The sequence below is a fragment of the Pseudomonas sp. Ga0074129 genome (genome assembly GCA_001465025.1).
Lineage (GTDB): Bacteria > Pseudomonadota > Gammaproteobacteria > Pseudomonadales > Pseudomonadaceae > Aquipseudomonas.
Map to the genome: position 1 here is coordinate 1 of LNDO01000072.1, position 99716 is coordinate 99716.

88 protein-coding genes and 1 tRNA gene are annotated in these 99716 nt (G+C 58.4%); 32 read left to right on the forward strand and 57 right to left on the reverse strand.

The features are described 5' to 3' along the window. From AUK77_RS08150 to AUK77_RS08160, 3 genes are all read left to right on the forward strand, one after another. Positions 1-723: hypothetical protein (locus AUK77_RS08150; protein WP_296128082.1), on the forward strand; the 723-nt coding region annotated here is incomplete at its 5' end. A 1-nt stretch (position 724) separates the two neighbouring features. Continuing rightward, on the forward strand, positions 725-1096 hold the full coding sequence (locus AUK77_RS08155; protein WP_296128083.1) for a DUF4325 domain-containing protein: 372 nt from the start codon (positions 725-727) through the stop codon (positions 1094-1096). Positions 1097-1098: 2 nt separating this feature from the next. After that, the gene (locus AUK77_RS08160; protein ID WP_296128086.1) at positions 1099-1554 is read left to right on the forward strand and encodes a hypothetical protein; all 456 of its coding nucleotides are present in this window, start codon (positions 1099-1101) and stop codon (positions 1552-1554) included. Between the two features lie 905 nt (positions 1555-2459). Here AUK77_RS08160 and AUK77_RS08165 read toward each other — a convergent pair. Then, entirely contained in the window at positions 2460-3206 is a 747-nt protein-coding gene (locus AUK77_RS08165) for a class I SAM-dependent methyltransferase (RefSeq protein ID WP_296128089.1), read from the reverse strand. A gap of 160 nt (positions 3207-3366) precedes the next feature. Between AUK77_RS08165 and AUK77_RS08170 the strand changes: the two genes are divergently transcribed. The 6 genes from AUK77_RS08170 to AUK77_RS08195 all read left to right on the forward strand — a co-directional run bounded on the left by AUK77_RS08170 (position 3367) and on the right by AUK77_RS08195 (position 8702). Beyond that, positions 3367-4053, forward strand: coding sequence for a GNAT family N-acetyltransferase (locus tag AUK77_RS08170; RefSeq protein WP_296128092.1), 687 nt, complete (start codon positions 3367-3369; stop codon positions 4051-4053). A 279-nt stretch (positions 4054-4332) separates the two neighbouring features. Then, complete coding sequence (locus AUK77_RS08175; protein ID WP_296128094.1) at positions 4333-5043, forward strand: rRNA pseudouridine synthase; 711 nt, start codon at positions 4333-4335, stop codon at positions 5041-5043. Between the two features lie 62 nt (positions 5044-5105). After that, the gene (locus tag AUK77_RS08180) at positions 5106-5567 is read left to right on the forward strand and encodes a DUF1456 family protein (protein WP_296128097.1); all 462 of its coding nucleotides are present in this window, start codon (positions 5106-5108) and stop codon (positions 5565-5567) included. A gap of 171 nt (positions 5568-5738) precedes the next feature. Next, on the forward strand, positions 5739-6509 hold the full coding sequence (locus tag AUK77_RS08185) for an SDR family oxidoreductase (RefSeq protein WP_296128100.1): 771 nt from the start codon (positions 5739-5741) through the stop codon (positions 6507-6509). 45 nt (positions 6510-6554) lie between these two features. Beyond that, positions 6555-7250: a tRNA (N6-threonylcarbamoyladenosine(37)-N6)-methyltransferase TrmO gene (tsaA, locus tag AUK77_RS08190; protein WP_296128102.1), complete on the forward strand. Its 696-nt coding sequence runs from the start codon at positions 6555-6557 to the stop codon at positions 7248-7250. A gap of 114 nt (positions 7251-7364) precedes the next feature. After that, positions 7365-8702 carry a GGDEF domain-containing protein gene (locus tag AUK77_RS08195; RefSeq protein WP_296128106.1) on the forward strand — a complete coding sequence of 446 codons (1338 nt, stop codon included), beginning with the start codon at positions 7365-7367 and terminating at the stop codon, positions 8700-8702. 101 nt (positions 8703-8803) lie between these two features. Here the strand turns inward: AUK77_RS08195 and fpr are convergent, their stop codons facing one another. Beyond that, positions 8804-9583 carry a ferredoxin-NADP reductase gene (fpr, locus tag AUK77_RS08200; protein WP_296128109.1) on the reverse strand — a complete coding sequence of 260 codons (780 nt, stop codon included), beginning with the start codon at positions 9581-9583 and terminating at the stop codon, positions 8804-8806. A 124-nt stretch (positions 9584-9707) separates the two neighbouring features. On the opposite strand from fpr, the gene AUK77_RS08205 reads away from it, so the two are divergent. Further along, positions 9708-10634: a LysR family transcriptional regulator gene (locus tag AUK77_RS08205; RefSeq protein WP_296128111.1), complete on the forward strand. Its 927-nt coding sequence runs from the start codon at positions 9708-9710 to the stop codon at positions 10632-10634. 10 nt (positions 10635-10644) lie between these two features. Here the strand turns inward: AUK77_RS08205 and AUK77_RS08210 are convergent, their stop codons facing one another. Both AUK77_RS08210 and erdR read right to left on the reverse strand, forming a co-directional pair. Next, entirely contained in the window at positions 10645-11010 is a 366-nt protein-coding gene (locus tag AUK77_RS08210; protein WP_296128113.1) for a diacylglycerol kinase, read from the reverse strand. Between the two features lie 62 nt (positions 11011-11072). Beyond that, entirely contained in the window at positions 11073-11723 is a 651-nt protein-coding gene (gene erdR, locus AUK77_RS08215; protein ID WP_296128115.1) for a response regulator transcription factor ErdR, read from the reverse strand. A gap of 199 nt (positions 11724-11922) precedes the next feature. Between erdR and AUK77_RS08220 the strand changes: the two genes are divergently transcribed. After that, positions 11923-12819, forward strand: a complete 897-nt coding sequence (locus tag AUK77_RS08220) for a DMT family transporter (RefSeq protein ID WP_296128298.1) — start codon at positions 11923-11925, stop codon at positions 12817-12819. 3 nt (positions 12820-12822) lie between these two features. Here the strand turns inward: AUK77_RS08220 and AUK77_RS08225 are convergent, their stop codons facing one another. Then, positions 12823-13533: a tRNA-uridine aminocarboxypropyltransferase gene (locus tag AUK77_RS08225; protein WP_296128117.1), complete on the reverse strand. Its 711-nt coding sequence runs from the start codon at positions 13531-13533 to the stop codon at positions 12823-12825. A 207-nt stretch (positions 13534-13740) separates the two neighbouring features. Here AUK77_RS08225 and AUK77_RS08230 point away from each other — a divergent pair, with 207 nt between their 5' ends. Then, the gene (locus AUK77_RS08230; RefSeq protein ID WP_296128120.1) at positions 13741-14139 is read left to right on the forward strand and encodes a quorum-sensing-regulated virulence factor family protein; all 399 of its coding nucleotides are present in this window, start codon (positions 13741-13743) and stop codon (positions 14137-14139) included. Between the two features lie 29 nt (positions 14140-14168). On the opposite strand, the gene AUK77_RS08235 is transcribed toward AUK77_RS08230, so the two are convergent. Continuing rightward, positions 14169-16571 (reverse strand): xylulose 5-phosphate 3-epimerase, encoded by a 2403-nt coding sequence (locus AUK77_RS08235; RefSeq protein ID WP_296128123.1) that lies wholly within the window; start codon positions 16569-16571, stop codon positions 14169-14171. Between the two features lie 185 nt (positions 16572-16756). On the opposite strand from AUK77_RS08235, the gene AUK77_RS08240 reads away from it, so the two are divergent. Beyond that, a complete protein-coding gene (locus AUK77_RS08240) occupies positions 16757-18160 on the forward strand; it encodes an MBL fold metallo-hydrolase (protein ID WP_296128126.1) in 1404 nt (467 codons plus the stop codon). 175 nt (positions 18161-18335) lie between these two features. Further along, entirely contained in the window at positions 18336-19415 is a 1080-nt protein-coding gene (locus AUK77_RS08245) for an LOG family protein (RefSeq protein WP_296128129.1), read from the forward strand. Between the two features lie 368 nt (positions 19416-19783). On the opposite strand, the gene recX is transcribed toward AUK77_RS08245, so the two are convergent. From recX to AUK77_RS08260, 3 genes are all read right to left on the reverse strand, one after another. Beyond that, a complete protein-coding gene (gene recX, locus AUK77_RS08250) occupies positions 19784-20248 on the reverse strand; it encodes a recombination regulator RecX (RefSeq protein WP_296128134.1) in 465 nt (154 codons plus the stop codon). 11 nt (positions 20249-20259) lie between these two features. Beyond that, the gene (gene recA / locus AUK77_RS08255; protein ID WP_296128137.1) at positions 20260-21303 is read right to left on the reverse strand and encodes a recombinase RecA; all 1044 of its coding nucleotides are present in this window, start codon (positions 21301-21303) and stop codon (positions 20260-20262) included. A 249-nt stretch (positions 21304-21552) separates the two neighbouring features. Beyond that, positions 21553-22065 carry a CinA family protein gene (locus tag AUK77_RS08260; protein WP_296128140.1) on the reverse strand — a complete coding sequence of 171 codons (513 nt, stop codon included), beginning with the start codon at positions 22063-22065 and terminating at the stop codon, positions 21553-21555. Between the two features lie 78 nt (positions 22066-22143). Between AUK77_RS08260 and mutS the strand changes: the two genes are divergently transcribed. Both mutS and fdxA read left to right on the forward strand, forming a co-directional pair. Continuing rightward, entirely contained in the window at positions 22144-24717 is a 2574-nt protein-coding gene (mutS, locus tag AUK77_RS08265) for a DNA mismatch repair protein MutS (RefSeq protein ID WP_296128141.1), read from the forward strand. Positions 24718-24856: 139 nt separating this feature from the next. Continuing rightward, the gene (gene fdxA / locus AUK77_RS08270; protein ID WP_296128144.1) at positions 24857-25180 is read left to right on the forward strand and encodes a ferredoxin FdxA; all 324 of its coding nucleotides are present in this window, start codon (positions 24857-24859) and stop codon (positions 25178-25180) included. A gap of 523 nt (positions 25181-25703) precedes the next feature. On the opposite strand, the gene rpoS is transcribed toward fdxA, so the two are convergent. The 9 genes from rpoS to AUK77_RS08315 form a co-directional block, all read right to left on the reverse strand. Next, positions 25704-26714 carry an RNA polymerase sigma factor RpoS gene (rpoS, locus tag AUK77_RS08275; protein ID WP_296128147.1) on the reverse strand — a complete coding sequence of 337 codons (1011 nt, stop codon included), beginning with the start codon at positions 26712-26714 and terminating at the stop codon, positions 25704-25706. A gap of 104 nt (positions 26715-26818) precedes the next feature. Next, positions 26819-27673: a peptidoglycan DD-metalloendopeptidase family protein gene (locus tag AUK77_RS08280; RefSeq protein WP_296128300.1), complete on the reverse strand. Its 855-nt coding sequence runs from the start codon at positions 27671-27673 to the stop codon at positions 26819-26821. A gap of 67 nt (positions 27674-27740) precedes the next feature. Next, on the reverse strand, positions 27741-28679 hold the full coding sequence (locus AUK77_RS08285; RefSeq protein ID WP_296128150.1) for a DUF368 domain-containing protein: 939 nt from the start codon (positions 28677-28679) through the stop codon (positions 27741-27743). Between the two features lie 23 nt (positions 28680-28702). Then, a complete protein-coding gene (locus AUK77_RS08290) occupies positions 28703-29338 on the reverse strand; it encodes a protein-L-isoaspartate(D-aspartate) O-methyltransferase (protein WP_296128303.1) in 636 nt (211 codons plus the stop codon). Between the two features lie 41 nt (positions 29339-29379). Next, positions 29380-30129 carry a 5'/3'-nucleotidase SurE gene (gene surE / locus AUK77_RS08295; RefSeq protein WP_296128152.1) on the reverse strand — a complete coding sequence of 250 codons (750 nt, stop codon included), beginning with the start codon at positions 30127-30129 and terminating at the stop codon, positions 29380-29382. Next, positions 30117-31175: a tRNA pseudouridine(13) synthase TruD gene (gene truD / locus AUK77_RS08300; protein ID WP_296128154.1), complete on the reverse strand. Its 1059-nt coding sequence runs from the start codon at positions 31173-31175 to the stop codon at positions 30117-30119. The genes surE and truD overlap by 13 nt, the downstream gene beginning before the upstream one ends. Next, positions 31172-31645 (reverse strand): 2-C-methyl-D-erythritol 2,4-cyclodiphosphate synthase, encoded by a 474-nt coding sequence (gene ispF, locus AUK77_RS08305; RefSeq protein WP_296128157.1) that lies wholly within the window; start codon positions 31643-31645, stop codon positions 31172-31174. Before ispF ends, truD begins: the two co-directional genes overlap by 4 nt. 98 nt (positions 31646-31743) lie before the next feature. Next, the gene (gene fghA / locus AUK77_RS08310) at positions 31744-32592 is read right to left on the reverse strand and encodes an S-formylglutathione hydrolase (protein WP_296128159.1); all 849 of its coding nucleotides are present in this window, start codon (positions 32590-32592) and stop codon (positions 31744-31746) included. Between the two features lie 70 nt (positions 32593-32662). Further along, the gene (locus AUK77_RS08315) at positions 32663-33775 is read right to left on the reverse strand and encodes an S-(hydroxymethyl)glutathione dehydrogenase/class III alcohol dehydrogenase (protein ID WP_296128162.1); all 1113 of its coding nucleotides are present in this window, start codon (positions 33773-33775) and stop codon (positions 32663-32665) included. Positions 33776-33949: 174 nt separating this feature from the next. Between AUK77_RS08315 and AUK77_RS08320 the strand changes: the two genes are divergently transcribed. Then, positions 33950-34849, forward strand: a complete 900-nt coding sequence (locus AUK77_RS08320) for a LysR substrate-binding domain-containing protein (protein ID WP_296128165.1) — start codon at positions 33950-33952, stop codon at positions 34847-34849. 43 nt (positions 34850-34892) lie between these two features. On the opposite strand, the gene ispD is transcribed toward AUK77_RS08320, so the two are convergent. The 23 genes from ispD to rpsB all read right to left on the reverse strand — a co-directional run bounded on the left by ispD (position 34893) and on the right by rpsB (position 60611). After that, entirely contained in the window at positions 34893-35603 is a 711-nt protein-coding gene (ispD, locus tag AUK77_RS08325) for a 2-C-methyl-D-erythritol 4-phosphate cytidylyltransferase (protein WP_296128167.1), read from the reverse strand. Next, positions 35600-35881: a cell division protein FtsB gene (gene ftsB, locus AUK77_RS08330; RefSeq protein ID WP_296128170.1), complete on the reverse strand. Its 282-nt coding sequence runs from the start codon at positions 35879-35881 to the stop codon at positions 35600-35602. Before ftsB ends, ispD begins: the two co-directional genes overlap by 4 nt. A gap of 65 nt (positions 35882-35946) precedes the next feature. Further along, entirely contained in the window at positions 35947-37236 is a 1290-nt protein-coding gene (gene eno / locus AUK77_RS08335; protein WP_296128172.1) for a phosphopyruvate hydratase, read from the reverse strand. 134 nt (positions 37237-37370) lie between these two features. Then, positions 37371-38216 (reverse strand): 3-deoxy-8-phosphooctulonate synthase, encoded by an 846-nt coding sequence (gene kdsA, locus AUK77_RS08340; RefSeq protein ID WP_296128175.1) that lies wholly within the window; start codon positions 38214-38216, stop codon positions 37371-37373. 4 nt (positions 38217-38220) lie between these two features. Beyond that, complete coding sequence (locus AUK77_RS08345) at positions 38221-39852, reverse strand: CTP synthase (protein ID WP_296128178.1); 1632 nt, start codon at positions 39850-39852, stop codon at positions 38221-38223. A gap of 166 nt (positions 39853-40018) precedes the next feature. Then, entirely contained in the window at positions 40019-41332 is a 1314-nt protein-coding gene (tilS, locus tag AUK77_RS08350; protein WP_296128181.1) for a tRNA lysidine(34) synthetase TilS, read from the reverse strand. Next, positions 41333-42283 carry an acetyl-CoA carboxylase carboxyltransferase subunit alpha gene (locus AUK77_RS08355; protein ID WP_296128183.1) on the reverse strand — a complete coding sequence of 317 codons (951 nt, stop codon included), beginning with the start codon at positions 42281-42283 and terminating at the stop codon, positions 41333-41335. It abuts the gene before it with no gap. 166 nt (positions 42284-42449) lie between these two features. After that, a complete protein-coding gene (dnaE, locus tag AUK77_RS08360; RefSeq protein ID WP_296128185.1) occupies positions 42450-45971 on the reverse strand; it encodes a DNA polymerase III subunit alpha in 3522 nt (1173 codons plus the stop codon). Between the two features lie 199 nt (positions 45972-46170). After that, a complete protein-coding gene (rnhB, locus tag AUK77_RS08365) occupies positions 46171-46770 on the reverse strand; it encodes a ribonuclease HII (RefSeq protein ID WP_296128188.1) in 600 nt (199 codons plus the stop codon). After that, positions 46770-47903, reverse strand: coding sequence for a lipid-A-disaccharide synthase (gene lpxB / locus AUK77_RS08370; protein ID WP_296128191.1), 1134 nt, complete (start codon positions 47901-47903; stop codon positions 46770-46772). Before lpxB ends, rnhB begins: the two co-directional genes overlap by 1 nt. Before the next feature lie 3 nt (positions 47904-47906). Beyond that, positions 47907-48683, reverse strand: coding sequence for an acyl-ACP--UDP-N-acetylglucosamine O-acyltransferase (gene lpxA, locus AUK77_RS08375; protein ID WP_296128193.1), 777 nt, complete (start codon positions 48681-48683; stop codon positions 47907-47909). Further along, the gene (gene fabZ / locus AUK77_RS08380) at positions 48680-49120 is read right to left on the reverse strand and encodes a 3-hydroxyacyl-ACP dehydratase FabZ (protein ID WP_296128196.1); all 441 of its coding nucleotides are present in this window, start codon (positions 49118-49120) and stop codon (positions 48680-48682) included. The genes lpxA and fabZ overlap by 4 nt, the downstream gene beginning before the upstream one ends. 47 nt (positions 49121-49167) lie before the next feature. Beyond that, complete coding sequence (gene lpxD / locus AUK77_RS08385; RefSeq protein ID WP_296128306.1) at positions 49168-50229, reverse strand: UDP-3-O-(3-hydroxymyristoyl)glucosamine N-acyltransferase; 1062 nt, start codon at positions 50227-50229, stop codon at positions 49168-49170. After that, complete coding sequence (locus tag AUK77_RS08390) at positions 50229-50732, reverse strand: OmpH family outer membrane protein (RefSeq protein WP_296128199.1); 504 nt, start codon at positions 50730-50732, stop codon at positions 50229-50231. The genes lpxD and AUK77_RS08390 overlap by 1 nt, the downstream gene beginning before the upstream one ends. Positions 50733-50774: 42 nt before the next feature. Then, positions 50775-53123 carry an outer membrane protein assembly factor BamA gene (bamA, locus tag AUK77_RS08395; protein WP_296128202.1) on the reverse strand — a complete coding sequence of 783 codons (2349 nt, stop codon included), beginning with the start codon at positions 53121-53123 and terminating at the stop codon, positions 50775-50777. An 88-nt stretch (positions 53124-53211) separates the two neighbouring features. Then, positions 53212-54564, reverse strand: coding sequence for a sigma E protease regulator RseP (rseP, locus tag AUK77_RS08400; protein ID WP_296128204.1), 1353 nt, complete (start codon positions 54562-54564; stop codon positions 53212-53214). Positions 54565-54585: 21 nt separating this feature from the next. Beyond that, a complete protein-coding gene (gene ispC, locus AUK77_RS08405; protein WP_296128208.1) occupies positions 54586-55770 on the reverse strand; it encodes a 1-deoxy-D-xylulose-5-phosphate reductoisomerase in 1185 nt (394 codons plus the stop codon). Next, the gene (locus AUK77_RS08410) at positions 55767-56582 is read right to left on the reverse strand and encodes a phosphatidate cytidylyltransferase (protein ID WP_296128211.1); all 816 of its coding nucleotides are present in this window, start codon (positions 56580-56582) and stop codon (positions 55767-55769) included. Before AUK77_RS08410 ends, ispC begins: the two co-directional genes overlap by 4 nt. After that, positions 56582-57337, reverse strand: a complete 756-nt coding sequence (gene uppS, locus AUK77_RS08415) for a polyprenyl diphosphate synthase (protein ID WP_296128214.1) — start codon at positions 57335-57337, stop codon at positions 56582-56584. Before uppS ends, AUK77_RS08410 begins: the two co-directional genes overlap by 1 nt. A 16-nt stretch (positions 57338-57353) precedes the next feature. After that, the gene (frr, locus tag AUK77_RS08420; protein ID WP_296128216.1) at positions 57354-57911 is read right to left on the reverse strand and encodes a ribosome recycling factor; all 558 of its coding nucleotides are present in this window, start codon (positions 57909-57911) and stop codon (positions 57354-57356) included. Beyond that, positions 57901-58650 carry a UMP kinase gene (pyrH, locus tag AUK77_RS08425; protein ID WP_090248393.1) on the reverse strand — a complete coding sequence of 250 codons (750 nt, stop codon included), beginning with the start codon at positions 58648-58650 and terminating at the stop codon, positions 57901-57903. The genes frr and pyrH overlap by 11 nt, the downstream gene beginning before the upstream one ends. Before the next feature lie 168 nt (positions 58651-58818). Beyond that, positions 58819-59685 (reverse strand): translation elongation factor Ts, encoded by an 867-nt coding sequence (tsf, locus tag AUK77_RS08430; RefSeq protein WP_296128218.1) that lies wholly within the window; start codon positions 59683-59685, stop codon positions 58819-58821. A gap of 182 nt (positions 59686-59867) precedes the next feature. Further along, positions 59868-60611 (reverse strand): 30S ribosomal protein S2, encoded by a 744-nt coding sequence (gene rpsB, locus AUK77_RS08435; protein WP_296128221.1) that lies wholly within the window; start codon positions 60609-60611, stop codon positions 59868-59870. Positions 60612-60885: 274 nt separating this feature from the next. Here rpsB and map point away from each other — a divergent pair, with 274 nt between their 5' ends. From map to AUK77_RS08470, 7 genes are all read left to right on the forward strand, one after another. Beyond that, positions 60886-61668: a type I methionyl aminopeptidase gene (gene map / locus AUK77_RS08440; protein ID WP_296128222.1), complete on the forward strand. Its 783-nt coding sequence runs from the start codon at positions 60886-60888 to the stop codon at positions 61666-61668. A 50-nt stretch (positions 61669-61718) separates the two neighbouring features. After that, positions 61719-64418: a [protein-PII] uridylyltransferase gene (locus tag AUK77_RS08445; protein ID WP_296128226.1), complete on the forward strand. Its 2700-nt coding sequence runs from the start codon at positions 61719-61721 to the stop codon at positions 64416-64418. 58 nt (positions 64419-64476) lie between these two features. After that, positions 64477-65673 (forward strand): succinyldiaminopimelate transaminase, encoded by a 1197-nt coding sequence (dapC, locus tag AUK77_RS08450; protein ID WP_296128228.1) that lies wholly within the window; start codon positions 64477-64479, stop codon positions 65671-65673. Next, on the forward strand, positions 65673-66020 hold the full coding sequence (locus tag AUK77_RS08455; protein WP_296128231.1) for an ArsC family reductase: 348 nt from the start codon (positions 65673-65675) through the stop codon (positions 66018-66020). The genes dapC and AUK77_RS08455 overlap by 1 nt, the downstream gene beginning before the upstream one ends. A gap of 39 nt (positions 66021-66059) precedes the next feature. Next, positions 66060-67094: a 2,3,4,5-tetrahydropyridine-2,6-dicarboxylate N-succinyltransferase gene (dapD, locus tag AUK77_RS08460; RefSeq protein ID WP_296128235.1), complete on the forward strand. Its 1035-nt coding sequence runs from the start codon at positions 66060-66062 to the stop codon at positions 67092-67094. A 166-nt stretch (positions 67095-67260) separates the two neighbouring features. After that, positions 67261-68466 (forward strand): cysteine desulfurase, encoded by a 1206-nt coding sequence (locus tag AUK77_RS08465; RefSeq protein ID WP_296128238.1) that lies wholly within the window; start codon positions 67261-67263, stop codon positions 68464-68466. Beyond that, positions 68463-68894: a SufE family protein gene (locus AUK77_RS08470; protein WP_296128241.1), complete on the forward strand. Its 432-nt coding sequence runs from the start codon at positions 68463-68465 to the stop codon at positions 68892-68894. Before AUK77_RS08465 ends, AUK77_RS08470 begins: the two co-directional genes overlap by 4 nt. On the opposite strand, the gene AUK77_RS08475 is transcribed toward AUK77_RS08470, so the two are convergent. Beyond that, positions 68873-69580 carry a transporter substrate-binding domain-containing protein gene (locus AUK77_RS08475; protein ID WP_296128243.1) on the reverse strand — a complete coding sequence of 236 codons (708 nt, stop codon included), beginning with the start codon at positions 69578-69580 and terminating at the stop codon, positions 68873-68875. The genes AUK77_RS08470 and AUK77_RS08475 overlap by 22 nt on opposite strands. Positions 69581-69748: 168 nt before the next feature. Beyond that, positions 69749-70567 (reverse strand): tRNA cyclic N6-threonylcarbamoyladenosine(37) synthase TcdA, encoded by an 819-nt coding sequence (tcdA, locus tag AUK77_RS08480; RefSeq protein WP_296128246.1) that lies wholly within the window; start codon positions 70565-70567, stop codon positions 69749-69751. A 250-nt stretch (positions 70568-70817) separates the two neighbouring features. Between tcdA and AUK77_RS08485 the strand changes: the two genes are divergently transcribed. The 5 genes from AUK77_RS08485 (at position 70818) to AUK77_RS08505 (ending at position 76085) form a co-directional block, all read left to right on the forward strand. Next, the gene (locus tag AUK77_RS08485; RefSeq protein ID WP_296128247.1) at positions 70818-73415 is read left to right on the forward strand and encodes a glycosyltransferase; all 2598 of its coding nucleotides are present in this window, start codon (positions 70818-70820) and stop codon (positions 73413-73415) included. Between the two features lie 90 nt (positions 73416-73505). Next, entirely contained in the window at positions 73506-74660 is a 1155-nt protein-coding gene (dapE, locus tag AUK77_RS08490; RefSeq protein WP_296128248.1) for a succinyl-diaminopimelate desuccinylase, read from the forward strand. Then, positions 74657-75463, forward strand: a complete 807-nt coding sequence (locus AUK77_RS08495; protein WP_296128249.1) for a putative RNA methyltransferase — start codon at positions 74657-74659, stop codon at positions 75461-75463. Before dapE ends, AUK77_RS08495 begins: the two co-directional genes overlap by 4 nt. A 2-nt stretch (positions 75464-75465) precedes the next feature. Further along, entirely contained in the window at positions 75466-75837 is a 372-nt protein-coding gene (locus AUK77_RS08500; RefSeq protein ID WP_296128308.1) for a hypothetical protein, read from the forward strand. A 171-nt stretch (positions 75838-76008) separates the two neighbouring features. Further along, a tRNA-Met gene (locus AUK77_RS08505) sits at positions 76009-76085 on the forward strand. Positions 76086-76414: 329 nt separating this feature from the next. On the opposite strand, the gene AUK77_RS08510 is transcribed toward AUK77_RS08505, so the two are convergent. The 11 genes from AUK77_RS08510 to AUK77_RS08560 form a co-directional block, all read right to left on the reverse strand. Then, positions 76415-77338, reverse strand: a complete 924-nt coding sequence (locus tag AUK77_RS08510) for a DMT family transporter (RefSeq protein WP_296128251.1) — start codon at positions 77336-77338, stop codon at positions 76415-76417. A 221-nt stretch (positions 77339-77559) separates the two neighbouring features. Then, positions 77560-79479, reverse strand: coding sequence for a 5'-nucleotidase C-terminal domain-containing protein (locus AUK77_RS08515; RefSeq protein ID WP_296128253.1), 1920 nt, complete (start codon positions 79477-79479; stop codon positions 77560-77562). 128 nt (positions 79480-79607) lie between these two features. Continuing rightward, complete coding sequence (rimI, locus tag AUK77_RS08520; RefSeq protein WP_296128256.1) at positions 79608-80060, reverse strand: ribosomal protein S18-alanine N-acetyltransferase; 453 nt, start codon at positions 80058-80060, stop codon at positions 79608-79610. A 55-nt stretch (positions 80061-80115) separates the two neighbouring features. Continuing rightward, positions 80116-80937 (reverse strand): energy transducer TonB, encoded by an 822-nt coding sequence (locus tag AUK77_RS08525; protein WP_296128259.1) that lies wholly within the window; start codon positions 80935-80937, stop codon positions 80116-80118. Next, the gene (locus AUK77_RS08530) at positions 80934-82481 is read right to left on the reverse strand and encodes a 2-isopropylmalate synthase (protein ID WP_296128262.1); all 1548 of its coding nucleotides are present in this window, start codon (positions 82479-82481) and stop codon (positions 80934-80936) included. Before AUK77_RS08530 ends, AUK77_RS08525 begins: the two co-directional genes overlap by 4 nt. A 520-nt stretch (positions 82482-83001) precedes the next feature. Then, positions 83002-84246 carry a saccharopine dehydrogenase family protein gene (locus AUK77_RS08535; protein ID WP_296128265.1) on the reverse strand — a complete coding sequence of 415 codons (1245 nt, stop codon included), beginning with the start codon at positions 84244-84246 and terminating at the stop codon, positions 83002-83004. Between the two features lie 133 nt (positions 84247-84379). Continuing rightward, positions 84380-85477 (reverse strand): carboxynorspermidine decarboxylase, encoded by a 1098-nt coding sequence (locus AUK77_RS08540; RefSeq protein ID WP_296128268.1) that lies wholly within the window; start codon positions 85475-85477, stop codon positions 84380-84382. Positions 85478-85686: 209 nt separating this feature from the next. Further along, the gene (locus AUK77_RS08545; protein WP_296128271.1) at positions 85687-88020 is read right to left on the reverse strand and encodes a DUF6160 family protein; all 2334 of its coding nucleotides are present in this window, start codon (positions 88018-88020) and stop codon (positions 85687-85689) included. A gap of 11 nt (positions 88021-88031) precedes the next feature. Further along, positions 88032-88616 carry a hypothetical protein gene (locus AUK77_RS08550; RefSeq protein ID WP_296128273.1) on the reverse strand — a complete coding sequence of 195 codons (585 nt, stop codon included), beginning with the start codon at positions 88614-88616 and terminating at the stop codon, positions 88032-88034. A gap of 10 nt (positions 88617-88626) precedes the next feature. Next, entirely contained in the window at positions 88627-89673 is a 1047-nt protein-coding gene (locus AUK77_RS08555) for a hypothetical protein (RefSeq protein ID WP_296128276.1), read from the reverse strand. A gap of 2 nt (positions 89674-89675) precedes the next feature. Further along, positions 89676-90734 carry a DUF6160 family protein gene (locus tag AUK77_RS08560; protein ID WP_296128279.1) on the reverse strand — a complete coding sequence of 353 codons (1059 nt, stop codon included), beginning with the start codon at positions 90732-90734 and terminating at the stop codon, positions 89676-89678. 286 nt (positions 90735-91020) lie between these two features. Between AUK77_RS08560 and mksB the strand changes: the two genes are divergently transcribed. Genes mksB through mksF form a run of 3 tightly spaced genes read left to right on the forward strand, consistent with a single transcriptional unit; the run spans position 91021 to position 95794 of the window. Then, on the forward strand, positions 91021-92271 hold the full coding sequence (gene mksB, locus AUK77_RS08565; RefSeq protein WP_296128282.1) for an Mks condensin complex protein MksB: 1251 nt from the start codon (positions 91021-91023) through the stop codon (positions 92269-92271). Continuing rightward, positions 92268-92963, forward strand: a complete 696-nt coding sequence (gene mksE, locus AUK77_RS08570; protein WP_296128285.1) for an Mks condensin complex protein MksE — start codon at positions 92268-92270, stop codon at positions 92961-92963. The genes mksB and mksE overlap by 4 nt, the downstream gene beginning before the upstream one ends. Then, complete coding sequence (gene mksF / locus AUK77_RS08575) at positions 92960-95794, forward strand: Mks condensin complex protein MksF (RefSeq protein WP_296128287.1); 2835 nt, start codon at positions 92960-92962, stop codon at positions 95792-95794. Before mksE ends, mksF begins: the two co-directional genes overlap by 4 nt. Positions 95795-95926: 132 nt before the next feature. Here the strand turns inward: mksF and AUK77_RS08580 are convergent, their stop codons facing one another. From AUK77_RS08580 to AUK77_RS08590, 3 genes are read right to left on the reverse strand one after another with little or no spacing between them, the layout of a single operon-like run. Continuing rightward, positions 95927-98230 carry an MlaD family protein gene (locus AUK77_RS08580; RefSeq protein ID WP_296128290.1) on the reverse strand — a complete coding sequence of 768 codons (2304 nt, stop codon included), beginning with the start codon at positions 98228-98230 and terminating at the stop codon, positions 95927-95929. Next, the gene (locus AUK77_RS08585; protein ID WP_296128293.1) at positions 98223-98846 is read right to left on the reverse strand and encodes a paraquat-inducible protein A; all 624 of its coding nucleotides are present in this window, start codon (positions 98844-98846) and stop codon (positions 98223-98225) included. Before AUK77_RS08585 ends, AUK77_RS08580 begins: the two co-directional genes overlap by 8 nt. Next, positions 98833-99492, reverse strand: a complete 660-nt coding sequence (locus tag AUK77_RS08590) for a paraquat-inducible protein A (protein WP_296128296.1) — start codon at positions 99490-99492, stop codon at positions 98833-98835. The genes AUK77_RS08585 and AUK77_RS08590 overlap by 14 nt, the downstream gene beginning before the upstream one ends. Positions 99493-99716: the final 224 nt, after the last annotated feature.

The window sequence follows — 99716 nt, forward strand, 5'->3', positions numbered from 1 at the left end:
AATGGTGGCGCGTTCTTCAACGCTGAGTTCGGAATAAGACATAGGGGCAGCACCGTACCGGAAAGGTCAGGTGTTGCACTCAGTTTTTGCCGCCGCCGGGATATAAAATTAGTACAATATATAAAAGGATCATGCGGCGACTCCAAAAAAACCAGAGTATTAAAAAGCGAAATACAGCGCATAGTTGGCGAAACAATCTCAAAGTGGACTTTCTTACATAGCGGACTAACCGAAGCAATAACTAACGTATCTCATCACGCCTACCCAAACAACTCCACATATAAAAACAATGAAAAGAACTGGTATCTGACAGGTTCATACAACAAACAAAGCCATCAACTAAAAATTACATTTTACGACCAAGGCATAGGAATTCCAAAGTCACTACCAACTTCTGAAATATGGGAAAAAGTACTGAACTTGCTCACCAGCCTTAACGTTGGGAAAGGTAAACTTGATGCTGAGCTTCTAAGCGCTGCAATGAAAATTGATCGAACAAGTACAGGCGACACTGATAGAGGAAAAGGTTTACAAGATCTGCTAGAGTTCATAAAACAGCGCCAAGAAGGCTATTTAACAGTGATAAGCAGACGCGGGCTATACCGCTTACTCATAAAAGACGGCGCCGAACAAACTAAAAAACATAGCTTCAACAACCCTCTAAAGGGAACTTTAATCATATGGAACGTGTCTCTTAAACCTCAGACCTTTGAAAACGAATGACATGGCTATCTTAAATATTGGAAAAGACTTCTCTACCGATCCCGCAGGCCGCTTCTATTCAGACGGCGGAGATAGTAGCGGAGAAGAATTCAGAGAAGACCATTTGCTACCGGCACTTAAACAACTTACCCACAATGAAAAATTAGAAATAATAATCGATGACAGCGTTGAAGGTTACGGCTCATCCTTCTTAGTTGAAGGATTCGCCGGATTAGTAAAGTATGGATACATGACCGCGGAAGACCTACTAGGGAGATTACAAATAACCCACACAAATCCCGAGTTTGAATTTTATAAAAACAAAATACTACAGTACATAAATGAAGCAAAATATAACTCTAAAAAATATACCCCCACAACAAAACCAAAATAAAAATGGAAAAGATATTAGAGGTAATAGCCGGCGGCTTCGCAGGCGCACTAGCAGCCTATTTATTTAACCTATTGCATTGGAATCAAACAGAAAAAAGAAGAAAAACAGAAATAATCTGTTCAAACATCCTATCTATAACAGACAAAATTGAAGACCAAGCAATTACATACTGGCTATCTGTAGACAACTCAAGATCTCCAGAAAACAAAAAGATAGAAATATCTATTAAGTCTCTATTCAGAACACAAGCCAAGCTTATACAGCAAACATCAAACAACCCCAACATTGACACACAAAGAAAAGAAAAAATAAAAACAACTCACGACATGCTATTTGAGATAGCTACTGGTGACTACTTCGAATCTAGAGCAAAAGAAGCCAGCCCCAGTAAATGTTATAAAATCTCACAGCTTTCTGCAGAAATGAGAATAGCGTTGACGGAGCAAATCTCTCTATAAGTATAGGGTAATAGGGGGCAGACCCGATTTATCGGAAACCTTACTTACCCTTTTCGCCCTTACGGCGAGTTACTTTCTCTTTGCGCGCGCAAAGAGAAAGTAACCAAAGAGAAAGCGCGCCCGACATCCGGGTTTCGCTTCGCGAAACTCCCCTCACTCCGATGCTGTTCCGAGGGTCGGCGTGACGGGCCGTCCATGGCCCGGCACGCCTCGTTTGGCATCCATGCCAAACGCCCCTCTCCACAGCACCTCCACTCGGCCTCCTGACGGGATTCGGGGACCGCGTTGTTTGGGCGATTTGTGGACGGCAGAGCGAAAGGCAAAAGCAGAGCAACAGCAGAAGCATCGCGGGCAAGCCCGCTCCTACGGATTGCGGCCGATTCGCAGGATGGGGCGGGCCGCGTAGGTGGAGCGCAGCGATACCCATCAAAAAGCTGTGATTCTGCTTTTGGTCATCAAACCGCAGTCTCACAGACGACGCCAAACGCCCCTTTCAGGAGGCCGAGCGGAATCGTTGCGTAAGGGGTTGAGCGGCATGGATGCCGCGAGAGCCGCGATGGGCCAAGGATGGCCCTTCGCGGCCGGCCCCTGGAGCAATGATGGAGCGAGGGAACCCGACGAAGTCGGGCCGGATGCAAGGGGCAAGACCTTTTGGTTACTTTTGGCGGGGCCGGCCATCCGGGCAACTGCCAAAAGTGAGCCGCCGTAAGGGCGGAACCGGTAGCCCAAACAACACATAAGCGGCGTAAGCAAAGCCCCCAACAAAAAGCAGCAAAGCTCGCGGCTAAAGCCCCTCCCACGAATTCGATAAAAATTCACTGGATGTAGCAAGTAGCCCGGACAAACGCCTCAACGGTGGATGAATAAAACCCCATCCACCCTACGACTCTGGGTGTTTGAAATGCTTACCCCTTCTTCACGCAAGCAAACAACGCATTCCCCGACGCCCCATCCCACGGGATGAGCTTTTGATAATCATGCTCCAGCACATGCACATCAAAATAAGGCTGCAACAGCGCCTGTAACTGCACAAAGCTCACCGCGACCATAGGGTGTTCGTCATGCCAGCGCTGGGTTTCAGCAGCGGTGGTTTTTTCAATACTGAGTTGCAGCGCTTGCCGCTCGCCCTCGCCGGGGTAATGCCAGCCGGAGCTAAAGGTGAACAGGCCGTCGTCGTGTTGGACGCTATGGCTGACAAACAAACGGTTGTCGATTTGGCCTTTATCCACGGCGTTAAAGCAGAACAGGCCATTGGCATCGAGCGCCGCATGCACGCGGGCGATGCAGGCTTTCAGCCGCTCGACGGTGCCGCTGTAATGCAGGGAATAGAGAAAGCAGGTGATCAGGTCTTGCGGCTCAGCCAGCGTAAAACCACACATGTCTTGCAGGGAAAACTGGGCTTCAGGGCAGCGAATGGCGGCCTTATCCAACATCGGCTGGTTAAGGTCGAGGCCACGGCTGGTGTAGCCGGCATCGAGAAAATGGCGCACATGCGGCCCGGTGCCACAGGCCAGGTCAAGGTGGCGCGTGCCGGCGTTACCGAACAATTGCTGCAACCTGTGGATGCAGTGGCTTTGCGCCCGGTAGTCGATGTCGGCACACATCAGGTCGTAATACTCAGACAGGTCGGTGTAGAGGGCATTAGCGGGCATAGTGACCTGATGATGAACGATGGCGTTTTAGGGGCGCGCATCATAGCCCAAGCGTGGCCGCCCTCGTTCAGATCGCACCGACTTACGCCACAGCAGGCTCAAACCCACTGGCGTTACAATGCCCCCCACGCCATCACGCACGCCCGGAGCCAGACTGACGATGTTCACCCTTGTACACCTGGACACCCCGCCACCGGAGTCGCTGAAAAGCCAGATTCTGCAGATGGTGGTGGACTACCTCAGCGACATCAGCCCGGTATCGCTGACGCCCAGCAACCCGCTCTATCAGTTGTACCAGTACGTGATTGGCTACGAGATGCACCTGTACTTGCAGGCCATGGACAGCGCCCTGCACTCCCGCGCGCGGTTGATCCTGGCGCTGGATGATCAAGACCCTTCGCAAGTGCTGGGCTTTGCCCTGTACCTGCCGACCGAGGATGACTCAGCGGCCTGTAGCCTGGCGTATATCGCCGTGCAGGCCCGGCAACGCCGCCACGGCATCGCCCGCGCCATGCTGCAACAGATGATCAGCCGCCACCCGCATGCCGAGTTGGCCTGTGTGGCGGGCAAGGTCGCGATCTTCGAGGCCATGGGCTTTCAGGTTGTCGCGGCGCGCGGCCCGCAAGTGCTGATGAATACCCGCAGTTACCGCTCCGACGGCATGCTCGCCGTGCAGGACCTAGCACCGATTTTCCAGTCCCAAGAGGTGCGGCAGATCCACGCTTACCTGGTCAAGCAGCACGGCAAAAAGGCCATGAGCGAAGCGGAGAAACAGCGCGACCGCCAACTCGACCAGATGACCCAGCAGGCGCAGACGCTGGTGCGTGAGCGCCTCACCGTGCATTGACCGTTAGATGGGCACCGGGCACACCGCATCAGCCGCCCTTAACGCCCTATAGCGAGCCCGGCGCAGAGTGCAATGTTGCCGGCCCGTGCTGCGCGGGATCGTGGTCACGCGTTGCAGGAGCGGTTTTAGTCACGCGAAGTTGGGTGTATTGAACCGCTGCAAGATCCGCAGCCGCCCCTTTAAACCAGCATGTTTTATCCCGCCGTTCGCCCGATGTTCCGTGCAACACCGGCCGGTGCAGTTACAATGGCAGCCCTTTTTTCCCCGATGACTGTTTTTATGACCGAACCCATTCGCCTGTCCAAACGCCTGATCGAAGTGATTGGCTGCTCACGCCGCGAGGCGGAGCTGTATATCGAGGGTGGCTGGGTCACAGTGGACGGCGTAGTGGTTGAAGAGCCGCAAAGCAAAGTCGCCGAGCAACGCGTCGAGTTGCTGCCCGGTGCGGTACTGACACCCGCAGAACCGGTGACGCTGCTGTTAAACGTGCCCAGCGGGCATAACGCTGAGCGCACGGCCGAGGGCATCAGCCTGGCCTCGCATTGGGCCGACGACAGCTCGGGCATACGCCCGTTGAAAGGCCATTTCAACCGCCTGATCACCTGCGCCCCGCTGCAAGCCGGTGCTGATGGTCTGCATGTGCTGACCCAGGACTGGCGCATCGAACGCAAGCTCAAAGAAGACCTGAGCAAGCTGGAGCAGGAATATGTCGTGGAAGTGGTCGGCAGCCTCAGCGCCAGCCAGCTCAAACGCCTGTGCCACGGCCTGAGCTTTAACGGCGTTGAATTGCCACCGTGCAAGGTAAGCTGGCAGAACGAAACCCGCTTGCGCGTGGCCTTGAAAAACCCGCAGCCGGGGCAGATTGTCTTTATGTGCAACAGCGTTGATTTAAAAGTGCTGGGCATGAAGCGCATCCGCATTGGCGGTGTACCGATGGCCAAGGTACTGCCCGGCCAGTGGCGTTATCTGGCCGCGAAAGAACGCTTTTAATCGCTTTTTTGAGCTTTACTCAGCGGCCGCCATTGGGCTGCCGCCTACTTCAGGACTTATGCATGCTTAACAACGACGTACTGCGCAGCCTGCGCTACACCCTCAACATCAGCGATGCACAACTGGTCAAAATCATTCAGCTCAGCGGCCGCGCAAGCAGCGAGGCGGAACTGGCCCCCATGCTGAAAAAAGAAGACGAGGAAGGCTTTGCCCCGTGCCCCGATGAGTTGATGGCGCACTTTCTCGACGGCCTGGTGTTCTTCAAGCGCGGCAAAGATGACAGCCGCCCGGCTCAGGCGTTGGAGCTGCCGGTGAGCAATAACACCGTGCTGAAAAAGCTGCGCGTGGCTTTTGAGCTGAAAGAAGACGACATGCACACCATCATGAACAGCGTCGATTGCCCGGTTTCCAAACCGGAAATGAGCGCACTGTTCCGCAAAGCGGGCCATAGCAACTACCGCGTATGTGGCGATCAGTTTTTGCGTAATTTCCTCAAGGGTCTAACCCTGCGCGTACGCGGTTAACCCGCCATCGCTCTCAGCCTGCCACCCGGCAGGCTGACGCTGCTGCACACCTCCCCACTGATAAACGCCAGGCACGCGCCTCGCATGACGGCGTATTTGCGCGGGCAATAGTGCCTGTGGCCGCGCAGGCGCAGCGTTAGGGTGATGGCTTTATCCAATTGAGGATCTGCCATGCACCCCTATTTCAGCCTGCAAGGCCGCACGGCGCTGGTTACCGGCGGCACCCGTGGTATCGGCAAGATGATCGCCAAGGCCTTTGTCGAAGCCGGTGCCACGGTGTATGTGTGCGCCCGCGACGCGCAAGCCTGCGCGCAAACGGCAACGGAACTGTCCGCCTTTGGCCGCTGTTACGGCCTGCCAGCCAACCTGGCAACCGAAGAAGGTGTGCAGGTGCTGGCCGAGCAGTTGGCTGGGCAGATCGATAGCCTCGACATTCTGGTCAACAATGCCGGCACCACCTGGGGTGCACCGCTGGAAAGCTACCCGGCCAAGGGCTGGGAGAAAGTCATGCAGCTCAACGTGACCTCGGTATTCAGCTGCATCCAGCAATTACTGCCTCTGCTGCGCAAAGCTGGCAGCGCCGCCAGCCCGGCGCGGGTGATCAACATTGGCTCGGTGGCGGGCATGACCTCCCATGGCGAGAATGCCTACGCCTATGGCCCAAGCAAGGCCGCGCTGCATCAACTGTCGCGCATACTGGCGCGCGAACTGGTGAGCCAGCACATCAACGTCAACGTGATCGCGCCAGGGCGTTTCCCCAGCAAGATGACCCAGCACATCGTCAACGATGACGCCGCCATGGCCGAAGACACCGCGCTGATCCCCATGCGCCGCTGGGGCCGTGAAGAGGAAATGGCCGCCCTGGCTATCAGCCTGGCGAGCACCGCCGGGGCCTACATGACCGGCGCGATTATTCCCATCGACGGTGGCTTCCACCTGTAACGGCTCAGGTACCATGGCGGCAGTTTTCTCAGTGATGCTGCCGCCATGTCCTACCGTGTTGAGCCTATCGGTTTTGTCCGTTCCTGCTTCAAGGAGAAATTCGCCATTCCCCGCCAACCCCAGCTGGCCCCGGCCGCGCGCGGGGTGCTGGAGCTTGTCGCACCGTTCAATACCGGCGAGGCCGTGCAGGGCCTGGAGCAGGTCAGCCATGTGTGGCTGCTGTTTCTCTTTCATCAAGCGCTGGAAGACAAACCACGCCTCAAGGTGCGCCCACCGCGCTTGGGCGGCAATCAGTCGGTGGGCGTGTTCAGCACCCGCGCCACACACCGGCCCAATGGCATTGGCCAATCGGTGGTCAAGCTGGAGCGCGTGTCAGCGGAGCGTTTGTGGTTGTCCGGCATTGATCTGCTCGACGGCACTCCAGTGCTGGATATCAAACCCTATGTGCCCTATGCCGACAGCATCAGCGAGGCGCATAACGGCATTGCCGACAGCGCCCCGACCTTGATCGACGTCAGCTGGGACACCCGCGCCCTCGACCAAGCCCACGGCCATGCGCAGCGCCTGCAAGAGCCGTTGGTTGAGCTGATAGAACAATGCTTGGCGCAAGACCCACGCCCGGCCTATCAACAACCTACGCCAGAACGCCGCTACGGCGCGCGCTTATGGGATGTAGACGTGCACTGGCATTACCCGCAGCCGGGGCACATCTGCGTGCTGGACGTCGTGCTGGCAAGCTGAGCCCGGCTGCGTGAATGCGCTTGCAGCCGCGTATTGATGTGCTGATTAGTTTTTTGTCATAAGGTCGTTATCAACACGCCTGCACCGCCACCACTTATCAGGCCATAGGATTGTATGAAAACTGCAACCTACACACCCAACGCCAACTTGCTGGACCAGCTGCTCGACGCCATCTGCGTGGTCGACCGTACAGGGCGCTTTGTGTTTGTCAGCGCCGCGTGTGAACAGATCTTCGGCTACCGGCCTGACGAGATGCTGGGCCAGGTGATGATCGACATGGTGCACCCCGATGACCGCGCCAGAACCCTGGATGCCGCCGAACGCATCATGGCGGGCACACATCAACCGCGCTTTGAAAACCGCTACCTGCGCAAGGACGGCCAGGTGGTGCACATTCTTTGGTCGGCGCGCTGGTCGGCGGATGACAATGTGCGCGTGGCCGTGGCCCACGACATCACCGAACGCAAGCGCAACGAAACCCTGAAAACCGTGCTGTATGGCATCTCTGAGGCGGCGCAGTGCGCCAAGGACTTACCCGGCCTGTTTGCCCAAGTGCAGCAAATTGTCGTGGAGATGCTGCCGACCATTGAGTTCTACCTCGCCCTGATTGATGAGCGCAGCGCCTCCTTGCACTTCCCCTACCCGCCTGCCGACACCGCCGCCACCGCCAAACGCTGGCCGAGCGAGGTGGTGCCCCTGTGCCAAGAAGTGATCGACCGTGCTGCCACCGTGCTCAGGCCAGCACACAGCGATGCCAGTGCAGCAGAACAGACCGCTTCTTGGTTGGGACTGGCGCTTAGATCCGACAAGGGCATCATCGGCGCGCTGCTGGCTCACAACACCGCGCCCAGCCGCCACAGCCAGCAGGATATCGAACTGCTGCAGTTCGTCTGCACCCAGGTGGCGACAGCCATCGAACGCCAGCAGATGCTTAGCCGCCTGCATTTTATGGCGCAGTACGACGCACTCACTCTATTGCCCAACCGCGCCCTGCTGCATGATCGCTTGCACACCGCACTGGCCAGGGCGCGCCGCGAGCAATCCTGGCTGGCGCTGCTGTTTATCGACCTGGACAAGTTCAAACAGGTCAACGACACCTTTGGTCATGCGGCAGGCGACCAGTTGCTGCAAGCCGTGGCTCAGCGTATTCAACGCTGCGTGCGCGAGGCCGATACGGTGGCGCGTTTTGCCGGGGATGAGTTTGTGGTGCTGCTGGAGGACTTTCAGCAGGCGGAGCACGCCGCCGCCATTGCAGAAAAAATTCGCCGCGCCCTGAATCAGCCCTTTGTGCTGTGCGGCCAAGCCCAGCGTGTCTCACCCAGCATCGGCATCGCCCTATACCCCGAGCATACGAGCGATGAGCAACAGTTGTTGCAACTTGCCGACAAGGCCATGTACCAAGCCAAGCAAGGCGGCGGCAATAGCGTTTGTCACACGGCACAGGCGGACTAACGCATGGCTGCCGGCAACAGGCGAGCAAATCTGATCGCACACAACAAAAATGCCGCGCAGCGGATCAGGCTGCGCGGCATTGGCGGACGAAAGCGGCGGGCTTACTTCTCGACGAAGGCGCGCTCGATCAGGTAGTCACCCGGCTCACGCATACGCTGGGAGACTTTCAGGCCGAACTCATTGAGCACTTCGCTGGTTTCGTCGAGCATGCTCGGGCTGCCGCAAATCATCGCGCGGTCGTCCTGCGGGTTGATCGGCGGCAGGCCGATGTCCTGGAACAGTTTGCCGCTGCGCATCAGGTCGGTCAGGCGACCCTGATTTTCAAACGGCTCGCGGGTCACAGTCGGGTAGTAGATCAGCTTGTTTTTCAAGGCATCGCCGAAGAATTCATTTTGCGGCAAATGCTCGGTGATGAAGTCGCGGTAGGCCACTTCGTTCACGTAGCGCACGCCGTGTACCAGAATCACCTTCTCGAAACGCTCATAGGTTTCCGGGTCTTGGATTACGCTCATAAAAGGCGCAAGACCAGTGCCGGTGCTGAGCAGGTAGAGGTGCTTGCCGGGGTTGAGGTCATCAAGCACCAGGGTGCCGGTGGGCTTTTTGCTGATGATGATCTCGTCGCCTTCCTTGAGGTGCTGCAACTGCGAGGTCAGCGGGCCATCCGGCACCTTGATGCTGAAGAACTCCAAGTGCTCTTCCCAGTTGGGGCTGGCAATCGAATAGGCGCGCATCAACGGGCGGCCGCTGTCCTGTTGCAGGCCGATCATCACAAACTGACCGTTCTCAAAACGCAGACCCGGATCGCGGGTGCACTTAAAGCTGAACAGCGTGTCGTTCCAATGATGAACACTGAGGATGCGTTCGGAATTGAAGTTGCTCATAGGCTCGTAAGCTCCGCGAAAATAAGGTCAGGCGTGCACCAGGGTGCCAATGGCGGGCATTGTAATGAGCCACCTGATATCTGTTAAATTGATTATCAAGATATGGGTAATCGGTTATGCAGATATGAAATTCACACTCAGGCAACTTCAGGTGTTTGTCGCCGTAGCGCAGCAGGAAAGCGTGTCGCGCGCCGCAGACTTTCTCGCCCTCTCGCAATCCGCCACCAGCACGTCACTGAGCGAGCTGGAACGGCAATCCGACTGTCAGTTGTTTGATCGCGCGGGCAAACGGTTGAGCCTCAATGCACTCGGCCTGCAATTGTTGCCCCAGGCAGTTGCCCTGCTCGATCAGGCCAAGGAGATTGGTCAATTGCTGGAGGGCAAGAGCGGCTTTGGCTCGCTGAACGTGGGCGCAACCCTGACCGTCGGCAATTACCTGGCGACCTTGCTGATCGGCAGCTTTATGCAGCGCCACCCGGAATGCCGGGTGAAGTTGCAGGTGCACAACACCGCCTATGTGGTGCAACAGATCGCCCATTACGAACTGGACATGGGCATGATCGAAGGCGACTGCCAACACCCGGACATTGAGGTGCAGCCGTGGGTTAAAGACGAACTGGTGGTGTTTTGCGCCCCGCAGCACCCCTTGGCGCAGCGGGGCGAGGCCAGCCTGGAAGAGCTCACGCGCGAGGCGTGGATTTTGCGCGAGCAAGGCTCCGGCACGCGCCTGACCTTCGACCAGGCCATGCGCCATCACCCCGGCAGCCTGAATGTGCGCCTTGAGCTGGAACACACTGAGGCGATCAAGCGCGCCGTGGAATCGGGCCTAGGCATTGGCTGTATCTCGCGTTTGGCGCTGCGCGATGCCTTTCGCCGTGGCAGCTTAGTGGCCCTGGAGACGCCCGAGCTGGATCTGCGTCGGCAGTTCTATTTCATCTGGCACAAACAGAAATACCAGACCGCCGCCATGCGCGAATTTATCGAGCTGTGCCGCGCCCTGACCGCCAACGTAACGCGCAGTGATCAGATCGTATTGCCGACTATCGCCTGATCAGCGCCAGTTAACCGAGCAGGATAATCGCCCACACCAGCGCGATCAGGCTCAGGGCCATAAACTGCGCGGCGCTGCCCATGTCTTTGGCGGTTTTCGACAATGGGTGCAGCTCCAGGGAGATACGGTCGATGGCGGCTTCCACCGCCGAGTTGAGCAACTCGACAATCAGCGCCAGCACGCAGACGGCCACCATCAGCGCACGCTCAACGCGACTCACATCCAGAAAGAAGGCAACAGGCACCAGCACCAGGTTGATCAGCAGCAGCTGACGGAAAGCAGCTTCGCCGACAAAGGCGGCGCGCAGGCCAGCCAGGGAATAGCCGGCGGCATTGAGGATGCGTTTAAGGCCGGTTTGGCCTTTGAATGGCGACATGAGGGTTCCGCATTAGCAAAAGGTCGGCAGGCTACGTGAAGGCTGCCCGAAAAGCACGAGGATCACTCCGCAGGGATCGACTCCAGTTGCTGCAGCAACAATGCCGCCTGCGTACGGGTGCGCACACCGAGCTTGCGGAAGATAGCCGTGACGTGTGCTTTGACCGTGGCCTCGGACACGCTCAGTTCGTAGGCAATCTGCTTGTTCAGCAAACCGTCACAGACCATGGTCAGTACGCGAAACTGCTGCGGTGTCAGGCTGGCCAAACCGGCACTGGCAGCTTTGGCCTCAGCGGACAGGGCAATCGCTTCCTGGCTCTGCTGCGGCCACCAGACCTCACCATCGAGCACAAGGCGCACGGCCTGTTGGATGGTTTCCAGCGCGCTGGATTTGGGAATAAAACCGCTGGCACCAAACTCGCGTGCACGGGCCATGATGGCAGCGTCTTCTTGCGCAGAGATCATCACCACAGGGATGTGTGGGTATTGCCCGCGTAGCAGCACTAGGCCAGAGAAGCCATAAGCACCGGGCATATTGAGATCCAGCAGAACCAAATCCCAGTCGGTCTTCTGCGCCAGGCACCCTTCCAACTCGGCAATACTGGCGGCTTCTGACAGCCGTACATCCGGCCCCAAACCCAAGGTCAGTGCCTGTTGCAAGGCGCTGCGAAACAGCGGGTGATCGTCAGCAATGAGGATTTCAAAAACGGCCATGGTGAATCCTGTTTTTGTTATGTGGATACCCTCGTGGGGTATTGTCCAGGGCACGAAAAGCCACACGCGCAGCGCCTCATCAAACAACGCGGCCAGACTGTCGGTGTGAAAAAAACGCCCCAGCATGCCGAGCGACGACGGGGTGGTCAAGCGCGATGCTTTGCGGCACAGTTCGCCGCTTTGCCCTTGAGCCTGAATGATGAGAAGCCACGCCCTTCGCGCCGACCTGCTGATGATAATAACCGCCATGATCTGGGGCTCGGCTTTTGTCGCACAGCGCTTGGGCATGGACTCCATCGGCCCCTTTCTTTATAGCGGATTACGCTTCGGTCTGGCGGCGCTGATTTTATTGCCGGTGCTGCGCTGGCTGGAGACGCGCAGCAGTAACAGCACTCGCGCACCGCTGGAGCCGCTGAATCGCCAACTACTGCGCGGCGGTGTGTTGATGGGCTTGGCACTGGCCTTAGGGATCAACCTGCAACAAGTCGGGCTGCTGTTTACCAGCGTGACCAACTCCGGCTTTATCACCGGTTTGTACGTGATCATCGTGCCGCTGCTGGGGCTGTTTATTGGCCACAAAACCGGCCTAGGCATTTGGCTGGGTGCTTCGCTGGCCGTAGTAGGCATGTTCCTGCTCAGCGTGGGTGACGGCTTTGTGGTGGCCTCAGGGGACTGGCTGCAACTGGCCGGGGCGTTTGTCTGGGGTGTGCATGTGCTGCTGGTGGGTTTCTTTGCCGGGCGGCACGACCCACTGCGCCTGGCCCTAGTGCAGTTCATCACCTGCGCTGTGATCAGCTTGCTGCTGGCGCTGATTTTCGAGGAGATCCAGTGGCAGTCGATCATCGCTGCCGGGCCGGCGATTCTGTATGGCGGCGTCTTCGGCGTGGCCATCGGCTTCACCCTGCAAGTGGTGGCGCAAAAGGATGCCATCGCCTCGCACGCCGCCATCATCCTCTCGCTGGAGGCCGTGTTCGCCGCCATCGCCGGTGCCTTATTGCTGGGCGAAACGCTGGAGCTGCGCGGCTACTTCGGCTGCGCGCTGATGTTCGCTGGCATGCTGCTGGCGCAGCTGTGGCCTAAGAAGCACACCCATTGAGCGCTACAGAAATGCGCGCAAACGCTCATGCAACGCGTCATCCAAGGCCACCGCACGCGGTGCTTTGGATGTCAGGTAATGCTGGCTGAATACGTCCAAATAGGCATTCAGGCCATCGGCCGCACGCTGATCGCCAGCCAACTCCAGGCACAGCGCCGCCACTTCGGCGGTGCAGAAGTGATCATCGCGCTTGGAGCGACGCAGCTTGTAGCGTGACAGTTGTTCGGCCTGCAGGCTAAGCACCGGCAAACTATCGAGATAGGGGCTTTTGCGAAACATCTTGCGCGCCTCGCTCCAGGTGGCATCCAGCAGCACGAACAACGGCCGCTTACCGGGCGCAGGCTGCACCTCGCTAACCACCCGCTCAGCCGCCACGTACTCACCGGGAAACACCAAGTAAGGCTGCCACTGCGGGTCGTTAAGCAGCACTGGCAGCGCCGGATCAACCGCCACCCGTGACCAGCCAAAGGCCGAGGTGTCGGCCAGCACATCGGCAATCAGCCAGCCGGTATTGCTCGGCTTGAGCGCCTCCACATCGTGCATCAGCAGGCACACCGCCGATTGCGCAGCAATTCGGGGACGCCAGGCACACAGGCAATGCGTCGCTGCCAAGCGACAATCCGGGCAACGCACTGAACGGCTGCCACGGGCAAGAAAGGGTTTGGCACTGCGGGCAATGCGCTCGGCGCGCAGGCGTGCAACGGCGTGGGTCATCAGGCTTGCACCTGCGTAAAAATATGGCTCGACATGGCGCACCCGGAATTAAGAGCGCGGCAGTCTAACAAAGCGCGGCGCGGGTTATTCATTTGCTCGCCTCACCGCCCCGCAGAGCGCGACTGCCTGATGACGGGTAAGATAGCCGCCATTGAACCTCGACCAGGCATTGCCGGTCACAGACGCACACCCATTGTGGAGACGCCCATGCTGCGTTTTATCAGCCTGACCCTGGCCTTGAGCCTGCCCCTGGCGACCCAGGCCGCCACCCTGAAAGACTATGAATTGAATAAGCTGCTGGAGAAGGTCGCGCGTGAAAGCAGCGTTGGCACGCCACGGGCGATCAACGCTGACATCCTCGATCAAGGCTACACCGTGGAAGGTCGCGAACTGGTCAACCACCTCAGCGTGCGCAGCGAACACGCGGCGCAAATGCGCGGCAACCCGGACACCGTTCGGCAGCAATTGGCCAACAGCGTGTGCCGCAACCCAGGCTTTCGTCAGCTACTGAGCAATGGCGCGGGCCTGCGCTATGAGTTCAGCGAATACCGCAGCAACCGCCCGGTCACCACGGAACGCTTCAGCAAGGCCGATTGCGGCCTGTAAGGGCATGGCAAAAGGCCTGATCTAAGTACTCAGCGCAGGCAGGCAGGATCGCCACAGCCCTGCACCGCCGCGGCTTCTTCTGCGCTCAACAGCAGCGTTAGTGGTTGCCCCAACACCTCAGCAACAGCGGCCAGCACATGCGCCCAACTGGCCTGGTTGGCAAACAACATGCCGGCTTCATCCAAGGTGCCGCCGCGATTGCGATAACCCAGTGCGCGGCTGTGCGTGGCGTCACCCAGAATCGGCCAGAGGTGTCCGCGCGCGACTTCCGGGCGCATGTGGGTGAGCAATACGCGGCGCGTCATGGCCGCCGGGAACAGCGCTTCGATCAGGCTCGCATCGGCCACCACGGCTTGCTCCCAGCGATCACGCGGCACACGGAAGCGTCCCGGCTCTTGCAGGTACAGCAGTCGCCAGGCGATCCCAACCTCACTCAGACGGGCCGCCGCACGTCGCATTTCGCTCAATTGATAGCTGCCGCTGGCAATCAGTAGCACCGGCTGCTCGCCAGGCTGTTCGGCCACCACCAACGCACCGTCGCGGGCCAGTTGCTCGGCTTGCTCGCGGGTGAACACGCACGGCTGCTCGCGCTTGGCGATAACCATGCAGGCCAGCTCACCACGGGCCTGATAGATGCCCGGTAACAGCGCCAGCACGGCGTTGTGATCGGCTGGCAAGAGCACGCGCACCATGTCGCTCATCTCTCCAAGCAAGGCTTCGCAGAAGGTGGTGTCTTGGTGCGACTGTTGATTCTTGCCGTTCTCCCAGGTGTGCGATGTTGCCACCAGCGGCCAGCCCAACCAGCCGGCGGGCCGTCCGGCCTCTTTCTGCTGGCGGGCAAATATGATGCTCTGGCGCACCGCACCGAGCATCTTCACGCAGAACGCCTCATAGCTGGCAACCAGATTCAGACCACCCTGATTGGCCAGGCAAGCCGACACCACCGCCTCTTCGTTAAGGGCGGTGATGATCGCGCCATCCAGTGCTTCCAGTTCACTTTCTGGCGCAGTGACGCGATGCTTGAGCGCCTTGAGCACGGCCCCCAAGCGATTGCTGGCCAGCTCGTCCGGGTTACCGACTCGCGGGCGCAGGTGCGGGTTGCCCTGCACCAGTTCAACAAAGAAGCGATCCAGCGCCAGCATCGGTGTGCAGGCCTTATCGACGTAGTGCAAGGCGGGCATCTGCGCTGCCACGGGCTGGCGTTGCGCAAGGCAGTTATCGCGCTCCAACGCGCGCCCACTGCGGGTGGCAAACAGTTGGCAAGCCGCCTGTAATTGATCCGGGGCAACCCACAGTTGCTCGGCATGTTGGTTAAACAACGTCCGCGCGTGTTCATCCTGATGCGGGTTGGCAGGTAACGGCAGGTTATGCGCGGCATTCAGTCCGGCACCATAAAAGCCAAAGCCCTTTAGGGTTTCGGCAATGCCATAGGGCATAGGCAGCGGGTAATTAAGCACGCCCGCTTGGCGCTCTTGCACACGGCGATCCAGGCGTTGCTCCATCTCCCACAGCGCGCAAACAAACGCCGCCGGATCACGCCCGTCAAAACTCAGCGGATCAAAGCCGCAGTGGCGCAGATGCTCGCGAAAGTTCTCCAGCCCCGCGGGTGTGGCCAACTCGGTGCGCTGCTCAATACGCCGACCATTGGCGATCATCACCGGCAGGGCTACGCCACAGTCTTCGGCCCGCCACCAGCGCGGCATCCAGTCACTGCCGCGCTGCTCTTCGGCGGCACCGTCTGAAAGAAATGCCACCAGTTTTTCCCCTGGCAACGGCAAGTGCGCATATTGCAGCTCGGCAAAACCCAGGTAGCCCCCTTCAGCAATGCCACCGGCGGTGTGCGGATTAACATGGCTGCCCAGTGGCGCGCTGACCTGCCCTTCGGCGTTTTGCGCATAGCTGTAGAAGTCCGCCACCAACTGACTCATGCCCGCTTCATTGCACGGATAACGCTGCGCTTGCTCGGGATGCTGATTGGCCGTTAGCAGGTTGAGCGCCTCGATGGCCGCCACGCAATGGCCTTGCCCCATCAGCCAGCCACGGGTTTCACCGGTGAGATTGTTCAGCGCCAGGTAAGCGGCATAAGCCGGCACCATATTCAACGCACCGCCGGTATGGCCTTCCGGGGTCGATTTGAAGTCCTCAGCAGCCAGCGGCGTGCCGTCCACACGCACGCGCTGGGCGTAGGTCATGTGCACCACCAGCCACAAGCCAGCGGCGCTCAGTCGATCAAGCGCATAAAAATGTTGATAGACACTGGCCAGATCCGCCTGCAAGCCCATTTGCACCAGTTGATGGGCCAAACGGTAGACCGCCGCACACGTCTGCGGACTATGCTGCAAAGGCCCGTAACCGCTCTGCCACTGGGCGAAGGTCGGTTCCTGGCGGGCATGCTCGGCTAACTCACTGGCGCTTGGGAATAGCTGGGGCATGGGTGGCTCCGATGGGTTTAAAGGGGCTGAAAGGGCATCTAACTGGCGCTGCACGAACGCGCGAAATCTAAGGCAACAAACCCTAACGCAGGGGATACGAGCCAATGCTGACCTGCATCAAAACCGCCGCCTGCTGGTTAGGACAGCCTTAATCGCCAGCCATTCAACTCAATCAAGGATTACCCATGGCCCTGCTCAATTTCCTCGGTGCAATCCAGCAAGTCACCGGTTCCTGCTACCTGATTGAAAGCCGCGACGGTGCACGCGTACTACTCGAATGCGGCATGCGCCAAGGCCGCCGTGAGGAAGAAGACAGCAACCAGGCCCCCTTCCCCTTTGACCCGCACACCCTGGACGCCGTGGTGGTGTCACACGCGCACATTGACCACACCGGTCTGCTGCCCAAACTCAGCGCCGCTGGCTACCGGGGCCCCATCTTTGCCACCGAAGCCAGCTCTGAATTGATGGAACTGATGCTGCTTGATGCCGCCTTTATTCAAGAAAAAGACGCTGAGTGGGAGAACAAGTGGCGCGCACGCATGGGCAAGTCGGCGGTTAAACCGCTGTACACCATCGCCGATGCGGAGCAGGCCCTTAAACAGCGCCGACCGCTGGCCTACGGCAGCCCCTGCCAGGTTGCCAAAGGCGTTGAGGTGACCTTTCACGATGCCGGCCACATCCTCGGTTCGGCGATTGTCGAAATGGCGGTGCAAGACCATCACCTTACCCGCCGCCTGGTGTTTTCCGGTGACTTGGGCAACACCTGCTCGCCTTTGATGCGCGACCCGGTGACCCTCAGCAAAGCCGATGTGGTGTTGCTCGAATCGACCTATGGCGACCGCGACCACCGCAACAGCGAAGACACCCTGGAAGAGCTGGCAGAGATTCTGCAGCAAGCCCACCGCGATGGCGGCAATGTGCTGATCCCGTCCTTTTCCGTAGGCCGCACCCAGGACCTGATCTATTACCTTGGGCGCTTCTACCACGAAGGCCGTTTGCCACAGCAAGCGGTGTTCCTCGACAGCCCCATGGCCATTCGCGCCAACGCCATCTACTCGCGTTTTCAGGATCAGTTCAGCGCTGAAGAGCGCGCTGCTTTTTCCGCGCACGGCAGCAAACGCATCGAGGATTGGCTGCCGATCTTGCGCTGCACGCGCACCCCGGAAGAATCGATGGCCATCAACCGCATCAAAAGCGGTGCGATCATCATCGCCGGGAGCGGCATGTGCACGGGCGGACGCATCGTCCACCACTTCAAGCACAACCTCTGGCGCGAGGACTGTCACCTGATTTTCCCGGGCTTCCAGGCCAAAGGCACCTTAGGCCGCAACCTGGTCGACGGCGCCGAGCATGTGAAAATCCTCCACCAGCGCATCGCCGTCAAAGCCAAGATTCACACCCTCGGCGGTTTCTCCGCACATGCCGGGCAGTCGCAACTGATCGACTGGGTCAGCCACTTCGAACACCACCCCGAGCTGTATCTGGTGCACGGCGAACTGGAGAAAATGCAGGCGCTGCAACTGGCCCTACGCGAACGGCTGAACTGGATCGCCAACATTCCCGAACCGGGCGAGCAAATTGCGATCTGATAACGCGGCTCTGAGGCAGTGAACGATCAGGTCAAGCGCATGAAGGGCGACCGTGCACCTATCGGCCGCCCGGCATTGCAAAACTGCCCGCGCGGCCATACAGCGTTTGCAATCTCAATCACGGCATACTTACACCGTGAAGCCTGCACGGTGCACGCTCAGCAGGAGACCTGTTATGCCCTATGAATCGGACGATTATCTGTCCCGGCACATCCAAACCAGTGGCGTTGACCTGACCAGTAAAATCGACGAATTGAGCGAACTGGCCACACCACCGAGCAGCCCAAACCTCAAGCTATACCGGGAAATGCTCGGCACTGTGGTGCGCATGGCCCAGGCTGACCGCAACCGCTGGGACGCCAAAATAATGCTGCAAACCCTGCGCGAAATGGAGAATGCCTTCAGTCGCCTGGAACAGTTCAAACGTCGGCGCAAGGTCACCGTCTTCGGCTCGGCCCGCACCCCGGCTGATCATCCCGTTTACCAACTGGCACGCGAACTGGGCGCGACCCTGGCCAAGCATAACCTGATGGTCATTACTGGCGCGGGTGGCGGCATTATGGCCGCCGCGCACGAAGGGGCTGGCCTGGAAAACAGCTTGGGCTTCAACATCACCCTGCCCTTTGAGCAGGGTGCCAATGCCACCGTTCAGGGCAGCAACAACCTGCTGTCGTTCCACTTCTTCTTTTTGCGCAAACTGTTTTTCGTCAAAGAGGCCGACGGCATGGTGCTCTGCCCGGGCGGCTTCGGCACCCTCGATGAAGCGCTGGAAGTGCTGACCCTGATCCAAACAGGAAAAAGCCCCATGGTGCCAGTGGTGCTCTTGGACCAGCCGGGCGGCACCTTCTGGTCCAGCGCGCTGACGTTTATGCAAAGCCAATTGCAGGACAACGGTTACATCCTGCCCAGCGACATGCGCTTGGTGCGCCTGGTACACAGCGCCGAAGAAGCCGCCGAACAGATCGCCCAGTTTTACCGTAACTTCCATTCGAGCCGCTGGCTGAAAGACTCATTCGTCATACGCCTGAATCACGCCCTGAATGATGCTGCCATGCAACAACTGAACAGCGAGTTTCGCGACCTGTGCAGCCATGGCGATTTCCAGCAACAAGGACGCTGCGATTCCGAACTGGATGAGCCCGAATTGTGCGAGATGACGCGCTTGGCTTTTGCCTTTAACGGCCGCAGCCATGGCCGCTTGAGAGAACTGCTGGACCTGGTCAACCAGCCACAAAACTGGCGCGACGCCAGCTGATCGCGCCCGCCCCAAGCCACTCAAACATGCAGGCACAGCGCACGTGTTTGAGTGGCTAGGGTTAGCCGGCAGTGCCGCGTTTATATGCGGCGGACTGAGCGCGAGGCGCTGCGTAACAAGGCGGTTAGTCTTTCAGGGGGGCAAGCGCCGCAACAGCTTCAGGCATGTCGCTTTATCCAACGTCGCTGACAAAGTGCACGCTGTGCTGATCAGGCGAACGCCTTACGGTGTTTGGCAGAGTGTCTCGTCCGTGCGGGCTTTAAGCTTGCAGCTTGTAACGATGTGCTGGGCACGGCAGCGCGATGGTTATAGAAACAAGGCCAAACCGGGTTGGGTTGGCTTGAAGGCTCTACTCGTCAACAAAACCGCTAGTCATCGATGGACCCGCGCAGCAGCCTACTTATCAAATCGGCGGGGTAGCCCCGATAACTGAGAAACCGCGCCTGCTGCCCGTGCTGGCGCGCGTCCAAAGGTCGTTCACCGGCAAACTTGCGTTGCCACACTGCGTACAACTGCGCCTGCCAGTCGATGCCGCTGTCGCGCAAAGCCTGTTCGATATCGCTTCGAGCCAACCCGCGCTGAGTCAACTCCTCACGAATGCGCATCGGCCCATAGCCGGAGCGTGCGCGGTAGCTGATAAAAGCCTCGAGGTAACGGGCCTCACAGAGCAAGCCTTCGTCGGCCAAACGATCAAGGGCATTGTCGATCAGTTCATCGCTGGCCCCGCGGCTGCGCAGCTTACGACTTAACTCAACACGCCCATGCTCACGCCTTGCCAGCAGATCCATGGCCGCCCGCCGCACGGCGACGGGGTTATCCAGAACAATGGACATAGACTGATGAATCAGGCGTCTGCGTCAGCCGGGGTTTCGCTCCCGGAGTTGGCTTTCACCGTGGGGCTGGCCACCAGCAACTTCTCACGAATCAGGCCTTCAATAGTGCGGGCCACTTCCGGGTTGTCTTCCAGATACTTGGCTGAGTTGGCCTTACCCTGACCAATCTTGCTGCCTTGGTAGCTGTACCAGGCACCGGATTTTTCCAGCAGGCCAAGCTGTACGCCCAGATCAATGATCTCGCCGTTGCGGTAAATCCCCTTGCCGTAGAGGATCTGGAACTCAGCCTGACGAAACGGCGGAGCAACCTTGTTTTTCACCACTTTGACGCGGGTTTCACTGCCGACGACTTCGTCGCCTTCTTTCACCGCGCCAGTGCGGCGGATGTCCAAGCGCACAGAGGCGTAGAACTTCAACGCGTTACCACCGGTGGTGGTTTCCGGACTGCCGAACATCACACCAATTTTCATGCGGATCTGGTTGATAAAAATCACCAGGCAATTGGCATTTTTGATGTTGCCGGTGATCTTGCGCAGCGCCTGGCTCATCAGACGAGCCTGAAGTCCCACGTGCATATCGCCCATTTCACCTTCGATCTCCGCCTTCGGCACCAGCGCCGCAACGGAGTCGATCACGATCACGTCGATGGCGTTGGAGCGCACCAGCATGTCGGTGATTTCCAGGGCCTGCTCGCCGGTATCCGGCTGCGAAACCAGCAGATCGTCGACATTGACGCCCAGCTTGCCAGCGTATTCAGGATCGAGCGCATGCTCGGCATCAACGAAGGCGCAGGTGGCACCGAGCTTCTGCGCTTCGGCAATGACCGACAGGGTCAAGGTGGTTTTACCTGAGGACTCCGGGCCGTAGATTTCGACAATACGGCCTTTCGGCAAACCGCCAATACCAAGCGCGATGTCCAGACCTAGCGATCCCGTGGAGATGGCCGGAATCGCCTGGCGATCGTGATCGCCCATGCGCATCACCGCGCCCTTGCCGAATTGCTTTTCAATCTGGCCCAGGGCTGCCGCCAGGGCGCGCTTCTTATTCTCGTCCATTTAAGTCCTCACGTAATCAAAAGGGCTTCAGAGCCTGTCGAGCTTAACGCTGTCCTACTGCGGAAAAGCCAGATTGGTCATTTTTGCCGTTCTTTCTCGTTAAATAGCTAGCTATTCGCCTCGCAAGATCAACAAAACTGCCTCAATCCGGACTTTCCCTCGCTACGGACGGTCAAGCGCGACAGGCTCTTAGCGGCCACCAACAACTGTATAAGTAGCCAGTATTATTCCACAGGGCAAGTCGCACGCCTACCCCGCGCTTGGATTTTCTTGCGCCAGCAGGCGCAACAGCCCAGCCAGCGCGGCCTCAACCGTTTGTCGGCGAACTTCGTTGCGATCACCTGCAAACTGCCGGCGCACACTAAATAGCTGCTGATCATCGCCCCATGCCAGCCACACCGTACCAACAGGTTTGTCTGGCGAGCCGCCATCCGGCCCAGCCACACCGCTAACAGCCACCGCAAAGCGCGCGCCACTGTTGGCCTGCGCACCACGAACCATGGCCTCGACCACCGCCTGACTCACCGCGCCAACAGTGGTAAACAGCGCTTCAGGAACAGCCAGTTGCTTACTCTTCTGTCTGTTGGAATAGGTGACGTAGCCCGCCTCGAACCAAGCCGAGCTACCAGGAATCCGCGTTATTGCCTCAGCAATGCCACCACCGGTACAAGATTCGGCGGTCGCCACCTGGGCCTTGCGGGCAGTCAATTGTTCGCCCAGTTCGGCAGCCAGTTGGGTCAAGGCATCTTCATTAGCAGTCATCTGCACTCCGGGGTTAAAGCCAGCCAGGCCGATACCGTACACTAGGCGCTTTTGCGATTCAGCCGGACAGTTAAAACGATGAGCCAAAGCGACCTCAGTTCTCACACGCCCATGATGCAGCAGTACTGGAAGCTGAAAAATCAGCACCCGGAAGAACTGATGTTTTATCGCATGGGCGACTTCTACGAGATCTTCTACGAGGACGCGAAAAAAGCCGCCAAACTGCTGGATATAACCCTCACTGCGCGCGGCCAGTCCGCCGGCCAGGCAATTCCCATGTGCGGAATTCCCTACCACTCGCTGGAAGGCTACCTGGCCAAACTGGTCAAGCTGGGCGAGTCGGTAGTGATCTGCGAACAAGTGGGCGATCCGGCGACCAGCAAAGGCCCGGTTGAGCGCCAGGTGGTACGCATCATCACCCCAGGCACGATTAGCGATGAAGCGCTGCTAGACGAGCGCCGCGATAACCTGATCGCAGCGGTTTTAGGTGACGAGCGCCTGTTCGGCCTGGCCGTGCTAGACATCACCAGCGGCCGTTTCAGCGTGCTGGAAATCAAGGGCTGGGAGAACCTGCTGGCCGAACTTGAGCGCCTCAACCCGGTTGAGTTGCTGATTCCCGATGACTGGCCGCGCGACCTGCCTGCCGAAAAACGCCGAGGCTCACGCCGTCGCGCCCCTTGGGATTTCGAACGCGATACGGCACTCAAGAGCCTGTGCCAACAGTTCGCCACCCAGGATCTGAAAGGCTTTGGCTGCGAGAACCTGACCCTGGCCATCGGCGCAGCAGGCTGCTTGCTGGCGTACGCCAAGGAAACCCAGCGCACCGCCCTACCCCACCTGCGTAGCCTGCGCCACGAACGCCTGGACGACACGGTGATTCTCGACGGTGCCAGCCGACGCAATCTGGAGTTGGACATCAACCTCGCCGGAGGGCGCGACAACACCCTGCAATCAGTGGTCGACCGCTGCCAAACCGCCATGGGCAGTCGCTTGCTCAGCCGCTGGCTGAATCGCCCATTGCGTGACCGCAGCATTCTCGAAGCACGCCAGGCGTCGATTACCTGCCTGCTGGAGCGCTACCGCTTCGAAACCTTACAGCCGCAGTTGAAAGAAATCGGCGACCTGGAACGCATCCTCGCCCGCATCGGCCTGCGCAATGCGCGCCCGCGCGATCTGGCACGCCTGCGCGACGCCCTCGCCGCTCTGCCCACCCTGCAGATGGCCATGACCCATCTGGAAGCGCCGCACCTGAGTGCGTTGGCAAGCGTGGTGAGCACCTACCCAGAACTGGCCGAGTTGCTGGCGTGCGCAATTATCGATAACCCGCCTGCGGTGATCCGCGACGGCGGTGTGCTGAAAACCGGCTACGACGCCGAACTCGACGAGTTGCAATCGCTCAGCGAGAACGCCGGCCAGTACCTGATGGACCTGGAAATCCGTGAGAAAGCCCGCACCGGCCTGGCCAACCTGAAAGTCGGCTACAACCGCGTACACGGCTACTTTATTGAGTTACCGAGCAAGCAGGCCGAGTCGGCCCCGGCGGACTATATCCGCCGGCAGACCCTCAAAGGCGCCGAGCGTTTTATCACGCCAGAGCTAAAAGAATTCGAAGACAAGGCACTGTCTGCCAAGAGCCGCGCCCTGGCCCGCGAGAAAATGCTCTACGAAGCGCTGCTCGAACGCCTGATCGGCCACCTTGGCCCGCTGCAGGACAGCGCTGCCGCTCTGGCTGAACTGGACGTACTCAGCAACCTGGCTGAACGCGCCCTGAATCTTGACCTCAATCGCCCACGCTTCGTCGACGAACCGTGCATGCGCATCGAGCAAGGCCGCCATCCGGTGGTTGAGCAAGTGCTGACCACACCCTTTGTGGCCAATGACCTGAGCCTGGACGATGACACGCGCATGCTGATCATCACCGGGCCGAACATGGGCGGTAAATCCACCTACATGCGGCAGACTGCACTGATCGTGCTGCTGGCGCACATCGGCAGTTTCGTTCCGGCGAAAAGCTGCGAGCTGTCGATGGTTGATCGGATTTTCACCCGTATCGGCTCCAGCGATGACCTGGCCGGAGGCCGCTCGACCTTTATGGTGGAGATGAGCGAAACCGCTAACATCCTGCACAACGCCACCGAACGTAGCTTGGTGCTGATGGACGAAGTGGGACGCGGCACCAGCACCTTTGACGGCCTATCGCTGGCCTGGGCCGCTGCCGAGCAGTTAGCCAAGCTGCGCGCCTATACGCTGTTCGCCACACATTATTTCGAGCTGACCGTGCTACCGGAGAGTCAGCCAATCGTGGCCAACGTGCACCTCAACGCCACCGAACACAACGAGCGAATCGTATTTCTTCACCATGTATTGCCGGGGCCGGCCAGCCAAAGTTACGGTCTGGCAGTGGCACAATTGGCAGGCGTCCCTAATGAGGTCATCCTGCGGGCGCGCGAGCACCTGGCACGCTTGGAAACCACCAGCCTACCTCAGGAACTACCGCCTACACCGCCCGGCCAAACGAGCGCACCGATGCAAAGCGATATGTTTGCCAGCCTGCCGCATCCGCTGCAGGAGGAATTACGCAAGATCAACCCGGATGATCTGACTCCGCGCAAAGCGCTGGAACTGTTATATACATGGAAGACACGCTTCTAACGCTATTGCGCACGAACTGTTAGAATCGCGCGCATTTTTACGACTGCCCGACTTAAAGCCTGAGCCGTGGCCATTTACCCCTAGCCTGCTAAAACCCGCTTAGAACGGGGCAGGCTGGCGCCCGAGGAGAGAATCAGACATGACCTTCGTTGTTACCGACAACTGCGTCAAATGCAAATACACCGACTGCGTGGAAGTCTGCCCGGTGGACTGCTTCTACGAAGGCCCGAACTTCCTGGTGATCCACCCGGACGAGTGCATTGACTGCGCACTCTGCGAGCCTGAATGCCCTGCGCAAGCCATTTTCTCTGAAGATGAGGTGCCGGAAGATCAGCAGGAATACATCGAACTGAACGCTGATCTGGCCGAAGTATGGCCAAACATCACCGAGAAGAAAGAAGCCCTGCCGGACGCAGAAGAGTGGGATGGCGTTAAAGACAAGCTGCAGTATCTGGAGCGCTAGTTGCGCCCTGATGACTGATTAAAACAAACCCGCCCTGTGCGGGTTTTGTTTTTATGGCCATAAGGAAACTCAGGTATGGCGGCGGCCTTGGTCAATAGCTCGCCAAATCGCAGGCAAAAAAGGGGCAGCTCGCGCTGCCCACTCTTTTGTCCCTAGTCCCTGTATTTCCTGCTCATCACCCTGATGAATCGCATCCTTCGATGTCCTGATTGCCATCCTAGCAACCTGTGCTTGTCCGTGAGCACAGGTGTAATACTAGCGATCTCAGCCTTTCTCACAAGCGCTGGAAAACCCGAACACAACGCAACCCGAAGCTACTAACTCAAAATATTATCTATATAAAACAATAAGTTAGCAACTTAACAAGTGCTTATCTCGCCACCCAACAGCGGCTTAGCTTACGCATGCTGTAAGCAATGGCTTACATGGATATTCGCCAAAAGGATGCAACTGGTTTGGGGTGCAGAAAAGCGACACAACAAAAACCCGGCCGAAGCCGGGTTTAGGGTGTGCCAAAGACCACTCACTGGAAAAGAGAGTCACTCGAAAGGCCGTTCTTTTCGAAGATCTCACGTAGCCGCTTAAGCGCCTCGACCTGAATCTGCCGAACGCGCTCACGGGTCAAGCCAATCTCCTGACCGACTTCTTCGAGGGTGCAGCTTTCATGACCGCGCAGGCCGAAGCGGCGGATAACCACCTCACGCTGCTTTTCAGTCAGATCAGACAACCACTGATCAATGCTCTGCGACAAATCATCATCCTGCAGCAATTCGCAGGGATCGGTAGGACGATCATCGGTCAAGGTATCGAGCAGGGTTTTGTCCGAGTCCTGACCAAGCGATACATCAACAGAGGAAACGCGCTCATTGAGGCCGAGCATGCGCTTAACTTCTGCAACTGGCTTTTCTAGCAGGTTGGCAATTTCTTCGGCGGACGGCTCGTGGTCGAGCTTCTGGGTCAATTCACGGGCTGCACGCAGGTAAACGTTCAGCTCTTTGACCACATGAATGGGTAAACGAATGGTACGGGTCTGATTCATGATCGCCCGTTCAATGGTCTGGCGGATCCACCAGGTAGCGTAGGTTGAAAAACGGAACCCACGCTCGGGGTCAAACTTTTCAACGGCACGGATAAGGCCGAGGTTGCCTTCTTCAATCAGGTCCAGCAGGGACAAGCCACGATTGACATAGCGACGGGCAATTTTCACCACCAGGCGCAGGTTGCTTTCAATCATGCGTTTACGACCCGCGGGATCGCCCTTTTGCGCCAAACGGGCAAAGTGGACTTCTTCTTGAGGGGTCAGGAGGGGGGAAAAGCCGATTTCATTGAGATACAACTGCGTTGCATCAAGCGCACGGGTGTAATCAATGTATTTATGCTGTTTGCTGCCAGCTGTGGAAGCCTTGGCCTTGCTGCGGGCTAGTGGCGGTTGCGCTTCTTCGTCTGAATCATCGTCAAGAACAATGGCTGACTCCATGAGCAGCACTTCATCATCGACATCAAACTCCGGCGCTTCTTTTTTATTGAGAGCCATTTTTATTTTCCTTGCTGAGTTCGACAGCAAGCTCATGCGCAACCAAATCCCTGATCACACCCGAGCCTGTCCCGCCCACGCGGTAGGGACAGACGAGTTAGAAGTCAGCGACGCGGCAAGTATTGCAGCGGGTCTACAGGTTTACCTTGGCGGCGCACTTCAAAATGAAGTTTCACCCGGTCGGTTCCTGTGGAACCCATTTCGGCAATATTCTGCCCAGCCTTGACCTTCTGCCCCTCCTGCACCAACAGCCTGCGGTTATGACCGTAGGCACTTACGTAGGTATCGCTGTGTTTGATGATCACTAACTCACCGTAGCCCCGTAACCCACTCCCGGCGTAGACCACTGAACCATCAGACGCAGCCAAAACAGGCTGGCCCAATTCACCGGCTATATCAATGCCTTTATTCAAACTGCCGTTTGAGGAAAAACGTCCGATAACCGCACCATTGGAAGGCCATATCCACCCTGAGGCAGAACGCTGGGTTGGCGGTAACGAGGTCACCCCAGGCGACGTTTTGATGGGCGCAGGCGGCTGGGTTTGTATTGGGCGTGTCTGCTGCGGCGTACTTGGGCGGCTGGTTGGCGACACAACAACAGGCGCAGTTGCAATAACAGGCGGGCGGTATGCTGGCTGACCGTCGAAACGAATAACCTGTCCCACCCGAATCAAATAAGGTGGGGCAATGCCGTTGCGTGCAGCCAGCGCTTTCCAGTCCCAACCAAAGCGAAAGGCGATTGAATAAAGTGTATCGCCACGTTGCACTTGGTACTGACCATTGGTGACAGGCTGACGCTGCGCCTGACTCACAGAGCCAGATTGATTACGGTCGACGACATTGACGCCTCCCGGTGGCGGGCTGGCGCACCCACTCAGAACCGCACTAAAGACAAGACCACTCAACAGGCTGCGAGCACCGCTGGCGCGAATCGGCAATTGAATGGCTGTGAAACTCACCTGCATCTTCCTCGGGTAGAAAAAACAATGTCTATCTGCCAGTTGGCTGGCGTGCATTGTGCCGCAATTATGGGTTTTCACCAGCGCTTTGCGGGTGACGTGCCGCCAACCACTCCAGCCCCAACACCAGAAGAATCCCGGCAACCGCAAGACCTATTGCCCACAAAAGCTGCGGATCCTGACCACTGATTTGAGCGAACTGCTCGGGCCACAGATTCGACTGCAGAGCGGGCACCTGTTCGCCTTGACTGTCGGTGCGCCAGGTGAGGGTTTGCTTCCACGGCCAGATTTTATTCAACGACCCAATCATCAGCCCAGTAAGAAAGGTCAATGTCAGATCGCGCCAGCGAACCAGCAACCAACGCAAAATGCCGGCGAAACTAACAAGGCCAACCAAACATCCGCTGGCGAAAATCAGTAAAACCGCTAGATCCAGACCTTTGACGGCATTAAGAACAAAACCGTAAAGCCCCATCAACACCAGAATAAAACTGCCGGAAATGCCCGGCAAAATCATCGCGCAGATGGCAATAGCCCCGGCAAAGAACAAACTGAGCGGATCGTGCCCCCATTGCAGTGGAGAGGCCACAGTGATCCAGTAAGCGAATGCCACACCCAATAGCAAACTGAACACCCGTGAGGCATTCCAGCGCTGCACTTCGCGAACGACTAAATGAGTGGAAACCAGAATCAGGCCAAAGAAAAATGACCAAACAGGAATAGGGTGTTCGACCAGCAGGTAGGTGATCACACGAGCAAGACTCATGATGCTGGTCATAATCCCCAGCAGCAGAATCAGTAAAAACGTCGCATTAGCGGCCTTCCACGCCTCAACAATGCGACCGCGCAAGAACAAAGCCAAGGCAGCTGGCACACTGGCGATGGAACGCAGCAATTCGTCATAAATGCCGGTGATAAACGCCACCGTACCGCCCGAAACTCCGGGCACCACATCGGCAGCGCCCATGGCGACGCCCTTGGCGAACAGAAGAAGACTCTTTTTCATGGGTTCATCCGTAAACAGTCTGATCAGGCCAGGGGGCCGTTAAGCAAAGGCACGAAACGTACCGCATCCAGCACATGTCGCGAATAACCGTCTTCTTCACGGATGATCAGGAGCAACTCCTGAACATCGCCCGCACCGACCGGAATCACCAGCCGACCGCCCATCGCCAATTGATCCAACAATGCCTGCGGCACATTGGCGGCGGCCGCAGTAACAATGATGCCGTTATAAGGACCTAGCGCATTCCAACCTTCCCAGCCATCACCCCAGCGGAACACCACGTTACGCAGACTCAGCTCTGTCAGACGTTCCTTGGCTTTTTCCTGCAGGCTCTGGATACGCTCGACACTGAATACCCGCTCGACCAACTGCGCCAAGATGGCGGTCTGGTAACCCGAGCCGGTGCCGATTTCCAGCACCTTATCCAACGGGCCTGCAGCCAGCAGCAACTCGCTCATCCGCGCGACCATGTAAGGCTGCGAGATGGTCTGGTTATTGCCAATCGGCAACGCGGTGTCTTCGTAAGCGCGATGGGCCAAGGCCTCATCCACGAACAAATGACGCGGCGTGCGACGGATGGTTTCCAGCACATGCGCGTTGGACAACCCCTCTTCATAGAGGCGCTGAATCAGGCGTTCACGGGTGCGCTGTGAGGTCATGCCGATGCCGCGATGCTGCAATTCGTCTTGTTCTCGGCGGATCACAGCAGACCCTCCAGCCAGGGCTGCAAACTGTTGAAACCATCGGCAAAGGTGCGGTCGAGTTGCAACGGGGTGACTGACACATAGCCTTGCATCACCGCATGGAAATCGGTGCCCGGACCACCATCTTCAGCATCACCGGCTACGGAAATCCAATAGCCTTCCTTGCCGCGCGGGTTGACCACCTTGACTGGCGCAGCGGCGCGGGCGCGATGGCCCAAGCGCGTGAGCTGAATGCCACGGATATGCTCCAGCGGCAGGTTGGGGATGTTCACATTGAGCACGGTGCGCGGCGGCAGGTCGAGTTGCTCGTGCGCTTCAACCAACTTGCGGGCGAAATACGCGGCGGTCGGCAGGTTATCCGGCAGGCGTGACAGTAGCGAAAAAGCAAACGCCGGACGCGCCAGAAAGCGCCCCTCCAGAGCCGCCGCAACCGTGCCGGAATACAGCACGTCATCGCCCAGATTGGCACCCAGGTTGATACCCGACACCACCAAATCCGTTTCATGCGGCAACAGGCCATTAAGACCCAAATGCACGCAATCAGTCGGCGTGCCGTTCAGGCTGATATAGCCATTGGGCAGCGTGCTGGGATGCAGCGGACGGTCGAGGGTGAGCGAACTGCTCGCGCCGCTTTTGTCCTGATCGGGAGCAATCACCGTGCACAGGGCATAGTCAGCGAGCGCCGCATGCAGCGCAGCGAGACCTGGCGCAGCAACGCCGTCATCATTGGAAATCAGAATACGCATGGGTTGTCCGTCTGCCCTGCAGGCAACAGATCGACGAGCTCACGCACCAAGACGGTGGCAAAGCATCCAGCCGGCAGGACGAATTCCAGTTGCAGAATGTCAGGCTCGGGATAATGCCACGACAAGCCGGCAATGGGGAGGCGCAGGATACGCCGTTCGTGCGTCATGCCCGCTTCTGCCAACCAGTCGACCAAGACGCCTTCGCGCGCGGCCAATTCCTGTTCCAGCGTTTGCGCTACACCTTCAGCACTGGACTGCCCAGCGCCCCAGAGTGGCCCGGTTGGGTGCAGGTCAAGAATGGCCAGACGCGGATCGTTGCACTCGGCCTCGCCGGCAGGGAAGAAGCTGCGGCTGTCGGTAAAGGCCAACAGATCACCGAGCAGCGCCTGATTCCAAGTACCGGCGGCCACGCGCGCGGCCAACACTTGGTTGAATAGATAGCTGCGCGCCGCCGAAAGCACCCGCGAACGCACATTGCGTTTCTCCGGCAGACTTTTGTTCGCGGCAAAATGCCGGGCATGAGCGACGTTGCCGCCTTCATGGCCAAAGCGCTGCAAACCGTAATAGTTGGGAATGCCCTGAGCTGCGATTTGCGTCAGGCGTTGATCCAGCGCCTCGCGATCCGCAGCCAGCTGAGTCAGGCGCAGGGTAAAGCCGTTGGCCGCATGCGCGCCGCGCTGCAGCTTACGGGTATGCCGCACCTGTTTAAGGATGCTCAGGCTGGCATCTTCGGCAGCGCTCAAATCAGGATCGATCTTGCCCGGCAGGTGCAGGCTGAACCACTGCCGGGTCAGGGCCTGACGATCCTTAAGGCCGGCATAGCTGATCAAGCGGATTGGCACACCGGCAGCACGGGCGATGCGCTTGGCGGCTTCTTCAGTGTTCAGCTCGCGCTTTTCCACCCACAGCCAGAGGTGCTCGCCCTCACCGGCCAAGGGAATATCCAACACTTCATCGACCTGAAAGTCTTCCGCCACGGCCTTGAGTACCGCAGTACCGCAGGGCGCGCCATGGACCCGCGGGCCTAGTAATTCGAGTTCGTTCATCGGGCGACCAACAACGCGACGGAATGCACGGCAATGCCTTCTTCACGTCCGGTAAAGCCGAGTTTCTCGGTGGTGGTGGCTTTGACGTTGACTTGGTCCAGGCTTACCTGCAGGTCTTCGGCAATCCGTGCACGCATGGTCTCGATATGCGGCGCCATCTTCGGTGCCTGGGCGACGATGGTGGCGTCGACATTGCCGACCTGCCAGCCCTTGGCGTGAATCAGCCCCACAACATGGCGCAGTAAAACGCGGCTGTCAGCACCTTTGAACCGTGGGTCGGTGTCGGGAAAATGCTTGCCGATATCACCCAACGCCGCGGCACCAAGCAAGGCATCGCTCAGGGCGTGCAGCAGCACGTCTCCATCGGAATGGGCCAGTAGGCCGAACTTATGGGGAATCTGCATGCCGCCCAAGGTGATGAAATCGCCCTCACCGAAACGGTGCACATCGTAGCCGTGGCCAATACGCATAAAGAACAACGCCCTGAAAAAGTCAGGGCGTGATTCTAACCGTATTGCAGGGTAGCTCGGACGAAATCCGGGCGACGAATTTACCGGATTCAGCCAGCCTACGATTGGCGCAATGCTGCCGCGTGATGGCGTAAGTGGTCGTCAATAAAACTGGCGATAAAGTAGTAGCTATGGTCGTAACCCGGCTGAAGGCGCAGGGTCAGCGGGTGACCTGCGGCCTGGGCGGCGGCTTTGAGCGCATCGGGCTTGAGTTGGCTTTCGAGAAAATCATCTCGATCACCCTGATCAACCAGAATCGGCAGTTTCTCCGTCGCCTCAGCAAGCAAGGCGCAGGCATCCCATTCACGCCAGCGCGAGCGCTCATCACCCAGGTAGCGCGAAAAGGCCTTCTCGCCCCAAGGGCAGTTGCTCGGGTTGCTGATTGGGGCAAATGCCGACAGCGAGTGATAGCGTCCCGGATTGCGCAACGCGCAGATCAGCGCACCGTGCCCACCCATGGAGTGGCCGCTGATGCCGCGCCGGTCGGAGACCGGGAAGTTGGCCTCGATCAATGCGGGCAATTCCTGCACCACGTAGTCGTACATGCGGTAATGCCGCGCCCAGGGTTGCTGAGCGGCGTTGAGGTAAAAACCTGCGCCCAAACCAAAATCCCAGGCTTTGTCTGGGTCATCCGGCACATCAGCGCCGCGCGGGCTGGTGTCTGGCGCGACGATAATCAGCCCCAACTCAGCAGCTAGCTTGTGCGCGCCCGCCTTCTGCATAAAGTTTTCATCGGTGCAGGTCAGACCGCTTAGCCAATACAGCACCGGCAACTCTTCGCCCTGCTCCGCCTGCGGCGGCAAATACACGGCGAACACCATGTCGCAACCGAGCACCGCTGAGTGATGGCGATAACGTTTGTGCCAGCCGCCAGCACTTTTATTGCTTGAAACAATTTCCAGGCTCATCGCCCCTCCGTGCCACCCCGTACGACCAGGTAATCGCTCACCTGGCGCGCGCAGCAGGTCGCTGCAGCTATCAGAAATGAATCACGGTGCGAATGCTCTTGCCTTCATGCATCAGGTCAAAGGCCTTGTTAATGTCTTCGAGCGGCATGTTGTGGGTAATAAAGGTGTCCAGCGGGATTTCACCGCTCTGCGCCTTGGCCACATAACCCGGCAACTCGGTACGGCCTTTAACACCGCCGAAAGCCGAACCACGCCACACACGCCCGGTCACCAGCTGGAACGGACGGGTGCTGATTTCCTGACCGGCACCCGCCACGCCGATAATCACCGACTCACCCCAGCCCTTGTGGGCGCACTCAAGCGCCGCACGCATCAACTGCACATTGCCGACGCACTCAAAGGAGTAGTCCACGCCGCCATCGGTCATCTCGACGACGACCTCCTGAATCGGCTTGGCGAAATCCTTGGGGTTGATAAAGTCGGTCGCACCCAGTTCACGGGCCACGTCGAACTTGGCCGGATTGATGTCGATGGCAATGATGCGGCTGGCCTTGGCCATCTTCGCGCCAATAATCGCCGCCAGGCCGATGCCGCCAAGGCCGAAAATAGCCACGGTCGCGCCCTCTTCCACTTTGGCGGTGTTGAGCACAGCACCGATACCGGTGGTCACGCCACAGCCAAGCAAGCACACCTTCTCCAGTGGCGCTTCCTTGGGGATCACCGCCAGGGAAACTTCTGGCAGCACGGTGTATTCAGAGAAAGTCGAGCAACCCATGTAGTGATAGATCGGCTCGCCGTTGTAGCTAAAGCGGCTGGTGCCATCTGGCATCAAACCTTTGCCTTGGGTCGCGCGTACCGAACTGCACAGGTTGGTTTTACCGGACGTGCAGAATTTGCAAGTGCGGCATTCGGCGGTGTACAGCGGAATCACATGATCACCGACCTGCACCGACGTCACGCCCTCACCGATCGCTTCGACGATCCCGCCGCCTTCATGGCCAAGAATGGCCGGAAAGACCCCTTCAGAATCTTCACCGGAAAGGGTGTAAGCATCGGTGTGGCAGACGCCAGTGGCAACGATCCGCACCAGCACTTCACCGGCCTTGGGCGGCGCGACATCGACTTCAACGATTTGCAGCGGCTGATTGGGGGCAAAGGCTACGGCAGCACGGGACTTGATCATGATCGCTCTCCAGCGGACTCAACAGTGGCGCAGAGTCTAGATCAGCGCTCAACAATAGATAATCGAGCAAAATACAAAACATTATTGCCATGCAGGGATAATCACAGACGCAGGGCCATTAGAATGCAGCGCTGACCTGCTGACTGACAGCGCGATTAGAAAGAGGACGACTCAATGAATGGCTGGGAAGGATTGGATGAATTTGTCGCGGTGGCTGAATGCGGCCAATTCAGCGCCGCCGCCCAGCGCTTGGGCGTATCGTCCTCACAAATCAGCCGACAGATCGCCCGCCTGGAAGAACGCCTGCAAACCCGCTTGTTTTATCGCAGCACCCGACGCGTAGCGCTCACCGAAGCCGGGCAGACGTTCCTGCAACACTGCCAGCGCCTGCAAGATGGTCGTGAAGAAGCGCTGCGCGCGATGGGCGATCTGGGCAGTGAACCTAAGGGCTTGCTGCGCATGACCTGCGCAGTGGCCTACGGCGAGCGTTTTATCGCGCCACTGGTAACCGACTTTATGCTGCAACACCCACAACTGCGGGTGGACATTGAACTGAGCAACCGCACCCTCGACCTGCTGCAAGAGGGACTAGACTTGGCCGTCCGCCTCGGCCGCCTGCAGGACTCACGCCTAGTCGCCACGCGCCTGGCCCCCAGGCAAATGTACTTGTGCGCCGCGCCCGCCTACCTGCAACGCTACGGTCGCCCCCATTCGCTCTCGGAGTTGAGCCGACACAATTGCCTGATCGGCAGTTCGGATACCTGGAACTTTCAAGTCAGCGGGCGCGATGCCAGCCTGCGCGTACAAGGCAACTGGCGCTGCAACAGCGGGCAGGCGGTGCTTGAAGCGGCCCTGCGCGGCCTGGGCCTGTGCCAACTGCCGGACTATTACGTGCTAGAACACCTGCAGAGCGGCGCGCTGGTGTCGCTGCTGGATAACCAGCAACCGCCGGATACCGCCGTTTGGGCGCTGTACCCGCAACAACGGCACTTATCACCCAAAGTGCGGCAGTTGGTGGACTTCCTCAAACAAGGTTTGGCGCAGCGCAGCGAATATCGCCAGGACGCGGGCTAGGGTCTCTCAGCGTTTGGCTCGCGAGCGCGCTGAAGTGCGTCGCCTAAGAACGGCCTTGCCACAACCGATTGAGGCTGAGTAAATCTTCCGGGCGGGTAACTTTCAGGTTATCTGAACGGCCCTCGATCAGCCGTGGCGATTGCCCTGCCCACTCCATGGCCGAGGCTTCGTCAGTAATCGCGACACCAGCCAGCAGCGCATCCGCCAAGGCGCGTTGCAGCTCACCGAGCCGGAACATCTGCGGGGTGAACGCCTGCCAGATAGTCGAGCGATCCACGGTGCTCTGCACCCGGCCATCGGCACCCGCGCGCTTGAGCGTATCGCGCGCAGGCACGGCGAGCAGGCCACCCACGGGGTCATGCGCCAACTCGCCCAGCAACAGGTCTAGGTCGCTGCGCGCCAGATTAGGTCGAGCAGCATCGTGCACCAGCACCCAGTCCTGCGCCTGCGCGCCCAACTCACTCAAGCGCAGCAGGCCACTGAGCACGGAATCAGCGCGCTCAGCACCGCCGTCGGCACGCTGGATACGTGGATCACGGGCACAGCTCAGGCTTGGCCAATACGGATCGTCCGCCGCCAAGCTAACCACCACAGCACGCAATTGCGGGTGCTCAAGAAAGCGCGCCAGGGTATGTTCGATAATGCTTTTGCCGGCCAGCGGCAGGTACTGCTTGGGCCGGTCGGCGCGCATACGACTGCCAATGCCGGCAGCCGGAATCAACGCCCAGAAAGACGGTAATTCAGCGGTATTCATTCAGCTAACTGATAGAGGGTCTCGCCCTCTTTAAGCATGCCCAGTTCATGCCGCGCACGCTCTTCGACGGTTTCCATACCGCTTTTCAGCTCCAGCACTTCGGCTTCGAGAATCCGGTTGCGCTCTTTCAACTGCTGGTTTTCGCCTTGCTGATCAGCAATCTGCTGCTTGAGCTGAGTCACCTGCGCCAAGCTGCCATCGCCCAGCCACAGGCGATACTGCAGGCCTGCCAGCAGAGCAATCAGCACAAAAAACACCCAGTAAGAGGTATTACGCATAGCAGGGAGAGATTCCGGACGAAAAAAGGGCGACTCGCGCCGCCCCTCTTTTACCACGCCTAAGATCAACCGCGGAACTCAGCGCGACCGTTATACGGTGCCTTACCCGCCAACTGCTCTTCAATACGCAGCAACTGGTTGTACTTGGACACGCGATCCGAGCGGCACAGCGAGCCCGTTTTGATTTGACCGGCGGCAGTACCAACAGCCAGATCGGCAATGGTGCTGTCTTCGGTTTCGCCACTGCGGTGGGAGATCACTGCGGTGAAGCCAGCAGCCTTGGCCATCTGGATGGCTTCCAAGGTTTCGGTCAGCGAGCCGATCTGGTTGAACTTGATCAGGATCGAGTTACCAATTTTCTCTTCGATGCCGCGCTTGAGGATCTTGGTGTTGGTGACGAACAGATCATCGCCGACCAGCTGAATCTTCTCGCCGATTTTGTCGGTCAGCACCTTCCAACCGGCCCAATCCGACTCATCCATGCCGTCTTCGATAGAGATGATCGGGTAACGCTGGGTCAGGCCTGCCAGATAGTCGGCAAAACCCTCTGCACTGAATACCTTACCTTCGCCCGCGAGGTCGTACTGACCGTCTTTGAAGAACTCACTCGAGGCGCAGTCCAGGGCCAGTGTCACGTCAGTGCCCAGGGTGTAACCGGCATTGGCCACGGCTTCAGCGATAGCTGCCAGCGCATCTTCGTTGGACGCCAGGTTAGGTGCAAAGCCACCTTCATCACCCACCGACGTACTCAGGCCACGAGCCTTCAGCACTGCCTTGAGGTGATGGAAGATTTCTGTGCCCATACGCAGAGCGTCAGAGAAGGTCTTGGCACCCACCGGCTGCACCATGAACTCCTGAATGTCGACGTTGTTATCGGCGTGCTCACCGCCGTTGATGATGTTCATCATCGGCACTGGCATCGAGTAGACACCCGGCGTGCCATTCAAATCGGCAATGTGTGCGTACAACGGCACGCCTTTGGCCTGAGCAGCAGCTTTGGCAGCAGCCAGAGACACGGCAAGGATGGCGTTGGCACCCAAGGTGGCTTTGTTTTCAGTGCCGTCGAGGGCGATCATCGCCAGGTCGAGAGCTTTCTGGTCTGTAGCATCTTTGCCCAACAGCAGGTCGCGGATCGGGCCATTGATATTGGCCACAGCTTTCAGCACACCCTTACCCAAGTAACGGCTCTTGTCGCCATCACGCAGCTCAAGCGCTTCACGCGAGCCAGTGGAAGCACCGGAAGGCGCACAGGCGCTACCGATCAGGCCGCCCTCAAGGATGACATCGGCTTCCACGGTCGGGTTACCACGGGAATCGAGAACCTCACGGCCTTTGATGTCGATGATCTTTGCCATTGCGGGTAGCACTCCAAAAAATTGACTAAAGGGGTCGTAACGCAATGCGCGTCGGTTGCGGCCATTCGGCACTTACAAGCGATGCGCGATGTATCAAACCTGTGAGTAGGCGGACACCGGAAAAACAGCCTGAATCAGGCTGTTTCAATCGGCGCAAAGCTCTTGATCAAATCATCCAGCTGCTTGAGCTGAGTGAGGAACGGTTCCAGCTTGTCCAAACGCAGCGCGCAAGGGCCGTCACATTTGGCGTTGTCTGGGTCTGGGTGTGCTTCAAGGAACAAGCCAGCCAACCCCTGACTCATGCCCGCCTTGGCCAGGTCAGTGACCTGAGCACGGCGACCACCGGCAGAGTCAGCGCGACCGCCTGGCGTTTGCAGAGCGTGGGTTACATCGAAAAATACCGGGTAGTTCATCTGCTTCATGATGCCGAAGCCGAGCATGTCCACCACCAGGTTGTTGTAGCCGAAGCTAGAACCGCGCTCGCAAAGGATAAGCTGGTCATTACCCGCTTCTACGCACTTGGCCAGGATGTGTTTCATTTCCTGGGGAGCAAGAAACTGCGCTTTCTTGATGTTAATCACCGCACCGGTCTTGGCCATGGCCACTACCAGGTCGGTCTGCCGCGAAAGAAACGCTGGCAACTGAATAATGTCGCAAACATCGGCCACCGGCTGCGCTTGATGCGGCTCATGCACGTCGGTAATCACCGGCACGCCGAAGGTCTTTTTGATTTCCTCGAAGACCTTCATGCCCTCATCCAGGCCGGGGCCACGGAAAGAGGTCACAGACGAGCGGTTAGCCTTGTCGAAGCTGGCCTTGAACACGTAGGGAATACCGAGCTTCTCGGTCACCCGCACGTACTCTTCACAGGCGCGCATGGCCAAGTCACGCGACTCGATGACGTTGATCCCGCCGAACAGCACAAATGGCTTGTCGTTGGCGATTTCAATGCCGCCAACCTTGATGACTTTCTGCGTCATATCCCTACGCCTTCTTGGCTTTCTGCGTCAGTGCTGCGGCAACAAAGCCGCTGAACAGCGGATGGCCATCGCGCGGAGTTGAGGTGAACTCTGGGTGGAACTGGCATGCCACGAACCACGGATGATCCGGTGCCTCGACCACTTCAACCAAGGCGCCATCACCGGAGCGACCCGTCACTTTAAGACCCGCTTCGGTCAGTTGCGGCAACAGGTTGTTATTCACCTCATAACGATGACGGTGACGCTCAACAATCACATCCTTGCCGTAGCAGGCATGCACTTGTGAGCCAGCTTGCAGCTGACAGTCTTGAGCGCCCAAGCGCATGGTGCCGCCCAGATCAGACGCATTGCTGCGCTTCTCAACTTCACCTGTCGCGTCTTGCCACTCGGTGATCAGACCGACCACCGGATGCTGGCTGGAGGTGTCGAATTCAGTGGAGTTGGCATCGTCCCAACCCAGCACATTGCGGGCAAACTCGATGACCGCAACCTGCATACCCAGGCAGATACCCAGGTAAGGAATCTTGTTCTCACGGGCATACTGCACGGTCTTGATTTTGCCTTCCACGCCGCGCAGGCCAAAGCCACCCGGCACCAGAATGGCATCGACACCTTCGAGCAGGCCGGTGCCTTTGTTCTCGATGTCTTCGGAATCGATATAGCGCAGATTGACCTTGGTGCGGTTCTCGATACCGGCATGACTCATCGCTTCGATCAGCGACTTATACGCGTCCAGCAACTCCATGTACTTACCGACCATGGCGATGGTGACTTCATGCTCAGGGTTCAGCTTGGCATCGACGACGCGGTCCCACTCGGAGAGGTCGGCACCGTTGCATTCCAGGCCGAAGCGCTCGACGACGAAATCATCCAGACCTTGGGCATGCAGCACGCCCGGGATCTTGTAGATGGTGTCGACGTCTTCGAGGGAAATCACCGCACGTTCTTCAACGTTGGTGAACAGGGCGATCTTGCGGCGCGACGACACATCAACCGGGTGATCGGAGCGGCAGATCAGCACGTCTGGCTGCAGGCCGATGGAGCGCAGCTCTTTAACCGAATGCTGAGTTGGCTTGGTTTTGGTTTCGCCAGCGGTGGCGATGTACGGCACCAGGGTCAGGTGCATGAGCATGGCGCGCTTGGCACCCACTTCAACACGTAACTGGCGGATGGCTTCGAGGAACGGTTGCGATTCGATATCGCCCACCGTGCCACCGATTTCCACCATTGCCACGTCAGCATCGCCTGCACCCTTGATGATGCGACGTTTGATCTCGTCGGTGATGTGCGGAATGACCTGAATGGTCGCGCCCAGGTAATCACCACGGCGCTCGCGGCGCAGCACGTGTTCATAGACACGCCCGGTGGTGAAGTTGTTGTTCTGGGTCATGGTGGTGCGGATAAACCGCTCATAGTGGCCCAGGTCGAGGTCGGTTTCAGCGCCGTCGTGGGTGACGAACACCTCACCGTGCTGGAACGGGCTCATGGTGCCCGGATCGACGTTGATGTAGGGATCCAGCTTGAGCATGGTGACCTTCAGGCCACGCGCCTCCAGGATAGCCGCCAATGAAGCCGAGGCGATGCCTTTCCCCAATGAAGAAACAACACCACCCGTGACGAATATGTAGCGCGTCATGAAAAACCCTAGAAGTCTGCGTTTAAGCGGTCAATGCCGCCGGGGAAAGCGAAGGAATACCGATGCGCCAATTGCATTACTACGCAATTGGCTCGCCTTGCCGATTCCCGGGGGAGTCGACAAAAGCGCTAGTAAGACGGGAGCGTAGTCTACCGGAAAGGCCTTATCAGCTCAAACCTTGATCATTCGTCGGCGGCTGCCAGTGAAATTGCCACCCACTGCCGCCAGTGCCCTGCAGTCCCGCGAGGTTGGCGATGGCCATCACCTGCCCGTCCAGACGCAGCAGCGGCAAACGGTCACGGACGAACGTCGGCACACGGCGCTCATTAAGCAGGCGTTTGAGATCGCGGTGGCCGCGCCCCGCTAAAAAGATTTTCTCTCCACCCCGGCGATAGCCCACCTGCCAGTGACCTGCAGGCAAAGCCCCCTCGATATACACATAACCATTACCGGGCAGCACAACGCGCTGACCAGGGCAAATGTCCTTTTCAAGCGGCTGCAGCGCGCCTAGCCAGTCACCCGCCAACCACCACAACTGGTCATGGCTGCGAAGCAACTTACCTGCCTTCAATTGCCACACGGGGGCGGCATCGTGAGTGGCGTCGCGCAGCGTCTGCCAGCTGGCCCAATGCTCACTGTCAGGCATTGCTGTTAATGGCCGCAACCAATAACGCAGGGCATTACGCTGACGCGAGTCACTCAGCGAGCGCAGTGCCGGAAGTGCCAGCTGCGGTAAGCCCAACCAGGAAAACTCTTTAGACGCCATTGCCGCATCGAGGTCTTGTTGCGCCAACTCATCGAGCAGTTGCTGCGCCTCAGTCAGGTGTACCGCGCTACGCGCCATGCTGTTAAGGGCCTGTGGCCAACGCTGGGTGAGCCTCGGTAGAACCTGGCGACGTAGGTAATTGCGCGAAAACCGCTCATCGGTATTTGATGGATCATCAACCCAGCGCAAACCATGCGCCTGCGCATAAGCCTCCAAGTCGGCGCGCGAACAGCCCAGCAATGGCCGCACTAAATGCCCAGCCGCCAATACACGGTTAACGGGCATCGCCGCCAAGCCCTGCACACCCGCCCCACGCAGCAGACGAAAGATCAACGTTTCCGCCTGATCATCGCGGTGCTGAGCCGTTAGCAGCACCTCATCCACACCCAAACGAGCCGCAAAGGCCGCATAACGCGCATCTCGCGCCGCCTGCTCCAGGCTTGCGCCAGGCTGCACCTGCACATACTCGACATGCAGCGGCACACCCAGGCTTGAGCACAACGCGTGGCAATGCGCCGGCCAGGCGTCGGCCACAGCCTGCAAACCGTGATGAATATGAATGGCGGAAAGTGGCGGCAACACCTCGCGTTGCGCAAGGCCAGCCAAAAGGTGCAGCAGCACCGTGGAATCCAAACCACCGGACAAGGCAACACGCCAGGCCGGCGCTGAGCGCCAGGGAGCTAGAGATTCCAGCAGCCTGGCGCTCAGATCCACTTAAGCGATGCCGTAGCTCATCAGGCGCTCATAACGACGCTTGAGCAGCGCATCGGTATCGAACCCCTTGAGGGTTTTCAATTGCGTCAGCAACGCTTGACGAATCGACTCGGCAGCGGCTGTCGGGTTGCTGTGCGCACCACCCAGTGGCTCACCGATAACCTGATCAACAATGCCCAAGCCTTTGAGGCGCTCCGCCGTGATACCCATGGCTTCAGCAGCATCGGGGGCTTTTTCAGCCGTTTTCCACAGGATCGAGGCGCAACCTTCCGGCGAAATGACTGAGTAGGTGGAGTACTGCAGCATGTTCAGCTGATCGCACACGCCAATAGCCAAAGCACCGCCGGAACCACCCTCACCGATTACTGTGGCGATGATTGGGGTTTTCAAGCGCGCCATAACGCGCAGGTTCCAGGCAATGGCTTCACTCTGGTTGCGCTCTTCTGCATCAATACCCGGGTAAGCACCCGGGGTATCAATAAAGGTCAAGATCGGCATTTTGAAGCGTTCAGCCATTTCCATCAGGCGGCAGGCTTTGCGGTAGCCCTCTGGACGCGGCATGCCAAAGTTGCGGCGCACTTTTTCGCGAATGTCACGCCCCTTCTGGTGCCCGATAACCATCACCGGCTCACCTTCCAGACGTGCAACACCGCCTACCAGAGCGGCGTCATCGGAGAAGTGGCGATCGCCATGCAGCTCGTCGAACTCGGTAAAAATGTGCTGCAGATAATCAAGGGTGTAGGGCCGGCGCGGATGACGCGCCAATTGGGCGATCTGCCAGCTGCTCAAACTGCCGAAAATGCTTTCGGTCAACGAGTTGCTTTTGTCCTGCAGGCGAGCAATTTCATCACTGATGTTCAACGAGTTGTCGTTACCGACCAGGCGAAGCTCTTCGATCTTGGCTTGCAGGTCGGCGATCGGCTGTTCGAAATCGAGAAAATTCGGGTTCATAGTCATCCGTCTTGCGTCGACGGCCAAGTGGCCGGGAGCTGTATCCGTTATCGCGCCCTACCTTATAGCAGCAGGCGCATTCAGGTCGACACCCGGAGCAGCATGAAAATCATCACACGCACCCCTGTGGTATCACGACCGAAGAGCGAGGCCATTGCCTCGCCAATCAGCGGTAGTGCAGAAAGACGTTGTCGCGGCCGAACTGGTCACGCAATGCTTGAATCAGTCCATCCGCAGGTTCAATTCGCCAATCATCACCAAACTGTAATTGCGCCTTGGCCTGCTCGCCGCTGTATTCAACGGAGATTGGACAAGCACCCCGATAACGCCCACAGAGCTCAGCCAGCCAGCGCAAGCGATCGCCCTGCAACGCACTGCTGGCAACCTTCAGGCGCAGGCTATCAGCCAGTCCCGTGCGGGCTTCTTCCAGGCTCATTACACGCTTGGCGCGCAGACGCAGGCCGCCGGAAAAATCATCATTGCTGACTTCGCCTTCGACCACCACCAAAGCATCGGTTTGCAGCAAGGCTTGCGCGGTGTTGAAGGCCTCGGCAAACAGGGACGCCTCAATGCGTCCAGAGCGATCATCGAGGGTGATAAAACCCATCTTGTCGCCCTTCTTGTTCTTCATTACGCGCAGGTTGACCACCAGCCCGGCAATCGTCTGATCGCCGCGCGCTGCCTTCAGATCAACAATGCGCTGGCGGGCAAAACGCCGCACTTCGCCTTCGTACTCATCAATCGGATGGCCGGTCAGGTACAGCCCAAGGGTGTCTTTTTCACCCTTAAGGCGCTCTTTCAAATTCAGTTCACGGGCACGCAAGTGATTGGCATACACGTCGGCTTCGGCATCAGCAAAAACGCCACCGAAGAGGTCCATGTGCCCGCTTTCAGCACTGCGCGCGGTCTGCTCAGCCGCCTGCACCGCCTCTTCCAGCGCCGCCAGCAGCACGGCGCGGTTACGGTCAATATTGGCCTTGTAGGCTTTGAGCTCTTCGTGGAAGTGCGGGCCGAGACGATCGAGCGCGCCGCTGCGAACCAACGCATCCAGGGTGCGCTTGTTGATGCGTTTGAGGTCGGCACGGGCGCAGAAATCGAACAGATCCTTGAACGGCCCATCCTTGCGTGCCTCGACGATAGCCTCTACCGGCCCTTCGCCCACGCCCTTGATCGCGCCCAGGCCGTAAACAATCCAGCCTTCGTTGTTAACCGTAAACTTGAACTCGGAGATATTCACATCCGGCGCGTCGAGGCGCAGCTTCATGCTGCGACATTCCTCGATTAGGGTGACCACCTTGTCGGTGTTGTGCATATCCGCCGAGAGCACAGCCGCCATAAAGGCCGCTGAATGGTGTGCCTTGAGCCAGGCGGTCTGATACGAAAGCAGCCCATACGCTGCCGAGTGCGACTTGTTAAAGCCGTAACCGGCGAACTTTTCCACCAAGTCAAAGATGTTGCCCGCCAAGTTGGCATCAATGCCATTGCTGGCGCAGCCTTCAATAAAGCCACCGCGCTGCTTGGCCATCTCCTCGGGCTTTTTCTTACCCATGGCGCGGCGCAGCATGTCTGCACCACCCAGGGTGTAGCCCGCCATCACCTGGGCAATCTGCATCACCTGTTCCTGATACAGGATGATGCCGTAGGTCGGCTTCAGGACCGGTTCCAGGCCTGCGTACTGATAGTCCTGATGCGGGTAGGAAATCGGCTCGCGACCGTGCTTACGGTTAATAAAGTCGTCCACCATGCCCGATTGCAGCGGGCCTGGGCGGAACAGAGCCACCAGTGCGATCATGTCTTCCAGGCAGTCGGGCTTGAGCTTTTTGATCAGCTCCTTCATGCCGCGCGATTCAAGCTGGAACACCGCCGTGGTCTCGGCTTTCTGCAGCATGCTGAACGTCGGCTTATCGTCCAGCGGGATAAAATCGATATTCAGATCCGGCAAGCCCTGCTTGGCCTGCTCGCGGTTGATGGTCTCCATCGCCCACTTGATGATGGTCAGGGTGCGCAGGCCAAGGAAGTCGAACTTAACCAGCCCGGCGGATTCCACGTCGTCCTTGTCAAACTGGGTGACCAGGCCGCCGCCTTCGTCATCGCAGGCAATCGGCGAGAAGTCGGTGAGTTTGGTTGGCGCGATAACCACACCGCCCGCGTGCTTGCCGGTGCCGCGACAGATGCCTTCGAGCTTGAGCGACATTTCCCAGATTTCCCGGGCGTCTTCGTCAACTTTGAGGAAGTCGCGCAGCGGCTCCTCCATCTCGTAGGCCTTCTCCAACGTCATGCCGACTTCGAAGGGAATCATCTTCGACAGGCGATCCGCCAAGCCGTAGGACTTGCCCTGCGCCCGCGCCACGTCGCGCACTACCGCCTTGGCCGCCATGGTGCCGAAGGTGATGATCTGGCTCACGGCGTTACGGCCGTATTTCTCGGCCACGTAATCGATCACGCGGTCGCGGCCGTCCATGCAGAAGTCAACGTCGAAGTCGGGCATGGAGACCCGTTCCGGGTTGAGGAAACGCTCGAACAGCAGGTCATAGGCCAGTGGGTCGAGGTCGGTGATCTTCTGCACGTAGGCCACCAGCGAACCGGCACCTGAACCACGGCCCGGACCCACCGGCACGCCGTTGTTTTTCGCCCACTTGATGAAGTCCATTACGATCAGGAAATAACCGGGGAAGCCCATCTGGATGATGATATCCAGCTCGAAATTCAACCGATCGATGTAGACCTGACGCTTCTCTGGGTAATTGGGCGTGGTGGCCTCAGGCCAAAGCACCGCTAGACGTTCTTCCAACCCCTCGAACGAGACCTGACGAAAGTATTCGTCCATGGTCATGCCGGCTGGCACGGGGAAATCTGGCAGGAAGTATTTGCCGAGTTGCACATCGATATTGCAACGCTTGGCAATCTCGACGGTATTTTCCAGCGCCTCCGGCAGATCACTGAATAATTCCGCCATTTCCTGCGGGCTTTTCAGGTACTGCTGATCGGAATAGGTGCGCAGGCGGCGTGGGTCATCCAAGCTGCGGCCTTCACCGATGCACACGCGGGTTTCGTGAGCGGCGAAATCATCCTGCTTGATAAAGCGTACATCGTTGGTCGCCACCAGTGGCGCGCCAACCTTATCGGCCAGCGCCACAGCGGCATGTAAATGTTCTTCGTCGTTGACCCGATTGGTGCGCTGCACTTCCAGATAAAACCGCTCGGGGAAGACCGCCATCCACTCACGCAGCAACGCCTCGGCTTTGGCCTGTTCGCCATCGAGTAAGGCGTGGCCGACTTCGCCTTCTTTTGCGCCAGATAGGACAATCAGTCCTTCGGCCGCTTCCTTAACCCAATCACGCTGGATGATGACTAGATCATTGCTCTGCCCTTCACTCCAGCCGCGCGAGACCAGTTCAGTGAGGTTGCGATAACCTTTGGCATTCATCGCAAGCAAGGTCATGCGGCTCAGCGGGCCATCTTCATCGGCACTGGCCAACCAGATGTCGGCACCGCAGATCGGCTTGATCCCGCCGCCCATGGCCGCCTTATAGAACTTCACCAATGAGCACATGTTGCTCATATCGGTGACCGCCACCGCGGGCATCCCAGCGGCAGCCACTGACTTGATCAAGGGCTTGATCCGCACCAGCCCGTCTACCAGGGAAAACTCAGTGTGCAATCGCAGGTGGACGAACGAGGCGGTCATAGCAGTCCTATACAAAACGCAGAATCATCAAGGCAGGGATTGTACAACTTAGGCAGCTGCAAGCTGCAAGCTGCAAGCTGCAAGCTGCAAGCTGCAAGCTGCAAGCTGCAAGCTGCAAGCTGCAAGCTGCAAGCTGCTCAGTGTGCGGGTTAAGACCTCGCCGGGCTCAAACTGTTTCTGGGCACGCGCAGCTTGAAGCTTATGGCTGCTCCAACAGGACACGCACAGGCGCGAAGGAGCGCCGATGAATCGGCGTGGGGCCCAAGCGGCGCAGTGCTTCCAGATGAACCGGCGTGGGATAGCCTTTGTGTCCGGCGATGCCATAGCCGGGGTACTGCTGATCCAGCAATTGCATTTCCCGGTCACGGGTGACCTTGGCCAGAATTGAGGCGGCAGCAATGGCCGGAACCTGGCTATCACCTTTAACCACCGCAGCACTGGGCACTTGCAGTTTCGGGCAGCGATTACCGTCAATCAGCGCCAGGCGCGGTGTAACACTGAGCCCCTCGACCGCACGCTGCATCGCCAGCATGGTCGCCTGCAGGATGTTCAGCCGATCAATTTCTTCCACTTCAGCACGGGCGATGCACCAGGCCAGGGCTTTTTCGCAGATTTCATCGAAGAGTTTTTCGCGACGTGCTTCGCTGAGTTTTTTCGAGTCATTCAGGCCCAAGATCGGCCGCGCCGGATCAAGAATGACCGCTGCCGTGACCACTGCGCCGCAAAGCGGGCCGCGCCCGACTTCATCGACACCGGCAACCAGCGACTCCACCAGACTGAAATCCATACCCAGTTGCATCAGCGTCGCCCGCAGAGATCAAGCACCGCTTGCGCAGCCTGCACTGACGCGTCGCGGCGCAAGGCGCGGTGGATCACATCAAAACCTTCGGTTTGCACTTCGCCACCTTCCAGCAGAGGTGCCAGTAGCTGAGCCAAGGCCTCGGGCGTTGCGGCGTCCTGAATCAGCTCGGGAACCAGCAAGCGCTCGGCCAATAGATTGGGCAGCGAGATATAGGCGCTGGTAACCAAGCGTTTAAGGATTCGATAAGTCAGCGGAGCCACCTTATAGGCAACCACCATCGGCCGTTTGAACAGCAGGGCCTCAAGCGTCGCCGTACCCGATGCAATCAGCACCGCATCACAGGCGGCCAAGGCTTCGTGGGAGCGGCCATCGAGCAGGGTCAGTGGCACATCACGCCCCACCAACATCTGCTCAAGCTGAGCACGCCGCTCAGGGCTGGAGCACGGCAGCACAAACTGAATGCCCGGACGCAAGGTGCGCAAGCGCACAGCCGCGTCGAGAAAGAGATTGCCCAGCCGCGCCACTTCACCGCCACGGCTGCCCGGCATAAGGGCAACAACCGGCTGATCCTGAAACAGATTAAGCGCTTCGCGCGCCGCTGCACGATCGGCCTGCTGCGGAATGGTATCTGCCAGCGGATGACCGACAAAGCGTACCGGCACCTGATGATCGGTATAGAACTGCGCCTCAAAGGGGAACAGCGTGAGCATCAGGTCGCAGGCTTGACGAATTTTTAGCACGCGTTTTTGCCGCCACGCCCACACGGAAGGGCTGACGTAATGCACGGTCTTGATCCCCGCCTGGCGCAACTTGAGTTCAACCGTGAGATTGAAATCCGGTGCGTCAATGCCGATGAATACATCAGGCTTGGCGTCAATCAAACTGCTGATCAAGCGTTTACGCCGCGACATTAGCTCAGGCAGACGGCCAAGCACCTCGACTAACCCCATCACCGATAGACGCTCCATCGGGAAGTAGGAGTTAAGCCCTTGGGCTTGCATCAGCGGGCCGCCGACACCGATAAATTCGATCTGAGGGTATTGGGCCTTGAGGGCCTGCATCAGGCCCGCACCGAGAATATCGCCAGACGCCTCGCCGGCGACCAGCGCGACACGCATCAGGTCAGTCATAAATTATCGGGTTATGCCGCGGCTGGAAGCCTGGATGGAGTCGCGAAAAACGGCCACTTCGGGAAAGGCTGCAGCAGACTCGGCCAACTCGGCCAGCGCTTGTTCTATCGTCAGCCCCTGGCGATAGACAATTTTGTAAGCACGACGCAGTTCGGCAATGGCCTCAGGGCTAAAGCCACGGCGGCGCATGCCTTCAAAATTCATGCTGCGCGCTTCGGCGGGGTTACCGGACACCGTGACATAGGCCGGTACGTCTTTACCGATCGCGGTGCCCATGGCCGCGAAGGAGTGAGCGCCGATTCGGCAAAACTGATGCACCAGCGTGTAGCCGGAGAGAATTGCCCAATCATCAATATGCACATGCCCGGCGAGGGCGACGTTATTGACCAAGATGCAGTGGTTGCCCACCACACTGTCATGGCCGATGTGGGCGTAGGCCATGATCAGGTTGTGATCACCTACAGTGGTCTCGTCACGGTCCTGGATGGTGCCGCGGTGCATGGTCACGCCTTCGCGGATGATGTTGTGGTCACCAATCACCAAGCGAGTCGGCTCACCTTTGTACTTTCGATCTGGGGTGTCCTCGCCCAGCGAGGAGAATTGGTAAACACGGTTGTGCTTACCAATGCGAGTCGGCCCCTTGATGATGACGTTGGGACCAATCACGGTTCCCTCACCGATTTCAACATCGGCCCCTACACTCGACCAAGGGCCGACGACAACGTCGTCAGCCAGCTTGGCGCCGGGATCAATGATGGCGCGAGGGTCAATCAAACTCATATTTTACGTTCCGCACAGATGATTTCAGCCGAACACACTTCCTTGCCGTCGACAATGGCCTTGCACTCGAACTTCCATATGCTGCGTTTGTTACTTAGGTACTTGGCTTCCAGCTGAAGCTGATCACCTGGCACTACTGGCTGGCGAAAGCGTAGCTTGTCGGAGCCAACAAAGTAATACAGCGTGCCATCAGATGGTTTCATGTTCATCATTTTGAAACCAAGAATGCCAGCGGCCTGAGCCATGGCTTCGATGATCAGCACACCCGGCATAATCGGGTGCTCAGGGAAGTGTCCGTTGAAGAATGGCTCGTTGATGCTGACATTCTTGTAGGCACGAATGGACTTGCCCTCAAGATCGAGCTCAGCCACACGGTCCACCAACAGGAACGGGTAGCGATGCGGCAAGTATTCGCGAATCTGGTTAATGTCCATCATGTGCAGAGAAGCCTGTAAGAGAAAAAAGAGAAGCCGGATGAACCGGCTCAGGCATCAGATGAAGTGTCAGCGGCCGAGGTCACTGTGGCCAGCTGTTTTTCCATCTGTTGCAGACGGCGCGCCATATCATCCAACTGACGAATCCGCGCCGCACTCTTGCGCCACTCAGCCGCTGGCTGCATGGCTGTACCCGAGGAATAAGACCCCGGCTCGGTGATTGAGCGCGTCACCATGGTCATACCCGTCACGAAGACGTTGTCACAGACCTCGATGTGGCCAACCATGCCCACGCCACCCGCAATCATGCAGTTCTTGCCAATCTTGGTGCTACCGGAAATCCCCGCACAACCAGCCATGGCCGTGTTATCACCAATCTGCACGTTGTGCGCGATCATGATCTGGTTATCCAGCTTCACGCCATTGCCAATCAACGTGTCAGACAACGCACCGCGATCAACCGTGGTATTGGCACCAATCTCCACATCATCACCGATGGTCACCCCACCGATTTGGGCGATTTTCTGCCAAACGCCTTTTTCATTAGCAAAGCCAAAGCCTTCACCGCCGATCACCGCGCCAGACTGAATCACCACGCGCTTACCAATGCGTACATCGTGATAAAGCGTGACACGTGGCGCCAACCAGCCGCCCTCACCAATTACTGAGCGTGCACCCACTACAGAGTGCGAACCGACTGTTACGCCCGCTTCAATCTGCGCTGCACTTTCAATGACAGCGTAAGCACCGATACTGGCGCTAGCATCAACCCGCGCGTCGTCCGCGATCACCGCCGTGGGATGAATCCCACTTAGGGCGTGAGGCTTGCGGTCAAACAGGTGGGAAAGTTCGGCGTACGCCAAGTAAGGATTGGTGACAACCAAAGCCGTACCGGCAAAGCCTTCTGCGTCAGCAGCCGTCAACAGCACCGCGCCTGCCTTAGTTGTAGACAGATATTTACGGTATTGCGGATTAGCCAGAAAAGTCAGCTGCTCAGCAGTGGCATCCTGCAAAGTTGCCAAGCCACTGAGCTGTTTTTCTGATGAGCCACGCACAGTGGCTCCCAGACGCTCAGCCAATTGGCTAACGGTATAAACCATTGCGCTCATGATTAGCGCAGCTGATTCATACGCTCGATCACCTGGCGGGTGATATCAAACTGAGGCTTGACATCAATCACCGCGCCGCGCTCAAGAACCAGGTCAAAGTTGCCGGTCTTGATCACTTCTTCAACAGCTTTATCCAAGTTCGGCTTGAGCTTTTTCAGCATTTCGCGATCTGCAACAGCCTTAGACTCATTGAGCTCTTTGGACTGGAACTGGAAATCACGGGCTTTTTGCTTGAATTCAAGCTCAAGGCGCTCACGCTCGGCGGTCTGCATTTTCTCGCCGTCTTTGACCAAACGATCCTGAATACGCTTGGCATCGCTTTCCAGGGTTTTCAGTTTGTTCAACTGGGGACCAAATTTCTTCTCCGCATCCACGGCGTAACGCTTGGCTGCGTCGGATTCCAGCAAGGCCATTTGGTAATTCAGAACGGCAACTTTCATCTGGGCAAACGCTGGAGTAGCCATCATGGCCACACTAAGCAAAACCAGTTGAGTCAACTTACGCACGGTGAAACTCCTGCAAAACTGTGGATTTCAATAATCTGACGCTTAGAACGTCTGACCGAGAGAGAACTGGAAAATCTGCGTATCAGCGTCATCCGGCTCAACAATAGGCATCGCGAGACTGAAGCTCAACGGCCCCAGCGCGGTGATCCAAGTCAGGCCAACACCCACGGAACTGGCCAACTGACCGGGGTCTATGTTGTTGCAATCTTTCTGAGTACTGCCGCAGTTGGTATCAAAGACGTTACCTACATCCCAAAACAATGCGGTACGCAATGAACGCTGATCTTTTACGAACGGCATCGGGAAGAGCAACTCAGCACCGCCCTGAATCAAGACATTACCACCGAAAGGCAATGGGTCTTGGTCAGGATCACGCAATGTACCGGGGTTATTGCCTTTACTTGGTGTACTACGCGGACCTAGGCTGCTGTCTTTGAAACCGCGAACCGAATTGAAACCACCGGCATAGTAATGCTCATAGAACGGCAGATCGGTCGTTGATCCATAACTATCGCCATACCCAAGTTGACTGTGCAGACGCAGGGTATAGGTATCGGTTAATGGTTTGAATATCTGACCGCGGTAGTCAATTTTGTAGAACGACAGATCACTGCCGGGAACTGTGCTTTCGAAAACCAAACTTTGTGAATGACCACGGTTCGCTAACACGCCACGGTTCAGGGTTGACTCGGACCAGCCAATAGAGGCCTTAAGATTTAGGTAATCCTCACCCTCCGACTTAATGAAGTCGAAGATTTCATCAACCGTGTAAACGCCCGTACCAATGCTGTCGTTCTGAATCGTCAAGCCGTAGGTCAGGCGAGAAGTATCGCTGATCGGGTAGCCGATGCTAACGCCTGCACCGTAGCTGTCGACGGAGTAGCTCGATACATCGGTGTTCAGTTCGTCGTAATCCGTCTCACGGAAGAAGGCGTTATAACCCAAGCTCACGCCATCCTCAGTCCAGTACGGATCCACGAAACCAAAGTTGTAACTGCTCTGGTATTCGCTGCGATTCAGCCCCAGGCTAACTTTGTTACCTGTACCCAGGAAGTTGTTCTGAGTAATAGAGCCGCCGAGAATAAGGCCTGCGTTCTGAGCGAAACCAACGCTGGCCGTGATAGAGCCCGAAGCCTGCTCTTCGACGCTGTAGTTAACGTCGACCTGATCGTCAGTTCCTGGCACTTGCGGGGTTTCGACGTTCACTTCCTTGAAGTAGCCCAGGCGCTCCAAACGCACCTTGGATTGATCAATCAGGTAAGTGGATGCCCAGCCGCCTTCCATCTGACGCATTTCACGGCGCAGTACTTCGTCTTCAGATTTAGTGTTGCCGCGGAAGTTGATGCGGTTAACGTACGCACGCTTACCGGGATCTACCACAAAGGTGATCGACACGGTGCCATCGTCATGCGCCTCTGGCACGCCGTTGACGTTGGCAAAGGTATAACCCTCGTTACCCAGACGACGGGTAATCAGTTCGGAGGTGGTGGTCATCACTTTGCGTGAGAACACCTGACCTTCCTGAACCAGCAATAATGCACGCACCTGATCTTCAGGCACTTTTAGCTCACCACTGAGTTTGACCTCACGTACGGTGAACTTCTCGCCTTCTTCTACGTTTACGGTCACGTAGACGTGCTTTTTATCTGGTGTGATGGAGACCTGTGTCGAGCTGATATCCATGTTGATATAGCCACGATCCAGATAATAGGAACGTAAACGTTCCAAGTCGCCGGAAAGCTTCTCGCGGGCGTACTTATCATCGTTGCGGAAGAAAGACAGCCAGTTGGTGGTTTTCAGCTCGAAGAGGTCGATCAGGTCTTCATCAGAGAAAACGCTGTTACCCACCACGTTGATGTGCTGAATAGCGGCAACCGAACCTTCGCTGATATTGATCTTCAAGGCCACACGGTTACGCGGCTGAGGAATGACCTCGGCTTCAATCTCGGCGGAGTAACGACCCTGGGACACATATTGACGTTGCAGTTCGTTACGAACGCCTTCAAGCGTGGCGCGCTGGAAAATCTCGCCCTCCGCCAAGCCTGATTGGTTAAGACCTTTGAGTAGGTCTTCACTGCTGATGGCTTTGTTGCCCTCAATCTCAATACTGGAGATCGAAGGCCGCTCCACGACGGTCACAACCAACACATCGCCTTCACGACCTAGTTGGATGTCCTGAAAAAAGCCTGTTTTGAACAGTTCGCGCGTGGCGTCAACCAGTGCCCGATCATCAGCTTTGGCGCCCACGTTGAGCGGTAACGCACCAAAAACGCTGCCTGCGGAAACCCGCTGCAGACCGGTAACCCGGATATCGGAGATAGTGAAGGACTCGGCGTGAACTTCGGTGATCATCAGTGCGGCAAGCACTGCAGGTAGCAGCAGACGTTTCATGAAGTCCTTTCTTATTCCAACTGACAATAAAAAATCTGCCGCTACACGCGACACTTTTTGTACATACCGAGAGCGTGAACAGTGGCGATTACAGGCGGCTTAGGTCGTTTATTAGAGCCAGCAACATTACCCCTACGACCATGCTGATACCGATCTGCATCCCCCAACCTTGTATCCGATCCGACAAGGGGCGACCACGCACCCATTCGACCAGATAAAAAAGCAGGTGCCCCCCGTCCAAAACGGGAATAGGCAACAAATTGAGAACCCCCAGGCTAATGCTCAGATAGGCAAGGAATTTTAGAAAATCACTCAAACCCGACTCAGCAGAAGCGCCCGCCACTTTAGCAATGGTTATCGGCCCGCTCAAGTTTTTTACCGAGAGCTCGCCAAACAGCATTTTCTTCAATGATTCAAGGGTCAGAACGCTCATTGCCCAGGTGTTTTTTGCACCCTCGGCGATGGCGTCTATCGGGCCAAAGCGAACCTCCCGCAGCATCTCAGCAGGCCATTGGCCACCCGCAACACCCGCCCCCAGATAACCACTTAGAGCATCACCCTCGCCGCGCGCCGCCAGATTTAAGGGCAATTGCAGCTGCACGCCCTCGCGCTCAATAAGCAGGCTGACGCTTTTTTGCGGCATTGCACGAATCTGATCAACCCATTGCTGCCAATCCGTCAACACCTGACCATCCAGGGCTAGCAAACGATCGCCAACCCTTAATCCAGCTGCCTGAGCGGGACCGTCAGGGTCCAACTGAGCCAGCACTGGCTCTAGTGCGGGACGCCAAGGGCGAATACCTAACGAAGCAATCGGGTCAGGCTCATCAGCGCCACGCAGCCAGTTATCCAAGGTAATGGTGCGTTGGATTTCAGCCGTTGAGCCAGGCGCTAACAAGCCAACATTGATCGAGCCGCTTTCACCCAGACGGCTGACCAACTGCAGATTGACGGCGGCCCAACCGGTGGTGGTTTTACCGTTTACGGCAACAATCTCTTGTCCCGGCGCAAGACCCGCCACATCCGCCAGACTACCAACCTCAACTGCGCCGATAACCGGGCGAACCTGCTGACCACCCAACATCGCCACCGCCCAGAAAAACAGCAGCGCGAGCAGGAAGTTAGCAATAGGCCCAGCGGCAACGATGGCAATCCGCTGCTGAACCGATTTACGGTTAAAGGACTGATCTAGCAACTCAGGCGCGACATCGCCTTCACGCTCATCAAGCATTTTCACGTAACCGCCGAGAGGAATGGCGGCCACAACAAACTCGGTTCCTTGCTTGTCATGCCAGCGCAGTAATGGGCTGCCGAAGCCGACGGAAAAACGCAGCACCTTAACGCCACAACGACGGGCAACCCAAAAATGACCAAACTCATGAATGGTAACTAACACCCCAAGTGCAACCAGGGTGCCCACCAACATATACAGTGCGCTCATCTTACTTCTCCGCGTCGGCGATCAACGCTGGGCCAGCCAGCGCTCCGCCAGATTACGGGCTTGGCCATCAGCCACCAGCACCGTATCCAGACATTCAAGAGCCACAGCCGGCTCAGCTTGCAAAACGTGCTCGATGATACTCGCGATCTCAGGGAAGCGGATGCGTCGTTCAAGAAATGCTGCCACGGCTACTTCATTAGCAGCATTCAACATGGCCGGAGCTGTGCCCCCCGCCTGCGCGGCTTCGCGCGCCAGACGCAAACAAGGAAAGCGCTGTTCATCCGGTACTTGAAAGTCCAGCCGAGCGATGGCGAACAAATCCAGTGGCGCCACTCCTGAGTCGATGCGCTCAGGCCAGGCCAAGGCATGACTGATGGGGGTGCGCATATCCGGGTTACCCAACTGCGCTAACACCGAACCGTCGACGTAATCGACCAGCGAATGGATCACGCTCTGCGGATGAACCACCACTTCAATCTGAGCCGGTGACGCATCGAACAACCAGCAGGCCTCAATCAACTCGAGGCCTTTGTTCATCATGCTCGCCGAATCTACAGATATCTTGCGACCCATGGACCAGTTTGGGTGCGCGCAGGCCTGCTCAGGCGTAACTGCATGCAGTTGATCCAAGGGCATCTCGCGAAATGGTCCACCCGATGCGGTCAACAGCACGCGGCGCACACCGACTTGCTGCAACCCACGGGCATAGTCACCCGGCAGGCATTGGAAAATGGCGTTGTGCTCGCTATCGATCGGCAGCAGCACTGCACCGCCGCGCTTGACCGCCTGCATAAACAAGGCGCCAGACATGACCAAAGCTTCTTTATTGGCCAGCAACACCTTTTTACCGGCCTCGGCTGCTGCCAGGGTAGGCGGCAGGCCTGCTGCACCAACAATCGCGGCCATCACAACATCAACATCAGCGTGCGCCGCCACCTCACAGAGGCTCTGCGCACCATGCAGAACCTCTGTGACCAAACCTGCCGCGCGCAGGCTGACCTGTAGCTGGTGAGCAACAACCGCATCAGGCACCACGGCATAACGCGGCTTATGCTTGACGCACAGCGCTTCAAGCTCGGCGATGCGACTAAAACCTGTCAACGCAAAAACCTGATATCGGTCAGGGTGACGGGCGATCACATCCAAGGTGCTAAGACCAATGGAACCGGTCGCACCCAGCACGGTTATGTGTTGCACAGCGGTCACGATGCCCCCCAGCCTGATAGCCACAGTAGGGCAGCAAAGACAGGGATAGCGGCGGTCAAACTGTCGATACGGTCCAGCACACCGCCATGCCCCGGCAGAAGATTGCTGCTGTCCTTGATGCCGGCCTGACGCTTGAACATGCTTTCGGTCAAATCGCCCACCACCGAGATCATCACGACCAGCGCGGTCCCCAGCAATGCCAACAACAGGTGACTGATCGACCAGTCGCGATAAACGCCCACGACGGCACAAAGGACCAGCGTAACGAATAAACCGCCAAATACACCTTCCCAGCTCTTACCAGGACTGACTTGAGGCGCCAATTTACGCCGCCCAAAACGTCGACCGAAGAAGTAGGCACCGATATCGGCCCCCCAAACCAACACCATCACCGCCAGAATCAGCAGGTTCGCCTCAGGCCATTGCTTGAACAGCACTAAGCCTTGCCAAGCTGGCAGCAAAATCAGCAGACCAATCAGCAGCCGGCTGGGTGCCGATGCCCAGTAACGACGGGTACCCGGGTAGCCAATAACCAGAAAGGTCGCCAGCGACCACCACACCACTGCAAGCAGCAACACCCAAGGCGCGAGCATTGGCAGCCCATACAAGCCAGCCAACAGAACCGCTACCAGCGCAGCAAAGCCTACGCGCTGCAACTGCGCAGAAAAACCCGCCAACCGAGCCCATTCCCAACCGCCAAGGCTGACGACCGCACCAATAAACAACGCGAACAAACCGCCATCAAGTAAAAAAAAGCCGCCCAGAGCAAATGGCAGCAACACCAACGCGGTGATGATTCGTTGTTTAAGCATTATTTACGCGCCTCAGCCACAACCTGCTCGCTGGTTTTCCCAAAGCGACGCTGTCGGCTCGCAAAGTCGGCCAGGGCTTTACGCATGGCATCGTGTTTGAAGTCCGGCCAAAAAAGGTCGGAGAAATACAGCTCGGTGTAAGCCAGCTGCCAAAGCAAAAAATTACTGATGCGATGCTCACCACCCGTACGAATGCACAAATCAGGCAACGGCAGATCACCCGTCACCAAGCATCCCTGAAGCAATTCCGGAGTGATATCGTCGGGGCACAAATGGCCACCCTGCACCTCGCGCGCAAGACGTTGAGCGGCCTGTGCAATGTCCCATTGACCGCCATAATTGGCAGCCACCTGCAGGACAAAACGTCGATCTCCTGCGGTTTGAGCTTCTGCTTCACGCATGGCGGCCTGCAATTCAGGGTGAAAGCGTGAACGGTCGCCAATAATGCGCAGACTGATGTCGTTGGCATCAAGTTTTTTTGCTTCACGGCGCAGAGCCCCGAGGAACAACTCCATCAGGGCGCTGACTTCTTCAGCTGGGCGCTGCCAGTTTTCACTGGAGAACGCGAACAGCGTCAGCACCTCAACGCCAGCTTCTGCGCACACCTCAATGACGGCGCGCACTGCATCAACACCGGCCTTATGGCCAGCGACACCGGGCAGAAGACGCTTCTTCGCCCAGCGATTATTGCCATCCATGATGATCGCTACGTGCCGTGGCACAGCGAGCGGATGTCCGTCGGTGGTTTTGTCCATGGCGATAATCTGACCGTTAAACGGCCATCAGATCCGCTTCTTTCTGCTTCACTGCCACTTCAATTTCAGCGACAAACTTGTCCGTCAGTTTCTGGATATCGTCGGCGGCGCGGCGCTCCTCGTCTTCGCTGATTTCTTTCTCTTTCACCAAGTCTTTCAATTGGCTCAAAGCATCGCGACGAATATTGCGCACCGCTACGCGACCATCTTCAGCCGCATCACGCGCTTGCTTGGTGAAGCCCTTACGGGTTTCCTCGGTCAGCGCCGGCATGGAGATCAGCAGCAACTCACCCAGGTTGGTTGGGTTGAAGCCCAGACCGGAGCTTTGGATAGCCTTGTCGACCGCTGCCAGCATGTTGCGCTCGAAGGCCACAACTTGCAGGGTACGGGCATCTTTAACGGTGACGTTAGCCACTTGATTCAACGGCGTATCGGAACCGTAGTAAGGCACCATCACGCCACCGAGAATACTTGGATGCGCTTGGCCGGTACGGATTCGGCTGAAGGCGTGAATCAGTGATTCCAGGCTCTTCTGCATGCGTACTTGGGCGTCTTTCTTGATCTCATTGATCATGTTTATCTTCCTCAATCAGAGTGCCTTCAGCGCCGCCAACTACAACGTTCAGCAGGGCACCAGGCTTGTTCATGTTGAAAACACGCAGCGGCATATTATGGTCGCGGCACAGACAGATGGCCGTCAGGTCCATTACGCCCAGCTTGCGGTCGAGCACCTCGTCGTAGGTGAGGCGGTCGAACTTCTCGGCATGCGGGTCTTTGAATGGATCGGCAGTGTACACACCATCCACCTTGGTCGCTTTGAGCACCACGTCGGCATCGATTTCGATGGCACGTAGGCACGCGGCCGAGTCGGTGGTGAAGAAGGGATTACCCGTGCCAGCGGCGAAGATCACCACCTCACCGGTTTTCAGATGACGCAGCGCCTTACGCCGGTCGTAGTGATCAGTCACCCCTACCATGGAGATGGCCGACATCACGATGGCCGGAATATTCGAACGTTCCAGCGCGTCGCGCATGGCCAAGGCGTTCATCACGGTGGCGAGCATGCCCATGTGGTCGCCGGTTACCCGGTCCATGCCTGCAGCGCTTAGTGCAGCGCCACGGAACAGGTTACCACCGCCAATAACCAAGCCGACCTGTACGCCGATACCGACCAGTTGGCCGACTTCCAACGCCATGCGGTCAAGCACCTTGGGATCGATGCCAAAATCTTCTGAGCCCATCAGGGCCTCGCCGCTAAGTTTGAGCAGAATGCGCTTGTAGCGCGGTTGACGACCACTCATCTGCTGAGCCATTGCGAGTCTCTCCTGCGGCGTTTGAATTCTTTACGGGCCTTTAACCCGCTCTGTCGAACGCTATTAAAGCGCTCCGGTGCATTGCTGCAAACAACGCACCCTCCTTATTTGACAAAGAGGCTGCGCGCGTTAGCGGGCAGCCTCTCCTGTCGACAGTAAGGAACCGTCTTACTGCTTGCTGGCAGCAGCCAATTGCGCAGCTACTTCTTCAGCGAAGTTATCAACCGGCTTCTCGATGCCGTCACCCACTTTGAAGTAGGTGAAGGAAACGATTTCAGCACCGGCTTTCTGGGCCAGAGCACCAACCTTGACTTCAGGATCTTTAACGAAGGCTTGCTCAACCAGACTGGCTTCAGCCAGGAACTTCTGGATACGACCGGCAACCATCTTCTCGACGATTTCGGCTGGCTTGCCCTTAATTTTGTCTTCGTTAAGGCTCAAGAACACAGCTTTCTCGCGCTCAATGGCTTCAGCGGAAACTTCCGATGGCAGCAGGAATTCCGGGTTGCTGGCCGCTACGTGCATGGCGATGTCTTTAGCCAGGTCGACGGTGCCGCCTTTCAGAACGACAGCAACACCGATCTTGTTACCGTGCAGGTAAGTACCGACCACGTCACCTTCAACGCGAACCAGACGACGAATGTTTACGTTCTCGCCAACTTTACCCACCAGAACCAGACGATCAGCTTCACGCGCTTCAATCAGCGGAGCAGCATCAGTCAGTTTGTCAGCAAAGGCTTGTTCAACGCTGGCCGCAACGAATGCTTTGAAGTCATCTTGCAGGGCCAGGAAGTCAGTCTGCGAGTTCACTTCTAGCAGAACGGCAGCTTTGCCATCATCTTTGATAGCGATTGCGCCCTCAGCAGCCACGTTACCGGCTTTTTTGGCAGCCTTGATCGCGCCGGAAGCACGCATGTCGTCAATGGCTTTTTCGATGTCGCCGTCAGCCTTGGTCAAGGCCTTCTTGCAATCCATCATGCCTTCGCCAGTACGCTCACGCAGTTCTTTAACCAACGCTGCAGTAATTTCTGCCATTTCAAAATCCTCTGGATAGGTTGTTAACCATTCCACCCGCCGAGACGGGCGCTCAATTCATAACGCATTGTCGACAATGAACAGAATCGATTGCAGCTGTAAGTCGACAATGGTTTTCAAGGTGGCAAAAAGGGGGCCAAGCCCCCTTTTTGCGAACTAAGCAAACGCTGTGCGCGTTTTACTTAGCCTTCAACAGCTTCGGCAGCCGGGGCTTGCTCGACGAATTCGTCGGTGCCGCCGTTAGCGTTGGTGCGACCACGGATTACCGAGTCAGCCATTGCACCCATGTACAGCTGGATGGCGCGAATGGCGTCATCGTTACCTGGGATGATGTAGTCAACGCCTTCCGGGCTGCTGTTGGTATCGACGATGCCGATAACCGGGATACCCAGTTTGTTGGCTTCGGTGATAGCAATGCGCTCATGGTCAACGTCGATCACGAACAGCGCGTCTGGCAGACCGCCCATGTCCTTGATACCACCCAAGCTGCGATCCAGTTTTTCCAGATCACGGGTGCGCATCAGGGCTTCTTTCTTGGTCAGCTTGGTGAAAGTACCGTCTTGCGACTGAACTTCCAGATCACGCAGACGCTTGATCGAGGCACGGATGGTTTTGTAGTTGGTCAGCATGCCGCCCAACCAGCGATGGTCAACGTACGGCGAACCGCAACGTGCTGCTTCTTCAGCAACGATCTTGCCAGCGGAACGCTTGGTGCCGACGAACAGGATCTTGTTTTTGCCAGTAGCCAGCTTCTCAACGAAAGCCAGGGCTTCGTTGAACATCGGCAGGGTTTTTTCGAGGTTGATAATATGAATCTTGTTACGCGCGCCGAAAATGTATTTACCCATTTTCGGGTTCCAGTAACGGGTCTGGTGACCGAAGTGCACACCGGCCTTCAGCATATCGCGCATGTTGACTTGGGACATGATAGTTCCTTGATAAGTCGGGTTAGGCCTCCACGTATCCCGATCTCCAACCCCATGAACTTGTCACAAGGCACCCAGGAAACCGTGTCGATACGTGTGTGGGTTTAGGCTTTCAGGCATGCTGCCCGTAAAGCGGCGCGTTTTATATCATAGAAAGCCGCCGCAAGCTACAAGGCTAAAGCCGGACCGACTCGCACCGCCCACTCACAACTTATGGCTGCGCCTCGTAGCTGCTAAGATAACGCCCTTTTCTGTGTGCACCCGAGAGCTCGCCATGACCGTCACCATCAAAACCCCCGACGAAATCGAGAAAATGCGTGTAGCCGGTCGCCTGGCTGCCGAGGTTCTGGAAATGATCGGCGAGTACGTCAAGCCCGGCGTCACCACCGAAGAAATCGACCGCATCTGCCATGACTATATTGTCAACGTGCAGCAGGCCATTCCTGCGCCGCTCAACTATAAAGGCTTTCCCAAGTCGATCTGCACGTCGGTCAATCATGTGGTCTGCCACGGGATCCCGAACGACAAGCCTCTAAAGGAAGGTGACGTCATCAACATCGACATCACCGTGATCAAGGATGGCTACCATGGCGACACCAGCAAAATGTTCATGGTCGGCAAAGTGCCCGAGTGGGCCGAGCGCCTGGCCAAGGTGACCCAGGAATGCATGTATAAAGGTATCGAACTGGTCAAGCCGGGCACGCGCCTGGGTGATATCGGCGAAGTGATCCAGAAGCATGCCGAGAAAAATGGTTTCTCTGTGGTGCGCGAGTATTGTGGCCACGGCATCGGCGCCGTTTTCCATGAAGAGCCGCAAGTCTTGCACTACGGCCGCGCCGGAACCGGCATGGAACTGCAAGAAGGCATGACCTTCACCATTGAGCCGATGATCAACCAAGGCCGCGCTGAGACCCGCACATTAGGTGACGGCTGGACCGCCATTACCAAGGATCGCAAGCTCTCCGCACAGTGGGAACACACCATTCTGGTAACCGCCGATGGCTACGAGATCTTTACCCTGCGCAACGATGACACCATTCCCCGCACGTCAGCCTGACCCCTCGGGGCATTCTCACCGCGACTGTTCTTGTATTAAGGAAAGCTGTCATGCCGCAGGTAGATCCCGAACTGTTTGACCGCGGTCAGTTCCAGGCGGAACTGGCCCTCAAGGCCAGCCCCATTGCAGCCTTCAAAAAAGCCATTCGCCATGCGCGCGAGGTGCTTGATGAGCGCTTCAAGAGCGGGCGAGAGGTTCGCCGCCTTGTTGAAGACCGTGCCTGGTTCGTCGATCAGATCCTGCGCGAGGCATGGGACCGCCTGCCTTGGAGTGAAGACGCCGATATCGCCCTGCTGGCCGTCGGCGGCTATGGCCGTGGAGAATTGCACCCCTTCTCGGACATCGACCTGCTGATATTGCTGGATAACGCTGATCACGAAACCTTCCGTGAGCCCATCGAGCATTTTCTTACCCTGCTCTGGGACATCGGCCTGGAAGTCGGACAAAGCGTACGCAGTGTGGACGAGTGCGCCAGCGAGGCTCGCGCCGACCTGACGGTGATAACTAACCTGATGGAAAGCCGCACCATCGCAGGCCCCGAGCGCCTGCGCCAGCGCATGCAGGAAGTCACCAGCACCGAGCAGATGTGGCCCAGCAAAGATTTCTTCCTGGCCAAGCACAAAGAACAGCGCGCGCGTCACGGCAAATACAACGACACCGAATACAACCTTGAACCCAACGTCAAAGGCTCACCCGGTGGGCTGCGCGATATCCAAACCATTCTCTGGGTCGCACGCCGGCATTTCGGCACCCTTAACCTGCACGCCATGGTTGGCCAGGGCTTTTTGCTGGAAAGCGAATACGCCCTGCTCGCCTCCAGCCAGGAGTTTCTTTGGAAGGTGCGCTATGCCCTGCACATGCTCGCCGGGCGCGCCGAAGACCGCTTGCTGTTCGATCACCAAAGCAAGGTAGCCACCCTGCTGGGCTTCGAAGACAGCGACAGTAAACGCGCCATCGAGCGCTTTATGCAGAAGTACTACCGCGTGGTGATGGCGATTGCCGAACTCAGCGACCTAATTGTTCAGCATTTCGAAGAGCAAATCCTGCGTGCCGGTGAAATCGGCATGGCCACCCCGCTCAACAGCCGCTTTCTGTTACGCGATGGCTACATCGAAGCGGCGCACCCCAACGTATTCAAGCGCACGCCGTTCGCCATCATGGAAATCTTCGTGCTGATGGCCCAACACCCTGACATCAAAGGCGTGTGCGCCAACAGCATCCGCCTGCTGCGCGAGCATCGCCACCTGATCGATGATGACTTTCGCCGCGACATTCGCAACACCAGCCTGTTCGTCGAGCTGTTCAAAAGCCCCCAGGGCATTCACCGCAACCTGCGGCGCATGAACCGCTACGGCATTCTTGGCCTGTATCTGCCGGAGTTCGGCCATATCGTTGGGCAGATGCAGCACGACCTGTTCCACATCTATACCGTCGATGCGCACACCCTCAACCTGATCAAACACCTGCGCAAATTCAAATGGCCAGAGCTGGCGGAAAAATTCCCGCTGGCCAGCAAGCTGATCGACAAGCTGCCTAAACCCGAACTGATCTACCTGGCCGGCCTCTATCACGACATTGGCAAGGGTCGCGGCGGCGATCACTCCGAACTCGGTGCAGTCGATGCAGAAGCATTCTGCGTACGCCACCAATTGCCCAACTGGGATTCCAAGCTGATCGTCTGGCTGGTGCAGCATCACCTTGTTATGTCCACTACGGCGCAGCGCAAGGACTTGTCCGACCCGCAAGTGATCTTTGATTTTGCCCGCTTGGTGGGCGACCAGACGCGCCTTGACTACCTCTACGTGCTGACCGTGGCCGATATCAATGCCACCAATCCCAGCCTGTGGAACTCCTGGCGCGCCAGCCTGCTGCGTCAGCTCTACACCGAAACCAAGCGCGCCCTGCGCCGTGGCCTGGAAAACCCGCTGGACCGCGAAGAGCAGATTCGCCTAACGCAAAGCGCGGCCCTGGACATTCTGGTGCGCGGCGGTACCGATGCCGACGATGCCGAACAACTGTGGGCGCAACTGGGTGACGATTACTTCCTGCGCCACAATGCTGCCGACGTGGCCTGGCATTGCGAGGCGATCCTGCAACACCCCGCAGACGGCGATCCGCTGGTGTTGATCAAGGAAACCACCCAGCGCGAATTCGAGGGCGGTACGCAAATCTTCATTTATGCCCCCGACCAGCATGATTTCTTCGCTGTGACCGTGGCGGCCATGGCTCAGCTCAACCTGAACATCCACGACGCACGGATTCTCACCTCTACCAGCCAGTTCACCCTCGACACCTACATTGTGCTCGAAGGCGAAGGCGGCTCGATTGGCGATAACCCGGCGCGCATCCGGGAAATTCGCCAAGGCCTGATCGATGCACTGAAGAATCCAGACGAGTACCCGAGCATCATCCAACGCCGCGTGCCGCGTCAGCTCAAGCACTTTGCGTTTGCCCCGCAGGTGACCATCCATAACGATGCGCATCGCCCGGTCACCATCCTTGAAGTTACCGCCCCCGACCGCCCCGGCTTGCTGGCACGGATCGGGCGGATTTTCCTGGAGTTCGACCTGTCGCTGCAGAACGCCAAGATCGCCACCTTGGGCGAGCGTGTGGAAGACGTTTTCTTCGTCACCGATGCTGCCAATCAGCCACTGTCCGATCCCGAACTGTGCACGCGCTTGCAAGCCACCATGGTGGCGCAACTGTCAGACAGCTCAGGCCAGCCCGAACCCAGCCGAATCAATATCTAACATGCCTTGAACGGCCCGGCAGACGCAGTGCCGGGCGCTTGCACATCAGGAAACAACGATGAACGACGCGTTAAATCAGTTGCAGCCCTACCCGTTCGAAAAGCTTCGCGCCTTGCTGGGCGGCGTCCAGGTCCCGGCGGACAAATCGCCGATAGCCCTGTCAATTGGCGAACCGAAACACCGCTCGCCGGATTTTGTCGCTGCGGCCCTGAGCGCCAACCTTGATCAACTGGCGGTCTACCCGACGACCCTCGGCATCCCCGCGCTGCGTGAAGCCATTGCTCAATGGTGCAGCCGCCGTTTTGCTCTGTCGAGCGGCCTGCTTGATCCGGCGCGCCATGTGCTGCCGGTCAATGGCACCCGCGAGGCCTTGTTTGCGTTTACTCAGGCGGTGGTTAAACGTGATGAAGGCGGCTTGGTGGTCAGCCCCAACCCGTTCTATCAGATCTACGAAGGCGCGGCCTTTCTCGCCGGTGCGCAGCCGCACTACCTGCCGTGCCTGGAAGAGCATGGCTTCAACCCGGATTTCGACGCGGTCAGCGACGAAGTCTGGCAGCGCTGCCAAATCCTCTTTCTCTGCTCGCCCGGCAACCCGACCGGCGCGCTGATTCCGCTGGCAACGCTGAAAAAGTTGATCGCGCTGGCCGATAAATTCGACTTCGTGATTGCCGCCGACGAGTGCTACAGCGAACTGTATTTCGATGAAGTCAATCCACCGGCCGGCTTGCTGACCGCTTGCGGCGAACTGGGCCGCCACGACTTCAAACGCTGCGTGGTGTTCCACAGCCTGTCCAAGCGCTCCAACCTGCCGGGGCTGCGTTCCGGTTTTGTCGCTGGCGACGCCGACATTCTGAAATCTTTCCTGCTGTACCGTACCTACCACGGCTGCGCCATGCCGGTGCAAACCCAGTTGGCCAGTGTGGCGGCATGGAATGACGAAGCCCACGTCAAAGCCAACCGCGACCTGTACCGCGAGAAGTTCGACGCGGTGCTGACGATTCTGCAAGGCGTGCTCGATGTACAGCGGCCAGATGGCGGTTTCTACCTTTGGGCAAAAACTCCGATAGACGATGAAACATTTACCCGCGAGCTGTTTGCCCGCGAGCATGTCACCGTAGTGCCCGGCTCGTACCTGTCGCGCGCCGTGGACGGCAGCAACCCTGGCGCTGGCCGCGTGCGCATGGCACTGGTCGCACCACTGGCCGAGTGCGTGGCGGCAGCCGAACGTATCCGTGATTTTGTAAAGAGCCTCTGATGAGCAAGACCCTGTTTGGCATCAAAGCCTGCGACACCATGAAAAAAGCCCGCACCTGGCTCGACGAGCACGGGGTAAGCTACGCCTTTCATGATTACAAAGCCTGCGGCATCGACCGTGGCAACCTGGAAAAGTGGTGCAACGAGCATGGTTGGGAAACCGTCCTGAACCGTGCTGGCACCACCTTCCGCAAGCTGGATGAGGCGCAGAAAAGCGACCTCGATCAGCACAAGGCGATCGAACTCATGCTCGCCCAACCGTCGATGATCAAACGCCCGGTGCTGGATCTCGGCAACAAAACACTGGTGGGCTTCAAGGCCGACCGTTATGCCGCCGAACTGGTTTGAACCAGTCGGCCCACACGAATTTGCGTTAAGGAAAACAATATGAACACAACCCCATTCAGCCTGGCCTTTGGCGTTGGCACCCAGAATCGCCAAGGCACTTGGTTGGAAGTCTTCTACGCCCAGCCGTTGCTCAACCCGCCCCACGAGTTGGTCTCCAAGGTTGTGGAGAAAATCGGTTATGAAGGTGGCAACCAAGCCATCGCCATCACCACCAACCAGGCAGGTGATCTGGCCGAAGCGCTCAAGCATGTCGACAGCGCCCAAGCCGCCCTGCTGACTCGCTTGGCCGAAAGCCAGAAGCCGCTGGTGGTCACCCTGCTGGCCGAAGACGCCGCGCTGACCAGCACCCCTGAGGCCTACCTGAAACTGCACCTGCTGTCGCACCGTTTGGTGAAGCCGCATGGTCTGAACCTCACCGGTATTTTCCCGCTGCTGCCGAACGTGGCCTGGACCAGCCAAGGCGCAGTTGATTTGGGCGAACTGGCTGAGCGTCAGCTGGAAGCGCGCCTGAAAGGCGAACTGCTGGAAGTGTTCTCGGTCGACAAGTTCCCGAAAATGACCGACTACGTGGTGCCGAGCGGCGTGCGTATCGCTGACAGCGCGCGTATTCGCCTGGGTGCCTACGTGGGCGAAGGCACCACCGTGATGCACGAAGGCTTCGTCAACTTCAACGCAGGTACCGCTGGCCCCGGCATGATCGAAGGCCGTGTGTCGGCAGGCGTGTTCGTTGGCAAAGGTTCAGACCTGGGTGGCGGCTGCTCGACCATGGGTACCCTGTCCGGCGGCGGCAATATCGTCATTTCCGTGGGAGAAGGCTGCCTGATCGGCGCTAACGCTGGCATTGGCATTCCATTGGGCGACCGCAACACCGTGGAATCCGGCCTGTACATCACCGCCGGTACCAAGGTCGCACTGCTCGATGCCGACAACCAACTGGTCAAGGTGCTCAAAGCCCGCGACCTGGCTGGCCAGCCAGACTTGCTGTTCCGTCGCAACTCGCAAACCGGTGCAGTGGAGTGCAAAACCCACAAGTCGGCCATCGAGTTGAACGAAGCCCTGCACGCGCACAACTAAAAAGTTGGTTTAGCGCGGCTGCGCTCGCCCATACTGCGCTGCACTAAGGCTCGGACGCTCATTTACACCTGTAAACTCCGCGTCCTCGCCTTATTGCGCCTTGTCTGTGCTTCGCTCGCAACGCGTTAAACCCAACTTTTAGCCGCCAGATAAACGCTGAAAAACCATGCCTCTGACTTCCCCTTGGCGCGCTGACTTCCCCGGCATTCTGGCCCTTGCGGCCGAAGGCCAGACCTATCTGGACAGCGCCGCCACCGCGCAAAAACCTCAGGCCATGCTCGACGCCCTGCTCGGCTATTACGCCGGCGGCGCGGCCAATGTGCACCGCGCCCAGCACATGCCGGGCGAACGGGCCACCCGCGCCTTTGAAGCCACGCGGGAGAAAGCCGCGCGCTGGCTGAATGCCGCCGACGCGCAGCAAATCGTCTTCACCCGCAGCGCCACCGAAGCGTTCAATCTGCTGGCCTATGGCCTGGAGCATCGTTTCATTGCGGGTGACGAAATCGTCATCAGCGCGCTGGAACATCACGCCAACCTGCTGCCGTGGCAACAACTGGCGCAGCGTCGCCAACTCAAATTGGTGGTGCTGCCACTCGATACGCATGGTTTGATCGACCTCAGCCAAGCGGCGCAGTTAATCGGCCCGCGCACCCGCCTGCTGGCGGTCAGCCAACTGTCCAATGTGCTCGGCTGCTGGCAACCGCTTGAACCGCTGACGGCACTGGCTAAGGCGCAAGGCGCGCTGACAGTGGTCGATGGCAGCCAGGGTGTGGTGCACGGCCGCACGGATGTGCAGGCGCTCAGTTGTGATTTTTATATCTGTTCCAGCCACAAACTCTATGGCCCGGACGGCGTAGGCCTGCTCTATGGTCGCCCGCAGGCACTTGAGCAACTGGCGCACTGGCAGTTTGGCGGCGAAATGCTGCTGCATACTGACTACCACAACGCCCGCTTTCGCCCCGCGCCATTGGGTTTTGAGGCGGGCACACCGCCGATTGCCTCGGTAATCGCGTTGGGGGCCAGCTTGGATTACCTGAGCAGTCTTGATGCGGCGGCTGTGAGCACCCACGAAGCGGCCCTGCATGCCGAGCTACTTAGCGGCTTGCGGCAGCGCCAGGCCGTGCGTTTACTCGGGACGCCCAGCGCGGCCTTGGCCAGTTTTGTGGTCGAGGGCGTGCACCATGCTGACCTCGCTCACCTGCTAAGCGAACAAGGCATTGCCGTGCGCGCAGGCCATCACTGCGCCATGCCACTGCTGCAGGGGCTTGGCCTGAGTGGTGCGGTTCGAGTGTCGCTGGGGCTGTATAACGATGACGCGGATCTGCAGCGCTTCTTCAACGCATTGGATCAAGCCCTGGAGCTACTGCTATGACCCTGCCACAGAGTGCGCAAATTGCCTTGCAGGCATTCAGTGCATGCCAGGGGTGGGAGCAACGTGCGCGCCTGTTGATGCAGTGGGGCGACCAACTAACGCCGCTGAGCGAGGCCGAGCGCTGCGAAGCCAACCGTGTCAGCGGCTGCGAAAGCCAAGTATGGCTGGTGGTCGAGCGCCAGGGCGAGCATTGGCAATTACGCGCCAGCAGCGATGCCCGTCTGTTGCGCGGGTTGCTTGCGCTGCTACTGGCCCGAGTCAACGGCCTTGGTGCAATGGACATGGCGCAGGTGGATCTGCCAGGTTGGTTTAGCCAACTCAGCTTGGCGCGTCACCTGTCGCCGTCACGCAGCAACGGCCTGCAGGCCGTGCTGACACGCATGCAGGCGCTACTGGCAGTTGCCGATCAGGGTTGCATCCGCCACTGATCGACGCGCCCTTCGTTCAAGGCTTGCTGCAACCGCGCTAACTCACCGCTGCGTTGCAAGCGGCGTAAACCGTCGTTAAACACCTGCCTCAGGGTATCGGCGCGCGGGTCGTTTTTGCGAAACAGCACATGCAGCGGCTCGCGATGCAGGCGCGTTGGATGGTGCGTGATCTGTTGGCGTTGCTCTGGCGAAAACAGTCGATTGATCATGGCGTAGCCTGCGGCACGGTCCTGCGGATAAAAGTCCACGCGGCCAAGGCTGAGCAGGCGAAATCCGGTTTCTTCCTTACCGCTTTGCTGCACCTGCAGCAGATTCTGTTCAAGGGCAGCATCGAACTGAGTGCCATAGGCAAAGCCCAGCGTAGTGGCGATACGGAACGCGCGTAAGTCTTCGATCGTGGACCAGTTCAGCACCTGATCAGCCCGCTGAAACAGCACCACATCGCCACTTACCAGCGGATCACTACAGGTGCTGACACGCTGTCGAGCAGTACTGCACAGGTAGGGCAATATCCCATCTAGGGTGCCGTCCTCCAGCATCTTCAGGTTGCGGTCCCAAGGGTAATAAACGTATTCGACCCGATAACCGGCAGCCTCGAAGACTTCACGCACCAACCGCGGCAGCGCACCGCCATCCTCGCGTTGTTGCTCGACATAAGGCAGCCAATCTCCAGTACCGATACGCACGCTGTTGTCCGCCCAAGCGTGATTGGCTAACGCACTGGCTGCACACAACAGGAGAAGCCAAAACCGGCTCGGAAGATATTTCAGCACGTTCAACACACTGCACCTCAAGGAAGAAACAGCACACCCCTGCTGAATACGGCTTGGCAACTACGGGTTACGAACAAGCACTTAAACGCCCTCAGGCGATTGTTTGCGCTCGGCTGGCCTGCGCGTACCCGCTACCAGTTTGTCGACAATGCGCGCAGCAGCCACCATGCCAAACGTGGCCGTCACCATCATGACTGCGCCAAAACCACCCGCACAATCCAGTTTAACCCCATCGCCGACAAACGCTTTGTATTGACAGACCGTGCCGTCAGGCTTGGGGTAACGCAGTTGTTCGTTGGAAAACACGCACGGCACGCTGTAATTGCGCCCTGGCGTTCGGGAAAAACCATAGTCACGGCGCAGGGTCGAACGCACCTTGGACGCCAGTGGGTCATTCCAGGTTTTGTTCAGATCAGCCACTTGGATTTGCGTGGGGTCGATCTGACCGCCCGCACCACCGGTGGTGATGATCTGAATCTTGCGCCGCTTGCACCAGGCGATAAGCGCCGCTTTAGCGTTAACGCTGTCGATGCAGTCAATCACCGCATCCAGCTGCTCAGTGATGTGCTCGGCCATGGTCTCGCGCGTGACAAAATCCGCCACCGCATGCACCACGCAAGCCGGATTAATGGCGCGAATACGCTCAGCCATGACCTCAACCTTGGGCCGTCCGACCGTTGCATCCAAGGCATGCAACTGCCGGTTGCTATTGCTGAGGCAGACATCGTCCAGATCAAATAGGGAGATTTCGCCTACACCGCTGCGTGCCAGCGCCTCAGCTGCCCAAGACCCTACGCCGCCAATACCGACCACTGCCACATGCGCAGCCACCAGGCGCTCGGCACCTTGACGGCCGTACAAGCGGGCAATTCCGGCAAAGCGTTGTTCGTCCACAGGCATTTATCTCTCTCACAGGCGGCAAGCGGCGCGCATTATAGAGAGCGATCCCCCTGCGCCCAAGCGTTGTATTGCACAGCCCAGACTAAGCCGATGAACTGCAATGGCAAACAGCCATAATGCCGCGCGGCTGCTCGTGACAAGCTCCCTTCACAGGTTGAGTTGGCTGGACTGTACAGCCCTGCACCAGCGGCGTAGCATGCGCCACCCGACGCTCGTCGCTCTCTATTGCCCCTCGCTGGACCTACCCACCATGCCATCGCGTAAGTTTGGACTGAACCTGGTCATGTTCCTGGCAATTGCCGCCTTCTTTACGGGCATCTGGGCGCTGTATAACCGCCCAGTCACAGCCCCGGATTGGCCGGAACAAATCTCTGGCTTTTCCTATTCGCCCTTCCGGGCAGGACAGAATCCGCAACAGGGCATCTACCCCAGCGACCAACAGATGCGTCAGGACCTTGAGTTGCTGAGCACTCAGACCGACAACATCCGTACTTACTCCGTCGATGGCGAACTGGGCAAAATTCCGGTTATCGCTGAAGAATTCGGCTTGCGTGTGACGCTGGGTATTTGGATTAGTCTCGATCTGGAGCGCAACGAGCGGGAAATCGCCAAAGCCATTGAAATCGCCAACAACTCGCGCAGCGTAGTGCGTGTCGTGGTAGGTAACGAAGCCTTGTTCCGCACAGAAGTGACGCCAGAAGACCTGATCGGCTACATCGAGCGCGTTCGCTCAGCGGTTAAAGTGCCCGTCACCACCTCCGAACAGTGGCACATCTGGCAGGAATATCCGGAACTCGGTCAGCATGTAGACCTGATCGCCGCCCACGTACTGCCCTACTGGGAGTTCGTGCCGATGGAGGACTCCACCGAATTCGTCCTTGATCGAGCCAAGGACATGAAAAAACTCTTTCCGAAAAAACCGCTGCTGCTCTCGGAAGTGGGCTGGCCGAGTAATGGCCGCATGCGCGGCGATGCTGATGCGTCGCAAGCGGACCAAGCCATCTACCTGCGCACCCTGGTTAATACGCTTAACGCCAAAGGCTACAACTACTTCGTGATCGAAGCGTTCGATCAGCCCTGGAAGGCCAGCGAGGAAGGTGCAGTGGGCGCTTACTGGGGGGTTTACAACCTCGACCGCCAGCCGAAATTCGCCTTCGAAGGCCCCATTGTGGCTATCCCGCAGTGGCGCCTGCTGGCCATTGCCTCGGTAGTCATGGCCTTGCTCAGCCTGGCGGTAATGCTGATTGACGGCAGTTCGCTGCGCCAGCGTGGCCGTACCTTCCTGACCATTGTCGCGTTTGCCGGCGGCTCGGCGCTGGTGTGGATTGGCTACGACTACAGCCAGCAATACAGCACCTGGTTCAGCACCCTGGTCGGCCTGTTGCTCGGCATCGGTGCCTTTGGCGTGTTTATCGTGCTGCTGACCGAGGCCCACGAACTGGCCGAGACGGCCTGGAGCAGCTCACGTCGCAGGCCGTTCCAGCCCGTCGAGTCTGACAGCGCCTACCGCCCCAAGGTGTCGATCCATGTGCCCTGCTACAACGAGCCACCGGAGATGGTCAAACAGACCCTCGACGCTTTGGCGGCGCTGGATTACCCGGATTTCGAAGTCATCATCATCGACAACAACACCAAAGACCCGGCCGTCTGGCAGCCGGTGCAAGCCTATTGTGAGCTACTCGGGCCGCGCTTTCGCTTCTTCCACGTGGCCCCGCTGCACGGCTTCAAAGGCGGCGCACTGAACTACATCCTGCCCTATACCGCGTCAGACGCCGAAGTGGTGGCAGTGATCGACTCTGATTACTGCGTCGACAAAAACTGGCTCAAACACATGGTGCCGCACTTCAGTGACCCCAAGATTGCCGTGGTGCAATCACCGCAGGATTACCGCGACGGCAATGAAAGCGCCTTCAAAAAGCTCTGCTACGCCGAGTACAAAGGCTTCTTCCACATCGGCATGGTGACGCGCAACGACCGTGACGCGATCATTCAGCACGGCACCATGACCATGATCCGTCGCACGGTCATGGATGAGCTGAAGTGGGCCGACTGGACCATCTGCGAAGACGCCGAGCTCGGCCTACGCGTGTTCAAGAAAGGCTACTCCGCCGCCTATGCTCACCAAAGCTTTGGTCGCGGACTGATGCCGGACACCTTTATCGACTACAAGAAACAGCGATTCCGCTGGGCCTATGGCGCGATTCAAATTATGAAAGGCCATGCGCGCAGCCTGTTTCTTGGCAAAGACAGCGAACTGAAGACCGGTCAGCGCTACCACTTTATCGCTGGCTGGCTGCCATGGATCGCTGATGGCCTGAACATCTTCTTTACCGCAGGCGCGCTGCTTTGGTCGGCGGCAATGATCATCGTGCCGCAACGTGTCGATCCACCCCTGGTGATCTTCGCCATTCCACCCTTAGCGCTGTTCGTCTTTAAACTGGGCAAGATCCTGTTCCTTTACCGCAAAGCCATGGGCGTGGACATGGTGCGCTCATTCCAGGCGGCTGTTGCGGGCCTGGCGCTGTCTCACACCATCGCCAAAGCCGTGCTGTACGGGGTGTTCACCAAAACCATTCCGTTCTTCCGCACGCCAAAAATGGCCAGCAACCACGGCATTTTGGTGGCGCTGAGCGAAGCCCGCGAAGAAGTGTTCATCATGCTCTTGCTGTGGGGCTCAGCCCTGGGCATCAGCTTGGTACAAGGCCTGCCGAGCGCGGATGTGAAGTTTTGGGTGGTGATGCTGCTGGTGCAATCTTTGCCCTACCTGGCAGCACTGGTCATGGCGCTGTTGTCGTCAATGCCACCGGCCACGGAAAAATCACAGGAGCACGCTGCGGTCAGCGAATAACGCGCACGTGCGCATGCCAGACGGCGGCCAATGGCCGCCGTTTTGCTTTAAGATGGCGGCCTTCCCGCTTGACGCTGCCCTGGAGCTGCAATGACTGCCACCGCCACGCCCCTCTCCCCGACGCTGGAGCTTGCCTGCGAGTTGATTCGTCGCCCGTCCGTCACCCCGCTCGACGAGGGTTGTCAGGAGCAGATGATGCGTCGTCTGTCGGCATGCGGCTTCACCCTTGAACCCATGCGTATCGAGGACGTGGATAACTTCTGGGCCAGCCACGGCAAAGAAGAAGGCCCGGTGCTGTGTTTTGCCGGACACACCGACGTGGTTCCCACCGGCCCACGCGAAAAGTGGCAGCACCAGCCCTTCAACGCCCTGATCGATGAACACGGCATGCTTTGCGGTCGTGGCGCGGCTGACATGAAAGGCAGCCTGGCGTCGATGATCATCGCCGTTGAGCGCTTCGTCGCCGTGTACCCGAATCATAAAGGGCGCATCACCTTCCTGATCACCAGCGACGAAGAAGGCCCGGCCCATCACGGCACCAAAGCCGTGGTCGAGCGCCTGCGCGCGCGTAACGAACGCCTGGACTGGTGCATAGTCGGCGAGCCCTCCAGCACCACCCTGGTCGGCGATGTCGTGAAAAACGGCCGCCGTGGCTCGCTCGGTTGCACCCTCACCGTGCGCGGCAAGCAAGGCCACGTGGCTTACCCGCACCTGGCGCGCAACCCAATTCACCTGGCCGCACCGGCCCTGGCCGAACTGGCCGCGGAACATTGGGATGACGGCAACGCCTTCTTCCCGCCGACCAGCTTCCAGATCTCCAACCTGAATGCTGGCACCGGCGCGACCAATGTGATTCCGGGTGAGCTGAAGGCCATCTTCAACTTCCGCTTCTCAACCGAATCAACAGTCGAAGGCCTGCAACAACGTGTCGTGGCCATCCTTAACAAACACGGCCTGGATTTCGAGCTGAACTGGGCGCTGTCCGGCCTGCCCTTCCTCACCGAGCCGGGTGCACTGCTCGACGCCGTGGCGGCTAGCATCAAAGCGGTGACCGGCCGCGAGACCAAACCCTCGACCAGCGGCGGCACCTCAGATGGCCGCTTTATCGCCACCCTCGGCACCCAAGTGGTCGAACTCGGCCCGGTCAACGCCACCATCCACCAGGTCGATGAGCGCGTTCTGGCCAGCGATCTGGACGTGCTGACCGAGATTTACTATCAGACCCTGGTCAATCTGCTCGCATGAGTCTGATCTGCCCCATCTGCCAGGCCCCGCTGCAGAGCCTCGACAACGGCGTGGCCTGCCCGGCCAATCATCGTTTCGACCGTGCGCGCCAGGGCTACCTGAATCTGCTGCCCGTGCAGCACAAGAACAGCCGCGATCCGGGCGATAACGCCGCCATGGTCGAAGCCCGACGGCGCTTTCTCGACGGCGGTCATTACGCACCGCTGGCCAAGCGCCTGGCCGAACTGGCAGCCAGCTACAACCCGGCGCGCTGGCTGGATATTGGTTGCGGTGAGGGCTACTACACCACGCAGATCGCCGACGCCCTGCCCCAGGCCGACGGCTACGCCCTAGACATCTCCCGCGAAGCAGTCAAACGCGCCTGCAAGCGCGCACCGCAATTGAACTGGCTGGTGGCTAGCATGGCCCGCGTGCCGTTGAGTGACGCCAGCTGCCAACTGCTCGCCAGCGTCTTCAGCCCGCTCGACTGGCGAGAGGCAAAACGCCTGCTCAGCCCCGGTGGCGGTCTGCTGCGCATGGGACCGACCCGCGAACACTTGATGGAATTGCGCCAAAAGCTGTATGACGATGTGCGCGACTACGATGACCAAAAGCATCTGGAGCTGATTCCGCACGGCATGCGCCTGGCCCACAGCGAAACCCTGACCTTCAACCTGAAGCTGACCTGCAGCCAGGCACGCGCTGACTTGCTGGCGATGACGCCGCACGGCTGGCGCGCCAGTGCCGAAAAACGCGCAGCCGTAATCGCCGAAGACTTCGACGTGACGGTGGCCATCCGCTACGACTGGATCGAGAAATCATGACCATGCGCCAACCCGACATTGAGATTTACCTAAAAGACGCCGACCACATCGCCATCGGCGAATGGCTCAGCAACGCACTGGGCACCTGCACGCCCTGGCAGCAAAAAGGTCAGACGTTCAAATGCAAAGCCGGCGACATACCCGTCACCTGGCTGCCCAAAGCCGTCGGCAAATGGCACAGCCTGCTGCTGGAAAGCGACGCCACGCCCTGGGCAGACGACCTCGCCTGCGCCCAAGCCGCCTTCGCCGCACTGAACGTCGAAGTGCGTTGTGCACCGGGCGGCTGGCAAGAAGAAGAAAGCGACGAACAAGCCGACCGGTGGATGCGCATCAGCACCGATGGCGTAGAAGAGATCACCTGGCGCACGGCTTAAGCCTGCATAACACGGCACAACCCACTGCACACCCGCACCAGCCGTGCATAACGCGTGCTTTGCGCCATCGGTGGCCAGGCAATTAATTGGTAAGCGTTTGATCACGCGAAGAAATTTTCTGCAGCAAGGGTTGACACACCCACCCAAGACGCGAATAATGCGCGCCACATCGGCTACGTAGCTCAGTTGGTTAGAGCATAGCATTCATAATGCTGGGGTCCGGGGTTCAAGTCCCTGCGTAGCCACCAAACAAAACAAGGGTTTAGCGAAAGCTAAGCCCTTTTTTGTTTTCAGGGCAGACTACAAACAGACTACAGCGTGCCTACCGCGCTTTCAGCGCCTGCCAAAGATTGACGATGGCAACGCCCAGGTAGTCGAAGTGACGGACATTGCGCGTAGCCACTTGGGCATCATGCAAAACGGCAATGGCGGCGATCTAACAGTCAGCCATATCAACGACCGTACCTTTCGCCCCACTCCCTGTAGCCAAGCCCGCATAGTGAATTGCTGCATCCGCATCAAACGAGAGAATGCGCGTCGTTAAGCGCAGTGGGCGGACTGCGCTAGGCCAAGATCATCAACCTGTCTTGGCGCGCAGACTCGCTCGCTGAGTGCCCAGCAGCAGGCCGACAACGATCAGGCTGGCACCCAACCAGTGGTAGTTTTGCAGGGTTTCACCCAGCAGCAGCCAGCCGAGCAGTGCGGTAAAAACCGGCATCAGGTAGTTGGAGAGCGCCGCTTTGGCGGCACCGAGGACGCGGATGGCGTGGTTCCAAGCCAGATAAGCCAGCAGTGAGGCGAACAGCGCGGTGTAGCCGATGGCGGCGAGGTTGCTCGGGGTTAGGGAGAAGTGCGCGCCCTGCGCCAGCTCGTAAAGGTAGAACGGCAAAATCAGCGGCACACCGAGCAACATCAGCATGCCGAGCAGCGCCAGTGGCGGTATCGGCAACAGGTGGCTGGCCCAACGGCGCAGCAGCAGGGAATACAAGGACCAGTCCGCAACGGCCAGCAGCATGATCAAGTCGCCGCGGTTAAACGCAAGCTCGGCCAGACGATTCCAACTGCCCTGGCTGATCAGCACCAGCAGCCCCAGCGCTGCCACGCCCATACCCCACCAGGCGCGCGGCTGTGGCCATTCGCCCAATAGCAGGCCTGCACCGATAAAGGTCATCAGCGGCAGGCAGGTGTTAACCAAGGTGATGTTGATGGCGGCGGTGGTTTGCGCGGCGGCATAGAGCAGGCTGTTGTAACCGGCGATACCGATAGCGGCCAGCACCAGCAAGCGCCAACCGGCGGCACGCAGGGCGGCGCGGTGCTGCCACAACGGCTTGGCCACGAAGGGCAAGAGCAGCAGCAGGGCCACACACCAGCGCCAGAAAGACAGGGTAAACGGCGGAATCTCACCCACTACTGCGCGGGCTACCAGGGCATTGCCAGACCAGCAGAGGGTGGCCAGCAGTAAGCCTGCCAGGGCGTAGCGCATGGAGTGAGTCATCGGCATCGGCAACAGTGGCGGCCTGCTGCGTGTGCGAGCAGATCGACGCTGCTGGTTTGTGTTGGGTATGGGTGCATGCGCTGCCCTGCTCGCGTAAGTGAAGCGACGCCACGGCCCTGTTCAGCGTCTTGACGCGCACCATAGGAGCCCCGAGCGGCTTTGACAAGCGCGGCGCGCACCTCATTAGAGCGCAGCACTGGAGTGCCGCGCCTGTTCACCCCATGTTGTTAATGTCGGCGTAAAGACCGACGACGCAGCAACCAGACAATCAACAACAAACCACTCAACACCACCAGGCTCAAGCCCCACTGCAGCGGGCCGGCATAGCGGAACAGGTCAGCCGGATGCAGGCTGGCGGCACGCAACATGCGCGACTCAGCCGCCGGACCTTGGGTGGGGATGTCGGCCAGACCGTCGCCATCCAGATCAGGCAGGCTGCGAATGTGGTCGAGCAGGCCCTGCCACTCCTTGTATTCCTGCACGCCGGTTTGCTCAGGGCCGGCATCAATAATCGCTGCTTTGAGCTGCGTCAGGGGCTGACCCTGCGCATCCTTGGGCTGCACGCTGAGCAGGCCTTTGGTCAAGTCGCTGACCAGCCAGGTGAAGCTGCCCACGTAGCTGGTCGCGCCGATGCTGTAGAGGCGTGTATCGGCCAGATCTAGCGGGGTGTAACCCTTGACCGGGTCGCCCAGTTCAATCCGGCTAACCCGATCAAACGGCACACGCCAGGGGTTGTAGCTAAACCGCAGGCCGGACACGCGCGGGTAGTAGCTTTTGCTCTCGCGCAACTGATAGGCCAGCAGCAGCACCTCCAGCAGGTTCTTCAGCTCCTGACCGCTGACATACACCTTGATCAGCGGGTAGCCCGCCGCATCATCCAGCTCACCGATCCCCAGCGGGGCAATGCGGAACAAATCGGACACCGCCTGCACGCCGTGCCGCCCCATGATCAGGTTGTCGCGGATGGTGCCGTTGCCGGTGAACGAGACATCGCTGCCGGTGGCCTGACGCAAGGCATCGGTGACCAGATTGCCGAGAATCGGGTCGTCAAACGCACGGGTGAGCGTCTTGTCGACTGTGGCCAGTGGCTGATCAAAGGCATAACCTTTAGGGGCCAGCATCTGCTCGCTGACCACTTGCTTAAAGTCTTCGACTTTGGCGGTGACTGCCGCATCACCAGCAATCTGGTCGTTGATCGGGTGCAGTTGATAGTCAACCACCTGCGGCTTGCCGTCGTCGCCCAGACGCATGCGCAGCTCGCCCAGGTGCTGAATTTCCGAACCGGCTTGCATCACCGGCGTGCGCCCGTTAACCAGCACCGGCTGCGCCAGAGCGGTGTGCGAATGGCCACCGACCACAATATCGATGCCCGGCACCTGCTCAACCAGCTCAACCTCTTCGCCGCGCCAGCTGCCATCGTCCTGCTTCACCACGCCCATGTGCGAGAGCAGAATCACCACGTCGGCGCCCTCCTCGCGCAGCTTGGCGACCATGGTTTGAGCAGTCGCGACCGGATCGGCAAACACCGCCGGTTTGATCATCGGGCTGACTGCCACGGCGTTGTTACCGAGTAGGCCGAACAGGCCAAAACGAATGCCGCCCTTGTCGATCAGCTTGTACGGCGCAATGCGTCCAGCCTCGTAGTGGGCCTGCAGGCTGTCATCTTCCTTGCGCGCGGGGTCAAAGCCGAGGTTACTCGACAGCAGCGGCATCAGCGCATCGCCCTTGATCTTGTGCGCCGAGCTGATCATCGCGGCCAAGCCGGCCGGACGAAAATCGAATTCGTGGTTGCCCAGGGTCGCTGCGTCATAGCCCAGCTCGGTCATCAGGCGCAGCTCGCCACCGGTTTCGCGGGTCACGGTGTGAAACAGCGTGCCCATGCTGAAGTCGCCGCCATCGAGCAGCAGCACCGGTTGCTCGCCAGCAGCAGCGCGGCGCTGCTCCAGCAATGTGGCCAGGCGCGCGACGCCGCCGACGGTATCGTCATCGCCGGTGGTCGCGGGGGAATATTCGTTGTTCGGGCCAAAACCGAGCAAGCGTGATTGCCAGTCGTTGGTGTGCAGGATGGTGAAACTGCGCTCGGCACTGGTGGCCTGAGCGGTGGCGAATAAGCAGAACACTGCAAGCAACGAAGCAGACAGGCGCATGACAGATCCTTAGGGCAATGGGCGATAAACGCGGCTGCCGGGAGTATGCGACAAGCCCAGCGCCAGGTCAGCGGCGAATAGCGCCGCCGACGGTAGCCAATCGTGTCAGTGCATGGCCGAACAGGGATCTAGTCAAACAGTGGGCAGACCATCACCAAGGCATCCTCACGGCCACCGACGGCTGGGTAGTAATCGCGACGCCGGCCAACCTCGTTAAAGCCGTAGCGCTCATACAGGCGGTAGGCCACCTTATTACTCGCGCGCACCTCCAGAAAACAGTCATTGGCACCCTGCTTCTGGGCCTCCTGCATCAGGTGTTCGAGCAGTTTTAAACCCAGACCACGTCCCTGGCTTTCCGCCTTGACGGTGATATTGAGCAGGTGCGCCTCGTCCATGATGATCTGGATCACGCCGTGGCCGACCTGCTGCTGGCCTTCAAACATCACCCAGCAGTTATAAGCGGTCAGGCTGTCGGTAAAGATGCCGCGCGTCCAAGGGTGGCTGAAGGCGGCATATTCGATTTTCAGCACCGCATCGATGTCCGCCGCTGTCATCGGGCGGAAGCTGATTGCATCACTCATTCAGGTTGACTCGGCAAACGGTAGAAACCCAGCCAAGCGGCCGGGAAAGAAGTCTTCAATTGGCAGCCAACCAGCGCTGACGCACGCGGCGCATGGCTTGCCACAGCTCACGCTTGCGTTCTGGCTCATCCATCAGCAGTTCCAGGCCCGGCAGCGCCCAGGCAGCGCCCAGCCCCTCGACCTGCAGCTCGCGGTTGTAGGCATCAGCAGTGGCTTCCCCGGCAAAACGAATCGCCGGCAGCCCCACCAGCCATAGGCAACTGCACGGTTCCTGCTCTTCCAGCCGCGCGCCGACAAAACTCTGCACATATTCCAGCGCCGCTTGCGGACCCTGGTCGATCTGCCCGCGCACCAGCAGCGGCCAGCGCACCGGCTCGCCAATCAGTTGCGGACTGTCCGGTAGACCGGCTGCACGCAGCAGATCCTTGAGCAGCAGATACGCCGGATCGCGCCCTTGCAGTGGCTCGCCGGTGGGCAATTCGACCAGTACTGCACAGGCGCCAGCACGCAGCAATTGCAGGGCAAAACGCGGTGGTGCGACGGGCGTTGGCTGGGACGTGACCTGCGTTTCGGCGTCGACTGTAGCCGGTTCCACCTTGGCCATGCGCCCCTGAGGCGCCGGACGCGGCACTTCGATCTTAGGGCGGGTAACTGCCTCGACAACGGCGGTTTCGGCACGCGGCGGCTCATAGGCCGGCACAGCTTCAGCCACCGCCTGTGGCACGGCAGCGGCTACCTCCTGCTCAGGCTCGGCCTCAACCAGCGGCTGCAGCAACTCCGGGCGCGAGGGCGCAGCAAACGGTAACTCCACACGCGGCAGCCAACTGGCCACCTGCATGGCGCTCAGGTAGGCACGACGGCGCAGTTCTGCAATCAAACGTCAGCCGCCTGTGGATGCGCCTTCTGCCCGGCCTGCATCAGGTTCAAGGCATTGACATAGGCCTTGGCTGAGGCCACGAGGATATCGGTGTCGGCGCCATTGCCGTTGACGATGCGCCCGCCCTTTTCCAGACGAACCGTCACTTCACCTTGCGAGTCGGTGCCCTGGGTGATGGCGTTGACCGAATACAACTGCAGATTGGCCTCGGAGCGGGCAATCGATTCGATGGCCTTGAAGGTGGCATCCACCGGCCCCGAACCCTGGGCATTACCACTGCGCTCGGCACCTTCCACGCTGACCACAACCTGCGCCTGCGGCACTTCGCCCGTTTTGCTCGCCACGTCCAAAGTAATCAGCTTGAAGTGCTCCGGTGCCTCTTCGGCCAACGTATCGGACACCAGGGCCTGCAGGTCTTCATCGAAAATCTCATGTTTTTTGTCAGCCAAATCCTTGAAGCGAGCAAAGGCTGCATTCAGCTCAGCCTCGCCGGCCAGCACGATCCCCAGCTCGTCCAGACGCGAACGGAAGGCGTTGCGCCCGGACAACTTGCCCAGCGACAACTTATTGGTGTGCCAGCCCACTGACTGGGCAGACATGATTTCGTAGGTTTCGCGGTGCTTGAGTACGCCGTCCTGGTGAATACCGGACTCGTGGGCAAAGGCATTGGCGCCGACAATGGCTTTGTTCGGCTGCACTGGGAAACCGGTGATGCCCGAGACCATGCGCGAAGTGCTGAGGATGTGCGGGGTATCGATACGCGTGTGCACGCCGAGCAAATCTTCACGGGTCTTGATCGCCATAACGATCTCTTCCAGCGCGGCATTACCGGCGCGCTCACCGAGACCGTTGATGGTGCACTCCACCTGGCGTGCACCGGCCACCACGGCGGCCAGCGAGTTGGCCACGGCCAGGCCCAGGTCGTTGTGGCAGTGCACGGAGAACACCGCCTTGTCGGCGTTGGGTACGCGGTTGATCAACTGGCGGATGGTCTCGGCGTACTGATGCGGAATGGCATAGCCCACGGTATCGGGGATGTTGATCGTGCGCGCGCCCGCGTTGATCGCCGCTTCGACGATGCGGCAGAGGAAATCAATCTCCGAACGGCCAGCATCCTCACAGGAGAACTCGACATCGCTGCACAGGTTGCGCGCACGCTTGATCGCATGCACAGCCTGCTCCACCACCTGATCCGGCTGCATGCGCAGCTTGTACTGCATGTGGATCGGGCTGGTGGCGATAAAGGTGTGGATACGCCCGGAGTTAGCCCCCTTGAGCGCTTCAGCGGCGCGGTCAATGTCCGCGTCCAACGCGCGCGACAGGCTGCACACGGTACTGTCTTTGATGCTGTCGGCAATCGCCTTGACCGCGGCAAAGTCGCCCGGGCTGGCGATGGCAAAGCCGGCTTCGATGACATCGACTTTGAGCCGCTCCAAGGCCTTGGCGATGCGCAGCTTTTCTTCACCGGTCATCGACGCGCCGGGGCTCTGCTCGCCGTCACGCAGGGTGGTATCGAAAATAATGACGCGGTCGTTGCTGCTCATGCTGGTGTCCTCACGGAGTCGCCGTAGCACGCACCCGACATTGGGGCGCGTGTCGATAAGTTTTGATTGTCGCGTGAAATGCCGCAGGCGGGAAGCGCGGCGCACATGGATGCCACGTCGCGGGTAAAGCTCAGCCCACCGATTGATCGCACACACCGGCACGTCGCGGCTAAAACGGGATGCCGCCCAGCCTCTTCCACAGATTGATCGCACAGACCGGCAAGTCACGGCTGAAGCCCCTCCCACTCGGCATGTAGCTACAAGGATGGATGTCGCTGTTTACATCCACCATTGTTCGCGCATCGAACTCCAGATAGCAAAACGCCCGCCGAGAGGGCGGGCGTTAGGCTGATTGAGCGAGCTAGAGCGAGACAAGGCAAAAACAGGCGGGAAAGCGGAGTTTACTGCTGTAAATGAGCATTACTCGCTCCGCTCGCCCTTCGGGCCGGCCTAAAGGCCGTTCGGTGGCAAGCCACCGTTCCCGCCTGTTTTTAACGCCGTATCGCCGACGCGCAGCCAATCAGAGGGCTTGATCCCACGGACGGTCGCCATTGGCGTCTTTAATCCGGGTCGGCAGCCCCATGACATCGAGCAGTTTGAGGAACGGCTCAGCCGGCAACTCTTCAACGTTGGCCATGCGCGCCACATCCCAGTCACCACGTGCCACCAGCAGTGCAGCCGCGACCGGCGGTACGCCAGCGGTGTAGGAAATGCCCTGGCTGTCGGTTTCCACATACGCATCTTTGTGGTCGGCGACGTTGTAGATAAACAGCTCGGTTGGCTTGCCATCTTTGGTGCCTTTAACCAAGTCACCAATACAGGTCTTACCGCTATAACCCGGCGCCAGCGAGGACGGATCGGGCAGCACGGCCTTGACCAGTTTCAGCGGCACAACTTCGAGGCCTTCGGCGGTTTTTACTGGCTGCTCGGAGAGCAGGCCGAGGTTTCTTAGCACGGTAAACACATTGATGTAGTGCTCGCCGAAGCTCATCCAGAAACGCACGTTGGGCACGTTCAGGTGTTTGGACAGGGAATGCACTTCGTCATGCCCGGTCAGGTACAGATTCTGTTCGCCGACTACCGGCAAATCGTCGGTGCGTTTGACTTCAAACATGCTGTTGCTGGTCCACTGGCTGTTCTGCCAGCTCCAGACTTGGCCGGTGAATTCACGGAAATTGATTTCCGGATCAAAATTGGTGGCGAAGTACTTGCCGTGGGAACCGGCGTTGACGTCGAGGATGTCGATCGACTCGATGCTGTCGAAGTACTGTTGCTGCGCCAGTGCAGCGTAGGCATTGACCACGCCCGGATCGAAACCGACGCCGAGGATGGCGGTCACGCCTTTTTCCTGGCATTCGTCCAGGTGCTTCCACTCGTAGTTACCGTACCAAGGCGGCGTTTCGCAAATCTTGCCCGGTTCTTCGTGGATGGCGGTGTCGAGGTAGGCCACGCCAGTATCAATACAGGCGCGCAGCACCGACATATTGAGGAAGGCCGAACCCACGTTGATGACGATCTGCGATTCGGTTTCGCGGATCAGTGCTTTGGTTGCTTCAATATCCAGCGCATTGAGGGCAAAGGCCTTGATCTCGGCCGGCTGTTTCAGACTGCCCTTGGCGTTAACGCTGTCGATGATGGCCTGGCATTTGGAGATGTTGCGCGACGCGATAGCAATGCGACCCAGTTCGTCGTTGTGCTGCGCGCACTTGTGGGCCACCACCTTGGCGACACCTCCTGCACCAATGATCAGAACATTCTTCTTCAATTGTTTCACCTCCTGGGTACTGCGTTATTGAGAGAGTTGCAGCGGGTTTACAACACCTAGGGTGGATGACGCTGTTTGCATCCACCTGTGTGATTGCAGAGCGGTGGACGGAAAGCGCCGTCCACCCTACGGATCAGCTGAGGCTGGACAGGTAATCGTCAAAGCCAAATTCGCGCACCACCTCGACGCTGCCGTCGAGTTGTTTGACCACGATGGACGGCATTTTCAGGCCGTTGAACCAGTTCTTCTTGACCATGGTGTAACCAGCAGCGTCGATAAACGACAGGCGATCACCGATAGCCAGTGGCTTGTCGAATTTATACTCACCGAAGATGTCACCGGCCAGGCACGACTTGCCGCACACCATGTAGGTGTACTCACCGTTACAGGGTTCCATCTTGGCGTTCAGGCGGTAGATCAGCAGGTCAAGCATGTGCGCTTCGATCGAGCTGTCGACCACGGCCAGGTGCTTGCCGTTGTACAGGGTGTCGAGCACTGTGACTTCCAGCGAGGAACTCAGGGTGATCGCCGCTTCGCCCGGTTCCAGATAGACCTGCACACCGAAACGCTCGGAGAAGGCCTTGAGCCGCGCGCAGAACTGATCCAGCGGATAGTCGTCGCCTGTGAAGTGAATGCCGCCACCGAGGCTGACCCACTCGACCTGCTCCAGAAGATGGCCGAAGCGCTCTTCGATGGTCGTCAGCATCTGGTCGAACAGCTCGAAGCTGCCGTTCTCGCAGTTGTTGTGGAACATAAAGCCGCTGATCTTATCCATCACGGCGGCGATCTTTTCCGGGTCCCACTCGCCCAGGCGGCTGAACGGGCGCGCCGGGTCGGCCAGCAGGTAATCAGAGCTGCTCACCTGTGGATTCACACGCAAGCCACGGATGGTGCCTTCAGTCTGCTCGGCAAAGCGCTCCAGCTGACCGATGGAGTTGAAGATGATCTTGTCGCAGTTGGCGACCATCTCTTCGATTTCATCATCGGCCCAGGCCACGCTGTAGGCGTGGGTTTCACCGGAGAACTTCTGCCGGCCGAGCTTCAACTCATAGAGGGACGATGAGGTTGTGCCGTCCATATATTGCTGCATCAGGTCGAACACCGACCAAGTGGCGAAGCATTTGAGCGCCAGCAGCGCCTTGGCCCCGGAGTGCTCGCGCACGTAGGCGATCTTCTCCAGATTGCCCAGCAGCTTTTGTTTGTCGATCAGGTAGTAAGGCGTTTTGATCATGGCGCTGCCCCTGCAAGGTCGGCTAATGGGGAGCAAAGATGTTCCCCCCAAAAAAGTGGAGGCGAATTGTGCCGACAACCGGCGCATATCGAAAGGGTAACGGGGCTTTTTTGTCCAACCAATGATTAGCGGTCACGCTGGCAGTGCATCTACAGGATGCCCAGTACCCATGCGAAGGAAGGATAACCGCCGTGCATGACAGCGGCGTTTCAGTTGATCGGCGTGGCCGTGAGGTTGGCGCGGATATCAGCGTTTTGCAGTTTGACGCCGTACATGGAGGTCACTGCGCCGCCGGTGGGGTGCACGTTCTGGATCCGGTCGATGTTCACTTCTTTGAAGTGCACCCGGCCATTGACCGCAAAGCCCAGCGGATCGGGCGTTACCGGCGTACAGCCGGACGCGGTTTTATTGCACACCCGGGTAGGCGCAACATCCAGGTTGAGGTCCACATTGAAGCCGTAAGTGTTGGCATTAGGGTTGCTCGGGTTGCCGTCGGAAGTGTGGAAGTTATCCACCACCAATTGACTGCCGGTGCCGTTGACGCCATTGACCCGGCCCGTTTCGATGATCACCTGGTTGCGCTTCTCGTTGTTTGACACCGTGTTACTCGGGTTACCGCTGGTGTCACGCACAAACACGTTCTTCAACTTCACCGAAATACCTTCATCGCCACGGTTTTCCCAGCGTCCGCCGTTGGCGGTACACGCGCTCGCGGTGCTGCCGCTGCCTCCCACGCACAACGCACCGGCCCCGCCCGAGCTGATGGCCAAGGTCGAGCCTTGCTCAAAGCGTTTAAGCACCAGACGGCCAATGCTGCTGCCGGTCTGCCGATCGCCCCAGCGCACGTTGGCAACATCCAGCTTCGACCAATAGGTGCCCTTGCGCAGCTCCACGCCGTTGTTGCTGATGTCGAGCGAGCCGTCGCGGTAATGCATTTCATAACTGCTGCCCGAGAGCCACAGGCCACGGCCGTTCTCGTCCACCGTGACCGCCGCATTGGCTTCGGTGATGTAAAAGTCGGCGTTATAACGCAGGCCGTCACCCACCGCGCCACCGGGGCGCAAGGTGATTTGCCCGTTGAGGGTAAAGTCGTAGGCTGGGAAGACTTCCATCAACACCAGCAACTCGGTACCACCCTGCAGGGGCGCATTCGGCGTGCCCACGCGTAAGCCATCGAAGCTGTAACTGCCGACAACGTTTTTCAGGCCCAGACGCAGGCCATCAAAGTGACCGTTGTAGCCGCCACTGTTGAGGTCGCTGTTACTGCCGGCATAACAGCCGGTGCTGACGCCTGCCGCGCAGCTTTTGGTCAGATCAACACTGAATTGGCCTGTGCCATGGGTGCGCAGGCCACTGAACCACATGCTGTTGCCGTTATCGGTCAAAGCCAGCGAGCTGTTGACCATGTTCCAGCTGACATCGGCCCTGACGCCCTGCAACCCGGAGTTTGTGTCACCGCCCGGCCGCAGCTTCAGCCAGTTTTGCCGAGCACCCTGATCGAGAAAATTCAAATCCACCGCCAACCCACCGAGCTTCTGGTTAGTTGGGTTGCCCATGATCAGGCCACCCAGGGTGGCGTTAAACTTGAGGTCCTGAAAGGCGATTTTGGCGTAGCTGCCAGCGCCGTCCTGTTCCAGATCAAGGGTCAGGCCGGCGTTGCTGATCAGGCTGCCGGCGAAGTTTTCGGCGCGCAGTACACCTTCGTCCTGATACTGGAACAAACTGTTGGCGATGGTGATGTTCGGTTTGATGCGCAGCCCTTCGCCGCTAGCGCCGCCACTGGCAATGCTGATGCTGCCGCCCAGGCGCAAGTCCATGTTGAGCTTGCCGAAACTGCGCTGGGCGTTGGCATCGCGCAGGTCAGGTGTGCCCGGCGTCACCGCCACGCCAAGCGTCGGGTCGCCATGGGCCAGATCCAGACCAATGCCCGCAATAGCGCCGACAAAGCGCGAGGTGCCCAGATCCAGTTTGATTTCCTGGCCGCTGCCGCCGCTGACGATATCCACGTAGGCGTTTTGCAGGTAGGTATCAAACGACACCCCCCTAACGATCAGATCAAAGCCGTTGTCGCGGTAATAAAAGGTGGCGGCGCTCAACGACAGTTGGCTGTCATCCACACTGAAGCCACTCACCCCAGTGGCCCCGCCACCGCTCAATTTAAGGTTGGCCCCCAGGGTAAAAAAACCGCGAAATGCACCAAAGCTTTTGTTGCTTCCGGCCATTTCAATGCTGTTCACGCTCAACACCTGAGCGCTGCCGCTGTGCTGCACATGCAATTGATCGCCCACCACATCGAGTGTCGTGGTCGAGGTGCTGCCAGCAACCTGCGAGGTGTTGTTCACGCCCTTGAGGCTGAGGGTCTGACCATCCTGACTGTAATCAACACTGCTGGCCGACCAGGCTCCGCCAGTGGTTTGCAGACTGATGCCATCGCGCCCGCTGACCGCTGACAAGGCCTGATCATCAAGCGCCTGCATAGCCTGCGCCACGGAGCAGGCCAGTGGACTCAGCAGTGCACACAACAACAGTGAAGGACGGTGCATGGCCCTGCTCCTCAATTCTGCGGGAAGACCAGCACGTTGCCCTGCATCCGGATCGTGCCGTCGATCTTCGCGGAGAAAATATTGGTTTGCTGATAAGACGGATTACCGCCGTTGGCCACACTCAGCGAGCGATTTTGCCAGCCGCCCTGATTAGCCACACCGAAGGCAAAACTGCCGTCTTTGAATTTGACTTCGTTGGGCAGGCCGAACTCCAGCACATCCTGATTAAACCCCGCGCCATCGCCGTTAAAACCACTGTTCACGGTGCGCGTGCGCAGGGTCAGGCCTTCAAAGCTGAACACACCTTTAAGGTTGTCCAACACATACCAGCCGCCGTCGGCTTCAGAACGAATCGCCACGCGCATGCCGCAGTTTTCCGGCGTGCTTGCCCCGGCCGTGGCGCAACTGCGCTGGCTAGACGTCCACGTGCTGGGGTTATTGCTGGTGGGAGTGCTCCACAGCACACCGCCGTCTTTGTTGATACTGAACTCACCGGACAGATACACCCCGCCCTGACCATTCATCGCGCTCAACGACGCATCGTCCAACGGCTGCATCTCGGCAAACGCGGGTATCGCCAGCAATACAGTGCTCATCACCCAGGCTTTAGAGATCACGACTGGTCGCCCTCAAATAGTTGATGCTTAGGCCTTGGACGGCGTTATAGCCAAAGTTATAGCCACCCGTGGAAAAGCTGCCGCTACCCGCCCGCAGGCTGTCGATGACGATATTGGTGCGCGGGGCATTGGCATAAAAATCACTGGCAATCGCATGGCGCTCCGCCTGAGGGCGAGCACTGCCGTTGGCCGCGCGAGTCACCGGATTGGGCAGTTCCAACATGAACTGGCCATTGCTGCTTACATCAAACAACAGCGGCTGGCTTTTACCGTAGCCAAGGGAAATATTGGCGAACGCATTACTCAGCGTAATGGTGCGCGCCGCTTGCTCTTGAGCGGTGGTGCAGTTGGCGGTGCCTGCTGCGCACGACATCAGCTGCATGCTTTTGGCAAAGATGTTAACGCGCGCCTCCCCCACCAATTGCGCGCGCGCATCATCGCCCCACAGACGCAGGTAGCTGCCGTCCATCACCAACTCACTGATGTCCAGGTTGATAATGTCCGTGCGCCCTGCTGCTACCTGAAAATCAAAGCGAATGCCCAGATCGACCCTTTCGGAAGCGCGACTGGAACAGTTACTCCCTGCCGCCGCATAGCCGCTGATGCACGCCTGCCCGCCTACGCCCGTCAGCCGCTCGGGGAATTTGAATTCCAGCACCGTGAGATTACTGGGTGTGGTTTGCACCCATTGCCCGTCATCACGCAGGGTACGCAGCGTTTCACCTTTGCCCAGAGTGATCTCAAAAGGATGATCCAGCCGGCCAATGTTCACCGGATTGAGGTTGGCACCTTTATTACTGCCGGCCGCACCGAGGTAAAACTCCTTCACCGAGATCGGCACGTTTTGCCCGGCCGCATTGTTGATGTCGTTGATGGTGATGGTCGCGCCGGAGGCATCCAGCAAAATCCCCTCCAGCACAAAACCAAACCCAGCGCCTTGCACCGCTGACATCTCGGCATCATCCAGTGGTTGCAAATCTGCCTGCGCCAGCGCACTCAAGAGACATGCACAAGACCCGAGGGTAAACGCACGCATGGTCAGCACCCCGCCGTGGCCGCGCCCAGACAGGTGTCCTGCCGGGGAATACCGTTGAAGGCCTGCTCGAAGTCGATGGTGATCGGGGCGACCATGTTGCCGTTGGCGTCACGGTATTTAGGCAGGTTCATAAAAGCGCCCTTGAGCGTGTTGATCAGGGCATTGCTGTCCATGTCACGCCAGGCAACGTCCTGGGTTTGCATGGAAATAAAGAAGCCTTTGGCCGCGCCTTCGATGGCGGCGGTGGACGCTGAATCCGTAACGGCCATGTTACCGACAGGCAGCGACTGGAAGTTACCCAGAGGGAAGCAGGTGGCCAGCGACAGAATCTGGCAGCCGTTAGAAGTAAACAAGCCCAACAGGGCATTGGACAACCCGCCAAGGTTGCAACCGCTCACACAGCTCAGTGCCTGACCATTGACCATACCTGCCGAAGTGGCACGGGTCGGATCGGCGGTGCCATTGGTTTGCACCAGGGCAGCATCGGCCTGCAGGCGGGTGTTACGGGTTACGCCGGCAAGGCCGAGCAGAAAGCGGTCAAAGCCCCCGGCCTGATCAAAAATTGGCCGGGCAGTGCCTTCAATCTTGATCGGCAGGTTGCCAGTCAGGCTTTGAATATCACCAGACAACACACCCTTGGCCTCACCAAAACCGATGCGCATGCCCACCACACGGTTGCCGGAATAGGCTAATTCCAGAAACGGGTTGGCAATCTGAAACGGATTTACCGTGTCATCAGCATTCACGGTACCGAGGGCAAAGTTGTTGATCAGAATGTCCGATGAACCCAGCGCCTCGCCCGGACGCGTGGCCGAGTCGTTGTACTGCCCCAACTGCAGCTTCTTGATGTTGAGCTGGGTCTGCACATCCAAGCCGAAGTTGACGCGGGTGTAGTTGATCCCGGCATTGCTGTCGGTGGTCAGGTTGATAAAGGCCTGACCGGTGACTTCCGACAACTCGTTATCGGCCAATTCGACCATCTTGGCCTGGACGGTCGACGTAAACAGGCCTGCACAGATGAGTGCGAGAGCAGTTTTGGCAAACCCACGGGTCGAACGCATGGCGGATTTCCTGTTGTTCTTATTGGAATGGCAGAGTCCATCAGACGCTATGCCTTGATTAGCACTATAAAAAGCATCGCGTCACAAGTGGCCGACCCATAGTCGAGAAAAACACCTAAAGACCCGCGCCCCCTGTTCTGGCTCTGCGCAGGCTGTTACCCATTGCCACACTTGGGTTGTCACTGACCCGCACACAGGCAAAGAAGATGACTGGCACTCAAGCCTTGGCCGCGCCTTGCAGTACAATCGGCGTTTTTTGCGAAATGCCCGCGGAGCGGATGCCCCGATGATTGATCCCAAGCGCGTACTGCGCGCCCTTGCTGAACACTGGACGTTACTGGAGCCGCTGTGCGAACGCTTCGATACCGGCACCCTGAGCCTGGTGGAACTGCGTAATCAGCTCGCTGCGCAGCTGCCGGATGGCAGCCCCACCGACATCACCGCCCTGCTCGACCAGTGGATTCGCCTGGATATCCTGGTACCGGTGGCCAAGAGCCCCAACCGTTTCGAGCTGAACGCACAAATTCACGATTTCCTCGCCTACCTGCGCCGCGAACACCGCCTGGGCCTGTGCCTGGAGATCGAAGCCTACCTGCGCCATCTGGAGCGCTTGGCCGGCTATATCAAGGACGCTTTCGAGGTGCGCGACGCCTCCGACCTGGCACGTCAACTGCGTCTGCTCGATATGCGCGTACGCGACGTGCTGAAGAAGCTGGCCAACGACGAACAAGCGTTGGTGGCCGTGGCCGACCGAGCCAAGACCAGCGACCGGCAGATTCCGCTGCGTCAGCGCTACGCCGAAGTGCTGGCCACCTGGGACGAATACGTCGAGCCGATGATCCAGTTGGTGGCGGCCGACGGTGCCTTCGAGCAAGGCGTGTATCGCGTCGAACACGTGCTGCTGCGCCTGCTAAGCGAGCAGCAGCGCCTCGGCCAACTGGTGGATGACGACCTGCTGCTGCGCACCCATGCGCGTATTCTGGAAATGCAAACCACCGCCCAGCTGACCCTGCGCCGCGCCCGCGAGCTGCTCTTACCACTGCGCGAAGAAGCACGCCGGCATAATGCCGTGACCCGTGGCGCAGCACTCGCCCTGTCGGCCATTCGCAAAAAGGGCCTGGACGCCGTGCCACAAGCCTCACTGCCGCTGTTCAGCCGCCCGCAAAGCACCTTTCTCGGCACCGCATCGCAGGTCGAGGCCTATGTCTACGCCCTGGCCCGCTTCGAGCCCAAACCGGCGCAATTCCCAAAAGCGCACAGCAGCCGCAAAGGCGAAGCACCACGCGCGCCACGCACGGCGCGGGAGATGATCGAACGCTGCGAGCAGGCCCTGCCGCTGCCGGACCTGATGGTCTGGCTGCTGGAACAAGAGCCCGAAGGCGCCACTGACGAATTGCTCTACTGGTTCTCGCGCTTGTCGCGCGATGGCCGCTTCCAGCGCGAGCGCCTGGAGCGCCGCGACTACCTCACCCGTGAGCATCAGGTCAGCCTGAGCTCCTTTGCCCTGATCAAGCCGGCCGGGACCTCCGCCCTATGAATATCGACCTGAAAGAACTGACCCAGCTCGCACCGATCTTCCGCGAGCTGTTCAAGGGTTACCACATCAGCCGCAGCAACCCTGAGCTCTACAGCCAGCTGGCCGGCCAGCAGGATCAGTACCGCGCCCTGTTCAAGGCGCTCGGTTATGAACTGACGTGCGACAGCCGTGGCTTCTACTATTTTGTGCCCGAGCAAATGGGCGCGCAGGTGAACAAAACTGCGCAACGCCTGGCGCTATTCACCTTCATTTTGGTCGAACACTTGGCCGACCAGGGCCGCGACCCGCTGGCTGTGCTCGACGGCGGCAGCCTGGGGCGCGACGAACTGCCAGCGCTGCTGGAGAAATACCGCGACCTGTTTCTGCAAGCCGAAGTTACCAGCGTCGAAGAGCTGGAAGAAAAAGTCATGCGCCGCCTGACACAGCTCGGTTTTGCCAGCGAAGACAACGGCATCTACCGCTTCCTCGCGCCGATGCACCGTTTCCTCGATGTGTGCCTCTCGGTGCAGCAAGACCGTGACCTAGCAGCCACCCTGCACAGCAGCCTGCCGCTGCCAACACCGGTGCTGCAAGATGAAGAGGCCGAAGACGAGATCATCAGCCTCGCTGAGAACGATGCCGACGAATCCGAAGAAGACGCCCTGGCCCGCGCCATGGCTGAAGAACGTAACGCCCAGGAGATGGACGCATGAGCCAGGAACGCTTCGGCATCCGCCGCTTCGCCCTATTGAATACAGCCGGCTACAGCCTCGGCCTGTTCCCGCTGGAAAACCCGCTGTCGGTTTACGGGGCCAACAACCTCGGTAAATCCGCCTCGATCAACGCCCTGCAGTTCCCGATTCTGGCACGCATGTCGGACATGAGCTTCGGCAAGTACAGCCTGGAGCAGTCGCGTAAGTTCTACTTCGCCAGCGACACCAGCTACATCCTCGTCGAAGTTGCCCTGCCCCACGGCCCGCATGTAATCGGCGTGGCCGGTCGCGGCCCGGGCGGCGGTTTCGGCCATCAGTTCTTCGCCTACCAAGGCACCCTGGATCTGGAGCACTACCAGAAGAACGGCACCTGCCTGCGTCAACGCGAGCTGTTCAACGCGCTGGAGCGTGAGGGCATCAAAGCCTACGAGCTTAAGCCGGAAGAGCTGCGCCGCCTGCTGGTCGGCGGGCACACCTCGATTCCGCTGGACCTGACCTTGATCCCGCTGCGCTCGACCAGCGAGCAGAGCCTGAAAACCTTCCGCGCGCTATTTATCAACCTGCTGCACATGCGCGAGATCACTGCTGCCAAGCTCAAGCAGTTGTTCCTCGATGCCTTCGAGCACAGCCTGCGCTCGGGCAGCGTCGACTACATCGCCGCCACCGAAGAAGCCTTCCGCGATGTGCGGCGCATGGAACAGGACTACCAAGCTCTCGTCACCGCAGGCCCGCTGATTGAAGCGCTGGCCGCTGGCGTGGCTCAGCGCGAACTGCTGCGCGGTAAGCTGCATCGCCTCTCGCCGCTGCTCGACTCGCTGCTCGGCACCTGGCAGGACTACGCTGGCGCACGCCGCGAGGAACTGGTGATCCAGGCCGAGCACTACCGTGGCGAGCAGGACGGCTTGCAGCACGAGCAGCGCGGCGGCACCCAGGAACTGATGCGTATGGAGCGCGAGATTAGCGAAATCCAGCGCTGGCTCGGCGAGTTATCGGTGCTGAAAAATCGTTTCGCCCTGGTCACCGACGCCAAGGTGCTGGAAGAACAGTTGCTGGTCGCCAAAGATGCCCACGACGAACTGGCCGGCGCACTGGCGCAGTCACGGCAGTTCTCCGCAGAAGACTTGGATGAGCGCCTGCGCGACTTGGAGAAGCGCTTAAAGTCGGTCAAGCAGCAACTCGAACACGCCGACAACAACAGCTACTCACGCCTGCGCGAAGAGTTCAGCCAGCAGGACGTCGATCGCCTGATGCGCCTGTTTAACGGCCAGTTATTCAGCCTGCCGCTGGGTGAGAAAGGCATTCAGATCGCCGAGGGCGACGCTTGGGTCAAATCCCTCGAAGCCATTCTCGACGGCTTTAAAGGTGAGCACTTTGAAGTGCCGGGCCTGAGCATCGACCTCAGCCATATCGAACCGCCAGCCCTGCAAGCGCTGGCCGACCGCGCAGCCCTGCGTGACCAGAAAGACCGCCTCGACCGCGAATACAAACAGCTGAAAACCCAACAGGCCGTAGCGGCCGACCGCGCGGCGAGCAAGGCCCAGGCCGAGCAGTTCTACAAGGCCGTGCTGGATGCGCAAAAAGCCCTGGAAGATTTCCGCAAGAGCCAGACACTGACGGTTGAAGAGCCACAGAAACTGGAGCAGCTGGCGCAACTGGAGGCCGCCCAGGACGAACTCAAGCGCACCGCCGATGCCTTCACCGAGCGCGTGCAGCAACTCTCCGCCAAGCTGCAATTGGTCGGCCGTCAGCTCGCCGATTTGGAGGCCAAGGAACGAACCCTGGAAGATGCCCTGCGCCGTCGCCAACTGCTACCGGCCAACCTGCCGTTCGGCACGCCGTTTACCGACCCGGTGGACGACTCGCTGGATAACCTGCTGCCACTGCTCAACGACTACCAGGACGCCTGGCAAGGCTTGCAGCGTGTCGACGGGCAGATCGAGGCGCTGTACGCCCAGGTGCGCCTCAAAGGTGTGGCCAAGTACGACAGCGAAGACGACGTTGAGCGCCGTCTGCACCTGCTGGTCAACGCCTACGCCCACCGCCAGGACGAAGCCATCACCCTGGCCAAGGCGCGCCGCGCGGCGGTCACTGACATCGCCCGTACTCTGCGCAACATCCGCAGCGACTATGACAACCTGGAACACCAACTGGCGCTGTTCAACCGCGAGATCAACAAGCGTCAGGTGTCCAACCTGGAAAGCTTCCGCATCGTCCTCGCGCCGAATAAAGACGCGCTTAAACACATCGACCAGATCATCCATAGCGCCGGTCAGTACGAAGAAGGCGAAACTCTCTCGGTGTTCGACCTGCAGCAAAGCAGCGAGCAAGACAGCAAGAACGAGGAAGCCAAGGACTATCTGTCGCGCCTAGTGGCCGCCAACCATAACCAGCTGGGTTTGAAGGATCTGTTCGAGTTGGCCTTCGAGATCACCAAGGTGCACGGCCAGCCGGTGATCCATACCGACATCGATGGCGCAGCCTCCAACGGCACCACCATGACCATCAAGGCGCTGACCAACATGTATCTGTTGCTGCACCTGATGGACCGTGACCAGGCCGGCAAAGTGCGTTTGCCTTACTACTTGGACGAAGCGGCGGATATCGACGAGAAGAACCAACAAGCGCTGATCGAAACCAGTCTGCAATTGGGCTTCGTACCAATTCTGGCGTCGGTAAAACCGCAGGTCTCAGCCCATGTGGCTATCGACCTGGAAGGCGGCAGCGGGCCGAATGGCATCTATATCGATGAAGCGGATTGGAAATATATCCAGCGTCGCGACAGCGCCAAGAGCAAAGGTGAACAGGCGAGCGCAACAGCCGAAACCGCCTAAAACGAAGGGTGGGTTAGCGGCGCAGGCATCTATCGTTGATGCAACGGACAATCCAGACGCCGCGTAACCCACCAATCGGATGCACGCCAGGACACCACAAATCACAAGGGCCGCAATTGCGGCCCTTGTCGGTTATTTCTTCAGTGCAATCTTCGGTGCCCAGCGTAACCACTCTTCCTTGAGTTCATCATTCAACACAAAGGTTTGCCCAGCTTGCGCCGGGCCGCCCATTTGCGCGTTATCTGGTGATGCGAAAGCAATACCACCTTCCAGCAACGCTTCAAGCGACTCCGTACGCACCTTTACGCCACTGAACAACCCGGCATCCACGCCAATGCCACTGGCATTCCAGAAGCGGCTTCCCGTGCGCACGAGCGGCGCATAACGCGGCTCAATCAAGATATGAATCAGCACACGGTCGGAGGTGGGGCCAAGCTCAAAGTCCGTGACCTTACCGACCGGCACCTCGCGGTAACTGACCACTACACCCGGCTTGATCGAGCCACGCCGCGCAGCACTCAATACCAAACGCAGGCCTTCTTCACGCGCGTTATCGGTTGGGGCCGCAGCCAGCGCAACAAAGTTAACCTGACGGTTACCCGCTTTAGTGGCTGGCAAAACTTCAAGGTATTGGCCACTCACCAAGGTTTCCAAATTGGCCGCACGGGTCAGGCTAACCTCGGGTTTGACCACCCAAAACTGCGTGCCGGCACGTGCGATTTGCTGCGTCGCCTGGGTCACCCGTGCATACAGCATCACCGCCTGTAAGTCAGGCGTCAGTTCAACACGCTCGACTTTACCCACCTCCAGTCCTTTGTAACGAATCGACGTACCGGGGTTCAAGCCATCGCCACGTGGCACACGTATGGTCAGGGCTACGCCTTTTTCGAGCGCGCTGTCCTGACTGCTGTGCAAGTTGAAACGCAGCACACGTTGATCACCTTTAGGCGCTTTGGCATCCGGTGTTTCAAAAGCAATGCCACCGGCCATCAGCGTTTGCAGCGACTCACTCTTAACCTCAATCCCCGACAGACCACCCTTTAACGTAACTCCGCTGGCATTCCAGAAACGTGTGCTGGTATTAACCAAGTGCGAGAACTCAGGTTCGATATGCACACCAAAAGCCACCTGTTCATTATCCCGTGAGAGTTGATAACTCTGCACCGTGCCCACCTTGACCTGTTTGAACAGTACCGGACTACCAACTTCCAGCGAGCCACGGGAATCACTGAACAAGACCACGTGCAGCCCCGGTGCAGACATATCCAAAGGTGGAGCCTTGGCTCTAGCAACGAAATCACGCTGTGGCGCGGCACCTTTCTCGCCGGGGCGAATGGCAATGTAATTGCCCTTTACCAAGGCTTCGAGCCCGGTAATCCCTGCCAGGGAAATTGACGGCTTAACCACCCAAAAGTCAGTGCCCTCAACGAGGTAGTCTTCTGTACGTGGGTCCAGCATCAACTCAACCCGCGCACCACTTAAATCATCATCAACTTTGAAGGTCTTCATATGACCAACCTGTATGCCCTTATAGATCACAGGCGTGCGGCCAGGCTCCAGACCATCAAATTCCTGAAGGCTCAGATTCACGCGGATGCCGGCCTGAGCAGCATCAAAATCTTCATACAGCCGGAAAGGTAACGAAGGATCGGTAGGAGGGCTGTCTTTACGATGCTCAGGTGTCGCAAACGCAATACCACCAGCCACAATACTGGCCAGCGACTCGGTGCGCACCTTCACACCGCTAAGCCCTGCATCAATGGAGACGCCACTGGCATTCCAAAAACGTGTGTGTTTGCGCACTAAAGAGGCAAATTGCGGTTGGATGTAGACATTGACCTCAACCTGATTCTGTTCTTCAAGCAAGGCATAACTCTTAACCCGGCCAACCTGAATCTGTTTATAGAACACAGGGCTATCACGGTTGAGCGAACCAAGGCGATCCGCCTTCAGCGTCAGGTGTAAGCCCGGTACGCTGTCAGCCATTGGCGGCGGTTGATTCAACGCCGTGAACTTCCGTGTAGATTCACCGTCCCCTGGACTAACGGCAATGTAATTACCTGAAACAAGGGTTTCCAAACCAGTTATACCCGCCAGTGAAACACTGGGTTTAACCAGCCAGAAGCGCGTATTGCTAAGCAAATGGCCTTCAACACGTTTATCCATTTCCACGGTGGCACGTACGCGGCTCTGATCCCCCGTGCTGTCTAACTCAAGCGCAGTCAACTTGCCGATTGGCATACCCTTGTAAATCACTTCGGTTTTACCTGCCTGCAAACCCTCACCCGTTTCGAAAGTAACCTGAATCTCGATTCCGGCTTCGTTGTAAGCACGCCAACCCAACCACCCCCCGATCAGCAATGCGATCAGTGGCAACACCCAAATAGCGGACCAGTTAGAAGCAGGCCGCGTTTTAGCCAAGGGCACATCATTCATGGTCGTCATCCGATTTGGTGTTGTCCCAGATTAAGCGAGGATCGAAGGTTAGCGCTGCCAGCATGGTCAGCACGACAACGCTGGCAAAAGCGGTCGCGCCATAGCCAGGCACAATACTGGCCAAACTGCCGAAATTGACCACCGCAACTAGAATGGCGATAACGAAGATATCCAACATCGACCAGCGTCCGATCCATTCAATAAAGCGGTACATCAATACCCGTTGCCGGGCAGACATCGGCTGATGGCGTTGTACCGAATACAACAGCAAGGCAATGCCCACAAGCTTGAAGGTCGGCACAAGAATGCTCGCGATAAATACCACCGCGGCAATCGGCAACATACCGTAGTTAACCAACTCAATAACACCCGACATGATGGTATCTGACTGTCCTTTACCCAGCGAATTAACAGTCATGATCGGCAGTAAATTGGCGGGTATATAAAGCAGTGCGGCCGAAATCAATAAAGCCCACGTCCGCGCCAAACTGTTAGGACGGCGCGCATGCAAATGGCCACCGCAACGAACGCAGAACTGCTTTTCTTCGTCCGGCTTGTGTGGATTGAGTTGATGGCACTCATGGCAAATAAGCAAACCCGCATCAATCGCACGCATGCTTATCCTCTCCTGACAGGGCTTCCCAGATTTGATGCGGCGACATCGTCACCTCAAGCCAGACTTGAACCAGCAATAGCGCAATAAAACAAAACAAGCCTAGACCGATACTCAGGTCAGCCAAATCAACTAACTTCACAATAGCCACCAAGATGCCCATGAGGTAAACCTCCAGCATCCCCCACTCGCGCATATGGTGATAAATCCGGTAAAGCAATAGGCCATAACTACGGCCTATATCCAAACGAATACTCAACAACACGGCAAACTGACAAAGCAATTTGAGCAAAGGCATAGCCATGCTGCACAGAAATACAACAACAGCAATGCTCTGCATACCGCTGCTATACAGTCCGAGCACGCCGCTCCACACGGTATCTTCGGTGACTTGACCAAGAAGATTGAGTTGCATGATGGGTAAGAAATTAGCCGGCAGATACAACAGCAATGCAGTAATTACCAACGCCAAACTACGACGAACAACCTGAGATCTATGGGTGTATAGCTCATAACCGCAGCGCGGACATTCAACCTTCTCGCCTGCGCTGGTTAAGGGCTTACGCAGCAACAAGTCGCACTCATGGCATGCAATTAATCGATCGAGCTCAAGCGCTGGAAGATTGTCTGAGGATGCCGGCTCGACCATTTGAAGAACTCTGGGTTAGTAGGCTCGGGCATCATAGCCACGACAACCTAGATTGCCTATCGATGATAGGTCAGGTGCTGTCCTGCGCTCGGAAAGTTTTACGCGGCATAAAGTAAAACCCCCGATCGTTTTCACGATCGGGGGTTTTGGTATAGGTGCTTGACGATGACCTACTCTCACATGGGGAAACCCCACACTACCATCGGCGATGCATCGTTTCACTA

Bases quoted from the DNA above. Each gene is read 5' to 3' on its own strand.
- pyrH (WP_090248393.1), bottom strand. From the start codon at position 58,650: ATGGCTCAGCAGATGAGTGGTCGTCAACCGCGCTACAAGCGCATTCTG.
- fghA (WP_296128159.1), bottom strand. From the start codon at position 32,592: ATGAGCCTGGAAATTGTTTCAAGCAATAAAAGTGCTGGCGGCTGGCAC.
- AUK77_RS08225 (WP_296128117.1), bottom strand. From the start codon at position 13,533: ATGACCCACGCCGTTGCACGCCTGCGCGCCGAGCGCATTGCCCGCAGT.
- AUK77_RS08530 (WP_296128262.1), bottom strand. From the start codon at position 82,481: ATGAGCAGCAACGACCGCGTCATTATTTTCGATACCACCCTGCGTGAC.
- dnaE (WP_296128185.1), bottom strand. From the start codon at position 45,971: ATGACCGCCTCGTTCGTCCACCTGCGATTGCACACTGAGTTTTCCCTG.
- AUK77_RS08155 (WP_296128083.1), top strand. From the start codon at position 725: ATGGCTATCTTAAATATTGGAAAAGACTTCTCTACCGATCCCGCAGGC.
- mksF (WP_296128287.1), top strand. From the start codon at position 92,960: ATGAGCCAGGAACGCTTCGGCATCCGCCGCTTCGCCCTATTGAATACA.
- AUK77_RS08180 (WP_296128097.1), top strand. From the start codon at position 5,106: ATGCTTAACAACGACGTACTGCGCAGCCTGCGCTACACCCTCAACATC.
- AUK77_RS08205 (WP_296128111.1), top strand. From the start codon at position 9,708: ATGAAATTCACACTCAGGCAACTTCAGGTGTTTGTCGCCGTAGCGCAG.
- AUK77_RS08355 (WP_296128183.1), bottom strand. From the start codon at position 42,283: ATGAACCCGAATTTTCTCGATTTCGAACAGCCGATCGCCGACCTGCAA.
- AUK77_RS08585 (WP_296128293.1), bottom strand. From the start codon at position 98,846: ATGCGTGCGATTGATGCGGGTTTGCTTATTTGCCATGAGTGCCATCAA.
- map (WP_296128222.1), top strand. From the start codon at position 60,886: ATGACCGTCACCATCAAAACCCCCGACGAAATCGAGAAAATGCGTGTA.
- uppS (WP_296128214.1), bottom strand. From the start codon at position 57,337: ATGGACAAAACCACCGACGGACATCCGCTCGCTGTGCCACGGCACGTA.
- AUK77_RS08500 (WP_296128308.1), top strand. From the start codon at position 75,466: ATGCGCCAACCCGACATTGAGATTTACCTAAAAGACGCCGACCACATC.
- AUK77_RS08410 (WP_296128211.1), bottom strand. From the start codon at position 56,582: ATGCTTAAACAACGAATCATCACCGCGTTGGTGTTGCTGCCATTTGCT.
- lpxB (WP_296128191.1), bottom strand. From the start codon at position 47,903: ATGACTGACCTGATGCGTGTCGCGCTGGTCGCCGGCGAGGCGTCTGGC.
- AUK77_RS08245 (WP_296128129.1), top strand. From the start codon at position 18,336: ATGCCCTATGAATCGGACGATTATCTGTCCCGGCACATCCAAACCAGT.
- truD (WP_296128154.1), bottom strand. From the start codon at position 31,175: ATGAACGAACTCGAATTACTAGGCCCGCGGGTCCATGGCGCGCCCTGC.
- AUK77_RS08285 (WP_296128150.1), bottom strand. From the start codon at position 28,679: ATGAAAAAGAGTCTTCTTCTGTTCGCCAAGGGCGTCGCCATGGGCGCT.
- AUK77_RS08470 (WP_296128241.1), top strand. From the start codon at position 68,463: ATGACCCTGCCACAGAGTGCGCAAATTGCCTTGCAGGCATTCAGTGCA.
- AUK77_RS08590 (WP_296128296.1), bottom strand. From the start codon at position 99,492: ATGGTCGAGCCGGCATCCTCAGACAATCTTCCAGCGCTTGAGCTCGAT.
- AUK77_RS08175 (WP_296128094.1), top strand. From the start codon at position 4,333: ATGACCGAACCCATTCGCCTGTCCAAACGCCTGATCGAAGTGATTGGC.
- AUK77_RS08260 (WP_296128140.1), bottom strand. From the start codon at position 22,065: ATGACTGCTAATGAAGATGCCTTGACCCAACTGGCTGCCGAACTGGGC.
- ispD (WP_296128167.1), bottom strand. From the start codon at position 35,603: ATGAATACCGCTGAATTACCGTCTTTCTGGGCGTTGATTCCGGCTGCC.
- fpr (WP_296128109.1), bottom strand. From the start codon at position 9,583: ATGAGCAACTTCAATTCCGAACGCATCCTCAGTGTTCATCATTGGAAC.
- AUK77_RS08545 (WP_296128271.1), bottom strand. From the start codon at position 88,020: ATGCACCGTCCTTCACTGTTGTTGTGTGCACTGCTGAGTCCACTGGCC.
- recX (WP_296128134.1), bottom strand. From the start codon at position 20,248: ATGTCCATTGTTCTGGATAACCCCGTCGCCGTGCGGCGGGCGGCCATG.
- dapD (WP_296128235.1), top strand. From the start codon at position 66,060: ATGAACACAACCCCATTCAGCCTGGCCTTTGGCGTTGGCACCCAGAAT.
- frr (WP_296128216.1), bottom strand. From the start codon at position 57,911: ATGATCAATGAGATCAAGAAAGACGCCCAAGTACGCATGCAGAAGAGC.
- AUK77_RS08345 (WP_296128178.1), bottom strand. From the start codon at position 39,852: ATGACGCGCTACATATTCGTCACGGGTGGTGTTGTTTCTTCATTGGGG.
- fabZ (WP_296128196.1), bottom strand. From the start codon at position 49,120: ATGATGGACATTAACCAGATTCGCGAATACTTGCCGCATCGCTACCCG.
- AUK77_RS08465 (WP_296128238.1), top strand. From the start codon at position 67,261: ATGCCTCTGACTTCCCCTTGGCGCGCTGACTTCCCCGGCATTCTGGCC.
- AUK77_RS08165 (WP_296128089.1), bottom strand. From the start codon at position 3,206: ATGCCCGCTAATGCCCTCTACACCGACCTGTCTGAGTATTACGACCTG.
- rimI (WP_296128256.1), bottom strand. From the start codon at position 80,060: ATGAGTGATGCAATCAGCTTCCGCCCGATGACAGCGGCGGACATCGAT.
- rpsB (WP_296128221.1), bottom strand. From the start codon at position 60,611: ATGTCCCAAGTCAACATGCGCGATATGCTGAAGGCCGGTGTGCACTTC.
- AUK77_RS08220 (WP_296128298.1), top strand. From the start codon at position 11,923: ATGAGAAGCCACGCCCTTCGCGCCGACCTGCTGATGATAATAACCGCC.
- AUK77_RS08560 (WP_296128279.1), bottom strand. From the start codon at position 90,734: ATGCGTTCGACCCGTGGGTTTGCCAAAACTGCTCTCGCACTCATCTGT.
- kdsA (WP_296128175.1), bottom strand. From the start codon at position 38,216: ATGACGCAGAAAGTCATCAAGGTTGGCGGCATTGAAATCGCCAACGAC.
- AUK77_RS08160 (WP_296128086.1), top strand. From the start codon at position 1,099: ATGGAAAAGATATTAGAGGTAATAGCCGGCGGCTTCGCAGGCGCACTA.
- AUK77_RS08170 (WP_296128092.1), top strand. From the start codon at position 3,367: ATGTTCACCCTTGTACACCTGGACACCCCGCCACCGGAGTCGCTGAAA.
- AUK77_RS08235 (WP_296128123.1), bottom strand. From the start codon at position 16,571: ATGCCCCAGCTATTCCCAAGCGCCAGTGAGTTAGCCGAGCATGCCCGC.
- ispF (WP_296128157.1), bottom strand. From the start codon at position 31,645: ATGCGTATTGGCCACGGCTACGATGTGCACCGTTTCGGTGAGGGCGAT.
- AUK77_RS08515 (WP_296128253.1), bottom strand. From the start codon at position 79,479: ATGCGCCTGTCTGCTTCGTTGCTTGCAGTGTTCTGCTTATTCGCCACC.
- mksE (WP_296128285.1), top strand. From the start codon at position 92,268: ATGAATATCGACCTGAAAGAACTGACCCAGCTCGCACCGATCTTCCGC.
- AUK77_RS08445 (WP_296128226.1), top strand. From the start codon at position 61,719: ATGCCGCAGGTAGATCCCGAACTGTTTGACCGCGGTCAGTTCCAGGCG.
- fdxA (WP_296128144.1), top strand. From the start codon at position 24,857: ATGACCTTCGTTGTTACCGACAACTGCGTCAAATGCAAATACACCGAC.
- AUK77_RS08320 (WP_296128165.1), top strand. From the start codon at position 33,950: ATGAATGGCTGGGAAGGATTGGATGAATTTGTCGCGGTGGCTGAATGC.
- AUK77_RS08290 (WP_296128303.1), bottom strand. From the start codon at position 29,338: ATGACCTCACAGCGCACCCGTGAACGCCTGATTCAGCGCCTCTATGAA.
- AUK77_RS08555 (WP_296128276.1), bottom strand. From the start codon at position 89,673: ATGCGTGCGTTTACCCTCGGGTCTTGTGCATGTCTCTTGAGTGCGCTG.
- AUK77_RS08540 (WP_296128268.1), bottom strand. From the start codon at position 85,477: ATGATCAAAACGCCTTACTACCTGATCGACAAACAAAAGCTGCTGGGC.
- AUK77_RS08485 (WP_296128247.1), top strand. From the start codon at position 70,818: ATGCCATCGCGTAAGTTTGGACTGAACCTGGTCATGTTCCTGGCAATT.
- mksB (WP_296128282.1), top strand. From the start codon at position 91,021: ATGATTGATCCCAAGCGCGTACTGCGCGCCCTTGCTGAACACTGGACG.
- recA (WP_296128137.1), bottom strand. From the start codon at position 21,303: ATGGACGAGAATAAGAAGCGCGCCCTGGCGGCAGCCCTGGGCCAGATT.
- rpoS (WP_296128147.1), bottom strand. From the start codon at position 26,714: ATGGCTCTCAATAAAAAAGAAGCGCCGGAGTTTGATGTCGATGATGAA.
- AUK77_RS08315 (WP_296128162.1), bottom strand. From the start codon at position 33,775: ATGATCAAGTCCCGTGCTGCCGTAGCCTTTGCCCCCAATCAGCCGCTG.
- AUK77_RS08185 (WP_296128100.1), top strand. From the start codon at position 5,739: ATGCACCCCTATTTCAGCCTGCAAGGCCGCACGGCGCTGGTTACCGGC.
- bamA (WP_296128202.1), bottom strand. From the start codon at position 53,123: ATGAAACGTCTGCTGCTACCTGCAGTGCTTGCCGCACTGATGATCACC.
- AUK77_RS08230 (WP_296128120.1), top strand. From the start codon at position 13,741: ATGCTGCGTTTTATCAGCCTGACCCTGGCCTTGAGCCTGCCCCTGGCG.
- AUK77_RS08195 (WP_296128106.1), top strand. From the start codon at position 7,365: ATGAAAACTGCAACCTACACACCCAACGCCAACTTGCTGGACCAGCTG.
- lpxA (WP_296128193.1), bottom strand. From the start codon at position 48,683: ATGAGTTTGATTGACCCTCGCGCCATCATTGATCCCGGCGCCAAGCTG.
- AUK77_RS08210 (WP_296128113.1), bottom strand. From the start codon at position 11,010: ATGTCGCCATTCAAAGGCCAAACCGGCCTTAAACGCATCCTCAATGCC.
- surE (WP_296128152.1), bottom strand. From the start codon at position 30,129: ATGCGTATTCTGATTTCCAATGATGACGGCGTTGCTGCGCCAGGTCTC.
- erdR (WP_296128115.1), bottom strand. From the start codon at position 11,723: ATGGCCGTTTTTGAAATCCTCATTGCTGACGATCACCCGCTGTTTCGC.
- AUK77_RS08495 (WP_296128249.1), top strand. From the start codon at position 74,657: ATGAGTCTGATCTGCCCCATCTGCCAGGCCCCGCTGCAGAGCCTCGAC.
- AUK77_RS08455 (WP_296128231.1), top strand. From the start codon at position 65,673: ATGAGCAAGACCCTGTTTGGCATCAAAGCCTGCGACACCATGAAAAAA.
- tsaA (WP_296128102.1), top strand. From the start codon at position 6,555: ATGTCCTACCGTGTTGAGCCTATCGGTTTTGTCCGTTCCTGCTTCAAG.
- tcdA (WP_296128246.1), bottom strand. From the start codon at position 70,567: ATGCCTGTGGACGAACAACGCTTTGCCGGAATTGCCCGCTTGTACGGC.
- tsf (WP_296128218.1), bottom strand. From the start codon at position 59,685: ATGGCAGAAATTACTGCAGCGTTGGTTAAAGAACTGCGTGAGCGTACT.
- eno (WP_296128172.1), bottom strand. From the start codon at position 37,236: ATGGCAAAGATCATCGACATCAAAGGCCGTGAGGTTCTCGATTCCCGT.
- AUK77_RS08240 (WP_296128126.1), top strand. From the start codon at position 16,757: ATGGCCCTGCTCAATTTCCTCGGTGCAATCCAGCAAGTCACCGGTTCC.
- AUK77_RS08510 (WP_296128251.1), bottom strand. From the start codon at position 77,338: ATGCCGATGACTCACTCCATGCGCTACGCCCTGGCAGGCTTACTGCTG.
- AUK77_RS08550 (WP_296128273.1), bottom strand. From the start codon at position 88,616: ATGAGCACTGTATTGCTGGCGATACCCGCGTTTGCCGAGATGCAGCCG.
- rseP (WP_296128204.1), bottom strand. From the start codon at position 54,564: ATGAGCGCACTGTATATGTTGGTGGGCACCCTGGTTGCACTTGGGGTG.
- dapE (WP_296128248.1), top strand. From the start codon at position 73,506: ATGACTGCCACCGCCACGCCCCTCTCCCCGACGCTGGAGCTTGCCTGC.
- rnhB (WP_296128188.1), bottom strand. From the start codon at position 46,770: ATGCAACTGGGTATGGATTTCAGTCTGGTGGAGTCGCTGGTTGCCGGT.
- AUK77_RS08580 (WP_296128290.1), bottom strand. From the start codon at position 98,230: ATGAATGATGTGCCCTTGGCTAAAACGCGGCCTGCTTCTAACTGGTCC.
- ftsB (WP_296128170.1), bottom strand. From the start codon at position 35,881: ATGCGTAATACCTCTTACTGGGTGTTTTTTGTGCTGATTGCTCTGCTG.
- mutS (WP_296128141.1), top strand. From the start codon at position 22,144: ATGAGCCAAAGCGACCTCAGTTCTCACACGCCCATGATGCAGCAGTAC.
- dapC (WP_296128228.1), top strand. From the start codon at position 64,477: ATGAACGACGCGTTAAATCAGTTGCAGCCCTACCCGTTCGAAAAGCTT.